General features: G+C 63.0%; 95 protein-coding genes, 2 tRNA genes, 3 rRNA genes and 2 pseudogenes (2 of these 102 cut by a window edge). 51 read left to right on the forward strand and 51 right to left on the reverse strand.

Annotation, left to right across the window (positions count from 1 at the left end):
• Positions 1 to 234, forward strand: the final stretch of a protein-coding gene (gene inhA / locus C4K27_RS21190; RefSeq protein ID WP_053262035.1) for an isonitrile hydratase. 453 nt of this gene lie to the left of the window's left edge; only the last 234 of its 687 coding nucleotides appear in the window; its start codon lies beyond the left edge, outside the window; its stop codon occupies positions 232 to 234.
• Positions 235 to 323: 89 nt separating this feature from the next.
• Here inhA and darC read toward each other — a convergent pair whose 3' ends face one another.
• The 3 genes from darC to darA form a co-directional block, all read right to left on the reverse strand.
• Positions 324 to 581 carry a 2-hexyl-5-propylresorcinol biosynthesis acyl carrier protein DarC gene (darC, locus tag C4K27_RS21195; protein WP_125738089.1) on the reverse strand — a complete coding sequence of 86 codons (258 nt, stop codon included), beginning with the start codon at positions 579 to 581 and terminating at the stop codon, positions 324 to 326.
• An 80-nt stretch (positions 582 to 661) separates the two neighbouring features.
• Positions 662 to 1,813, reverse strand: coding sequence for a beta-ketoacyl synthase DarB (gene darB / locus C4K27_RS21200; RefSeq protein WP_007921929.1), 1,152 nt, complete (start codon positions 1,811 to 1,813; stop codon positions 662 to 664).
• 7 nt (positions 1,814 to 1,820) lie between these two features.
• Complete coding sequence (gene darA, locus C4K27_RS21205; RefSeq protein WP_053262037.1) at positions 1,821 to 2,762, reverse strand: 2-hexyl, 5-propylresorcinol biosynthesis aromatase DarA; 942 nt, start codon at positions 2,760 to 2,762, stop codon at positions 1,821 to 1,823.
• 508 nt (positions 2,763 to 3,270) lie between these two features.
• Here darA and C4K27_RS21210 point away from each other — a divergent pair.
• Positions 3,271 to 3,675: a GFA family protein gene (locus C4K27_RS21210; protein WP_053262038.1), complete on the forward strand. Its 405-nt coding sequence runs from the start codon at positions 3,271 to 3,273 to the stop codon at positions 3,673 to 3,675.
• A gap of 222 nt (positions 3,676 to 3,897) precedes the next feature.
• Here the strand turns inward: C4K27_RS21210 and C4K27_RS21215 are convergent, their stop codons facing one another.
• From C4K27_RS21215 to C4K27_RS21225, 3 genes are read right to left on the reverse strand one after another with little or no spacing between them, the layout of a single operon-like run.
• Positions 3,898 to 4,704 (reverse strand): aminoglycoside phosphotransferase family protein, encoded by an 807-nt coding sequence (locus C4K27_RS21215; RefSeq protein WP_053262039.1) that lies wholly within the window; start codon positions 4,702 to 4,704, stop codon positions 3,898 to 3,900.
• Positions 4,705 to 4,719: 15 nt separating this feature from the next.
• Complete coding sequence (locus tag C4K27_RS21220; RefSeq protein ID WP_081002323.1) at positions 4,720 to 5,079, reverse strand: ArsR/SmtB family transcription factor; 360 nt, start codon at positions 5,077 to 5,079, stop codon at positions 4,720 to 4,722.
• Positions 5,069 to 5,524 (reverse strand): SRPBCC family protein, encoded by a 456-nt coding sequence (locus C4K27_RS21225; RefSeq protein ID WP_053262041.1) that lies wholly within the window; start codon positions 5,522 to 5,524, stop codon positions 5,069 to 5,071. Before C4K27_RS21225 ends, C4K27_RS21220 begins: the two co-directional genes overlap by 11 nt.
• Positions 5,525 to 5,733: 209 nt before the next feature.
• Between C4K27_RS21225 and C4K27_RS21230 the strand changes: the two genes are divergently transcribed.
• Both C4K27_RS21230 and C4K27_RS21235 read left to right on the forward strand, forming a co-directional pair.
• The gene (locus tag C4K27_RS21230) at positions 5,734 to 6,381 is read left to right on the forward strand and encodes a hypothetical protein (RefSeq protein WP_053262042.1); all 648 of its coding nucleotides are present in this window, start codon (positions 5,734 to 5,736) and stop codon (positions 6,379 to 6,381) included.
• Between the two features lie 78 nt (positions 6,382 to 6,459).
• A complete protein-coding gene (locus C4K27_RS21235) occupies positions 6,460 to 6,861 on the forward strand; it encodes a lysozyme inhibitor LprI family protein (RefSeq protein ID WP_053262043.1) in 402 nt (133 codons plus the stop codon).
• Positions 6,862 to 6,915: 54 nt separating this feature from the next.
• Here C4K27_RS21235 and peaD read toward each other — a convergent pair whose 3' ends face one another.
• The 4 genes from peaD to peaA all read right to left on the reverse strand — a co-directional run bounded on the left by peaD (position 6,916) and on the right by peaA (position 11,483).
• The gene (gene peaD / locus C4K27_RS21240) at positions 6,916 to 8,040 is read right to left on the reverse strand and encodes a quinohemoprotein amine dehydrogenase subunit beta (protein ID WP_053262044.1); all 1,125 of its coding nucleotides are present in this window, start codon (positions 8,038 to 8,040) and stop codon (positions 6,916 to 6,918) included.
• 23 nt (positions 8,041 to 8,063) lie between these two features.
• Positions 8,064 to 8,387 carry a quinohemoprotein amine dehydrogenase subunit gamma gene (gene qhpC, locus C4K27_RS21245; RefSeq protein ID WP_007921889.1) on the reverse strand — a complete coding sequence of 108 codons (324 nt, stop codon included), beginning with the start codon at positions 8,385 to 8,387 and terminating at the stop codon, positions 8,064 to 8,066.
• Between the two features lies 1 nt (position 8,388).
• Entirely contained in the window at positions 8,389 to 9,822 is a 1,434-nt protein-coding gene (gene peaB / locus C4K27_RS21250) for a quinohemoprotein amine dehydrogenase maturation protein (RefSeq protein ID WP_053262045.1), read from the reverse strand.
• An 80-nt stretch (positions 9,823 to 9,902) separates the two neighbouring features.
• Complete coding sequence (peaA, locus tag C4K27_RS21255) at positions 9,903 to 11,483, reverse strand: quinohemoprotein amine dehydrogenase subunit alpha (RefSeq protein WP_053262100.1); 1,581 nt, start codon at positions 11,481 to 11,483, stop codon at positions 9,903 to 9,905.
• Positions 11,484 to 11,912: 429 nt separating this feature from the next.
• On the opposite strand from peaA, the gene C4K27_RS21260 reads away from it, so the two are divergent.
• The 8 genes and pseudogenes from C4K27_RS21260 to C4K27_RS31850 all read left to right on the forward strand — a co-directional run.
• A complete protein-coding gene (locus C4K27_RS21260; RefSeq protein ID WP_053262046.1) occupies positions 11,913 to 13,076 on the forward strand; it encodes a polymorphic toxin type 44 domain-containing protein in 1,164 nt (387 codons plus the stop codon).
• Positions 13,057 to 13,467 carry a hypothetical protein gene (locus C4K27_RS21265; protein ID WP_081002324.1) on the forward strand — a complete coding sequence of 137 codons (411 nt, stop codon included), beginning with the start codon at positions 13,057 to 13,059 and terminating at the stop codon, positions 13,465 to 13,467. Before C4K27_RS21260 ends, C4K27_RS21265 begins: the two co-directional genes overlap by 20 nt.
• A gap of 103 nt (positions 13,468 to 13,570) precedes the next feature.
• Positions 13,571 to 14,014, forward strand: a complete 444-nt coding sequence (locus C4K27_RS21270) for a hypothetical protein (RefSeq protein ID WP_053262047.1) — start codon at positions 13,571 to 13,573, stop codon at positions 14,012 to 14,014.
• An 80-nt stretch (positions 14,015 to 14,094) separates the two neighbouring features.
• Entirely contained in the window at positions 14,095 to 14,400 is a 306-nt protein-coding gene (locus C4K27_RS21275) for a hypothetical protein (protein ID WP_125738091.1), read from the forward strand.
• Positions 14,401 to 14,547: 147 nt separating this feature from the next.
• Entirely contained in the window at positions 14,548 to 15,213 is a 666-nt protein-coding gene (locus tag C4K27_RS21280) for an HAD family hydrolase (RefSeq protein ID WP_053262049.1), read from the forward strand.
• Positions 15,214 to 15,341: 128 nt separating this feature from the next.
• Positions 15,342 to 15,746: a DUF1090 family protein gene (locus C4K27_RS21285; RefSeq protein ID WP_053262050.1), complete on the forward strand. Its 405-nt coding sequence runs from the start codon at positions 15,342 to 15,344 to the stop codon at positions 15,744 to 15,746.
• Between the two features lie 235 nt (positions 15,747 to 15,981).
• Positions 15,982 to 16,248 (forward strand): annotated as a pseudogene (locus C4K27_RS31845) (PAS domain-containing protein); the annotation flags it as partial.
• A 354-nt stretch (positions 16,249 to 16,602) separates the two neighbouring features.
• A pseudogene (locus C4K27_RS31850) lies at positions 16,603 to 17,547 on the forward strand (methyl-accepting chemotaxis protein); the annotation flags it as partial.
• Between the two features lie 163 nt (positions 17,548 to 17,710).
• Here the strand turns inward: C4K27_RS31850 and C4K27_RS21295 are convergent.
• Positions 17,711 to 18,154, reverse strand: coding sequence for a hemerythrin domain-containing protein (locus tag C4K27_RS21295; RefSeq protein ID WP_009044849.1), 444 nt, complete (start codon positions 18,152 to 18,154; stop codon positions 17,711 to 17,713).
• A gap of 155 nt (positions 18,155 to 18,309) precedes the next feature.
• Positions 18,310 to 18,699 carry an MliC family protein gene (locus C4K27_RS21300; RefSeq protein ID WP_053262052.1) on the reverse strand — a complete coding sequence of 130 codons (390 nt, stop codon included), beginning with the start codon at positions 18,697 to 18,699 and terminating at the stop codon, positions 18,310 to 18,312.
• A gap of 231 nt (positions 18,700 to 18,930) precedes the next feature.
• Here C4K27_RS21300 and C4K27_RS21305 point away from each other — a divergent pair, with 231 nt between their 5' ends.
• On the forward strand, positions 18,931 to 20,421 hold the full coding sequence (locus C4K27_RS21305) for an aldehyde dehydrogenase family protein (protein WP_053262053.1): 1,491 nt from the start codon (positions 18,931 to 18,933) through the stop codon (positions 20,419 to 20,421).
• Between the two features lie 220 nt (positions 20,422 to 20,641).
• Positions 20,642 to 22,543 (forward strand): amidohydrolase, encoded by a 1,902-nt coding sequence (locus tag C4K27_RS21310; protein WP_053262054.1) that lies wholly within the window; start codon positions 20,642 to 20,644, stop codon positions 22,541 to 22,543.
• A 222-nt stretch (positions 22,544 to 22,765) separates the two neighbouring features.
• Here the strand turns inward: C4K27_RS21310 and qhpG are convergent, their stop codons facing one another.
• Genes qhpG through C4K27_RS21330 form a run of 4 tightly spaced genes read right to left on the reverse strand, consistent with a single transcriptional unit; the run spans position 22,766 to position 28,371 of the window.
• Entirely contained in the window at positions 22,766 to 24,073 is a 1,308-nt protein-coding gene (qhpG, locus tag C4K27_RS21315) for a flavin-dependent monooxygenase QhpG (protein ID WP_053262055.1), read from the reverse strand.
• On the reverse strand, positions 24,070 to 24,747 hold the full coding sequence (qhpE, locus tag C4K27_RS21320) for a subtilisin-like serine protease QhpE (RefSeq protein WP_053262056.1): 678 nt from the start codon (positions 24,745 to 24,747) through the stop codon (positions 24,070 to 24,072). Before qhpE ends, qhpG begins: the two co-directional genes overlap by 4 nt.
• Positions 24,737 to 26,455: an ABC transporter ATP-binding protein gene (locus C4K27_RS21325; RefSeq protein WP_053262057.1), complete on the reverse strand. Its 1,719-nt coding sequence runs from the start codon at positions 26,453 to 26,455 to the stop codon at positions 24,737 to 24,739. Before C4K27_RS21325 ends, qhpE begins: the two co-directional genes overlap by 11 nt.
• Positions 26,455 to 28,371 carry a sigma-54-dependent Fis family transcriptional regulator gene (locus tag C4K27_RS21330; protein ID WP_053262058.1) on the reverse strand — a complete coding sequence of 639 codons (1,917 nt, stop codon included), beginning with the start codon at positions 28,369 to 28,371 and terminating at the stop codon, positions 26,455 to 26,457. Before C4K27_RS21330 ends, C4K27_RS21325 begins: the two co-directional genes overlap by 1 nt.
• Positions 28,372 to 29,011: 640 nt before the next feature.
• Here C4K27_RS21330 and C4K27_RS21335 point away from each other — a divergent pair.
• Positions 29,012 to 29,425 carry a hypothetical protein gene (locus C4K27_RS21335; RefSeq protein WP_125738093.1) on the forward strand — a complete coding sequence of 138 codons (414 nt, stop codon included), beginning with the start codon at positions 29,012 to 29,014 and terminating at the stop codon, positions 29,423 to 29,425.
• The gene (locus tag C4K27_RS21340; RefSeq protein ID WP_053262059.1) at positions 29,426 to 30,631 is read left to right on the forward strand and encodes a hypothetical protein; all 1,206 of its coding nucleotides are present in this window, start codon (positions 29,426 to 29,428) and stop codon (positions 30,629 to 30,631) included.
• A gap of 43 nt (positions 30,632 to 30,674) precedes the next feature.
• On the opposite strand, the gene C4K27_RS21345 is transcribed toward C4K27_RS21340, so the two are convergent.
• From C4K27_RS21345 to C4K27_RS21375, 7 genes are all read right to left on the reverse strand, one after another.
• Positions 30,675 to 30,992, reverse strand: coding sequence for a hypothetical protein (locus tag C4K27_RS21345; RefSeq protein ID WP_238437617.1), 318 nt, complete (start codon positions 30,990 to 30,992; stop codon positions 30,675 to 30,677).
• Positions 30,993 to 31,224: 232 nt separating this feature from the next.
• Positions 31,225 to 31,632, reverse strand: coding sequence for a lysozyme inhibitor LprI family protein (locus C4K27_RS21350; RefSeq protein ID WP_053262060.1), 408 nt, complete (start codon positions 31,630 to 31,632; stop codon positions 31,225 to 31,227).
• Complete coding sequence (locus C4K27_RS31525; protein ID WP_238437618.1) at positions 31,632 to 34,181, reverse strand: DUF8812 domain-containing protein; 2,550 nt, start codon at positions 34,179 to 34,181, stop codon at positions 31,632 to 31,634. The genes C4K27_RS21350 and C4K27_RS31525 overlap by 1 nt, the downstream gene beginning before the upstream one ends.
• 54 nt (positions 34,182 to 34,235) lie before the next feature.
• Positions 34,236 to 36,293 carry a type VI secretion system Vgr family protein gene (locus C4K27_RS21360; protein WP_053262061.1) on the reverse strand — a complete coding sequence of 686 codons (2,058 nt, stop codon included), beginning with the start codon at positions 36,291 to 36,293 and terminating at the stop codon, positions 34,236 to 34,238.
• Positions 36,294 to 36,795: 502 nt separating this feature from the next.
• Positions 36,796 to 37,821 carry a histone deacetylase family protein gene (locus C4K27_RS21365; protein ID WP_053262062.1) on the reverse strand — a complete coding sequence of 342 codons (1,026 nt, stop codon included), beginning with the start codon at positions 37,819 to 37,821 and terminating at the stop codon, positions 36,796 to 36,798.
• 10 nt (positions 37,822 to 37,831) lie between these two features.
• Entirely contained in the window at positions 37,832 to 39,061 is a 1,230-nt protein-coding gene (locus tag C4K27_RS21370; protein WP_053262063.1) for a Zn-dependent hydrolase, read from the reverse strand.
• A 28-nt stretch (positions 39,062 to 39,089) separates the two neighbouring features.
• Positions 39,090 to 40,394, reverse strand: coding sequence for an MFS transporter (locus tag C4K27_RS21375; protein WP_053262064.1), 1,305 nt, complete (start codon positions 40,392 to 40,394; stop codon positions 39,090 to 39,092).
• Between the two features lie 182 nt (positions 40,395 to 40,576).
• Between C4K27_RS21375 and C4K27_RS21380 the strand changes: the two genes are divergently transcribed.
• Complete coding sequence (locus C4K27_RS21380; protein ID WP_053262065.1) at positions 40,577 to 41,512, forward strand: LysR family transcriptional regulator; 936 nt, start codon at positions 40,577 to 40,579, stop codon at positions 41,510 to 41,512.
• Here the strand turns inward: C4K27_RS21380 and C4K27_RS21385 are convergent.
• The 3 genes from C4K27_RS21385 to C4K27_RS21395 are packed head-to-tail and all read right to left on the reverse strand — an operon-like array spanning position 41,506 to position 44,485.
• On the reverse strand, positions 41,506 to 42,435 hold the full coding sequence (locus C4K27_RS21385; protein ID WP_053262066.1) for a 2-hydroxyacid dehydrogenase: 930 nt from the start codon (positions 42,433 to 42,435) through the stop codon (positions 41,506 to 41,508). The two genes, C4K27_RS21380 and C4K27_RS21385, sit on opposite strands and share 7 nt — an antisense overlap.
• A complete protein-coding gene (locus C4K27_RS21390; RefSeq protein ID WP_053262067.1) occupies positions 42,432 to 43,187 on the reverse strand; it encodes a class II aldolase/adducin family protein in 756 nt (251 codons plus the stop codon). Before C4K27_RS21390 ends, C4K27_RS21385 begins: the two co-directional genes overlap by 4 nt.
• Positions 43,184 to 44,485, reverse strand: a complete 1,302-nt coding sequence (locus C4K27_RS21395; protein WP_053262068.1) for an MFS transporter — start codon at positions 44,483 to 44,485, stop codon at positions 43,184 to 43,186. Before C4K27_RS21395 ends, C4K27_RS21390 begins: the two co-directional genes overlap by 4 nt.
• A gap of 155 nt (positions 44,486 to 44,640) precedes the next feature.
• Here C4K27_RS21395 and C4K27_RS21400 point away from each other — a divergent pair, with 155 nt between their 5' ends.
• The gene (locus C4K27_RS21400) at positions 44,641 to 45,627 is read left to right on the forward strand and encodes a LysR family transcriptional regulator (protein ID WP_009044872.1); all 987 of its coding nucleotides are present in this window, start codon (positions 44,641 to 44,643) and stop codon (positions 45,625 to 45,627) included.
• Position 45,628: 1 nt separating this feature from the next.
• Here the strand turns inward: C4K27_RS21400 and mrdA are convergent, their stop codons facing one another.
• Complete coding sequence (gene mrdA, locus C4K27_RS21405) at positions 45,629 to 47,521, reverse strand: penicillin-binding protein 2 (protein WP_053262069.1); 1,893 nt, start codon at positions 47,519 to 47,521, stop codon at positions 45,629 to 45,631.
• Between the two features lie 243 nt (positions 47,522 to 47,764).
• Between mrdA and C4K27_RS21410 the strand changes: the two genes are divergently transcribed.
• Together C4K27_RS21410 and C4K27_RS21415 are read left to right on the forward strand one after the other, a co-directional pair.
• A complete protein-coding gene (locus C4K27_RS21410; RefSeq protein ID WP_053262070.1) occupies positions 47,765 to 48,697 on the forward strand; it encodes a TIGR03571 family LLM class oxidoreductase in 933 nt (310 codons plus the stop codon).
• Positions 48,687 to 49,691: a zinc-binding dehydrogenase gene (locus C4K27_RS21415; protein ID WP_053262071.1), complete on the forward strand. Its 1,005-nt coding sequence runs from the start codon at positions 48,687 to 48,689 to the stop codon at positions 49,689 to 49,691. The genes C4K27_RS21410 and C4K27_RS21415 overlap by 11 nt, the downstream gene beginning before the upstream one ends.
• 133 nt (positions 49,692 to 49,824) lie before the next feature.
• Here C4K27_RS21415 and rrf read toward each other — a convergent pair.
• From rrf to C4K27_RS21440, 5 genes are all read right to left on the reverse strand, one after another.
• Positions 49,825 to 49,940: ribosomal RNA gene (rrf, locus tag C4K27_RS21420) — 5S ribosomal RNA — on the reverse strand.
• A 139-nt stretch (positions 49,941 to 50,079) separates the two neighbouring features.
• A 23S ribosomal RNA gene (locus C4K27_RS21425) occupies positions 50,080 to 52,971 on the reverse strand.
• A 240-nt stretch (positions 52,972 to 53,211) separates the two neighbouring features.
• Positions 53,212 to 53,287: transfer RNA gene (locus tag C4K27_RS21430), tRNA-Ala, on the reverse strand.
• 26 nt (positions 53,288 to 53,313) lie between these two features.
• Positions 53,314 to 53,390 (reverse strand) — tRNA-Ile (locus C4K27_RS21435).
• A 65-nt stretch (positions 53,391 to 53,455) separates the two neighbouring features.
• Positions 53,456 to 54,992: ribosomal RNA gene (locus tag C4K27_RS21440) — 16S ribosomal RNA — on the reverse strand.
• The 16S, 23S and 5S rRNA genes sit together here with 2 tRNA genes alongside, the layout of an rRNA operon.
• A 697-nt stretch (positions 54,993 to 55,689) precedes the next feature.
• On the opposite strand from C4K27_RS21440, the gene rhtA reads away from it, so the two are divergent.
• Positions 55,690 to 56,577 (forward strand): threonine/homoserine exporter RhtA, encoded by an 888-nt coding sequence (gene rhtA / locus C4K27_RS21450; RefSeq protein ID WP_007930397.1) that lies wholly within the window; start codon positions 55,690 to 55,692, stop codon positions 56,575 to 56,577.
• Positions 56,578 to 56,746: 169 nt separating this feature from the next.
• Complete coding sequence (locus C4K27_RS21455) at positions 56,747 to 57,028, forward strand: hypothetical protein (protein WP_007930399.1); 282 nt, start codon at positions 56,747 to 56,749, stop codon at positions 57,026 to 57,028.
• An 11-nt stretch (positions 57,029 to 57,039) separates the two neighbouring features.
• Here C4K27_RS21455 and C4K27_RS21460 read toward each other — a convergent pair whose 3' ends face one another.
• On the reverse strand, positions 57,040 to 57,609 hold the full coding sequence (locus C4K27_RS21460) for a TetR/AcrR family transcriptional regulator (protein ID WP_053262101.1): 570 nt from the start codon (positions 57,607 to 57,609) through the stop codon (positions 57,040 to 57,042).
• A 93-nt stretch (positions 57,610 to 57,702) separates the two neighbouring features.
• Here C4K27_RS21460 and C4K27_RS21465 point away from each other — a divergent pair, with 93 nt between their 5' ends.
• Together C4K27_RS21465 and C4K27_RS21470 are read left to right on the forward strand one after the other, a co-directional pair.
• Positions 57,703 to 58,443 (forward strand): SDR family oxidoreductase, encoded by a 741-nt coding sequence (locus C4K27_RS21465; RefSeq protein ID WP_053262102.1) that lies wholly within the window; start codon positions 57,703 to 57,705, stop codon positions 58,441 to 58,443.
• Between the two features lie 35 nt (positions 58,444 to 58,478).
• On the forward strand, positions 58,479 to 59,069 hold the full coding sequence (locus C4K27_RS21470; RefSeq protein WP_053262103.1) for a 2-hydroxychromene-2-carboxylate isomerase: 591 nt from the start codon (positions 58,479 to 58,481) through the stop codon (positions 59,067 to 59,069).
• A 69-nt stretch (positions 59,070 to 59,138) separates the two neighbouring features.
• On the opposite strand, the gene C4K27_RS21475 is transcribed toward C4K27_RS21470, so the two are convergent.
• The 3 genes from C4K27_RS21475 to C4K27_RS21485 all read right to left on the reverse strand — a co-directional run bounded on the left by C4K27_RS21475 (position 59,139) and on the right by C4K27_RS21485 (position 62,760).
• Complete coding sequence (locus C4K27_RS21475; RefSeq protein ID WP_053262104.1) at positions 59,139 to 60,947, reverse strand: aminopeptidase P family protein; 1,809 nt, start codon at positions 60,945 to 60,947, stop codon at positions 59,139 to 59,141.
• A gap of 55 nt (positions 60,948 to 61,002) precedes the next feature.
• Positions 61,003 to 62,172: a cysteine desulfurase family protein gene (locus tag C4K27_RS21480; protein ID WP_053262105.1), complete on the reverse strand. Its 1,170-nt coding sequence runs from the start codon at positions 62,170 to 62,172 to the stop codon at positions 61,003 to 61,005.
• 321 nt (positions 62,173 to 62,493) lie between these two features.
• Positions 62,494 to 62,760 (reverse strand): hypothetical protein, encoded by a 267-nt coding sequence (locus tag C4K27_RS21485; protein WP_009044883.1) that lies wholly within the window; start codon positions 62,758 to 62,760, stop codon positions 62,494 to 62,496.
• Between the two features lie 401 nt (positions 62,761 to 63,161).
• Here C4K27_RS21485 and msuE point away from each other — a divergent pair, with 401 nt between their 5' ends.
• The 4 genes from msuE to C4K27_RS21505 all read left to right on the forward strand — a co-directional run bounded on the left by msuE (position 63,162) and on the right by C4K27_RS21505 (position 67,363).
• On the forward strand, positions 63,162 to 63,725 hold the full coding sequence (gene msuE / locus C4K27_RS21490) for an FMN reductase (protein ID WP_007930411.1): 564 nt from the start codon (positions 63,162 to 63,164) through the stop codon (positions 63,723 to 63,725).
• 9 nt (positions 63,726 to 63,734) lie between these two features.
• Positions 63,735 to 64,883, forward strand: coding sequence for an FMNH2-dependent alkanesulfonate monooxygenase (gene ssuD, locus C4K27_RS21495; protein WP_053262106.1), 1,149 nt, complete (start codon positions 63,735 to 63,737; stop codon positions 64,881 to 64,883).
• Between the two features lie 162 nt (positions 64,884 to 65,045).
• A complete protein-coding gene (locus C4K27_RS21500) occupies positions 65,046 to 66,233 on the forward strand; it encodes an acyl-CoA dehydrogenase family protein (RefSeq protein ID WP_007930413.1) in 1,188 nt (395 codons plus the stop codon).
• Between the two features lie 23 nt (positions 66,234 to 66,256).
• Entirely contained in the window at positions 66,257 to 67,363 is a 1,107-nt protein-coding gene (locus tag C4K27_RS21505) for a sigma-54 interaction domain-containing protein (protein ID WP_053262107.1), read from the forward strand.
• Here C4K27_RS21505 and C4K27_RS21510 read toward each other — a convergent pair.
• Entirely contained in the window at positions 67,360 to 67,725 is a 366-nt protein-coding gene (locus C4K27_RS21510; RefSeq protein ID WP_007930415.1) for an antibiotic biosynthesis monooxygenase, read from the reverse strand. The genes C4K27_RS21505 and C4K27_RS21510 overlap by 4 nt on opposite strands.
• A gap of 118 nt (positions 67,726 to 67,843) precedes the next feature.
• Here C4K27_RS21510 and soxR point away from each other — a divergent pair, with 118 nt between their 5' ends.
• The 11 genes from soxR (at position 67,844) to C4K27_RS21565 (ending at position 76,431) form a co-directional block, all read left to right on the forward strand.
• Complete coding sequence (gene soxR / locus C4K27_RS21515) at positions 67,844 to 68,299, forward strand: redox-sensitive transcriptional activator SoxR (RefSeq protein ID WP_053262108.1); 456 nt, start codon at positions 67,844 to 67,846, stop codon at positions 68,297 to 68,299.
• A gap of 201 nt (positions 68,300 to 68,500) precedes the next feature.
• Complete coding sequence (locus C4K27_RS21520) at positions 68,501 to 68,962, forward strand: VOC family protein (protein ID WP_053262109.1); 462 nt, start codon at positions 68,501 to 68,503, stop codon at positions 68,960 to 68,962.
• 268 nt (positions 68,963 to 69,230) lie between these two features.
• A complete protein-coding gene (locus C4K27_RS21525; RefSeq protein ID WP_053262110.1) occupies positions 69,231 to 70,442 on the forward strand; it encodes a PepSY-associated TM helix domain-containing protein in 1,212 nt (403 codons plus the stop codon).
• 17 nt (positions 70,443 to 70,459) lie between these two features.
• On the forward strand, positions 70,460 to 70,981 hold the full coding sequence (locus C4K27_RS21530; RefSeq protein ID WP_053262111.1) for a PA2404 family protein: 522 nt from the start codon (positions 70,460 to 70,462) through the stop codon (positions 70,979 to 70,981).
• A complete protein-coding gene (locus tag C4K27_RS21535) occupies positions 70,978 to 71,322 on the forward strand; it encodes a hypothetical protein (RefSeq protein ID WP_053262112.1) in 345 nt (114 codons plus the stop codon). The genes C4K27_RS21530 and C4K27_RS21535 overlap by 4 nt, the downstream gene beginning before the upstream one ends.
• On the forward strand, positions 71,319 to 71,891 hold the full coding sequence (locus tag C4K27_RS21540) for a DUF6162 family protein (protein WP_053262113.1): 573 nt from the start codon (positions 71,319 to 71,321) through the stop codon (positions 71,889 to 71,891). Before C4K27_RS21535 ends, C4K27_RS21540 begins: the two co-directional genes overlap by 4 nt.
• 34 nt (positions 71,892 to 71,925) lie before the next feature.
• Positions 71,926 to 72,855: a metal ABC transporter substrate-binding protein gene (locus tag C4K27_RS21545; protein WP_007930423.1), complete on the forward strand. Its 930-nt coding sequence runs from the start codon at positions 71,926 to 71,928 to the stop codon at positions 72,853 to 72,855.
• Positions 72,852 to 73,607 (forward strand): metal ABC transporter ATP-binding protein, encoded by a 756-nt coding sequence (locus C4K27_RS21550; RefSeq protein ID WP_053262114.1) that lies wholly within the window; start codon positions 72,852 to 72,854, stop codon positions 73,605 to 73,607. The genes C4K27_RS21545 and C4K27_RS21550 overlap by 4 nt, the downstream gene beginning before the upstream one ends.
• Positions 73,607 to 74,506 (forward strand): metal ABC transporter permease, encoded by a 900-nt coding sequence (locus tag C4K27_RS21555; protein WP_053262115.1) that lies wholly within the window; start codon positions 73,607 to 73,609, stop codon positions 74,504 to 74,506. Before C4K27_RS21550 ends, C4K27_RS21555 begins: the two co-directional genes overlap by 1 nt.
• The gene (locus tag C4K27_RS21560) at positions 74,507 to 75,493 is read left to right on the forward strand and encodes a metal ABC transporter solute-binding protein, Zn/Mn family (RefSeq protein WP_053262116.1); all 987 of its coding nucleotides are present in this window, start codon (positions 74,507 to 74,509) and stop codon (positions 75,491 to 75,493) included.
• Between the two features lie 110 nt (positions 75,494 to 75,603).
• Positions 75,604 to 76,431: a class I SAM-dependent methyltransferase gene (locus tag C4K27_RS21565; protein ID WP_053262117.1), complete on the forward strand. Its 828-nt coding sequence runs from the start codon at positions 75,604 to 75,606 to the stop codon at positions 76,429 to 76,431.
• Between the two features lie 176 nt (positions 76,432 to 76,607).
• Here the strand turns inward: C4K27_RS21565 and C4K27_RS21570 are convergent, their stop codons facing one another.
• From C4K27_RS21570 to C4K27_RS21585, 4 genes are all read right to left on the reverse strand, one after another.
• The gene (locus C4K27_RS21570; RefSeq protein ID WP_007923760.1) at positions 76,608 to 76,832 is read right to left on the reverse strand and encodes an MbtH family protein; all 225 of its coding nucleotides are present in this window, start codon (positions 76,830 to 76,832) and stop codon (positions 76,608 to 76,610) included.
• 81 nt (positions 76,833 to 76,913) lie between these two features.
• Positions 76,914 to 78,326, reverse strand: coding sequence for an aspartate aminotransferase family protein (locus C4K27_RS21575; protein WP_053262118.1), 1,413 nt, complete (start codon positions 78,324 to 78,326; stop codon positions 76,914 to 76,916).
• Between the two features lie 247 nt (positions 78,327 to 78,573).
• Positions 78,574 to 79,899 (reverse strand): ATP-binding protein, encoded by a 1,326-nt coding sequence (locus C4K27_RS21580; RefSeq protein ID WP_173613354.1) that lies wholly within the window; start codon positions 79,897 to 79,899, stop codon positions 78,574 to 78,576.
• Positions 79,900 to 80,577 carry a response regulator gene (locus C4K27_RS21585; RefSeq protein WP_007922871.1) on the reverse strand — a complete coding sequence of 226 codons (678 nt, stop codon included), beginning with the start codon at positions 80,575 to 80,577 and terminating at the stop codon, positions 79,900 to 79,902.
• Positions 80,578 to 80,729: 152 nt separating this feature from the next.
• Here C4K27_RS21585 and dsbD point away from each other — a divergent pair, with 152 nt between their 5' ends.
• From dsbD to dsbG, 3 genes are read left to right on the forward strand one after another with little or no spacing between them, the layout of a single operon-like run.
• Entirely contained in the window at positions 80,730 to 82,463 is a 1,734-nt protein-coding gene (gene dsbD, locus C4K27_RS21590) for a protein-disulfide reductase DsbD (RefSeq protein WP_053262120.1), read from the forward strand.
• A complete protein-coding gene (locus C4K27_RS21595; RefSeq protein ID WP_007922874.1) occupies positions 82,463 to 83,335 on the forward strand; it encodes a TlpA disulfide reductase family protein in 873 nt (290 codons plus the stop codon). Before dsbD ends, C4K27_RS21595 begins: the two co-directional genes overlap by 1 nt.
• Positions 83,311 to 84,078 carry a thiol:disulfide interchange protein DsbG gene (gene dsbG, locus C4K27_RS21600; RefSeq protein ID WP_053262121.1) on the forward strand — a complete coding sequence of 256 codons (768 nt, stop codon included), beginning with the start codon at positions 83,311 to 83,313 and terminating at the stop codon, positions 84,076 to 84,078. The genes C4K27_RS21595 and dsbG overlap by 25 nt, the downstream gene beginning before the upstream one ends.
• Before the next feature lie 138 nt (positions 84,079 to 84,216).
• Here dsbG and C4K27_RS21605 read toward each other — a convergent pair whose 3' ends face one another.
• The 5 genes from C4K27_RS21605 to C4K27_RS21625 form a co-directional block, all read right to left on the reverse strand.
• Positions 84,217 to 84,591 carry a DUF6124 family protein gene (locus C4K27_RS21605; RefSeq protein WP_053262122.1) on the reverse strand — a complete coding sequence of 125 codons (375 nt, stop codon included), beginning with the start codon at positions 84,589 to 84,591 and terminating at the stop codon, positions 84,217 to 84,219.
• Positions 84,592 to 85,110: 519 nt separating this feature from the next.
• Entirely contained in the window at positions 85,111 to 86,163 is a 1,053-nt protein-coding gene (locus tag C4K27_RS21610; protein ID WP_053262123.1) for a hypothetical protein, read from the reverse strand.
• 218 nt (positions 86,164 to 86,381) lie between these two features.
• Positions 86,382 to 87,200, reverse strand: coding sequence for an alpha/beta fold hydrolase (locus C4K27_RS21615; protein ID WP_053262124.1), 819 nt, complete (start codon positions 87,198 to 87,200; stop codon positions 86,382 to 86,384).
• 130 nt (positions 87,201 to 87,330) lie between these two features.
• Positions 87,331 to 88,032, reverse strand: coding sequence for a hypothetical protein (locus C4K27_RS21620; protein ID WP_125738095.1), 702 nt, complete (start codon positions 88,030 to 88,032; stop codon positions 87,331 to 87,333).
• 206 nt (positions 88,033 to 88,238) lie between these two features.
• Positions 88,239 to 101,282, reverse strand: a complete 13,044-nt coding sequence (locus C4K27_RS21625) for a non-ribosomal peptide synthetase (RefSeq protein ID WP_053262126.1) — start codon at positions 101,280 to 101,282, stop codon at positions 88,239 to 88,241.
• Positions 101,283 to 101,657: 375 nt separating this feature from the next.
• On the opposite strand from C4K27_RS21625, the gene C4K27_RS21630 reads away from it, so the two are divergent.
• Complete coding sequence (locus tag C4K27_RS21630) at positions 101,658 to 102,206, forward strand: RNA polymerase factor sigma-70 (protein ID WP_007922891.1); 549 nt, start codon at positions 101,658 to 101,660, stop codon at positions 102,204 to 102,206.
• A 56-nt stretch (positions 102,207 to 102,262) separates the two neighbouring features.
• Here the strand turns inward: C4K27_RS21630 and C4K27_RS21635 are convergent, their stop codons facing one another.
• From C4K27_RS21635 to C4K27_RS21645, 3 genes are all read right to left on the reverse strand, one after another.
• Positions 102,263 to 102,700, reverse strand: a complete 438-nt coding sequence (locus tag C4K27_RS21635) for a hypothetical protein (protein ID WP_053262127.1) — start codon at positions 102,698 to 102,700, stop codon at positions 102,263 to 102,265.
• Between the two features lie 83 nt (positions 102,701 to 102,783).
• Positions 102,784 to 103,575, reverse strand: coding sequence for a substrate-binding periplasmic protein (locus C4K27_RS21640; RefSeq protein WP_053262128.1), 792 nt, complete (start codon positions 103,573 to 103,575; stop codon positions 102,784 to 102,786).
• A 106-nt stretch (positions 103,576 to 103,681) separates the two neighbouring features.
• Entirely contained in the window at positions 103,682 to 104,305 is a 624-nt protein-coding gene (locus C4K27_RS21645) for a TetR/AcrR family transcriptional regulator (RefSeq protein WP_009044910.1), read from the reverse strand.
• A gap of 210 nt (positions 104,306 to 104,515) precedes the next feature.
• Here C4K27_RS21645 and C4K27_RS21650 point away from each other — a divergent pair, with 210 nt between their 5' ends.
• From C4K27_RS21650 to ppnP, 8 genes are all read left to right on the forward strand, one after another.
• Positions 104,516 to 106,306, forward strand: coding sequence for an acyclic terpene utilization AtuA family protein (locus C4K27_RS21650; RefSeq protein WP_053262129.1), 1,791 nt, complete (start codon positions 104,516 to 104,518; stop codon positions 106,304 to 106,306).
• Positions 106,307 to 106,318: 12 nt separating this feature from the next.
• The gene (locus C4K27_RS21655; RefSeq protein WP_053262130.1) at positions 106,319 to 107,203 is read left to right on the forward strand and encodes an SDR family oxidoreductase; all 885 of its coding nucleotides are present in this window, start codon (positions 106,319 to 106,321) and stop codon (positions 107,201 to 107,203) included.
• Positions 107,204 to 107,206: 3 nt separating this feature from the next.
• Positions 107,207 to 108,823, forward strand: a complete 1,617-nt coding sequence (gene atuC / locus C4K27_RS21660; RefSeq protein WP_053262131.1) for a geranyl-CoA carboxylase subunit beta — start codon at positions 107,207 to 107,209, stop codon at positions 108,821 to 108,823.
• 210 nt (positions 108,824 to 109,033) lie between these two features.
• Positions 109,034 to 110,191 (forward strand): citronellyl-CoA dehydrogenase, encoded by a 1,158-nt coding sequence (gene atuD / locus C4K27_RS21665; protein WP_007930006.1) that lies wholly within the window; start codon positions 109,034 to 109,036, stop codon positions 110,189 to 110,191.
• Positions 110,188 to 110,985, forward strand: a complete 798-nt coding sequence (locus C4K27_RS21670) for an enoyl-CoA hydratase/isomerase family protein (RefSeq protein ID WP_053262132.1) — start codon at positions 110,188 to 110,190, stop codon at positions 110,983 to 110,985. Before atuD ends, C4K27_RS21670 begins: the two co-directional genes overlap by 4 nt.
• Positions 110,986 to 111,028: 43 nt before the next feature.
• Positions 111,029 to 112,987 (forward strand): acetyl/propionyl/methylcrotonyl-CoA carboxylase subunit alpha, encoded by a 1,959-nt coding sequence (locus tag C4K27_RS21675; protein ID WP_053262133.1) that lies wholly within the window; start codon positions 111,029 to 111,031, stop codon positions 112,985 to 112,987.
• 69 nt (positions 112,988 to 113,056) lie between these two features.
• Positions 113,057 to 113,599, forward strand: coding sequence for a 3'-5' exonuclease (locus C4K27_RS21680; RefSeq protein WP_007930003.1), 543 nt, complete (start codon positions 113,057 to 113,059; stop codon positions 113,597 to 113,599).
• A gap of 81 nt (positions 113,600 to 113,680) precedes the next feature.
• A complete protein-coding gene (gene ppnP, locus C4K27_RS21685) occupies positions 113,681 to 113,965 on the forward strand; it encodes a pyrimidine/purine nucleoside phosphorylase (RefSeq protein WP_007930001.1) in 285 nt (94 codons plus the stop codon).
• A gap of 82 nt (positions 113,966 to 114,047) precedes the next feature.
• Here ppnP and C4K27_RS21690 read toward each other — a convergent pair whose 3' ends face one another.
• Positions 114,048 to 114,851 carry an MOSC domain-containing protein gene (locus tag C4K27_RS21690; protein ID WP_053262134.1) on the reverse strand — a complete coding sequence of 268 codons (804 nt, stop codon included), beginning with the start codon at positions 114,849 to 114,851 and terminating at the stop codon, positions 114,048 to 114,050.
• 99 nt (positions 114,852 to 114,950) lie between these two features.
• A protein-coding gene (locus C4K27_RS21695) for a chemotaxis protein CheV (RefSeq protein ID WP_009044919.1) crosses the window boundary here: on the reverse strand, positions 114,951 to 115,343 show its end. The gene runs 543 nt beyond the window's last position; only the last 393 of its 936 coding nucleotides appear in the window; its start codon lies beyond the right edge, outside the window; it ends in the stop codon at positions 114,951 to 114,953.

Consider the following 115,343-nt stretch of genomic DNA (forward strand, 5'->3'; position numbering starts at 1 on the left):
ATTACCGCCGGGATCGATTTCGCCCTGACCCTGGCCGGCGAACTGTTCGGCGATGCAACGGCGCAGCGGGTCCAGCTGCAACTGGAATACGCCCCGGCTCCGCCGTTCGCGGCCGGTAGCCCAGAGACAGCGCCCAAAGCGGTGGTGGAACAAGCCCAGCGGCTCGCGGCGAACTCCATCCAGCAGCGCGGCGAGATCGTCGACAGGGTCGTGGCGCAGTGGCAGCAGGCCTGAGACGGCGCTTACAGAAGCTGAAGAAAGATGCGGACCAGGGCAACCTTATCGGCCAGCTGAGCCCTGGCCGCATCTTCGATGAACCGGCGTCAGGCCGGGACTGCTTGCTCACTGGCCTGTCGGAGGTAGTCGATCGCCTGCTGCACGGTCTGCAGACCATCGGCTGCGTCGTCCGGGATCGTGAGGTCGAACTCGGCCTCCAGGGCCGACACCAGTTCCACCCGGGCCAGCGAGTCTGCTCCCAGGTTCTCGACGAACGAGTCCTGGTTGCCGATCTGCGCCAGGTCGACGGCCAGTTCGGTCGCCACCACTCTTTTCACGCGTTGTTCGAGGGTTTCCATATTCATTCCCTTGCAGTTGGATGCGTACCACGAAACAGTGGCCGACCCGCGCCGGCCACCGGGTTCTTGCGCCTTGGCGAGGCGCCTCAGACCACCGTCAGGTGCATGAAGCCGCCGGAGAAGCGCCCGCTTTCCGGGACGAAACACAGCACGCGCTGCCCCTTGTGCAGGCGTCCAGACTCCAGCAGTTCGTGGATCATGATGTAGATCGACGCCGAGCCGGTGTTGCCGCGCTCGGACAGGTTGGTGAACCAGCGCTCCTGGGGAATCGCCAGTTCGGTGTTTTCCAGGCACTCGGCAATCGGCTTGCGAAAGTATTCCGATGACATGTGCGGCAAGAACCAGTCGATGGCCTCGGGCGACAGGTTGCGCTTGATCATCACCTCCTTGAGCGGCTTGCCGAGGGTGTACTTCACCACGTTCTCGTTCAGCAGCCGCACGTCCTGCTTGATCGCGAAGATCGAGCGCGAGGCCCACTCCTCCGGGGTCAGCAGCTTCCAGCCGATCAGGCTGTCGTCCTCGGCCTTTTCCGCGCCGGCGTACATGCAGGTCGGCAATTCGTTGGCGTAGGAGAAGATGTCAATCCAGTCGATGCGCAGCGACAGGCCGCCGGCCCGTGGCTGGTTCTCGAGCAGGAAGGCCCCGGCCCCGTCGGACAGCATCCAGCGCAGGAAATCCTTATCGAAGGCGATTTCCGGGCGGGCTGCCATCTGCGCCACCAGCGCCTCGTTTTCCGCATCGAAATTGCGCGCATGCAGCACCGGCGAAGGCACCTCCGAGGCGGTGGCCACGGCATTGCGGCTGGCCCCCGCAAGCACCGACAGGTAGGCATATTTCAGCGCGGTGAGGCCAGCCAGGCAGATGCCGGCGGTGGACACCACCTCACAAGGCTTGTTGCCCAGTTCGCCATGCACCATCACGCCATGGTTGGGCATCAACTGGTCCGGCATGGTGGTGCCGGTGGACAGGCATTCCATGGCGTCCAGGGTAAAGCCGTCGCCCACCAGGCCCTTGATCGCCTCGGCGGTTATTTGCGCGTTAGTGAAACGGGGAATACCGGTCTGCGGGTCCAGCACATAATAGCGCTGCTTGATTCCGTTATTACGCAGCACTACTTGCCGAGACCGCGAAGGTCGCCCGCCTACATACCCGAGAATGCTCTCCATCGTATCGTTATCCACTGCCTCTCCCGGCATATAAGTGGATGTTTTCGTGATATAGACAAACAATTCACTCATGATGATTTCACCCTTCGGATTCAAGATTTAGTTGCGAACCGGACGGCTGCTCGTAATAACGCTGTAACTTATCGAGCCGCGTCCGGATAAAGGGATGAAGCAAACGGCGTAACACCAGTGAAACAGGCAGGACAGTCAAGATGACCAACAATAGATAAACGATGAACAGGCACAGCAAGAGTCGCCGTAGCCATTGCCCATACTTGCCGAAACGGCAAATTATTCCCGACCAGAACGTGAAGCCTCTATAGGCCGCCCGCTCGCTGAGTATCAGCCCGGGGTTGACGGTCGCCGCCCCCAGCCCTGCCAGCATCGGCCCTTCGGCTTGCTCTTTATTGGCCTGCAAGGCGGCATTCAATGCCCGCCCGAAACGTGCGGCGCCCTGGACATCCTCGGCGCTGATCCCGGCCTTGGGCAGGCCGAGGAATGACTCGCGGCTGCCGGTGAACATCCAGCGCGGCGTGGTAATCAGGGTGGCGAAGGTGTTGGCCCGGTCGGTCAGCACCACGTTGTCGAGCAACCGCGCGCCGGCCTCGTGCAGCAGGCGCTTGACCGCCTCCTGGGCCATCAGCCACATGTTGCGGCAGGCGATCACCGTGACCACCGGGCGCCCGGCCAGCAGGCGCTTGCCTTGCGCGCTCTGGAGAAACGCGGTGATCAGCGGCGACGGCGACAGGTACCAGACCTGATACGCCAGGATCACCAGGTCGAAGGGCCCGCGATGATCGGTATGCAGCGGTTCGATGGCCGGCGGGCTGAGCTGCACGGTCTCGGGAAACACGTCGAAAAACCGGCCCACCGGCCAGGGAAACGGATAGGCGACCCGGGGCTTGAGCACCATCTCATGCACCTTGACCTCCCGCGTCGAACGCAGGGGCGAGATCAGGCTTTCGACTACGTCGTTCAACTGACCGCTTTGCGAATAACGAACCACAAGAACATGTTTCATAAGTGCGGGGACCTTTGGCTTTTCAACCACACAGACACGCCAGAGATTCACTTGAATGTGAACTTCAGCATAAAAGGCAGTTTTTATAAGTTGGGCACGACGAGCAAGACGCGCACTGTATTCGTGGCTGGTCGAACTTAAAAAACAAAACATGCTGCACGACAAAAACAGCAGCACCCGGAGCAGCGGCCTGATGACGAACTGAACCCGGAAATCGCCCACCCCGCATGACAAATACTTTCTGCCTGTTTTTGACAGAAAGAACTTGTAGTGGGACAGAACCCGTCTTCTGGTTGAAACTCTATCTGCAATCGGACGCTTGTAAACCTACCAACTCTGGTAGGCCCTTCGCGCTACCCAACGGACGAACTTACATGCTCTTATCGGAACTTTTTTAATCTAAGCAGGGCACATTCAATACTGGCTACTGGCCTTAATCAAAAAGTTTTCCCGCTAATGTCCGGGCAGCTTCTACACTCTGGCCCAGCCTTCCCTCAGGAGCCTTGCCATGCACAAGACTTACACCGGCAGTTGTCATTGCGGTGCAGTGCGCTACGAAGCCGAGATCGACTTGAGCCAGGGCACCCACAAGTGCAATTGCTCGATCTGCAGCAAGACCCGCAACTGGAACGCGATCATCGCTCCCAAGGCCTTTCGCCTGCTCAGTGGCGAACAGGCGCTGAGCGACTATCAGTTCAACACCGGCAATACCCATCATCTGTTCTGCAAGCATTGCGGCGTACGCCCCTTCGGGCGCGGTCATGTGCAGGAGATCGGCGGCGACTATGTCGCGGTGCAAGTGATGACCCTGGATGACATCGACCTGCAGGAACTGCTTGCGGCCCCGGTGCATTACGCCGATGGGCGCCATGACAACTGGGGCAACGTGCCGGAGGAAACCCGCCACCTCTAGCTTTTCCACAGGCGAAAAAAAACCCCGCCGAAGCGGGGTTTTTTCAAGACCATTACGACATCCTGTCGCTGCATCCTTGCACATGGTCGGTCATCCATGACCCTGAGCGCGTCCTGCGCTGCAGTTGGTGGGTGAAGATTAAGCCTGTCGCCCAATCGGCAACAGGCGAGATAGCAGCCAGCGCATGTAAGCCTTTCGCCATAGATTGACCTGCCAAAACCCCTAGGCAGTGCCTTCCAGAGCGTGGATGGCCAATTCCGCCACTTGCAGTTGGTGTTCCGCGCTGGGTACGTCGCCGTCCTCCAGGAACCAGGCGGCGGACAGCCCGGTATAGGCCAGTACCCATTGCAGCAGGCGCTTGCGCTCCAGCCCGGCGACCTGGGCGATGACCTCGACCTGGCGGGTGAAGCGCCGCGGATCGCTGCTGGTCGCCAGGTCCGGGTTACAGATCAGGTTGGCGAAATCGAAACCGCGCTCGCCCATGACCCGCTTGGGATCGATCACCAGCCAGCCGCGTTCCTCGAAATCCAGCACATTGTCGTGATGGATATCGCCGTGCAGCACCACCTGTTCCCGAGGGGTAGCCAGCAGTTCATCGGCCGTGGCCAGGCAGCGCAGGAAAACCCCACCCTCGCGCCGGGCGGCCGGGCGCAGGGCCTTGAACCATTCCTGCAGGCTCAACAGCGGCGGCAAGGGCGTCGCGCGTGGCGCATGCAGGCGTGCCAGGCTGGCGCAGACGATCCGGCTGACCTCGTCGTCTTCGCCGGCCAGGGCCATCTGCATCAGCGAACGCCGGCCCATGGCCCGCTCCATCAACAAACCATCGCCATGGTGCGCGTAGACCCGGGCGGCACCCTCCCCGGCCCACCAGACCATCAGGCGGTTACCGTATTTTTCCTCGTCGTCGAGGGCGATCTTCAGCATCGCCGGCGCATCGTCCAGGCGCACCGGCAACAAGTGGCTGCCAGGGGTGACGATGGGCGCGCCATCGACCTGCAGGTTCCAGCGTTTCAGGTAAAACTCGAACATCCGTGACTCTTTCCGTTATGACTCGACAAAGGCCTGCAATTGACCCAGGGCATGATCCCATTGCTGGCTGATCACCTCCAGCGAGCGCCGAGCCTCGGCCAGCCGGTCCGGCTCGAAGGCCCACAGGCGCTCGCGCCCCAGCTTGGCGTCGCGCACCAGCCCGGCCTGCGCCAGCACCTGCAAATGCTTGGTCACCGCCTGGCGGCTGATGTCGGTGCCGAGGGTCAACTGGCTGATCGACAGGGCGCCGCCGCCACACAGAATGGCAACGAGCCGCAGGCGGGTCTCGTCGCCCAGTGCCGCGAAGATCATGGCCGAGCCGTCCAGCGATGCCGCCACTGGCAGCAGGGATGTGGAAGGGGTATCAGGGGCCAAGGTAGGTCTCGATATTGTTCATCTGCTCGTCCCAGCCGCGGCTGTTCATGCGAAACGCCTTGAGCCGCCGTTCGGGTGGAATGCCATCGAACCCCGACTCGACCACCCGCAGCAAGGTGCCGCCGTCCAGGTCTTCGAGTTCGAATTGCACCAGGGTGCTGGGCTCGGCGGAATAGTCGACTCCAGGCTCCACCGCGTACGGGTGCCAGCTGAAGGCGAACAGGCGTTCGGGCTCCAGCCGCTCCACCAACACATCCCAGACCAGGTGTTCATACCCGGGATAGGTAATCTGCCCCCGGGTCCGTTGCCCGACGACAAAACGCTGGCCCGCGAGCGCCACGCCGAACCAGCTGCCGAACGCCTCGGCATTCGCCAGCGCGGCCCAGACACGGGAACGGGTTGCCTTGAGCAGGATCTTTCTTTCGATGCGATCTGATGAGTTCATGGGTCACCTCCAGTGATCAAACCCTAGACGCTTTCGTGAAAAACGCAACCTTATAGTTGCGTATTTTTTTACCGCCCGGCCAAGCACGGATTGAAATCCCTCGCCCTGCCGCCGAAAAACAGGGCTAAGCTCGCCACTCGCCAATGGCTGCCTCGCCGCTGCCCAACGCGGTAGTGAGAACAGCGGACAACAGAAATGGAATGCCTCCGATGACCCAGACATCCCCCGCAATCACCCTGGAAAAACTGCGCCGGGCGATCAGGCTGATCGACGAGCCGCTGATCGAACTGACACCTCAGTCGCTGACCTACCTGCGCTCCTACCCCGCCCTGCTGGCCGCCTCCAGGACCCTGGCCGGTTCCCACAACAGTGGCGACCTGCTGCTGCAGCTATCGGCAATGTGCTACGGCTGGATGCCCAGGGTGGTCCGGGTGAATGCCAGACATGTCGATAAAGCCTCGGCCGCCCTCGCCTGCGCCCTGGAGTCGGACGTCCTGATCGACACGGCGCAGATGCAGGATCTGGCCAACAGCCTGCACTCGGTAGTGGGCACCTCCAAGCTCCTGCACTTTCTGCGCCCGCAGCTCTACCCGATCTGGGATTCGAAGGTCGCGCGAGTCTGGGCAACGAGCGATGCCACAACCAACATGAGCAAGGTTGAAAACTACCGTTCCTACATCGAGGACATCAGAACCCTGATCGCGTCTGCCGATTTCGCCGCGTTTCATGACGACTTCAACCAGGCATACGGCCGGCGCCTCGACAGGCTGAAGATCGCGCCCTATAGCCTGTCACCGGTCCGCGCGGTCGAGGCCGCGGCCTTCGAGTTGTCCGGCGGCGATTATGACGATGATTGACCGGCGGCCCTTGCCGCGCGGCGCCAACATCGGGCGATGCCCATTGTCGGCGTGTCCCCCTTCACTGTGAGAGTCCCTATGAACCCACGTATTTTCCTGGCCCTGGCGCCGCTGCTGCTCAGCCCGCTGGCCCAGGCCGCCGACTGTGCCAATGCCAGCACCCAGGCCGCCATGAACCAGTGCGCCGCCGAGCAGCACAAGGCCGCGGACAAGGAACTGAATACGCTCTACCAGCGCATCACCCAGCGCCTGAAGGACAACCCGGACGGCAAGAAGCTGCTGGTCGGCGCCCAGCGCGCCTGGGTGGCTTTTCGGGATGCGGAATGCGGGTTCGCCGCCTCGGGGGTGGCCGGTGGCAGCGTCTACCCGTTGATCTACAGCAACTGCACCACCGACCTGACCAAGGCCCGGGTCGAGGCGTTCAAGACCTACCTCAAGTGCCAGGAAGGCGACCTGAGCTGCCCGGTGCCGGGCAATTGATGAGGTTCGCCCCTGCATGTCCTGCAGGAGCGAAGGTGATGGCGCTATCCGCGCCTAACGCTCGAACACCTGGGCCGTGGTGATCGCCATGTCCCCGCCCGGCAGCTTGATGCTGCCGATCTGCTTCAGGCTGTCGGCATCGAAGATCGCCACATCGTTGAAGGTCCCGGCCAGGTAGATCTTGCTGCCCGCCTTGTTGAACGAAATGCAGTAGTAGGAATGGTCCAGGGTGGCGGCCTGGAGCAGTTTTTTCTGCCGGATGTCGTACTTGGCCAGGCGGTTGAGCACGCCGAACATCAGGTTCGGGTCCTTCGGCGAGCGCATGCCGCTGAAATAGATTTCCGTCAGCGGGCCGAAGTCGGTGGTTTCGCTCTTGCCGGTTTTCAAGTCGATGCTGAACAGACCGTACAGGTACTCGGCGCTGGCCGGGTCCTGTTGCTGGTCCTTGAACTTGGCGGCGGTGTAGAGCAGCGAGAAATCATGGCGCCAGGTCTGCTGGTTCCACACGTAGAGCACGTCTGGCGCGCTGTAGTTCGGGCGTTTCCAGTGGCGGCTGGGGATCAGCACATCGAACTTGCCGGTCTTGACGTCAACCTTGTACACATCCGCCCCGGCCACATACAACGAGCCGTCGTCACCGCTCTGCATGATGGTCAGTTGCCGTGGCGCCGGAAAGCTGCGCACCGGCTTGGCCTTGAGCCCGGCGTCGGTGGCATACACATCCAGCCGCGGCGGCTTGACCTCATAACGGTCGTTGAGCATCAGCGTCGGGTTGGCCACGGTGTACAGCTCCTTGCCGTCGTGGCTGACGGTGAAAGCAAACATCGAGCGCGCCTTCTCCCCCGGCTGCTGGGTGATGCTGGCGTGGAACACCTGCTTGCAGCTGTCCAGCTCGACGCCATAGACATCGGCGTAGTGGTTGTTCAGCACGTAGGCGACCTTGCGGTCCGGCGCCAGTTGCACGGTGCCGGGGCCGAAGGCGTCGGGCATCTTGCAGGTCTTGTACAGCGTGTCGCTGGCCAGGTCGATCACGTGCAGGTTATTCGGATAGTTGGTGGTGACCATGTATTCATGGCCGGCGTTGAGGGCCTTGTCACTGTTGTCATCGGCCAGGACGCTGAGGGAACAGGCCCCCAGGACGGCGGAAGCGGCCAGGCCGCAGGCATTGATCAAGCGCATGCTGGAATCCTTCTACTGACCGATTACTTGTCTTTAGGGAACACGGTGCCGAGGTTGCGCCAGTTCTCGTTGGAGGCCTGGGCGTCCTTGTTCCAGTCGGGGTAGGTGCTCATCATGTCCGGCACCTGGGCCGGCCACCAGCAAGGGTCGGAGCAACCGTAGAGGTCAGCCTCCATCGGCTGGCACAAGGACGACACGCCACCGAAGGCATCGATTTCCCAGCCCGGGTCGGTGGTCGAGGCACAGCCGGCCACCGAACTCATGGCGACCACCTCTTCGATACGGTTCTCGTCGGCGGCCTGTTCCAGTTTCTGGGCTTTGTTATTGATCGGCTTGAGATGTTTCATGTCAGTGGGCCTTGCGCGGAGTGATGTAACTGCTGATGAACGCAGGGTTGCGGGCCATGATCCGGCTGTAGACCTCGATGCCGAAATCCACCCAGTCACGCATCAGTTCGCAATAGTGATAGGTCGGGTGCGCCGGGTCGCCGTAGCGGGCGTAGCTCTCGTGGTAGCAGCCGCCGGAACACAGGTTGCGGATGCGGCAGCTGTCGCAGCCGGTGTTGCTGCGGTCCAGGCGCTGGGACAGGAAGTCGTTGAGTTCCATCTGCTTCACCCCGCCCTCGCGCACGTTGCCGAAGGTCGGCAGCGATGAACCGGTAAAGCGGTGGCACAGGTTCAGCTCGCCCTTGTGGTCCACCGCCAGCATCTTCAGCCCGGCGCCACAGGGCAGCGCCTTCTTGTGGCCTTCGTGGATATCGGTGATCAGCTGGTGCAGGTTGGAGAAACCGATATTGCGATGCTCCAGGGCCGCCTCCAGGTAGCGCCGGCCCAGGCGCTTCATGCTGGCGAAGACTTCGACCAGTTCCTCGCCTGTGAGGTTGAAGCTGCTGATATCGCCCGAGGTCACCGGGGCAAACCCGACCTCGGCGAAACCCAGTTCGTTGAACAGGTGGTCCCAGATGGTTTCCACATCGGTGACCCCGGTGGTCAGGGTCACCCGCGCGCCGACCGGGCGGCTGTCGTAGCGCGCCAGCAGCATCTGCGCCTTGCGCCGCACCACGTCATAGGTGCCCTGCCCGCCCACGGTGATGCGGTTGCGGTCGTGCACGGTCTTCGGCCCGTCGATGCTCACGGACAAGCCAAAGCGGTGGGCATTCAGGTAGTCCACCGTTTCCTCGGTGAGCAGCGTGGCATTGGTGGTCATGACGAACTCGACGAACTTGCCCGCCTCGCGAAAACGCTTCTCGCAATAGTCGACCATGTACTCGATCAGCTTGCGGTTGCTCAGCGGCTCGCCACCAAAAAACACCACGGTGAAACGCTCCTCGTCGGGGGATTCCTTGAGCAGCATTTCCACCGAGGCGATGGCCGTCTCGACGTCCATCTTCTTGCCCGCCGAGGGCTTGTCCAGGTCTTCCTTGTAGCAGTAGGTGCAACTCAGGTTGCAGCCGGTGTTGACGTTGAGCACCACGGTATTGATCGCCGTGCGTTCGACTCGCTTGACGGTCCATTCCTCAGTCCGTGGCGAGCCGTCGCTGACCAGCTCCAGGGCGATCAGCTCGCGCAGAGTCTCGTTGATTTCCTCGCCGTCGTACTGGCTGGCCAGCCGCTGGATCAGGTCAATGGAAGAGCAGCCCGGCCCGCGCAGGGCATCGATGATGCTGCCGGTCAAGGCATCGCTGGCGAACAGCGAACTGCTGGGGATATGGAACAGCATGCGGTCGGCATCGACCTGCACTTCGTGCAGGTTGCGTTCGACCAGATTCAAGATAGCGCCCATTGCAAACCTCCTGTGCCGGCCCCCTTTTGGCGGGGGCCCGCGGTCATTCCGAAAGGGTGTCGTCAATCACGGACCGCGCCTTAGGGGATGGGTGGATTGTTCCAGCGTTGCACGGTGACGATCAGGTGGCCTTCGCCGGTCAGGGATTTCCCAGCGTCGTCGACGGCGGCGATCACCTTGAGGTTGCCGGCGTTGTTGGTGGACATCTTGCGCTGCGGGTTCGGCCCGGCATCGCCCGGAATGAACACGCCGCTGTCGGCCTGCATGGTACCGGCGAACTTGACGTCCTCGTCTTCCCTGGCACGCTCGTCGAAGGGCTCGACCTTCCACTGCGCCGGGAACACGCCGATGCGATACGGCTTGCCATCGGCGCCCTTGCCCCAGGCTTCGGCATCGAAGCGGCCCTGGACCTTGGGCGTCGAGCCACCGCCGTCGCCAACCCGCGCCACCGAGAACTCGGGCACCACCTTGACCTCGGCGATCTGGCTGTACACCGCCAGCGTCGCGCCGTTCAGGCTGCCGACGGTGACGTTGCGCAGGCCCGGTTGGGCATCGGCGGCCGCCTTGAGCCTGACCTTGATCCGCTGCGGGCCCTGCTCGATGACGTCGACCACTTCCACGCCCTTGCCAAAACTCGGCTTGCCGCTGAGGCCGCTGCCGATCAGGGTGACTTCGGTTTCACCGCCAGCCTTCAGGTGACCCGGTTGCACCGCCAGCAAACGACTGCTGCCCTGCTTGGCGGCGATAAAGTCCAGGCCGCGTTCGTCGTGCTCGGCCTCGAACATCCGGCCCTGCAATGCATTGCCTTGAGCGGCGAACACCTGGCGCATGCTCACGCCGTCGATGCTGACATTGCCGCGCCATTCGTAGCCGCTGTAGAGAATCGCGCTGCCCTCGCCGTTGAACGGACTGCCGTCGGCGTACTGGCCTTTGACGCTGACCTTGAAGGTGTCATTGCCATCGGCGCTGACGCTCATCACCCCGGCCAGTTCGCCCTTGCCCGGCAGATGGCCGCTGAAGCTCCAGTCGCCCGCCAGGGTCTCGGCCTTGGGTGCGCTGCCCAGCCATTTTGTCCAGGCCGGGTTGTCCAGCGGATAACGCTTGGCCAGCAGCGGCACCATCTCCTTGCGCGCCAGGTCGAACCAGTCGCGGTCGCGGGACAGCGCCTGGTATTCCAGCGACGGCCATTGGCCGAGGTGGAAGTTCACCAGGCGTTCCCACTCCTGGGCCGGACGCCGTTGCAGGGCGACCCGCGCGCCGGAGTGGCAGCGGCCGCACATCTGGCTGGTTTGTTCGTCGAACTTCTCCACCGTGTTCAAGCGCCGCTCCAGGGCGTAGCGCACGCCGTCGGTTTCGCTCGGCGCCAGGCCCTGGGTGTCGGCCAGGTATTTGACCAGGGTGCGGCGATCGTCGTCGCTGATCTGCAGGCCATGCATGACCTGCATGCGGGCGATGCTCATCAACCAGCCTTCCGGGGTCTTGCGCTGGTGGCTGATGCGGCTCAGGCCGCCTCCCGTTTCCGGGGTATGGCAGCCCTGGCAGGTTTCCTTGAGGATGGCCTGGGCCTCGCGCGCTGCAAGGCTGGGAGGGGCATGCAAGGCGGCGCAGACCGCCAGCGCCAGCAGGCCGCTGGACGTGCCTGCTCGGAGTGTTCTCTTGATCAAGGTCGGACCTCCACGGAGCTCTTTATCAGGGAGCTTTTTATTAGCGAGCTTTATTATTGTTGTGCGTCGTTTTTATGGTTTCTGCCATGCCCGGTGGCGCCGGGCACGGAGGCAAGAGAAACGGCTGGGTTGAGCAATACACGGAGCGTGCCAGCTTACAAATAATGTGCTTTATCAAGGACTTGATAAAATCCCAGGACGCATCCCCCAGGCAACCGCCGGCCGACCGCGTTTAATTTCGCGACAACTGTTCCACTCTGAGACAGACACGGCGATGAGGGAACCAATCAGCCATCGCAGCGATGGCGTCAACACGTTTCAGAATCGTCCTAAAGCCTTGCCTTGGTGCACCTGAATAGGCTCGCGAAGCTCTACAACGAGCCATAGCCCCACGGATCAGTCAACGCACAAGGATGATGTACCCCCATGCTTTCTTCCGCTCGCCTGGGCGACAAACATGTCTGCCCTCTCCCCGGTCACGGCACCACCCCGATTGCTTCCGCTTCCGGCGACATAAACATCAACTCCATGGGCGCGGCCCGAGTCGGCGACACGTGCGGCTGTGGTGCGGTCATTACCACAGGGTTTCCCTCAATCATCCTAAATGGCCGCCCCATGGCCCACTTAGGAAGCCCTACCACTCACGGCGGGACAATCATCACGGGCAGCCCCAATACCTTCGGTGGCTTTGTCATGGGGCCTACTCCTGGGGCTGCCATCATCAACTTCGCAGCGCTCGGAGTGTTTCGCTCAGATGGCTCGGTAGACGATGAAAAGATGGCGACCTTGTTGGCTGATCCGAAGCTGACCGAGAAGGCCGCCGCTGCGAATGCTTTGGTTGATCCCAATGCGGCCTCTAAGGCATCTGAAGAGAAGCCTGAACCGAACGATGGGCCTGAAGGGTGTACTCACCCGAACATGATGGAGAAGCTGGCGAGCTACATCGCAGATGAGATGAATAGCAACATCCACCACTCTTCCGTCTTGAAGATGAAAGAGCTGCTCAGCTATGACGTTGCGGAAGAGACTCGCAAAAAAATGGGCCTGCCGTGGTATGCCCAAATCGGAAATACCAGCCCTCAAGCTATCGGCGCTTCAAACGTTGCGGCAGCTATGGCCCTTTGGACTGAACGAGTAGGCCAGGGTCGTGATTGGGACCACAAACCGAAGATTCATGCAAAATTTGGCAGGTATCGCCACAGGCAAGGCAAGTACGACTACTTCTACGATATTTGGTCGAACATTCACTACGGCTATGTGGGTATGGCTGGAGGACTCACTGAAGGCGTCCTTTTGGATAGTGCTGGGATCGAGCAGATTGTTTCAGATCAATTACGACGGTGGGGAGAGCAGATATTCGTCGCCAAAGAAGATCAGAGGCTCAAAGGGCCTCATGCCACAGAAGACGTAGAAGGGATGCGCGCATGGGATGACGTCCCTGATCGAATTTCGATTAGTATCGGCATGAAACTCTACAACAAGTATCCAAATGGGGGCATCACGGCACATACAATCATGGCCGAAGTGCTTGCAGTCACACCGGAAGAATGGGGAGATGGCGCCAGTGTCCATGTCTGCGAGAAATATTAAAACCCGACACGTTATTGGGGCACTCATTGTTTCCCCATTGTTGTTCTGGTACGTGGCGACCCCCGTCGTACGTGTCCATTACTCCAAAGAAGGTACAGACGAACTTCGGCTAATCTGGAACACGCAGCACAACATCCATAAAGAAGGAATGCTTCCGGGGCAAGCCACATATGATACTGGGCATATGTTCCCCAATGAGAAGTTCTTCATGAACTTCGATTGGTGGAATGAAAATAGTCTGCGGAGATGCATAAACATCACGCCAAAATGGGGGAGCGCAATAGACATTTACCTTGATGGTAAAGGCCGCATCGACACAGCTAAAACCGGCCCTGACGTTATTGCTCGCTTAAAACGATGTGAGGGTGATGCTGATCCTTTCCGTCCTTAAAGTTCTCTACCAGCACCAATATGAGGTCATCCAACACAACCGCCAAGTAGAATGCAGACGACATTCCCAAGGCCTTTACAACTGGTGACGGAGCATCACGACAATGAAGTGGCCCAAGCGACGCCTCGAACTTCGCGATTTCGGCATGGCCCTGTACCTGCTCAGCCTTGCACTACCAGCGGTGTATCAAGAAGATGATAACTGGCTGTATGGAACGCTCACCCAAGACACTTTACCTGGATGGTTTGCATTCATATCGGGGTTACTGTCAATGGTCTACGGTTACTCTGCGTGGTTAGCAAACCCCTTATTCATCGCTGCTTACCGGACTCGGAACGTCAAGCGAAGCTTCATCTATGCAGCACTCGCATTACTGGCGGGACTATCGGTGCAATTACAGCTCGTTACTTGGTACGACGAAGACGGCAGGTTCACTGTTACTGGTTATACCTACGGTTACTACGTCTGGTTGCTTTCCTTCTCTTGGATGGCCGGATTGGCTATAACTAATTGGAGAAAAGGTGTCCGTGTCCACATATGTAAATAAGCTGAGCAAAGGACGCATCGACATTGCTAAAACTGGCCCTGACGTTATTGCTCGCTTGAAACAATGTGAGGGTTTTCTTTTTGAAGAACTCGGACAAGGAGCCAGCCAAGGAGGCGCTGAGAGCCATAACGGGCATACGCGACTGGTATAAGAACCTGCGCTACCGCTACTCTGCACTGGATGAGAACAGCGATTTAAATTCCCATGAGTTCTATCTGGCCGCACAGCACGCTGGCCGTACATGGGCCGTGGTGGTTGACCAATCAATCAGCTACTACGGCAAATCCAGCTTTAGCGTAACCGCTGAGCCCTACGATCCGAAAACCTACGTGGATTACGCCAAGGCGCTCCAGGCCGCCACCAAGAGCTGTCCTGTTCCACAATAAAGGCATCAGTCTGTCGATTGTGATCTACCAGTCAAGGCTGCGCAGTGTCCGTTATGCAGGGCTTCAAACGATCTGCGTCTGCACCACGCAGCTGCTACGATGCCTGGCTTAACCGCTTCAGCCACCGGCCCTGACAGGAATCGCGCCATGCTCAATGCCCTGCTTTTCGATCTCGACGGCACCCTGACCGACACCGACCAATTGCACCTGCTGGCGTTGCAGCAGTTGTTGCTGGAGGAAGAGGGCCGGGTGTTCACCCATCAAGAGTTCGAGGCCCATGTCAGTGGCCAGGCCAACGCCAACATGTGCCGCTACCTGTTCCCGCAGCGCTCGGTGGCCGAGCACGAGGCTTTCGCCGACCGCAAGGAAGTGCGCTTTCGCCAGCTGTCGCCACGACTGACGCCGATGCCGGGCCTGCTGCGCCTGTTGGATTTCGCCAGGGAACGCGGCATCGGCGTCTGCGTGGTGACCAATGCGCCACGGGCCAATGCCGAGCACATGCTCGACGTGCTGGGGCTGGGCGATCGCTTCGACAGCGTGCTGGTGGCCGAGGAATTGCCGCGGGCCAAGCCCGACCCACTGCCCTACCTCACCGGCCTGGAATGCCTGGGTGCCAGCGCCGAAGCCGGGATTGCCTTCGAGGACTCGATCCCCGGCCTGACCGCCGCGGTCGGGGCCGGGGTCTTCACCGTCGGCCTGGCCACCAGCCAGAGCCCCGAGGCCCTGCTGGCCGCCGGTGCGCATCTGGTGGTCGAGGACTTCAACGACCCGCAATTGTGGGCGGTGATCGAGCGGATGCTCGGCTCGCGCTGAAGCTGCGCCCAACGGTCTGATAGGAAAACTCAGAAATATCCCAAGGCTTTTTCAGTTGTATCTGATGGTCCGGCGCGCGTTGGCTCTTGAAGATAGCGCCCCGCACGCCTGTCGTATCAAGGACCTTCATGAACGCCCTCACCTCCCTCTCCCTGCTGGCCCTGCTGGGCCTTGCAGCCAGCACAGGCCACGCCCAGGAAGACCTCGAACCGGCCCAGCCGGAAGCCACCAGCAGTTGTCTGACCCGGGGCGAAGCCATCAAGAGCAGCCTGGAAAAACTCCTGCCCGACCCTGAGCAGCGCCAACTGGCCGGCCTGCAACGGGCGCTGGAACCGCTCAGCGACTACTGCGACGGCCTGCACTTCGAGCACAACCCGCCCCTGCGCCAGGCCGAATACCAGGTGATATTGCGCCAGATGGAACTCGACGCCGCGCAGCGTTATGGCGACCCAAGCATCATCGACAAACGCAAGGCCCGGCTGACCCACGCCCTGCAAGTCCTGCAATACGCCCTTGGCGCCCACGGCAACTGAAGCGGTTTCTTGCCCGATAAGCTTCATCACCGGCTCGCGCCGGCCAGCCCGGGCCTGCTTCAGCGCCAGACTTTCCCAACAGATTCAACGACCTGTGCCATCCGCTCGGGAGTATTCAGGACTCCTCGCGAATGGGAATGCAACTAATTGTTATGCAAGGAATTTTCTAATATTTAGCTAAGATTGTTCTGACTCGTGCCGATGGATTTTGTAGGACACAGGGAGCAATCTGGAAATGAGAAACAATCAGCCCGTTACACAACGTGAAGTGGCTTTAGGGTCAAACCAGAAACTCATCTCCACCACCGATGCCCATGGCGTCATCAGCTACTGCAACGATGCCTTCGTCGACATCAGCGGTTTCGACCGCGACGACCTGATCGGTGCTCCACAGAACATCGTCCGTCACCCCGATGTCCCCCCCGCGGTCTTTGCCCATATGTGGGCGGCGCTGAAACAGGGCCAGCCGTGGATGGGCATCGTCAAGAACCGCTCGAAAAACGGCGACCATTACTGGGTCAACGCCTACGTCACGCCGATTTTCGAGGGCAGCCGGATCGTCGGCTACGAATCGGTCCGGGTCAAACCCAGCGCCGAACAGATCCGCCGCGCGCAAGACCTCTACCAGCGTCTCAACCGCAAGCAGCCGGCCATCCCCCGTCGGCATCGCTGGCAACCGGCCCTGCTGGGCTGGGCGCCGTTCCTGGCCACGGGCCTGGCCGGTAGCCTAAGCGGTATCTGGCTGGCGCAGCCTTTGGCGCTGGCGGTGGCCGCCGGGCTCTCCGTGCCCCTGGCGCTGCTGGCGATGCAGCGCCAGAACCATGCCGCCCGGCGCCTGCTGCAACTGGCCGACTCGTCCACCTGCGACCCGTTGATCGCGCAGATGTACAGCGACGCCCACGGCCCCCAGGCATGCCTGGAAACCGCCTTCGTCAGCCAGGACGCGCGGCTGCAAACCTGCCTCACCCGCCTGCAGGACAGCGCCGAACAGCTCAATGCACTGGCCAGCCGCTCCGATACCCTGGCCAGCGACAGCTCCCGTGGCCTGGACCGCCAGCGGGTGGAAACCGAGCAGGTGTCCGCCGCGGTCAACCAGATGGCCGCCACCACCCAGGAAGTGGCCAGCCATGTGCAGCGCACCGCTGACGCCACCCAGGCCGCCAACCAGTTGACCGGCCGTGGGCGCGAAGTGGCCCGCGATACCCGCGAAGCCATCGAACGCCTATCCCAGGTGGTCGGCGAAACCGGGCAGAACGTGGCGCAACTGGCCAGGGACAGCGACGAGATCGGCACCGTGGTCGATGTGATCAAAAGCATCGCCGACCAGACCAACCTGCTGGCGCTCAACGCCGCCATCGAAGCAGCCCGCGCCGGTGACATGGGCCGCGGTTTCGCGGTGGTGGCCGACGAGGTGCGCCAGCTGGCCCAGCGCACCGCGCAATCCACCCAGCAGATCCATGAACTGATCACCCAGTTGCAGAGCTCCTCGCAAAACGCCGTGCAGAGCATGGAAAGCGGCCAGCGCCAGGCCGAGGAAGGCGTGGCCCGGGTACTGGAGGCGGACCAGGCGCTGCTGGGCATCAGCCAGGCGGTGGCCAACATCACCGAGATGACCACCCAGATCGCCGCCGCCACCGAGGAGCAGAGCGCGGTCGCCGAGGAAATCAGCCGCAATATCAGCACCATCGCGCAACTGGCCGACCAGACCTCGGAGCAGGCCCATCACTCGGCCGAACTGAGCAAGGAACTGACCCGGACCGCCACCACCCAGTACTCGCTGGTGGAACGTTTCAACCGCTAGGTTCGGTGTGTGTGTACGGGTTTATCGCGAGCAAGCGCTCCTGCAATGGACGCTGTTGCTGCAGGAACGAGCCTGCTCGCGATCGAGGGCCTGGCCCTCCCCCCCCGTCACGTACAAAAAAGCCCGCCAGTGCGCGGGCTTTTTTTATTCTTCGAGGGCCGTCTCAGTCGGCCGCCAGCTGCTGCCGGTACTCCTTCACGTAACCGTTGGCCAACTGGTCCTTCTGCTTGTCGTCGAGGATCTTGCCGGCCATCTGGAAGAACTTCTGTTCTTCTTCCTCCAGGTGGTGATGCACCTTGTCCACCAGCTTCTTCGCCGTGGCCAGCCAGGCGGGGCTGGACATCTCGGTGTCGTCCAATGCCTCCATCAGCTCGTCCATCGCGTGGTGCTCGGCAATCGCGTGCCGGCTCAGGTCGACGCCGTTGTCGTGCTCCATCAACGGCAGGTAGAAGAAGCGCTCCTCGGCTGTCTCATGGGCCTGTACTTCGGCCTTGAGCTGGGCGTAGGCCGCGCTGCGTTCGGGGCTGTCCCCCGAGGTGCGCATCAGTTCGGCAGCGTAGCCGCGCTGGCGTTCATGGCTCTCACGCAGGGCTTCGAATATGTTCACGGGCACATCTCCACGGCTGGATCGATACAGGCTTGTCTTGGACTAGACACTGGCCGTTCGACGGCAGTTCAACCGCAGATGGCGAGGGCCGGAAATGGCCCCGGGATCGCTGGAGAGAGCAGCAGCCGGCCGGTGGCTGCCGCTCCTGAGGGGGGTTACTGCTCCTCGGCCTTCTGCTCCTGGCAGTCCTTGAGCAGTTGCTGTTCCTTGGCGGTGTGGTCGGCTTCCAGGAAGCTCAACAAGCCGCTGTCGCCCTGGGTGTGCCAGCGGTAGCTGTTCTGTTCGTCGTCGGCGACATACAGCGCGCCGGAGGCTGCGCGGGCGATATGCATCGGTATCAGCTGGCCCTTGTAATACAGGGTGGCGAACGAGGCGCCGTTATCGATGTTCAGGTACGCCGCCTGCACCTCTACCCCACCCTCGCAGCGGTAGCTGGCCAGGCTGCTCTGGTACGCCGGCAGCTCCGGCTCGGCCGGGGTCGTCGCGGCCTGGGCGAACAACGGCGCCAGCAGCAAGGTGGTTCCCAGAATCGTTGCAATCTTCAATGTACAGCTCCTTGTTCAGTGCACCTTCATGACAGGCCCCTTTACGACGAAGCAGGCCCCCATAAGTTCAGGCCGGGGTGTCTCAAGGCATTCGCAATTTGCGACAGCTTGTATCTGCCGCCCTTCCGCCACCTCAAATAAACCTTATTAAAATCATATAGTTAATCGCAATTAAAAACTGGCACAGCGGTTGCGAAAGCCCTCGCCTCACGCATAACAAGAGGTTCTGTCATGGCTATTGCAACCCTGCTCCCCGCCACCACCGCCTTTATCCAGCGCGCCCCGCGCATGCTGATCGGCGCCGAATGGGTCGAGGCCGCCGACGGCCAGACCATGCCGCTGCACAACCCGGCCACCGGCGAACAACTGTGCGTGGTGCCGCGGGCCACGGTGGACGATGTCGACCGCGCGGTGCTGGCTGCGCGCCAGGCCTTCGACGATTCGCCCTGGAGCCGCACCCGCCCGCGGGAACGGCAGAACCTGCTGTGGAAACTCGCCGACCTGATGCAGCGCGACGCCGAACTGCTGGCGCAACTGGAATGCCTGAACAACGGCAAGAGCGCCGCGGTGGCCCAGGTCATGGACGTGCAACTGGCCATCGACTTTTTGCGCTACATGGCCGGCTGGGCGACCAAGATCGAAGGCAGCAGCGTCGAGGTCTCCGTGCCGCTGATGCCCGACCAGCAGTTCCACAGTTTCATCCGTCGCGAGGCGGTGGGCGTGGTCGGCGCCATCGTCGCCTGGAACTTCCCGCTGCTGCTGGCCTGCTGGAAGCTCGGCCCGGCCCTGGCCACCGGCTGCACCGTGGTGCTCAAGCCGGCCGACGAAACCCCGCTGACCGCGCTGAAACTCGCCGAGCTGGTGCAGGAAGCCGGCTACCCCGACGGCGTATTCAACGTGGTCACCGGCACTGGCATCACCGCGGGCTCGGCCCTGACCCACAACCCGCGGGTGGACAAGCTGACCTTCACCGGCTCCACCGCGGTGGGCAAGGAAATCGGCAAGATCGCCATGGACAACATGACCCGGGTCACCCTGGAACTGGGCGGCAAGTCGCCGACCATTGTCATGGCCGATGCCGACCTGGGCAGCGCCGCGGCCGGCGCCGCCAGCGCGATCTTCTTCAACCAGGGCCAGGTCTGCTGCGCCGGCTCCAGGCTGTATGTACAGCGCAAGCACTTCGACAATGTGGTGGCCGATATTGCCGGCATTGCCAACGCCATGAAACTCGGCAGCGGCCTGGACGCCAGCGTCGACATGGGCCCGCTGATCTCCGCCCGGCAGCAGGAGCGGGTCTGGCGCTATATCGAGATGGGCCGGAACAGCGGCGCCACTATCGCCTGCGGCGGCGAGCGGTTCGGCCCCGGTTATTTCGTCAAGCCGACGGTAATCGTCGACGTCGACCAGCAGCATTCGCTGGTGCAGGAAGAGATCTTCGGCCCGGTGCTGGTGGCCATTCCTTTCGACGACGAGGCCGATGCCCTGCGCCTGGCCAACGACAGCCCCTACGGCCTGGGCGCGAGCATCTGGTCCAACGACCTGGCGGCGGTGCACCGGATGATCCCGCGGATCAAGTCCGGCTCGGTCTGGGTCAACTGCCACAGCGCCCTCGACCCGGCGCTGCCGTTCGGTGGCTACAAGATGTCCGGCGTGGGCCGGGAAATGGGTTACGCGGCGATCGAGCATTACACCGAGCTGAAATCGGTGCTGATCAAGCTCTGACGACCCGCGATAGCCCATAGCACAAGCGCTCCTCAACGGCGGCGCCGGGGTCTGCCCGGCGTCTCCCGACGACTGGTTTAGCGTCGCCGACCCGCTGCCCGGCCTGCGCCCCGAACGGCTGCTACGCTCAGCCCGAGCCGGCTCGACAGCTGCCCTGCGAGCCTGGCTCACCCACCTTCAACCCACACCTCATCACCACCGAAAACCCGAGGGAAGCATCATGGGATCAAATGGATATGATCACGACGGGGTCCAATGCGGATGCCACAACCCCATCTGGAACGCTCTGAAGGACACACTCGACCCGGCCAGCCATACCGCCAGCCAGCCACAGGACGCCAATGAGCTGGCAAAGGAACCGGCCGGCGAGTCCATCATCTTTACCAACGGCACCATCTACCCCTTGCGCGACGGCAACATGGACGAACGGGTCGAGGCCCTGGGCATCCACGCCGGCGACGTGGTCGCATCCGGCACCCTGGCCGCCGTCGAAGCCCGCATGAACACCCTGGGCATCACCTACAGGAAGCAGTCGTTGAACGGCAAGACCCTGTTGCCCGGCCTGATCGAACCCCACGCCCATATCGTGCAGAGCTGCGCCATGGAAGGCTGGCTGAACCTGGGGGCCATCGATACCGACAACCCCGATGAGCACAAGAACCAGCGACTACGTCCCACCTATGACTGGCTCTGGTTGAAAAGCACCATCCAGGGCAACCTGCCCAAGGACAACTCGACCTGGATCCTCGGCCATCAGGTCGATCCGGCGCTGATGCCCTTCCAGGTCGTACCCCACGGCCTGAACAAACTCATCACCTTCCACTGTGGCCCCGGCGACGACATCGGCAACCTGGACACCATCGACAAGCAGCATCCGATGCTGCTGATCAGCGCGTCCATGCACACCGCCTACCTGAACACCGCGGCCAGCGATGCGGTGTTCGAGAAGACCGGCGTCAGGGCCGACAACGGTGTCCTGCAGGAAGCCCAGGTGCTGGCCGCCATCAAGAGCATTCCCCTCAGGCAGCAGCTGGAAATACTCAATATCTTCAAGCACCTCGAAGACTACTTCGACAAGGCGTCGCGCCGCGGGATCACCCTGCTCTACGACGCGATGATGGACCCCCAGTCGAAGCTGGTACTGGGCGCCTACTTCCTGACCCGCCCCAGGAAGCTGCGGATCGGTTATGCCGCCGCCTGCGATGGCACGCCCGAGGCCATCGGCAAGCTACCGCGCTACCAGCCGGTCAGCCGGGAACAGGCCAAACGCTTCTACCAGGGCTCGGTCAAGCTGGTGTCGGACGGCTCCAACCAGGGGCTGACGGGCTATCAGGCCACGCGCTACTGCTGCGAGGCGACGCGGCCGGTGGGCAACTTCAACTTCTGCGACCAGGACCACACCCCGGTCACCCCACCCGATGCCTACAAGACCGTGGTGCGCAATGCCGTCGAAACCGGCTGGCCGCTGATGATCCACGCCAATGGCGACCGGGCCATCGAGTTCACCCTGCAAGCCTACGAGGCGGCCTTGCAGGGCGGCAGCGCCCTGGAAAAACGCCACCGCATCGAGCACTGCTCGCTGCTGACCGCGGACACCCTGCAGACCCTGCAGCGCCTGGGCCTGTCGCCAAGCTTCCTGATCGGTCATGTCGGCTACTGGGGCTATGCCTTCAAACAGGCGATCTTCGAAGGCAAGGCCGAGCAGATGCTCGACCTGTGCCAGTCGGCCCTGGACCACAACCTGAGAATGACCCTGCACAGCGACTGTTCGGTAACGCCGTTGGGGCCGCTGCGCTCCATGGAGCAGGCGGTGACCCGCAAGATGGAAGGCATTCGCGATGCCCAGGGGCGGTTCGTCCATGACCCAAGGCTGCAACCGATCCTCAATGAAGCCGAATGCCTGACGCGCAAGCAGGCCCTGAAAGCCATCACCTATGACGCGGCCTGGCAGTGCCACGCCGAAGGCTGGACCGGGTCCCTGCAGGACGGTTATTTCGCAGACCTGGTGATTCTCGAGCAAGACCCGCTCGACGAGAAAGTACCGGCCACCAGCATCAGGGACATCAAGGTCTGTGAAACCTGGAAAGGCGGCCACCGGGTGTACGTCAATCCCGATAGCTGACCATCAGCTGTCGCAAGCCGGGCGGCGGGGTTTGGATGGCCGCTGCGCGGATCGCGGGCAAGCCTCGCTCCTACGGAAGATGAGAGCCCCTGTAGGAGCGAGGCTTGCCCGCGATCATTCGCCCAGGCGCCACACATCCGCCGATCGATCGCTGGTGCCTTTGCGGCGGCTGCGCCGCCGATCGCAGCCTGCGGCAGCGGCTACAAAAGCTGCCCCGTCGCCTCAAGGCTGATATCCCTGCCCCAACAACCAGCCGCGCACGGCCTTGTCCTGCTCCGCGCTCAGGCCCGCCAGCAGCTGTTGCGCCGGTTCGTTGGGCAAGCGGCGCAACAGCGGCGCCAGCTCCACCCCTTGCACATGCCAGATGCCCAGCGGCTGGTCCGGGGTGATCACCACCTCGGCTTCGTCCACCAGGCCGTCGCGCAATACCGGGGCGCGCTCGATGCGCAGGGCGGAAAAGTCCGCGACGCGATGCGCCGGCTCGCGGTCCGGCCATTGCCGGCGCGCCTGCCAGAACGGCTGTTCGGCCCAACGCTGCTCGTCGGCGTAGAAATCGCGGCCGATGCGGGCAAAACGCAGGAACAACTGCTCCACTCGCCGGGCATGGAAGCGCTGCGCCAGGGCCGCCCGTTCGGGCCGTTGCAGCAGCGTGTTGATCACCGCCGGCGCCTGCAACGCCGAGGACAGCGACTGGAAGATACCGTTGCCCGACAGTGGGTCCACGGCCATGGCCGCATCACCCACGCGAATCCAGTTGGCGCCACACACCTGTGGGCAGAGGATCGCCGTGCTGCTGCGCGCGTGCAGCTGCACATCAAGCTCCGGCCCGGCGCCGAAAAACGCCCGCGCCAGGGCCGAAGCCTGGCGGCGCTGGCGGCAGTAATCCAGCAACTGCGCCTTGCCCGGCAACGCGGCGCTGGCCACGTCCACCGTCAGTTGCCAGTAACACTGGCCGTCGGCCTGACGCGCCATCCAGGCCCAGCCGTCTTCCAGGCTGTGCACGGCGCTGGCGGTGCTGCCCGGCGCGCCCTGCCAGCGGTTGAGCAGGCTGAGGGTTTCCGGGCCCCGCAGGCCTTTGCCCAGTTCTTTACTCAATGCAGGCGCCTGGCGCCCTCGGGCCTCCACCAGAAAATCCGTTAGGCGCTCGGCCTGCCCCTCGATCCGCAGCCGATGTTCGTTCGCCGTCGACTGCACCTCCAGCACCCGGCCCTCGATCAGCTCGACCCCGGCCTCGCGCAAATCCTCACGCAGGCCGCGATCAAAGCGCGGGCGATCCAGCAGGTATTCGACGTTCTGCCCATGGCTCTGGCCGTTCCACGCCACCTGACGCTGGGACGCCTGCAACGCCGCCTCCAGCCCACGCCCCAGGCCGGCGCCACGCAGGGCTTCGAGCACCCGCAGCGACACCCCTTCGAGCGCCGGGAAACGCCGCCACTCACTGACCAGCGCCACCGCGTAACCCAGGCGGCGCAAGCCCAGGGCCACCGCGGCCCCCGCCGGGCCGGCGCCGAGCACCAGGATCGGCCTCATGTCCAGCCGCGCCGTTCGGGGCCGCGATAGCGGGCGTGGGTCCGCAGCCACTGGACCACCTGCGGGTTGTCGGCGTCGCGGTGTTCGCCGAGGTAGCGGGCGATATGCCCGCTCAAGGCCGCGCAGCCCAGGCTGGCGCCGGACTGGCCGGGGTGGCTGCCCTGCACACAGGCGGCGAAGTCGGCCTGCTGGCTGTCGAGCCACGACCATTCGCCGGGGGTGCAACGGGCATCGCCGGTGACCCGCAGCACCCCCGGGTAACGCGCCGGGTACACCCCCTCGCCCTGGGCCGGCGTCGAGGCGCACAACAGCACACCACGGGCCAGGGCGGCCGCGCAGGCTTCGCGCAACAGGCGGCGGTCCTGGCGTAGCCCCAGGCTGAGGTTGACCAGCCGCACCTGCTGGCTCACCAGCCAGTCCAGGGCGCTGGCGATCTGCAGGGCGCTGGTCACCCCGCGCTGGTCGAACACCTGGGCCACACAGAAACGCACCTGGGGCGCCCGCGCGCTGATCGCCTCGATAATCGCGCTGCCGTGGCCGAGGGGGTCCTCGCGCAAGTCGCCCTCGCCGACCCCGTCTTCCACCAGGTAGAAGCGCCGCCCGGCCACCACCTGCGGGCGTTGCACAGCCGTATGCCCGCTGTCGACCACGCCGATCCGCAGCTCAGGCTTCATGGGGCACCTTCACGGAGTGCAACACGCCGTCCACCAGCTCGAAGCGCAGGTCGGCGTCGGCCAGGGTCGACGGCCGATGGCTGATCAGGATCCGCGTGCGCCCGGCGAACAGCCGGTCGATGGCCTCGATCACTTCGCGCTCGGTGCTTTCGTCCACCGCCGAGGTGGCTTCGTCCAGCACCAGGATCAACGGGTCCTGGAGCAGCGCGCGGGCAATCGCGATCCGTTGTTTCTGCCCGCCGGACAGCTGCTGGCCGCGCTCGCCCAACGGGCTGTCCAGGCCCTCGGGCAGCGCTTCGATCAGGCTGTCCAGTTGCGCCAGCCGCGCCACCTCGGCCACCGCCGCGCGCGGTGCGTCGGGCACGCTGTAGGCCAGGTTGTCGGCCAGGCTGCCGCGGAACAGCACGATGTCCTGGCTGACCACGGCGATGCGCCGGCGCAGCTCGAACAGGTCGAGCTGGCGCAGGTCGATACCGTCCAGCAGCACCTGCCCGGACTGCGGGTCGTGGTGGCGTTGCAGCAGGTCGATCAGGGTCGATTTGCCGACCCCGGAACCGCCGGCCAGGGCCACCTTCAGGCCATAGGGAATGCGTGCCTCGATGCCGCGCAGGGTGCTCGGCCTCCCCGGGTGGCTGAAGTGCAGATCACGAAAAGACAGCTCGCCGCCGCTGGGCATCGGCAGCGGTTGCGCCGGCGTGGTCACGCTCGGTTGCTCGCCGCGCAGCTCCATGACCCGGCCCAGGCTGACGCTCATGCGCTGGATCGCCACGTACAGCCCCAGCAGGCTCTGCACCGGCCCCACGGCCATGCCCAGGTAAGTGGAAAAGGCGATCAGCGCGCCCAGCTGCCAGGTGCCCTGCACCACCCAATAGCCGCCGATCAGGAACGCACAGGCCCGCGACAGCGAAGTCAGGGTGCCGGGCACCGCCTGGGTGAAGAACTCGCTGACCTGCAGGCGCAACAACTGGCTCATGTAGCCCTGCCCCAACTGTTCCAGGCGCCGGGCTTCGCGCTGTTGCTGGCCGGCGCTCTGGATGAACTTCATCACCGGCAGGGTCTCGACCATGAACGACGACATGTCCGCCGAACGCTCGCGCAGTTGCCGTACATCGCGCTCGACCTTGCGCCGCATCCAGCGCAGCCAGAGCACATCCAGCGGAATCAGCAGCAGCGCCAGCAGCGACAGCTGCCAGGACAGGGTCACCAGCAGCGCCAGGGCCACCACCAGGCCGATCACGCTGGACACCGCGGAGAACAGCGAATCGACGGCAAAGCGCTGGATCTCCGCGACGTCGCCATCGAGCCGCGACATCAGGTCGCCGATTCGCCGCTGGCCGTAGAAGCCCGGCGACAGGCGCTGCAAATGGCGGTACAGGTCGTCGCGCAGGGCGAACAGGATCCGCCCCGACAGGCGCGTGTGCAGGTAGCGGTTGATGCCCGACAGCGCGGTGCCCAGCAGCCCGGCGAGAATCATCAGCCCGGCGATCCACGCCAGCATCGGGAAATTGCGCGCCAGCAGGCCATCGTCGATCAGCAGCTTGGTCAGCCACGGCTGCACCAGCACCAGCAACGAGGCGCAGACCGACAGCACCAGCAACCCGGCGATGGCCAGGCGCTGCGGGCGGACAAACCCGTACAGCCAGCGCAAGGCGGCTTGCAGGGCCGCGGGGTCGGGGCTGTCCACCAGCCGGCTGAGCAGGCGCGCCATCAGCTGTGCAACTGCTTGAGCTTGCGGTACAGGGTCGCGCGACTGATGCCCAGGGCATCGGCGGCGGCGGAGACATTGCCCTGGTGGCTGTCCAGCGCCTGGCGGATCAGCTCCAGCTGGTTCTCGCGGATGCTGCCGCTGGCCGGGCGTTCGCTGGCGTTGAGATCGTCGAGCATGCTGTCGGGCAGGTGCTCCAGGCCCAGGACCGCGTCGCCCGCCTCGCGCATGGCCAGGGCGGTGCGCAGGACCATCTCCAACTGGCGAATGTTGCCCGGCCAGTGATAGCCGGCCAGCAACTGGCGCAGGTCCTCGGCCAGGGCCGCGCCGGGGCTGCCGAGCTTGGCCAGCAGGACCTCCAGCAACGCGTCGAAGTCCTCGCGCTCGCGCAGCGCCGGGAGCATCACGCTGATGCCGTTGACCCGGTAGAACAGGTCCTCGCGAAACTGCTTGTCGGCCACCTGCTGCTTGAGGTCGCGGTGGGTGGCGCAGATCAGCGCCACATCGATGTCCTGCTCTTCGCCGGCGCCCAGCGGCGCTACCTTACGGTCCTGCAGCACCCGCAACAGGCGCGCCTGCAAGGCCAGTGGCATATCGCCGATTTCATCGAGGAACAGGGTGCCGCCATGGGCCTGTTGCAGGCGGCCGATCATGCCGCCACGGCGCGAGCCGGTGAAGGCGCCCTCGCGATAACCGAACAGCTCCGACTCGATCAGGCCCTCGGGGATCGCCGCGCAGTTGACCGCGATAAAGGGCTTGTCGGCGCGACTGCCCGCCATGTGCAGGGCGCGGGCGATGACCTCCTTGCCGGTGCCGGTTTCCCCCAGCAGCAACACCGGCAAGGCATTGGCCAGGCCCTGCCGGGCCATGCGCAAGGCCCGGGCATAACGGCTGTTGCTGCCGGCGAGGGTGTCGAGTTGCGGGTCGGGCTGCGCCTGGCTGGGGGCGCTTTTCGACGTGCTGCGCGGCACGCTGCTGACATTGATCGAGCGTTGCGGGGCGCGCAGGGTCTTGTAGAAAAACTCGCCCTTGGCGGTCTGCAGGCTGCCGATGCCGCCCTGTTGCAAACGGCCGAGCAGTTGCACGCCATCCACGCCAAGAAACTCTTCGCAACGCCGCCCGACCAGTGCCGAACGCTCGGCGCGCAACAACTGGCAGGCCTGAGCGCTGACCGCCAGGATCTGCCCGCCGAGACTGACCGCGAGCAAGCCTTGCCACGGCGATTCGAGATACTGCCGACGACTGTGGAACGCCAGGACAATCTGCTCGGGAAAGCTGTTGTTGAACACCCGGCTCTCGATCTGGCTGACCGCCATGCTCAGCAGCGCGGTGCTGTCGTGGATACGGCCCAACGGACCTTCGCGGGTCAGGTCGAGCACGCCGAGGATCTCGCCCTGGGGGCAATGGATGGGCACCGAGGTGCAGGAAAAAGGGCTCAGGCGGTCCAGATAATGCTCGCCGCAGTCGATCAGGGTGGTGCGCGCTTCCACCAGCGCCGTACCCAGGGCATTGGTGCCGCGATTGGCTTCGCTCCAGCAGGCGCCGAGGGTGATGTCCTGCACACCGCTGCCCTTGAGCCGGTCGGCCCGGCCTTCGACCGCAAGAATGGTGGCGTCGGCATTGGCCAGGATAATCAGGCCGTCCTTGCCCTGGCGCTCGGCCAGGTAGTCGATGGCGGGTATCGCCGCGTCGAGCAGCAGGCGATTGCTCGCCAGCAGCACCTCGAGGCTGGCGCCGGACTCCAGGGTCAACTCCGGCTGGCCATTGAAGTGCACGCCATGGCTGAGGCTGCGCCGCCATGACGCATCGATTTCCGCACGTAATACGCCATCGGGGACTGCGCCTTCCAGATGGAGTTTTCTGCGGGCCAGCCCGGCTTGGTGCTGCAGCTCGCCGGTTGTTGTTTTTATAAGAGTCATCAAGCGCTCCGAATCGGTCCGCCCGGCACCTCCCCGGTCCATTCCCTTGGGTTGCGAGGGGCACGCAAGCCATGGGCAATGTCTACACCCGGTTCAGAAGGCAGTAAAGGGAAGTTTGGCCCGCGGCCAGCCCTGCCATTCACAGAAGCAAAACCTGCGCCACGGGAAAAACCGCGCCAGAGCATCTTGACGTTAACGTAAAGCGGATGGCAAGAGCCGTATGGCGTCCGGTTGCCCCTGGTACTCACTGGTCGCCTGGCGGTAAACGGCCCAGTAAATGACCAGTCTGAACAGGGGGAACATAAAGCAGGTAATGCGGACAGGCTGCCAACTAAGTCCCTTTATATTCTGAAATGACTTATTGCCAATACTTACAAGAAGCCATGGTCATTCTTTAGCGGAGTTATAAAGACAACATCGCACTATTACCACTCGCACTTATCTTTATAGCCACCTAGTAACACCACCCTTTCCCTGGCCAAGTCAGTTATCCGACAAACCTGTAACCGCTCAAAACTTCAGGGCCATCTCACTGTTTTAAATAAATAAAAAAATATTATCGGGCACTAGAAAATAATGACTACGCTGATCTTGCTGGATGCGAACGGACAGAACGCGAGTCGACAAGGAGGTCGAAGTCATGCGTCGGAACACACTATTGCCCCGCACTTCTACGACCTATCAAGACCGTCAGCTTGCACACTTCAAGCCGCCCAGAAAAGTCACCTACGCCCCACTAAATCGACCTCCCGAAAAGCTAGCTACAGGCATCAGGGTTTCAGCACCGGTATCCCTGGACTTCCCCACTATAACTTCGCCACTGCTGATCAATCTGGTGCCATCGGGCGAGCACTTCTATTTCGCCTGCATCGACGCCCGCACCGATGGGCCCTGGAAGTACTGTCTCGCCAGCCTCGATACCCAAACCCTGGAACCGAGTTGCGGTGAGGCGTTGCGGTCAAGGCTCGATGGCAAGTACCACGACCCCAGCCTGCCCTGCACGGTCGGCTGGTCCTGTTCCGAAGACACTCCTCAAACAGTCACAGGTGCCTGAATGAATACCAAATGGTTGAACGGTTTGAACATTTTCTATGACGACAGCAGCAACGAATCCCTGCGCGGCGTGCTGAAGACCGATGTCAGCGGTCACCTGGTCGGCACCTATCAAGGGCCGAAGGCTTCCGGCTACACCACGCTCTATGGCCGCCTGGAGACAAAAAATGGCACGCTACGCCCGAGCTATCTGCTTCCCGCCTTCACCCAGCGGACCCAGAAGGATGTCGACACCACGCCGATCCAGGGCAGCGACGACTTCGTTGCCGTCTGGGCCAGCAACGACCCGGGCGCCTTTCGCATCTTTGCGCGCAAATACAGCGTCAGCGAGCGCCAGGGTATCGGCGCGCCCTTCACGGAAACCCTGATCAGTGGCTCCAACGGTGATTACGTCTGCCCCAGGGTCATCTACAACCCCGCCAACTGCCAGCTCTTCGCCTGCTGGATCGGCGTGACCGAACGCCAGTTGCAAGGCATCTGGCTGGACAAGGACACCCTCGAGCCGACCAGTTATCCGGTGATGATCACCTCTGCCGTCTATCCGACCCTGTTTAATCCCGGTGCCGATCTGGACACTTCCACCTACGAAAATATCGTGCTGATGAACCATGGCGACGGGGTGATCGTCGGCGTCCAGGAAACCCTGAGCAAGATCAATTTCCTGCGAGTGGGCAGCCCCTCCTCCGGCAAATCGCCGGTCAATCTGATCACCAGCTACTCGCAAACCGGCATGGGCAAGTTCCATGCAACCTTCGACACCGTGCACAACAACATCATGCTGGTTTATATCGGCACCAGCGCCTATGTCTATGGCGACCGAGTCCGGGTCTTCGGCAAGGCTGATCAGTCTGAGGCTGAGCAGTACCAAAGCGATCAGGAACTGCAAGCCCTCTCCCCCGTTCGCCTGAACAACAATGTCTACGCCTCGAGCCAACCCTATATCAGTGCCATGCCGGACGCATGCGGTGTCATTGACTTCCTGGTGACCTGGAGTACCGGTTATACCGGCATCTTTTTCAACCGGTTCGATGACGCCTTCATCCCCTTGGCGGCGGAAACATCGATCAACCCGAACGACAGCGGCAATACCTTTCCAAAAGCCGTCGCCAGCGACAACCAGATCGCCGTGCTGCTGCAGGCGACCCGTTTCAACGGTAACGCCCTGGGCGCCCAGGGCATCCTGGCTTATGTGAGCAACTACGACTGAGCCGCGCTGCCTCCTGCCGGCCTCCCGGCAGGAGGTGTGCCGTTCATCGCGGATAAATAATCGTAAAGGTCGCCGCACCATTGGCCAGGCCCGGCGTCACCATGGTTTCCGTCGCCCCTTTTTTGAGATGGAACCCGGGAAACGTCACGGTCCCGGAGATACCCCCAATCAGCAACAGCTTCCCCCAGGGACCGCCGTGTTTTAACGGAGCGCGGGCCATGATGGCGGAACAGTTTTTCAGATGGTCCAAGAGCTCATCCAGCTTGGTATAAGCCATGTGCAACGCGACACCGATCCAGACAAGTGTGCCGAGAATCACGACGCCACCCAGATACCCGAAAGCAATCTCAGGGGTACTCATTTGTGGCTCTCGTAAATAACCTCAAACAACACCCAGCTTGACCACCGCCGCAAGACCCGCCATGACCAATAACAGCCCTAGCGCACTCCACGGCAACACCTTCCAACATTTGAAGCCTACTCATGGGGCTAACTATTGCCATTAGACACTCTAAAAAAGTTACGCCCCACCACTTATTCCCGGCGTTTGCATTTCAGCGTCTCCTCAAATGAAGCTGCCCCCTTACTAAAAATCAATTCATAACCCCATTCAAATAAGCGGTACGCTCCTCACTCATTCGAGCCACGCAATTATTAACTATCGTTATCTGAGCAGGCCGCCCTACCTCTACTTCAAATGCCTCCAGATCACAATTAGCATCACGATATTTCAACCATGCACGCTGCGCCCCCTTAAGCTTCTCCAAATACAAGCCACCTAATTCAGAGTTAGCTTCATACTGGGCTCGAACTCGACTTATGAGATCTTTGTAGCTTTCGTTCAGCTTCGCATCCGCACTGTCTTTTTTTTCTTTTGCACACAGGTCAACCTGGGCACTCAATGTAATATTATCGCACTCCCCTCCTATAGCAAAAGATGACAAAATGGCAAGCAGAGAAAGCAAAGCAAACTTCCCAAAACAATCAAAAAACACTCTCATCACCTATTATTCCTTAGATAATTAGCACGATGCCGCCCGCCTTCATACTGACTTATAGCAGGGGTATTTTCTATATATCTAATAAGCTCATCCACATCATCATTCATCCCTGCCTTCATTGGGTTTGGACCTTGAGTGAATCCTTGATAAACAAAATCCACCAGTATGTCTCTTACTATCTGCCGCAATCCTTCCCACTCTATACGCCCTGGCAATGTAGAGGTCCAACTATTGTAAACCACTATTGTTCTTGAAACGTAATCTGGATAAATCAAATCAAAAAGTTCCTTTTGCTGCTCAAGCGTGATCTCCCCGATATCTTGTTTATTCGCCGCCACAAAATCTCTTGCCAAGATCCCTTTTAACCCACGGGCTTTAGATATTTTCGTAGCTTGAGCAGATGGAACCCCCGAAGCAACCATATGCTCATATATAGAGCTTTCACTTCGATCCCCCATATCATAGCCTCGCCCTAAAGTAACTCCTGACTCAGCATTACCTGGCCAATGTATTACCCTGCTGAAAAATTGCGACGTAGGGATATCATTACCTTCTGCATCATATGTGACCTTCCCCAAGCTTCCACTTGAGCTCTTCAGTTTGCAAAAGGCTCCCAGCAAACCAACAGGGTGCATATGCCATACTTCGGCACTATCAATTATCCCAAGCTTTTCCCACCAACTCAGGCTATCAATCCGCGCCTTCTCGGCAACCCACTCCTTATGCGGAGCCGATTCGCTATGCCCTATCAACTCATCCAATGAGTCCCACTTCTCCGCCTTGTAGTCCCACTCACTCTCATATTTGACAACCATCTGCGAGATCGGCTGGGCGAACCAAGGCTTACTCAGGGCATTTCCTATCTCTTCCGGTGGAAGCTTGGTGTCGTGATTTCGATCAAGGATGGTGTAGAGAGATTGTTTTGTCGGACCTGCCCCGGCAGTCACGATATTTGGGTGGTAAGCCTTGCGTTCTTCATCCGTCATATTCTCTTGCGCATGCAGAAAATCCGCGTAGAGATCGACATTGCTCCCAGTCTCTTCGATGAAGGTGAAACCTTCCCATTCAAAAGGCGAGTGGCGGTACAACGTGGTATTAGGCTCGGCAAACCAACCGTCGATGCTCTCTCCTTGAGCATCGGCGAGTAGCCCTTCCAGGTGCCACCACTGCGTATAGGTAGTGACTCCATCCATCACCACCGGAGCTTTGATTTTTTTCTCTGCTGGCAGGGCTTCCAATACGCTCACAGGAATGAGCAGGCCATAACCGACCTCTTTGCTAGGATCGTTCGCTTTGGGGGGGTTGGTAGCATTCATACCCGGCACATGAGTAATCAGCGGGGTGTGTGGCAGGATTTTGACCAGTGTCTTTTCTGTTGCTGGCAGTCTGACGGCCTGCTCTTTGGTCTGGTCGATGAAAGCCTTGATGTCCTCACAGCTAAAGACTTCCAGGTGCAGTAAATTTTTCGGAGCTGCATCCGAGTAGTTCTGATACTTCCCCACATGCCCTATGAGCTCACCGGCTTTGATTTTATGAACCGGTGTCAACGGGACAATCACCCCAGGGGTTTTGGGTTCGCTTTTTACCTCAAGAGAGTCAAGCCAGACATACCCAGGCAATGTTCCATCTGCACCCGGTGTTAACGCAGGGATGGATTCGCCGGTGACAATTTCCCGTAGCTTGCGATATTTGCCAGAAGCTTGTTCATTGCTGATTTTGATTTGCGTGCCTGTAGGTAAAAAACCTATAGGTAGCCCTCTTGCCGTGGCACTGCGGATGTTCGCCCCGGTTTTCTGCTCTGGAGGGGTGTCCTTGGCCTGTTCTCCTACAAAATAAATATCTCCGGAAAGATGCTGCATTTCACCTTTGAACACCCAACCTGTATTCGCTGGCAGAGCTGCGACTTCAGGGGTCACGCTGACGATTTCGAGCCACTTTTGTGTTGCTGGAGCAGGTTTAGTGTTCACCGTGGTGCCACGGGGTAGAACCGTCAATACCGAGGTCTGTCCTGAGTTGCCGCTACGAACTCGCAGCCCTAATGACTTGTCTGGCGCATTTGCTTTGACTTGATAAGTGTCTTTACCCCAAAAGGCAGGCCTCTTAAGCGTAGGGTTGGCCTTGTAGCCCTCCCAGTCCAGCAAATGCATGTACAGGCTGAAGAAGGTCAGACTTGGACCGGCTGCTGGTGGTGGGCTGCCCGCTGGAGCGGGAGGCGCAGGCAACTCAAGACGATGTTTTACCAACACGAAACCGGTTGAGAACACCGACGGCGTTGAACCGTAATTCGAGGTCGGGTACTTCTCATCAATTCGATAAGCGACCACCTCGCCATCGGCGATGCAACGAACTTCGCTCTTGTCTGCGACTAATCCGGTGTCCTCATCGAAATGAACACCTCCGTGCCACAAGCCATTGGAACCAAGCGGGTAATACCCATCCTTGGCCTTGGCCAAAGCCTTGTAATACTGCATCGAATCTGTGACCTCTGACGCTCCAGCTTTCAGAGGGTATGCCCACTTTTCAACCTTGCTGCTTGTTGTCTCTGCCATAACTACTTACCTGAAATCCTGATCCTTGGTGACTGGAAGCTCTGATGGTGTCGGTTAGCCGGAGAAATTGAGCATCCGCTTCGGCCTACGCTTGATCTGTTCTTCCGGTGCATTCAACAGTGCTCCATCCATCAAACTCCCCGCCTTATCCTTATCCGCCGCCCCCGGCAACGTCGGCGGCTTGATCCCAATCCCGGTCCCACTCCCCGGCGCTCCCCCGGCATTGATCTTCACCACCGGCCCTACCACCGTGACGCCACCGGCATAGAGCTTGATAAAGCTCCCCCCGGCCTTGATCGTCAGTTCGCTGCCGGCCTCGATCACCATCTTGGCGCCGGCCTTGAGGTGGATTTCCTGGCCGGCTTTGGTCAGTTGTGCAGTGCCGAGTTTGATGTGCTGGTTTTCGCCCACGGTCAGGTGGTCGTCGACCTTGGTTTCGGTCTTGCGGTCGGCGTGGGTGATCCGATGTTCTTCGGCCTTGAGTTCGGTGTAGGTGTTCTTTTCCACCGTGTCGTGGCGTTCGTGGCCGATGCGGATTTTCTGGTCGTGCTCGATGTTTTCATCCCAGTCGCGCTGGGCATGGATGAAGATCTGTTCGGCGCCTTTTTTGTCTTCGATGCGCAGTTCGTTGTAGCCGGCGCCACCCGGCGAGCTCATGGACTTGAATACCGTGCGGGTCTTGTTCGCCGGCAGGGCGTAAGGCACCGGGTGTTCCTTGTGGTACAGGCAGCCAGTGATCAGCGGCTGGTCGGGGTCGCCTTCGAGGAAGGTCACCAGCACTTCCATGCCGATGCGCGGGATGACCAGGGCGCCGTAGCGGTCGCCGGCCCAGCTGGAGGACACCCGCAGCCAGCAGCTGGTCTTGTCGTCGGCTTTGCCTTCGCGGTCCCAGTGGAACTGCACCTTCACCCGGCCGTACTGGTCGCAGTGGATTTCTTCGCCCTTGGGCCCGGTGACCACCGCGGTCTGGCTGCCGAGGACGCGGGGTTTCGGGTGGTTCAGGGCCGGGCGGTAGAACACCTGCCAGGGCGTGGCGAGGAAGCGGTTGCGGTAGCCCTGGTGGAAGTCGTCCTTGTTGTCGGTGGTGTCGCTGGTCACCGACTCTTCCAGCACCTGCGGCTGCTTGCCTTCGTGGACGATATGGGTCAGCAGCCAGAGGTCGTTCCACTCACTGCGCGGGTGCTCGGACAGTTCCAGGAAGTGGCCGCTGACCAGTCGCGTCTGGTCGCCCCAGCCTTCGGCCTGCTGGTAGTCGGCGCGGTGGCGTTCGAGGGCGCGCTGGCTGAGGAACTTGCCGCGCGCGCGGTCGGTGAAGCGGCCCGGGTAGTCGTAGTCTTCCAGGTCCGGTTCTTCACTGTCGGTCTCGGGTTTATAGGCGGCCTCCAGTTGCAGGCGCGGCTTCTCGAAGTCGTAATCGCGTCGAGTAGTACGGCGGGTGCGGGTCTCCAGGCGCAGGTTGAAACCCTTGATCACCGGCTCGTCGGCGACCATGCCGCTGCCCTGGATATAGGCGGTGGGCTGGCCGAGCTTGGGAAATACCGTCTGGTCGTCGCCGAACACCAGCAAGTGGCCCTGCGGGCTGTGCTGGAAGTGGTAATGCAGACCTTCCTCTTCGCACAGGCGCTGGATGAAGTGCAGGTCGGTCTCGTCGTACTGCACGCAGTAGTCGCGCTCCGGGCACGGGGTGCCGAGCTGGAACCGGTAGGCGTTGCCCTGGATGCCGTGCTCTTCGAGGATCAACGCGATGATCTTCGGCGCCGACAGCTGCTGATAGATGCGCTGGTTGGTGCGGTGCTCGAGATAAGCCAGCTGCGGCACCAGCGACACCTTGTAGCGGGTCAGGCGCTTGCCGGCATCGCCCTGGGCCACGCGGTAGATCTGCCCGTGGATACCCGAGCCCCCGCCGTTAAGAGCAGCCGGATCAAAGGCGAGAAAAGCCTGCTTGTGCAGCAGGGTTTCCAGGTCCAGGTCGGGGTTCTCGCTGACCAGCTCCAGATCGAAACGGAACGGCTGGCTGATGCCTTCGATCCCCTTGAAAGACAGCACCTGCAAGTCGCTCTGGAAGCCTTCAATGCTCAGGCTGAAGTGAGTTTCGTTGGCGTTGTTGAACATTCCTTTGTTCCTTTTGACTGCGACATAGCGCGAGCTTTTGTGCGCCGACTTAATGTCAGCGCAACTCGTTTTTGGCCTGGTTACATCCAGATGCGACCAAGCTAAACAGCCGAGCCAGGCTAGCAAGTCACCCAGGGCATTAATCTAGGAAACGTCCTAAACCCCTTGGAAAGAATTGGAAGAAGACGTCAGTTTTTTCAGCGAATGACTGGCCTTGCTGGATGTTGCCCAGGGCAAGGTGATGCAAGGGTCGGAGGCGGTTCGTCTGTAAGCGTTTGAGGCCTCTTTCAACATCCTCTGCGACAGCCTGTTGCAGGTATTAAAAAGCCCCTGGATCTCTGGATTCAGGGGCTTTGGCATGAGGGGCAGGCAGAAGCAGCGCGTTATCGTTGACGTTTAACACGGGCAAACCTCGCTCCCACAGAAGCGCGGCGATCACCCTTCTGTAGGAACGGCCGGTCGACGCTTGATTGCCCGCGATGCGATCTGACAGACATCGTGCTCAGAGCTGCCAGGCCCCCGCCTCGGCAAAAAACGCCCGTGCGTTGTCTTCCAGGCTTTCCAGATGGTAGCCGCCTTCTTGCACGATCAGGCACGGCAGGCCGAGGCTGCGGATGCGTTCGCCGAGGCGGGCGAAACCTGCGCGGGTTACTGCCACTTTGCTTTGCGGGTCGAGTTCGTAGATGTCGAAGCCCAGGGACAGCACCAGCACTTGCGCGTCGAAGCTTTTCACCGCCGCCAGGGCGGTTTCCAGCTGGGCGAGGAATTCGGCTTCGCTGGCGCCGTGGGCCATTGGCAGGTTGAGGTTGTAGCCCTGCCCCGCACCGCTGCCGCGCTCGTCGGCGAAACCGGCGACGCCCGGGTAGAAGTTGGTCGGGTCGCCGTGCACCGAGACGTACAGCACGTCGTCGCGTTCGTAGAAGATTTCCTGGATGCCCTGGCCGTGGTGCATGTCGGTGTCCAGCACCGCGACCCGGGCGAATTTTTCGCGCAGTACCTGGGCGGCGATCGCTGCGTTGTTCAGGTAGCAGAAACCGCCGGCGGCTTCGGCCCGGGCGTGATGGCCCGGCGGGCGGCACAGGGCGTAGGCCGCCGGTTCGCCGTCGAGCAAGGCGCGGGCGCCGGCAATCGCGCTTTGCGCCGACCAGTAGGCCGAACGCCAAGTCAGTTCGCCCACCGGGCAGCTGCCATCGGCCAGGTAACGCGCGGCCTGGGCGAGGATGCCGTGCAGGGCGTTGGGCTCGCGGACGAAGATGTTCGACATCACCTCGTCGCCCCAGTCCTCGGGAATCTCCTTCCAGCGCTGGTGGGCTTCCTTGAGGAATTGCAGGTACGCCGCGCCGTGCACCGCCAGCAGCGGTTGCAGGCCGGCGTCCTCTGGTTGTTGCACGTCAAAACCCAGGGAGTGCGCGGCCTGGACCAGGCGCTGGGCGCGCTCGGGCACTTCTTGCGGGGTGCGCATCTGGCCGCGGGAGTAATAGCTGCGCGGATGGTGCAGCAGCTGTTCGGGGTGGAAAAAACTGCGCATGACCTTCTCCTTATTCGACTTGGCCGGCGCGGGCCAGCACAGCGTTGAGCAATACGTCGGTACCCTGGCGCACGTCCTCGGGCAATACGTCTTCGGCTTCGTTGTGGCTCAGGCCGCCAACGCACGGGATGAAGACCATGGCCGTGGGGCAGAACCGCGCCAGGTGAATTGCGTCATGGCCGGCGCCGCTGACGATTGATTGCTGAGCGTAGCCCAGGCCGTCCACCGCCTGTTGCACGGCCGCCACGCAGTCGGCATCGAAGGGCGTGGCCGGGCTGATCCAGTGCGGGCTGATGGTCACCTTCAGCTGGCGTTGTCCGGCGATGGCAGCAAGCCGCGCGCGTACTTCCTGCTCCATGGCGGCGATGGCGCTGTCGCGGTGGTGCCGCAGATCGACGGTGAACTGCAACAGGCCGGGAATGGTGTTGCGCGAAGACTTGGCGATGCTCAGCTCGCCGACGGTGGTCAGGCCCTCGGGGGCAAAATCCGTGGCCAGGGTTTCGATCGCCAGGATCATCTGCGCGGCGCCGTAGAGCGCATCCTTGCGCAGCGGCATCGGTGTGGTGCCGGCGTGGGCCGCCATACCTTCGACCTGCACATCGAGCCAGCGGATCGCCTGGCCGCCGCTGACCACGCCGATGCTCTTGGCGTTGTCTTCAAGGATCGGCCCCTGTTCGATATGCGCCTCGAAGTAGGCATCCACCGCCCCGCCCAGTGGCCGCGTACCGGCGTAGCCGGTGGCCTGCAGGGCCTCGGCGACGCTGATGCCGTCGGCGTCGCGCACCGCCAGGGCGCTCTCCAGGTCCATGATCCCGGTGAACACCGCCGAGCCGAACATGGCCGGGGTGAAACGCGCGCCCTCCTCGTTGGTCCACACCGCCACCTCCAGCGGCTTGCGGGTCTGGATCCGCAGATCGTTGAGGCGGCGCACCACCTCCAGGCCGGCGAGCACGCCGTACACACCATCGAAGCGCCCGCCTTCGGGCTGGGTGTCGAGGTGGCTGCCCATCATCACCGGGGCGGCGTCGGGGTCGCTGCCCGGACGACGAGCAAACAGGTTGCCAATGGGGTCGACGCTCAGGCTCATGCCAGCCTCCAGGCACCAGCGGGCGAACAGTTCGCGCCCGGCCTGGTCGTCCTCGCTCAGGGCCAGACGGCAGCTGCCGCCACGGGCGGTCGCACCGATTTCGGCCATGGCCATCAGGCTCGCCCACAGGCGTTCACCGTTGATCTTCAACATGCTTCGGTTCTCCGGATTCGATAAACACTCAAGCCATTTCCAGGCGGTGGACGGCTGCATGGCGACGGGCCAGGGCCAGCACGCAGAGCAGCGAAATGGTCGCGATCAGGCTGTAGAACAGCGCCATCGGCCACCACTGGCCGGCGAATTGATGGGCCAGCCAGGTGCCGATCAGCGGCGTCAGGCCACCGGCCACGGCGCCGCAGATCTGATAGGCCAGGGAGATCGCGGTGTAGCGCACGCGGGTCTCGAACATGCCGCTGACGTAGCCGGCGATCACCGCATAGAAAGACGCCATGCACACCACCGCCAGGGCGATGCCGAGGATGATCAGTGGCGCCTGGCCGCTGCTCACCAGCACGAACATCGGGTAGGGCGAGGCCATGGCCAGCAACGACACCAGGCACAGGAAGCGCGTGGCGCCGATCTTCTCGGCGGTCCAGGCCGCCAGGGGCTGGATGCAGAACTGGATGATCGCCACCACGAACAGGCATTCCAGGATCAGCGAGCGCGGCAACCCCAGTTGCTGGGTGCTGTAGGCGATCATGAAGGTGTTGGTGAAATACACCCCGGCGATGCCTAAGGTGTTGGCGCCGATGCACAGCAGCAGCGGGCGCCAGGCGCTGTGCAGCACCTCCATCACTGGCGCCTGTTCCTTGCGCAGACTCTTGTGCGCCTGCTCGCGGCTGGCGAGGAATTCCGGCGACTCATTGACCCCCAGGCGAATCGCCAGGCCCACCACCAGCAACAGCGCGCTGGCGAGGAACGGCAGGCGCCAGCCCCAGCTCATCAGGTCTTCTTCGGGCAGGCGGGTGACCGCGCTGAAGGCCAGCAGTGACAGGATCAACCCCGCCGGGCTGCCCAACTGCGCAAAGGAAGCGAAGAAGGTGCGCCGGCCCTTGGGCGCATGCTCGCCGGCCATCAACACCGCCCCGCCCCACTCGCCACCGACGGCGATGCCCTGGACGATGCGCAGCAGGATCAGCAGCACCGGCGCCGCCGCGCCGATCTGTGCATAAGTCGGCAGCAGGCCGATGCACACCGTGACCACGCCCATCATCAGCAGGGTGATCACCAGGGATTTTTTGCGCCCGATGCGATCGCCGATATGGCCGAACACGATGCCGCCCAATGGCCGGGCGAAGAAGCCCACGGCGAAGGTGCCGAAGGCCGCCATGGTGCTGAACAGTTTGTCGTCGGAGGGGAAAAACAAGGCGCCGAACACCAGCGCCGCGGCGGTGGCGTAAATGTAGAAGTCGTACCACTCGATCATGGTGCCGATAAAGGCGGCGGCCGCCGCACGGCGCGGCTGGGGCGAAGCTGAAGGCTTCATGGATCGTGCTCCTTTGATTATTTTTCTGGCAGGAGAGAACGGGAATGCAGAGGCGCTCTGGCGGCGCCTGTCTGGGAGGGATTTATCGTCGCGAGACTATAATTAGTCAATTTTCTATTTATTATGCTAATTATTACCGCTGCTTATTATCAGCCCTGTCCTTCGACCCAGAGCCCCGCGCCATGTCCAACCGCCTGCCCGACCGCCTGCTCAACGACCGCCTGGACTGGAACCTGCTACGCACCTTTCGGGTGATCGGCCAGGAGCTGAGCATCAGCCGCGCGGCCGCCCGCCTGCACCTGACCCAGCCGGCGGTGAGCCAGGCCCTCAAGCGCCTGGAGGAACAACTGGGCCGCCAGTTGATCGCCCGGCGCGGGCCACGTTTTGCCCTGACCGAAGTCGGCGAGCAGATCTTCCACCTGGCCGGCGAGATCTACGGGCAGATGTCCCAGGTCAGCGGCGTGCTGGAGCAGCCGGCCGACGAGGTGATCGGCAAGGTGCGCCTGCTGATGATCAGCCGGATCTTTTCCGCGCGTTTCGATGATTTCCTCGCCGACTTCCACCGCCAGCATCCGCGGGTCGACCTGGAGATCGAGGTGCTGCGCAGCTCGGACATCGTCAGCGCCCTGCAGGAAAAAACCGCGACCCTAGGCCTGAGCCTCAACCGCCGGCCCCAGCCGCGCCTGGAACAGCGGCTGTTCCTGCGCCAGCGCTATGCGTTTTTCTGCGGCAAGCACCATGGGCTGTTCGGTCAGCAGAACGTGTCCGAAGGCGATTTGCAGCGGGAGAATTTTGTCAGCTTCACCAGCGACCAGATCGGCGGCATGCTCTCGCCGCTGACCATCTTTCGCGACCAGCAGGGTTTCAGCGGGCGCATCGTCGCCTCGTCGCCGAGCCTGGAGGAAGTGCGGCGCCTGGTGATCGCCGGCTACGGCATCGGCTGCCTGCCCGAGCATGTGGTGGCGGCCGACGTCGACGCCGGGCTGCTGTGGCGCCTGCCGCCCGACGAAGGCATCGCCGACGTCGACATCCATCTGCTGTGGAACCGCGAACAACGCATGAGCCGCGCCGAGACGGTCTTTATCGAGGCCTTGCAGGCCTGCCTGGGCGCTCAGTAACCCTGGGCCCTGTCCACCTCGTTCAACAGCGTTTCGCCGGCTTGCAGGCGCCGCAGGTTGTCCGCCACCTGCTCGGCGATGCAATCGTGGGAGGCCGCCGAGGCCATGTGCGGAGTAATGGTGACCCCGGGGGTGCTCCACAACGGATCATCGGTCGGCAGCGGCTCCTGTTCGAACACGTCGAGCAAGGCGCCACGCAGTTGGCCGCTGGCCAGGGCCTGCTGCAAGTCGTCGAGGTTGAGGTGGCCGCCGCGCCCGACATTGACCAGCGCCGCGCCGCGGGCCAGCCGGGCAAAGCTGTCGCGCCCGAGAATGCCGCGGGTCTCGGCGGTCAGGGGCAGCAGGTTGATCAGCAGTTCCACTTCATCGAGAAAGGGCTCCAACTGCCCCGGCCCGACGAAGGTGTGTACCCCCGCCAGGCGCTTGGCGCTGCGGGCCCAGCCGCGCACGTCGTAGCCGGCGGCGGCCAGGTCGAGGGCGATGGCGCTGCCCAGGGAACCCAGGCCCATGACCCCGACCTTGAACTGCCGCGCCGGCCGTTGCAGCGGCCGCTCCCAGTGCCGCTCGCGCTGCTGCTCCAGCACCCGGTCGAAGCCGCGGTGATAGTGGATCACCGCCCAGCGCAGGTACTCGGTCATGCCCTGGCGGTGGCCCGGGTCCACCACCCGGCACACCGGCAGGTCCGGGCACGAAGGGTCGTGTTCCAGGTGGTCGATGCCCGCCGCCACCGAATGAATCACTTGCAGGCTGGGCAAGCGCCCCAGGCTGCCGGCGGGGGGAAACCAGCAAGCGGCGACCTGCGCCTGAGCGGCACGCGGATCGTCGGCCAGCACCGCCTGGACCTGTGGCGCGCAGCGGGCGAAGGCGGCCTGCAATTGCTTGAGCAACAGGCTGTCGCGGGACAGCAGCACCACGATGCTCATGACAGATAGGACTCGCGCTGGGACTCGATCAAGGTCAGGGCGGCCTCCCAGGCCAGCTCGATGATGTGGTCGGCGTCGTCGCGCTCGAACTGTTCGGCGGTGTGGGCGCAGACCTGCGGCGACGGGTAGTTCAGTTCGCAACCGCCAGCCAGCGCCTGGACCTGGGCCTGGCAGGCACGCTCGAGAAAATGGATCTCCTGGAACGCCTGGGCGACGCTGGCACCGCCCACCAGCAGGCCGTGGTTACGCAGGATCATCGCCTTGTGCGGGCCAAGGTCGGCGATCAGGCGCTCGCGCTCGTCCAGGGACAGGGCAATGCCTTCATAGGTGTGGTACGCCAGCTTGCCGTAGAACTTCAGCGCGTGCTGGCTGATGGGCAACAGCCCCTGTTTCTGCGCGGCCACTGCGATGCCGGCGGCGGTGTGGGTGTGGATCACGCAGTTGAGGTCCGGGCGCGCCATGTGGATCGCCGAGTGGATGACGAAGCCGGCGGCGTTGACCCGGTGCCCGGCGTAGTGCGGGTCGACGATGCGCCCCTCCTGGTCGATGCGCACCAGGTCGCTGGCACGCATACGGTCGAAGATCACCCCGTAGCGGTTGATCAAAAAATGATGCTCGGGCCCTGGAATGCGCAGGGTGATGTGGGTGTCGATCAGGTCGGTCATGCGAAAGTGCGCGACCAGTCGATACAGGGCCGCCAGCTCGCAGCGGGCCTGCCATTCAGTCGGGCTCATGTGTTCGGGTTTGCTCACGAATACACCTCTTTAGGAACGTGGTGGACAGTCGGGTTGGCGCGCAACCGGGCCAGGCCGCAGACGCCGATCAATGACAGGGCCGACAGTAGGCTGAAGAACATCGCCAGCGGCAGCCACTGTCCGGAAAACTGGCTGGCCAGCAGGGTGCCGATCAGCGGCGTGCTGCCACCGGCGACCGCGCAGGCCAGTTGGTAGGCGATGGAGATCCCCGAGTAGCGCAGGTGCACCGGGAAGGCCTGGGTCATGTAGCCAGCGATCACCGCGTACAGCGCCGAGAGAATCACCACCGCCAGGGCGATGCCAAGGGTCATCAGCACAATGTTCTGGGTGCCGACCAACAGGAACATCGGGTACGGCGTGGCCATGCACAGCAGCGCCACCCACTTGAGGAAACGTCCTTCGCCGATACGCTCGGCCAGCAGCGCGGAGATCGGCTGGGACAGCAGCTGGATGATCGTCACCAGGAACAGGCAATCGAGAATGGTCGCCCGGGAAATGCCCTGGTACTGGGTCACGTAGGTGATCATGAAGGTGTTGGTGAAGAAGAAGCCGGCCGAACCGATGGTCACCGCGGCGGCGGCGAACAGGATCTGCTTCCAGCAGCTGCGCAGCACTTCCATGACCGGGTACTGGGCGGTTTCGTTGTTGTCCCGGGCCTTGGCGAACTCCGGCGACTCATGCACGCCAGAGCGGATCATCAGACCGAACATCATCAGCACGCCACTGGCGAGGAACGGCAGGCGCCAACCCCACTCGAGGAAGTCCTGCTGGTCCAGGCTGGTCACCAGGCGGAAGGCGATCAACGCCAGCAGCAGGCCGGCCGGGCTGCCGAGCTGGGCGAAGGAGGCGTAGAAGGTCTTGCGTTTGGCCGGGGCATGTTCGCTGGCCATCAGCACCGCCCCGCCCCACTCGCCACCCACGGAAATGCCCTGGATGATGCGCAGCACGATCAGGCTGATGGGCGCCCAGATGCCGACGCTGGCGTAGCTGGGCAGCAGGCCGATGCCGGTGGTGGCCAGGCCCATCAGCGCCATGGTCACCAGCAGCATTTTCTTGCGCCCGAGGCGATCGCCGAGGTGGCCGAACACCATGCCGGCCATAGGCCGGGCGATGAAGCCCACGGCGAAGCTGCCGAAGGCTGCCAGGGTGCTCATCACCGGATCGCTGCTGGGAAAGAACACCTGGCCGAGGACCAGGGCCGCGGCCGTGGCGTAGATGTAGAAATCGTAGAACTCGATGGTCGTGCCGATAAAGGCCGCCGCCGCGGCTCGGCGCGGCTGAGGAGTGCTGTGCATGCAAGGACCCTGTGTATTTGTAGTTTTGGGCAGGTGCGGAAGGCTGATCACGCGGCGCTCTCTGGCGCTTGTGGGCTTTATCGCCGTCATGCCAGGATTAGTCAATTTTCAAATTCTTATCTTTGCTATTAGCACTGCTACTACATGGAGCCGCCATGCCCGCACCGCTCTCCACCTCCAACCCCTGGGTCGGTCGGCGTTTCCTCAACGATCGCCTGGACTGGAACCTGCTGCGCACCTACCTGGTGATCGGCCAGGAAGGCAGCATGAGCCGCGCCGCCGCGCGCCTGCACATCACCCAGTCGGCGGTCAGCCAGGCCCTCAAGCGCCTGGAGGAACAGCTCGATTGCGTGTTGATCGCGCGCAGCGGCCGGCGCTTCGAGCTGACGGAAACCGGGGAGGAAGTGCTGCGCATCGCCACCGATATCTACGGCGATATCTCGCGCCTGGGCACGGTGCTGGAGAGCCGCAACGACGACGTGGTGGGCAAGATCCGCATCCTTACCGTCAGCGGCGTGCAAGCGCCGCATTACGACGAGTTCCTCGCCGATTTTCATGAGGCCCACCCGAAAATCGAGCTGGAAGTCGAGGTGATGGGCAGCTCGGACATCATCAGTTCACTGCTGCAAAAGACCGCGACCCTGGGGGTCGGGCTGTGCCGCCTGCCACAACCCAGGCTGGAACAGCGGGTGCTGTTTCGCGAGCGGTATGCCTACTTCTGCGGCCAGCGCCACCGGCTGTTCGGCCAGCAGGACCTGAGCCTGCAACAACTGGCCAACGAGAACTTCGTCAGCTTCACCAGCGACCAGTTGGGGGGCAACCTGTCACCGCTGACACTGTTTCGCGACCAGCAGGGCTTTACTGGCAAGATCGTCGCCTCCTCCACCAGTTTCGAGGAGATTTACCGCCTGATCTGCGCGGGATTCGGTATCGGCTGCCTGCCGATTCATCTGGTCAGGCGGGATGTCGAGCAAGGGCTGCTCTGGCGTTTGCCGCCGGACGAGGGCGTGGTGGATTTCGATATCCAGCTGCTGTGGCACCGGGAACAGAAAATGAGCCAGGCCGAAACCCTGTTCCTGGACAGCATCCAGCACATGCTCAGTATTCGTGAGCAGGTGCCGGACAGCCTGATGTTCAAGTGACTCAGGCGTGGGGAACGTCCGGCCCCTTGCCAGGGCTGGCGTACTGCGGCTTCAGGTGGCCTTGCTGATCGAGCAGCCAGGCATCCATGACCTGACGGACCACGGGGCCCGCGACCCGGCCGCCGGCCTCGCCGTTCTCGATCATCACCGCCACCACGATCTGCGGGTGCTCGGCCGGCGCGAAGCCGACGAACAAGGCATTGTCACGATGGCGCTCGCGGGTCTTGAGACGGTCGTAACGCTCGCCCTGCTTGATCGCCACCACCTGCGCCGTACCGCTCTTGCCGGCGATGCGGTATTGCGCGCCGGCCGCCGCGTCGCGCGCGGTGCCCCGAGGCGCGTGCATCACCATCTGCATGCCGTGGCTGACCAGGTCCCAGTCGACCGGGTCCTTGAGCCGGATGTTCGGCATCGGGTGTTCGTCCACCGGCGCCACGCCATCGACGGTCTTGGCCAGATGAGGGCGATTCCACACGCCCTTGTTGGCGATCAGCGCCGTCGCCTGGGCCAGCTGCAGCGGCGTGACCTGCATATATCCTTGGCCAATGCCGAGAATCACCGTCTCGCCGGGGAACCACGGCTGACGCCGGGTGGCGCGCTTCCAGGCCTGGGACGGCATCAGTCCCGACGCCTCCTCGAACATGTCCAGGGAGACTTTCTCGCCCAGGCCGAACATCGCCAGGTAATCGTGCAGGCGATCGATACCGAGCTTGTGCGCCAGGTCGTAGAAGTAGGTGTCGTTGGAACGCATGATCGCCGCGTCCAGGTCCACCCAGCCGTCGCCGCTGTGGTTCCAGTTACGGTATTTGTGGTCGACATCCGGCAGTTGGTAGTAACCCGGATCGAACACTCGGGTCGAGGCGTTGACCACCCCGGAGTCCAGCCCGGCGATCGCCACCTCCGGCTTGATGGTCGAACCCGGCGCATACAGGCCGCGCAGCACCCGGTTGAACAGCGGCCGGTCGATGGAGTCGCGTAACGCGCTGTACTCCTTGAAGCTGATGCCGGTGACGAACAGGTTCGGGTCGAAGCTCGGCTTGCTGACCATGGCCAGCACTTCGCCGGTCTGCGGATCGAGGGCCACCACCGATCCGCGACGGTCGCCCAGGGCCGCCTCGGCCGCCTCCTGCAACTTCACGTCGAGGCTGAGCACGATGTTTTTCCCAGGGATCGGATCGGTGTGCTTGAGCACCCGCATGACCCGGCCCTGGGCGTTGGTTTCCACCTCTTCGTAGCCGACATGACCATGCAGTTCAGACTCGTAGAAGCGCTCGATCCCGGTCTTGCCGATCGACTGGGTGCCGCGGTACTCCACCGAGTCCAGGACCTTGGCTTCCTTCTCGTTGATGCGCCCGACATAGCCGATTGAATGGGCGAAGTGCGCGCCCATCGGATAGTGCCGCACGAACTGGGCCTCGACCTCCAGCCCCGGCAAGCGGTACTCGTTGACCGCCAGCACGGCGATCTGCTCTTCGGTCAGCTCATAGAACAGGGTGACCGGCACGAACGGGTGGCGTGACTGCCTCAGCGCCTTGTCGAACAGCGCACGGTCTTCAGCGGGCAGGTGCAGCAGGCTGACCACCTGGTCCAGCTCGCCTTTCAGATCGGTGGTGCGCTCGCGGGTGATGGTCAGGTTGAAGCTGGGACGGTTGTCGGCCAGCAGCACGCCGTTGCGGTCGTAGATCAGGCCGCGAGTCGGGGTGATGGGCAGCACGTGCACCCGATTGTTTTCGGAGATGGTCGAGTGATAGTCGAATTCGACCACCTGCAGGAAGTACAGGCGCCCGATCAGGGTGCAGGTGATGGCGACCACCAGGAGCGCGCAGGCCAACAGTCTTTTGTTAACCAGCCGCGTCTCTTTTTCGTGGTCCTTGATCGGTATCGGTTCAGGCATTGCTACAGCTTCTCGTGGAATAGTGAACGCTGATCCGTGCGGGTGAATGTCGGTCCCTTGAAAAACGAGCTGCACCATACCAAAAACCGTCCCGGCGCTTTCATGAAGAATTCGGCCGATTAGTGATGCCCGCTCAAGATTGTTGTTCCGATTCATGCATTTTTCTGTGGGCCGGGCCTGGGGATACTGCTGCGCTGTGATCCCTATGACCGTCTTGCCACGGGCGAGACGCCGGAGCCCTTCATGCATCCTCGTTTTCAACGCCTGCTTGGCAGGAACAACTTTTCCGTCGGCCTGGAACTGCCGCTCGATAACGACTGGTCCAGCAATGGCCAACGCCTGCGCCAGATCGAAGGTCGCCCCTTCGGCGTGCCGGACCTCAAGCAGCACGCAACCCTCGCCCGCCTGGCGGACCAGGCCGGCTTTCGCGCGCTATGGGTACGTGACGTACCGGTGTACGACCCGAATTTCGGCGATGCCGCTCAGATCTTCGAAACCTTTTCCTACCTCGGCTATCTGGCCGGCATCACGCAGAACATCATGCTCGGAACCGCCGCGGTGGTCCTGCCGTTGCGTCAGCCGTGGCTGACCCTCAAGGCCGCCAACAGCATCGACGAGTTGAGCGATGGTCGCTTGCTGCTGGGGGTCGCCAGTGGTGACCGGCCGATGGAGTATCCGCTGTTCGGTGTCGATTACGCCCAGCGCGGAGAGCTCTTTCGCGATGCTGTCGAGCTGTTGCACAGCCAGGGACAGGATCGTTTACCCGAGGGTGCGCATCTGCTGCCACAGCCTCCTGAAGCCGCACCGCTGCTGGTGGCCGGGCTGGGCCAGCAATCGCCGGCCTGGATCGGTGAACACATGGACGGCTGGCTCGCCTACCCGGGCACCCCGGACGAACATCGCCGACGCGTCGCGCTCTGGCGTGAGGTCGGTGGCGACAAACCCTATATCAGTTTCGTCCACCTGGACCTTGCCGCTGACCCGCATGCACCCATGCAGCGCCTGCGCTTTGGTGGCCGCTGTGGGCGCCTGGCACTGATCGAGGAACTGCAGGCCCTGCGTGAGGCAGGCGTGCAGCATGTCGGCCTGCATCTGCGCCGCAGTGAACGCCCGGTGGCCGAGGCCATCGAGGAAATTGCCGAATTCGTACTGCCGAGGTTTCACCATGCCAACTGAATACAACGCCTGGGGCTGGACTGCAGGAGCCGGCCTGGAAGGCCTTCAACTGATCCGCAAGACATTGCCGCAACCGGGAGCGAATGAAGTGCTGATCGCCAATACCGCGATCGCCCTTAACCCGGTGGACTGGAAGATCATCGAGTGGGGACATGCCGATTGGCATACCGGCCGCGTGCCTGGTGTCGATGGCGTTGGCGTGGTGGTGGCCGCGGGGTCCGCGGTGACGCTGAAGATCGGTACGCGGGTGGCTTATCACCAGTCGTTGAGCCGTGATGGCAGCTTCGCCGAGTATTGCCTGCTCGATGCCAATGCGACGCTGCCGGTTCCTGAGTCACTGGATGACGCAGTTGCCGCCAGCCTGCCCTGCCCCGGCTTGACCGCCTTGCAGGCGCTGGATAAGGTCCCCGTTGTGGGTGCGCGTGATGTGCTGGTGGTGGGGGCCGGAGGCGCGGTGGGTTCGTTGCTGGTCCAATTGGCGGTGCAACGCGGTTTGCGAGTGTGGGCGACGGCGTCTGCCCAGCACCATGCGCGGTTGCTGGCGCAAGGCGCGGTCGGGGTTTTCGATTATCGGGCAGACACCTGGCAAACCGAGCTGCAATCGCGGCTGGGGGAGCGTTGTCTGCATGCGCTGTTCGATACCGTCAGCGGGGCTCAGGCGCGCAGCCTGGCAGCACTGCTGGGTTACAACGGGCACCTGGTGTGCATTCAGGATCGTCAGGAGACGGCGCCATTGCCGGCGTTCAGCACCGCGATCTCACTCCACGAGGTGGCCCTCAACAGTATTCACGCTTACGGCAGCCGGGCCGACTGGCAACAATTGCGTCTGTACGCCGAACAACTGATGAGCCATGCCGTATCAGGACGGTTGCAATCTGCACCGCTGATTGAATTCGACTTCCATCAACTGCCACAGAAACTGTTGGCGTTGAAAAGTGGCGAGCAGCATGGCAAATGGGTAGCCCGGCTAAGACACAGCAGCCTGGTGCGTTAACGCAGATTAAGGATGCCTTCGGCTTGAGACAGTCTTGAGTCGAAGCGCGCTTCTCTCCCGTGGCTGGAAATCGCTTTTCTGCACGCAAAAACAAAACCCCAATTGCTTTCGCAATTGGGGTTTCGGAATTTAATCTTGACGATGACCTACTCTCACATGGGGAAACCCCACACTACCATCGGCGATGCATCGTTTCACTGCTGAGTTCGGGATGGGATCAGGTGGTTCCAATGCTCTATGGTCGTCAAGAAATTCGGTGTGCCGAGTCGTCTTTCGACGCTTCAGCAAATTGGGTATGCGATAGTTTGTGTATTTTCTCGAACTTTCGGTTCGTTTCGTCTTCACACACCGCAATCTGGCTGTTAAGCGCAAATTGCTTGGGTGTTATATGGTCAAGCCTCACGGGCAATTAGTATTGGTTAGCTCAACGCCTCACAGCGCTTACACACCCAACCTATCAACGTCGTAGTCTTCGACGGCCCTTTAGGGAACTCAAGGTTCCAGTGAGATCTCATCTTGAGGCAAGTTTCCCGCTTAGATGCTTTCAGCGGTTATCTTTTCCGAACATAGCTACCCGGCAATGCCACTGGCGTGACAACCGGAACACCAGAGGTTCGTCCACTCCGGTCCTCTCGTACTAGGAGCAGCCCCTCTCAAATCTCAAACGTCCACGGCAGATAGGGACCGAACTGTCTCACGACGTTCTAAACCCAGCTCGCGTACCACTTTAAATGGCGAACAGCCATACCCTTGGGACCGGCTTCAGCCCCAGGATGTGATGAGCCGACATCGAGGTGCCAAACACCGCCGTCGATATGAACTCTTGGGCGGTATCAGCCTGTTATCCCCGGAGTACCTTTTATCCGTTGAGCGATGGCCCTTCCATACAGAACCACCGGATCACTAAGACCTACTTTCGTACCTGCTCGACGTGTCTGTCTCGCAGTCAAGCGCGCTTTTGCCTTTATACTCTACGACCGATTTCCGACCGGTCTGAGCGCACCTTCGTACTCCTCCGTTACTCTTTAGGAGGAGACCGCCCCAGTCAAACTACCCACCATACACTGTCCTCGATCCGGATAACGGACCTGAGTTAGAACCTCAAAGTTGCCAGGGTGGTATTTCAAGGATGGCTCCACGCGAACTGGCGTCCACGCTTCAAAGCCTCCCACCTATCCTACACAAGCAAATTCAAAGTCCAGTGCAAAGCTATAGTAAAGGTTCACGGGGTCTTTCCGTCTAGCCGCGGATACACTGCATCTTCACAGCGATTTCAATTTCACTGAGTCTCGGGTGGAGACAGCGCCGCCATCGTTACGCCATTCGTGCAGGTCGGAACTTACCCGACAAGGAATTTCGCTACCTTAGGACCGTTATAGTTACGGCCGCCGTTTACCGGGGCTTCGATCAAGAGCTTCGCGTTAGCTAACCCCATCAATTAACCTTCCGGCACCGGGCAGGCGTCACACCCTATACGTCCACTTTCGTGTTTGCAGAGTGCTGTGTTTTTAATAAACAGTCGCAGCGGCCTGGTATCTTCGACCGGCATGGGCTTACGGAGCAAGTCCTTCACCCTCACCGGCGCACCTTCTCCCGAAGTTACGGTGCCATTTTGCCTAGTTCCTTCACCCGAGTTCTCTCAAGCGCCTTGGTATTCTCTACCCAACCACCTGTGTCGGTTTGGGGTACGGTTCCTAGTTATCTGAAGCTTAGAAGCTTTTCTTGGAAGCATGGCATCAACCACTTCGTCACCTAAAAGGTAACTCGTCATCAGCTCTCGGCCTTAGAATCCCGGATTTACCTAAGATTCCAGCCTACCACCTTAAACTTGGACAACCAACGCCAAGCTGGCCTAGCCTTCTCCGTCCCTCCATCGCAATAACTAGAAGTACAGGAATATTAACCTGTTTTCCATCGACTACGCTTTTCAGCCTCGCCTTAGGGACCGACTAACCCTGCGTCGATTAACGTTGCGCAGGAAACCTTGGTCTTTCGGCGTGGGTGTTTTTCACACCCATTGTCGTTACTCATGTCAGCATTCGCACTTCTGATACCTCCAGCAAGCTTCTCAACTCACCTTCACAGGCTTACAGAACGCTCCTCTACCGCATCACTTACGTGATACCCGTAGCTTCGGTGTATGGTTTGAGCCCCGTTACATCTTCCGCGCAGGCCGACTCGACTAGTGAGCTATTACGCTTTCTTTAAAGGGTGGCTGCTTCTAAGCCAACCTCCTAGCTGTCTAAGCCTTCCCACATCGTTTCCCACTTAACCATAACTTTGGGACCTTAGCTGACGGTCTGGGTTGTTTCCCTTTTCACGACGGACGTTAGCACCCGCCGTGTGTCTCCCATGCTCGGCACTTGTAGGTATTCGGAGTTTGCATCGGTTTGGTAAGTCGGGATGACCCCCTAGCCGAAACAGTGCTCTACCCCCTACAGTGATACATGAGGCGCTACCTAAATAGCTTTCGAGGAGAACCAGCTATCTCCGAGCTTGATTAGCCTTTCACTCCGATCCACAGGTCATCCGCTAACTTTTCAACGGTAGTCGGTTCGGTCCTCCAGTCAGTGTTACCTAACCTTCAACCTGCCCATGGATAGATCGCCCGGTTTCGGGTCTATACCCAGCGACTAAACGCCCTATTAAGACTCGCTTTCGCTACGCCTCCCCTATTCGGTTAAGCTCGCCACTGAATATAAGTCGCTGACCCATTATACAAAAGGTACGCAGTCACAGAACAAAGTCTGCTCCCACTGCTTGTACGCATACGGTTTCAGGATCTATTTCACTCCCCTCTCCGGGGTTCTTTTCGCCTTTCCCTCACGGTACTAGTTCACTATCGGTCAGTCAGTAGTATTTAGCCTTGGAGGATGGTCCCCCCATATTCAGACAAAGTTTCTCGTGCTCCGTCCTACTCGATTTCATGACTAAGAGATTTTCGCGTACAGGGCTATCACCCACTATGGCCGCACTTTCCAGAGCGTTCCGCTAATCTCAAAGCCACTTAAGGGCTAGTCCCCGTTCGCTCGCCACTACTAAGGGAATCTCGGTTGATTTCTTTTCCTCAGGGTACTTAGATGTTTCAGTTCCCCTGGTTCGCCTCTTGCACCTATGTATTCAGTACAAGATAACCATCTTATGATGGCTGGGTTCCCCCATTCAGACATCTCCGGATCAAAGTCTGTTTGCCGACTCCCCGAAGCTTTTCGCAGGCTACCACGTCTTTCATCGCCTCTGACTGCCAAGGCATCCACCGTATGCGCTTCTTCACTTGACCATATAACCCCAAGCAATCTGGTTATACTGTGAAGACGACATTCGCCGAAAATTCGCGATTAAACTCACAAATTTTACCTTAGCCTGAATAAACACCAGTGAAAGTGCTATCCAGTCTATCTTTCTATCACATACCCAAATTTTTAAAGAACGATTCTGATAAAGATCAGAAATCAACATTCACCATCAACTTGATGGAATGCTCATTTCTAAGCTTTAAACGATGGACACCAATCTGTAATGGTGGAGCCAAGCGGGATCGAACCGCTGACCTCCTGCGTGCAAGGCAGGCGCTCTCCCAGCTGAGCTATGGCCCCGTATCGCTACAGGGTGCACCAGTAATTGGTGGGTCTGGGCAGATTCGAACTGCCGACCTCACCCTTATCAGGGGTGCGCTCTAACCAACTGAGCTACAGACCCAATCGTCTTCTTCAATGAATCAAGCAATTCGTGTGGGAGCTTATGAAGCAGCTGATGTCGTCGATTAAGGAGGTGATCCAGCCGCAGGTTCCCCTACGGCTACCTTGTTACGACTTCACCCCAGTCATGAATCACACCGTGGTAACCGTCCTCCCGAAGGTTAGACTAGCTACTTCTGGTGCAACCCACTCCCATGGTGTGACGGGCGGTGTGTACAAGGCCCGGGAACGTATTCACCGCGACATTCTGATTCGCGATTACTAGCGATTCCGACTTCACGCAGTCGAGTTGCAGACTGCGATCCGGACTACGATCGGTTTTGTGGGATTAGCTCCACCTCGCGGCTTGGCAACCCTCTGTACCGACCATTGTAGCACGTGTGTAGCCCAGGCCGTAAGGGCCATGATGACTTGACGTCATCCCCACCTTCCTCCGGTTTGTCACCGGCAGTCTCCTTAGAGTGCCCACCATTACGTGCTGGTAACTAAGGACAAGGGTTGCGCTCGTTACGGGACTTAACCCAACATCTCACGACACGAGCTGACGACAGCCATGCAGCACCTGTCTCAATGTTCCCGAAGGCACCAATCCATCTCTGGAAAGTTCATTGGATGTCAAGGCCTGGTAAGGTTCTTCGCGTTGCTTCGAATTAAACCACATGCTCCACCGCTTGTGCGGGCCCCCGTCAATTCATTTGAGTTTTAACCTTGCGGCCGTACTCCCCAGGCGGTCAACTTAATGCGTTAGCTGCGCCACTAAGAGCTCAAGGCTCCCAACGGCTAGTTGACATCGTTTACGGCGTGGACTACCAGGGTATCTAATCCTGTTTGCTCCCCACGCTTTCGCACCTCAGTGTCAGTATCAGTCCAGGTGGTCGCCTTCGCCACTGGTGTTCCTTCCTATATCTACGCATTTCACCGCTACACAGGAAATTCCACCACCCTCTACCATACTCTAGCTCGCCAGTTTTGGATGCAGTTCCCAGGTTGAGCCCGGGGATTTCACATCCAACTTAACGAACCACCTACGCGCGCTTTACGCCCAGTAATTCCGATTAACGCTTGCACCCTCTGTATTACCGCGGCTGCTGGCACAGAGTTAGCCGGTGCTTATTCTGTCGGTAACGTCAAAATACTCACGTATTAGGTAAGTACCCTTCCTCCCAACTTAAAGTGCTTTACAATCCGAAGACCTTCTTCACACACGCGGCATGGCTGGATCAGGCTTTCGCCCATTGTCCAATATTCCCCACTGCTGCCTCCCGTAGGAGTCTGGACCGTGTCTCAGTTCCAGTGTGACTGATCATCCTCTCAGACCAGTTACGGATCGTCGCCTTGGTGAGCCATTACCTCACCAACTAGCTAATCCGACCTAGGCTCATCTGATAGCGCAAGGCCCGAAGGTCCCCTGCTTTCTCCCGTAGGACGTATGCGGTATTAGCGTCCGTTTCCGAACGTTATCCCCCACTACCAGGCAGATTCCTAGGCATTACTCACCCGTCCGCCGCTCTCAAGAGGTGCAAGCACCTCTCTACCGCTCGACTTGCATGTGTTAGGCCTGCCGCCAGCGTTCAATCTGAGCCATGATCAAACTCTTCAGTTCAAACATCTTTGGGTTTTGAGAAAACCCTAAACTTGGCTCAGCAATCGTTGGTTACATCTTTGATTTCTCGCGGAGTAACTTGTGATGCTGATAATCTTTCTGACTATCAGTCTGACTCCACAAGCACCCACACGAATTGCTTGATTCAGTTGTTAAAGAGCGGTTGGTTAAGTCTTTCGTCTCAACCGAGGCGCGCATTCTACAGCAGCCTCTGTATCTGTCAAGCGGTTATTTTAAGAAGTTTTCAAGGTTTCCTTTGCAACTTCAACCACTTGCGCTTCCGATCTCTCGTCAGCGGGAGGCGAATTCTACAGCGTTACACGCTGCTGTCAACACCTCTTTTTCTCCGCTTTCGACCGAGAAGATCGAATCGCTAACTCGGCGAAAACTGACTGCCCAATCAACTCCTTCGGGCTTCGATAAACTGAAGCGTAACCGCTGTCGAAAACCGCGTAACTCGTTGAATCTCAAGGAGTTTTCCGTTTCGACTGCGCCGGAAGTGGGGCGAATTATAGACTTCCAGAATCTGCCGTCAACCCCTAATTTGTCTTTTCTATCAATAACCTGCAAAAACGGATGAATCCTTCTCTATATAAGAAGAGCAGAAACATCATGAGCAATATATTGCTCAAGCGTTTTTAGTTGAGCATCATGTCGGCGCACCAAACCCTCCTCTTGACCCGGATGATGCCTTGCCATGAATGACCAGCCCCGCAGCCTAGCCTCGACCCTGTTCCCGGTGGGACTGCTGCTTATTGCCATGGCGTCCATCCAGTCCGGCGCCTCACTGGCCAAAAGCATGTTCCCGATCGTGGGCGCACAAGGCACCACCACATTGCGTCTGATTTTCGCCAGCATCATCATGCTGCTGCTATTGCGCCCATGGCGCGCGAAGCTCACCGCCAAGTCCCTGCGCACCGTCATCGTCTATGGCATGGCGCTGGGTGGAATGAACTTTCTCTTCTATATGTCGCTACGCAGCGTTCCTCTGGGAATCGCCGTGGCCCTGGAATTCACCGGCCCACTGGCCGTGGCCATTTATGCTTCGCGAAAAGCCATCGATTTTCTCTGGATCGCTCTGGCGATTATCGGTCTGCTGCTGTTGATTCCAACCAGCGATACGAGCGCAGGTATCGACCTGATCGGCGCGGGTTATGCCTTGGGAGCCGGGGTGTGCTGGGCGCTCTATATTCTGTTCGGGCAAAAGGCCGGGGCCGACAATGGCATCCAGACTGCAGCGCTGGGCGTGATGATTGCTGCCTTGTTCGTTGCGCCTATCGGCATCGTGCATGCCGGGGCTGCCTTGCTGACGCCCAGCCTGATCCCCATCGCCATCGGCGTGGCCATTCTCTCCACCGCCCTTCCCTACAGCCTGGAGATGGTCGCCCTGACCCGAATGCCGGCGAGGACCTTCGGCACGCTGATGAGTATCGAGCCTGCTTTTGGTGCCTTGTCCGGGCTGCTGTTCCTCCACGAATTCCTGTCGCTCGCGCAGTGGCTGGCTATTGCCTGCATCATCCTGGCGTCAGTGGGTGCGACGCTGACCATGCGCAGCGAATCGAAACCTCTGGTAGCGGCAGATTGATTCCTGGTTGTACATAGCTCTGGTATTTGCCGCTCAATTAGGCCATGTTTAGGCGCTGTAACTCAGCGCCAGTCATGGATTTTTCAGGCAAGGACCGCACAGACGCCAAAGTGACAGCTAACGCAGTCGAACCCGGACAACAGATCCAGGATCAGCAATAGGGACAGGAATGAAACGTTTTTTGATTCTGTTAGCCGTACTGGCCATCGCAGGTTGCGCCGCAACTTCGAAAACCGAGGTCAAGCGCGGAAAGAAGGGCCTGCATATCAACTGCTCTGGCCTGTCCTCCTCCTGGGACAAATGCTACGCCAGCGCTGCTACCTCCTGCGGCCCCAAAGGCTACAAGGTGATCGCCAAATCCGGAGATGCAGTGGAGGATCCAGGCGACTATCCCTTCGGCCTGAATCCCGCCGGCTATACCAGTCGCAGCATGATCGTCATCTGCAAGTAGGCAGCACCTGCCTACTGCACATCCTGCGTTGGCAATTGACGAACAATTTCATCATGGCTCGACTTCAGGACCTGGCGCTGAATGTCCGGACTGACCAGCATTCGCGCCACCACCAACGCCCCCACACATTGCGACAGAATCGACCAGGCCAGGCTGTCGCTGCCCAGGGTACGCGCCCAACTCTGCTGCAAATGGCAAATCCAGTCTTGCGCCTGCTGTCGAACCACCTCGTCCGCCCGTGAGATTTCCGCGCCCAAGGTTGGCAAGGCGCAGCCCGTTTCAGGGCTCTCGACATGCGCCATGCTCAAGTAGTGCTTGAGACAGCGCTCAAGCCGCATCCGGCTTTGCTCACCATCGCCCCCCAGACGCTCAAGGCTCTGGCTCAGCTCACGTTCGACAATAGAACCGAACAGCTCATCCTTGGATGAAAAGTGGCTGTAGAAGGCCCCACCACTCAGCCCGATCACTTTCATCAGGCCATCGACCCCCACAGTCGAAAATCCTTCTTTTTTCGCTGACACCGCGCTGCTCTGCAGCAGCCGTTCCCGGGTTTCCTGCTTGTGACTGGCTGAATAACGCATGACGCCCCTCTCCTCTCTTCGCCTTGACGCTCGGCGGATCGTAGCATAACGTTCGTTTAGTTAACGACCGTTTACCAATAGAGCGATCCCACCATGACTACAGCCACAGAGAACAAGAAAGTCGTTTTGGTCGTCGGAGCCGGCGATGCCACAGGCGGTGCAATTGCCAAGCGTTTTGCCCGGGAAGGTTTTGTCGTCTGTGTCACCCGACGCAGCGCGGACAAGTTGCAGCCCCTGGTGGAGGCCATCCAGCAGTCGGGAGGCGAAGCCCATGGGTTCGCTTGCGACGCTCGAAAAGAGGAAGAAGTGATTGCCTTGATCGAACAGATCGAGCGCGAGATCGGTCCGATCGAAACCCTGGTGTTCAATATCGGCGCCAACGTGCCCTGCAGCATCCTTGAAGAAACAGCGCGCAAGTACTTCAAGATCTGGGAGATGGCCTGCTTCTCAGGTTTCCTCAATGCGCGGGAAGTGGCCAAACGCATGGTCACTCGCAAACGCGGGACCATCCTGTTCACCGGCGCCACCGCGGGCTTGCGCGGCGCTGCGGGGTTTGCCGCCTTTGCCGGAGCCAAGCATGGCATTCGCGCACTGGCGCAAAGCATGGCCCGGGAGCTGGGGCCGTTGAATATCCACGTTGCTCATGTGGTGGTCGATGGCGCCATCGACACGGACTTCATCCGCAACAGTTTCCCGGAAAAGTATGCGCTCAAGGATGAGGACGGCATCCTCAACCCCGAACACATCGCCGACAACTACTGGCATCTGCACAGCCAGCCCCGGGATGCCTGGACCTTCGAACTGGATCTGCGGCCCTGGAACGAACGCTGGTAAACCCTGCGCCATAACAACAAAAAGGAGCATTACCGATGAGCAAAACCGTCGAGTTCTTTTTCGACCTGGGTAGCCCGACCTCTTACCTGGCCTACACCCAATTGCCGAAGATCTGTGCCCAGACAGGCAGCCAGCTGATTTATCAACCCATGTTGCTCGGTGGCGTGTTCAAGGTCACGGGCAATGCCTCGCCGATCAGCATCCCCGCCAAAGGACGCTACATGCTTCAGGACCTGGCGCGTTATGCCAAACGTTATGAGGTGCCACTGGCATTCAACCCGCACTTCCCGATCAACACCCTGCTGCTGATGCGCGCGGTGACCGGCATGCAACTGCGACATCCACAGCGTTTTGTTGCCTTTATCGACTGCCTGTTCCGCGCACTCTGGGTCGAGAAGCGCAACCTGAACGATCAGGCCACCGTTGCGGCAGTACTCAGTGAGGGGGGATTCGATCCGCAAGAGGTGCTGGCCCTGACCAGCGATGAAGAGGTCAAGAACGCCCTCAAGGACAAGACCGAACAAGCCTTGCAGCGCGGCGTGTTTGGCGCGCCGAGCATGTTCGTCGATAACCAGTTGTTCTTCGGCCAGGATCGCCTGGACTTTGTCCTCGAAGCCCTGAGCTAAGTCAAAGCTTCGGTAAGACAAACAACGCAATTCGCGCTGCCGGCCCGAAGCCGGCAGCGCGATTCACGTTCAGAGGGTTGCGGTACGGGTATTCAGCCATTCCAGCGCCGCGCCCTGCAGCAGCGGACTCAGGCGCCGACGCACTTCAGCGTGGTAGGCGTTGAGCCACTCACGCTCGTCCTGGGTCAGCAGTGAAGGTTCCAGGCAGCGGCTGTCAATCGGGCACAAGGTCAGGGTTTCAAACTTGAGGAACTCGCCGAATTCGCTAGTGCCTGCCTCACGGTTCATCGCCAGGTTTTCGATGCGTACGCCCCAACGGCCCGGACGATAAGTACCCGGCTCGATCGAGGTGATCATCCCTGGCTGCATCGCGGTTTGCGGTGCTGGCGCCGCCTGATAGGCGATCACTTGCGGGCCTTCGTGGACATTGAGGAAATACCCCACGCCATGACCGGTGCCGTGCCCGTAATCCACGCCTTCGGCCCAGATCGGCGCGCGGGCGATGGCGTCCAGCAACGGCGACAGGATGCCCCGCGGGAATTGCGCCCGGGACAAGGCGATCACGCCCTTGAGCACCCGCGTGCAATCGCTCTTCTGCTCGGCACTCGGGGTACCGACCGGGACCATGCGGGTGATGTCCGTGGTGCCGCCCAGGTATTGGCCGCCGGAATCGATCAGCAGCAGGCCATCGCCTTCGATCACCGCGTGCTCTTCTTCGGTGGCGTGGTAATGCGGCATCGCGCCATTGGCGTTGAACGCAGCGATGGTGTTGAAGCTCAGGGACACATAACCGGGGCGACGGGTGCGCGCCGCGGTCAGGTGCTCGTCGATGGTCAGCTCGGTAATGCGTTCACGGCCCCAGGCCGACTCCAGCCAGGCGAAGAATTCGCAAAGCGCCGCACCGTCCTGCTCCATGGCCTGGCGGATATGCTCGGCGTCGGCCAGGCTTTTGCGGGACTTGGCCAAGGTCGTCGGATTCAGACCCTCCAGCAGCTTCACACCGTTCCCAAGGTTATCCAGCAAACCGACGGTAACCCGCGCCGGATCCACCAGCAGGCTGGCGCCGTCGGAAATCGCACTCAGGGCCGCGGCCACTTCGCTGTAGTCACGCAGGGTGATGCCGTCCTGTTCCAGCACGGCACGCAAGGCGTCATCGACTTTGCTCAGCGCCACGAACAGCGTCGCCTGCTGTTGGCTGATCAGGGCGAAGGAGACGAACACCGGGTTGAACGAGACATCGCCGCCGCGCAGGTTGAACAGCCAGGCGATGTCGTCGAGGGTGGCGATGAAATGCCAGTCCACGCCTCGCTCTTTCAGGGTTTCGCGCAGCTTGCCGAGCTTCTCGACCCGGCCGACCGTGGCCTGGGGCGGCAAATGCTGGTAGATCGGCTGGTCCGGCAGGCTCGGGCGGTCGCTCCAGACTTCGTTCAGCAGATCGATATCGGTGCGCAGGCGAGCACCGCACTCCTGCAGCTTGTTGCCCAGGGTACGCGCCGAAGCCAGCGCCATCACCGCGCCGTCGACCGCGACCACGCCCCCTTCCGGGGTCTGTTCGGCCAGCCAGTCCAACGGGCCGGGCTGGCCCGGCAACAGTTTGACCAACTCGATGCCGCTGCCCTTGAGTTCCTTGGTCGCCTGTTCCCAATAACGGCTATCGGCCCAGACCCCGGCGAAATCCGCCGTCACGATCAGGGTGCCGACCGAACCGTGAAAACCCGACAGCCACTGCCGGCCTTGCCAGTAACCGGGCAGGTACTCCGACAGGTGCGGGTCGGCCGACGGCACCAGCAGGGCATGAATGCCCTCGCGGTTCATCAGCTCGCGGGTGCGCGCCAGGCGCTGGGGGACCACTCCATTGGTCAAGGGCTGCGTACTCATTGTGTCTCCTGCTACCAGGTCAATCATTGTTATTGGATCCCGAGGGCATCGACCCTCAGGGTTGGGCAACCGCCCAGAACGTCGGTGCACTGGCGGATGAAGCCTTGATCAGCTGGACGGCCTGATCGATGTCCTGCTCGGTGGTGAAACGCCCCAGGCTCAGGCGGATAGTCCGCCCCGCCGCCCGGGCGTCGAGCCCCAGCGCCAGCAACACATGGGACGGCGCATTGCTCGCCGAGTTGCAGGCCGAGGTCGCGGAAAACGCGATGGAGGCACTCAGGGCCGTCGGGTTGAACTCCCCTTCACCGAAGGTGAGGCTCAAGGTATGGGGAATGCGCTGGGCCGGACTGCCGTTCAGGCGCAGCCCCGGCACGTCGGCCAATTGTTCGAGCAGACGCTCGCGCAGACAGGCGATGGTCGCCGCTTCTTCGTCGAAATGTTCGGCGGCCAGGGCAAAGGCGGCGCCCATGGCGGCAATCTGATGGGTCGCGAGCGTCCCGGAGCGCAAGCCGCCTTCATGGCCGCCGCCGTGGATCTGCGCCTGCAAGCGCTGCTGCGCGCGCGGGCCGACGTAGAGCGCGCCGATGCCCTTGGGGCCGTAAATCTTGTGGGCGGAAAAGGACATCAGGTCCACCGGCCACTGCGCCAGGTCGATCGCCGCCTTGCCCGCGCCCTGGGCCGCGTCGACATGCAGCAGCGCCCCGCGCTCGCGGACCACACGGCCAATGCCCGGGATGTCGTTGAGCGTGCCCAGTTCGTTATTGACCAGCATCAGCGACACCAGGAAGGTGTCGTCGCGCAGGGCCTCGCTGACCGCCTCGGGCGTGATCAGCCCGTCGCTGTCCGGCACCAGGTAAGTCACGGCCACGCCGGCAGCCTGCAACTGGCTGGCGGTGTCGAGAATGGCCTTGTGTTCGATCTGGCTGGTGATGATGTGCCCGCCGGAGATGACCCGGGCCTGGGCCACGCCCTTGAGCGCCAGGTTGTTGGATTCGGTGGCGCCGGAGGTCCAGACGATTTGCTCGGGCGCCGCGCCCACCAGTTGGGCGACCTGCTGGCGCGCCAGCTCGACGCTGCGCCGGGCCTGTTGGCCGAAGGCGTGGGAGCTGGACGCCGGATTGCCGAAGTTACCGTTGAACCCCAGACATTCCACCATCACCTGAATGACTCGCTCGTCCACCGGCGTGGTGGCGGCGTAGTCGAAATAGAGAGGACGTTTATTCATCGCAAAAATACCCGCAGAGCCTGTTCCAGGATCAAGGTTCGCTCGGTGCCGAACGCTGATACGCGCCCTTTCGGCAACGCAAAAACGGCAGACCGTCAGCAATACCCGATCGGATGCAGTTAAAGAAGGACAACTTCATTTAAAAGTGCGTAGGAACGCTCCCGAGGGGCAGCTTAACAGGCTCCGGGAGCCGGGTTAAGCAAGGTTCGGCCAGGGGGCCGAAGAACAAGGCGCAAGGCGGGGAAAATCATCACAGGTTTTTGCCGACGCTCACCGGCAGTCCGTCAGCCTGCGCAGGCAAGGCCATGGCAGATCGACAAATCAGCTGGCCCGGCCATGCAGGGTCACGCTGTGCTCGGCGTTCATCTCGCCCTGCCGGTCGAAACCGAAGGTCCGTTGCGGGGCAAGCAGCTCGGCCTTCTTCTGTTGGTATTCGTCAAAGGACAGCCCGCGCCGGTTCAGTGCTTCCAGCGCCAGTTCGCGGGTTTCCTCGGCGGTATAGGGACGCGACTCCGGGCCAGGCTGGCTGGCACAACCGGCCAGCACCGCAGTGGCGACAAGCAAGGAAAAGACAAGCGAACGGTTCATGGCAAAGCTCCTGGATCTGGGCTGCGAGGCAATGGACACAGGCTACCGTCGCCCTTACCGGGACAGAAATCATCACGCTCGATAGTGGCTATCGATTCCCCCTATCGCCGCCCATCAGAGCCTCGCATATACCTAAAAGACCTATAAATATGGAAATAAAGTATTTTTTAGGAATATCAGTAAGCCTTTATAACAGGCCCATCGCGCCGCCTGCTGTTGCCTGAGCAACTGTTCGCCAGGCAACAGCCAATCAACAAAACAGTGTCATCCCAACAACAGCCCGCTCCTGCAACAGCGCCACAAGCCCCGCCACTCAAGGCTTTGCGTCGCTGGTACAGCTCTTGCTCAAGCCCTGGGACTACTCACTGCTCGTTGAGCCCTGTTCAACAAAGGAACTGATCATGTCGCGTCCATTAAAAGTCGTTGCTCTGTCCGGTGGAACCTGGCGCCCCTCGCGCACCCTGGTGCTGACCCAGGCGCTGCTCGCCGAACTGGCGGGGCAATTGCCGATCGAGAGCACGCTCATCGAACTGGGCGACATCGCCCGCCCCCTGGGCGCGGCCCTGTCCCGCCAGGAGCTGGCCGCGGAAGTCGAAGCGCAGTTGCAAGCCATCGAAAGCGCCGACCTGCTGATCGTCGCAGCGCCCGTGTACCGCGGTTCCTACCCGGGCCTGCTCAAGCACCTGTTCGACCTGATCGACCTCAACGCGCTGATCGACACCCCGGTGCTGCTGGCCGCCACCGGTGGCAGTGAACGTCACGCCCTGGTGCTCGATCACCAACTGCGGCCGCTGTTCAGTTTCTTCCAGGCCCTGACCCTGCCCATCGGGGTCTATGCCACCGAGGCCGACTTCGCCAACTACCAGATCACCAGCGAGCCCTTGAAGGCCCGCATTCGCCTTGCGGCAGAACGCGCCGCGCCGCTGTTCGGCGTGCATCCGAAAAATCTGCTGAAAATCGCTTAAGGACCTGTCATGGATGTTTTCTGGTTTCTTCCGACTCACGGCGACGGCCATTACCTGGGCACCACCCAGGGCGCGCGTCCGGTCACCCTCAACTACCTCAAGCAAGTGGCCCAGGCCGCGGACAGCCTGGGCTATCACGGCGTACTGATCCCCACCGGGCGTTCGTGCGAAGACTCCTGGGTGATCGCCTCGGCGCTGGTGCCCCTGACCGAACGCCTGCGCTACCTGGTGGCGATCCGTCCGGGGATCATCTCGCCGACCGTCTCAGCGCGCATGGCCGCGACCCTCGACCGGCTGTCCAACGGCCGCCTGCTGATCAACGTGGTGACCGGCGGCGACCCTGACGAGAACCGTGGCGACGGCAGCTTCCTCAGCCACAGCGAACGCTATGAAGTCACCGACGAATTCCTGAGGATCTGGCGCCGGGTGCTGCAAGGCGAAGCCGTGGACTTCGAAGGCAAGCATCTGCATGTGCAGAACGCCAAGGCCCTGTACCCGCCGGTGCAGAAACCTTACCCGCCGCTGTATTTCGGCGGGTCCTCGGACGCCGCCCATGACCTCGCCGCCGAACAGGTAGACGTGTACCTGACCTGGGGCGAACCACCGGCCGCGGTCGCCGAGAAACTCGCCGACGTACGCGAACGGGCCGCCCGCCATGGCCGCACGGTGAAGTTCGGTATCCGCCTGCATGTGATCGTGCGCGAAACCGCGGAAGAGGCCTGGAAGGCCGCGGACAAGCTGATCGAACACATCAGCGACGACACCATCGCCGCCGCGCAGCAATCCTTCTCGCGCTTCGACTCCGAGGGCCAGCGGCGCATGGCCGCCTTGCACGACGGGCGGCGCGACAACCTGGAAATTGCCCCCAACCTCTGGGCCGGCGTCGGCCTGGTACGTGGCGGCGCCGGCACCGCGCTGGTGGGCAACCCTGAGCAGGTGGCGGCGCGGATCAAGGAATACGCGGACCTGGGGATCGAGAGCTTCATTTTCTCCGGCTACCCGCACCTGGAAGAAGCCTACCGCTTTGCCGAGCTGGTGTTCCCGCTGCTGCCGGAGCCCTACGCCAGCCTGGCCGGACGTGGCGTGACCAACCTCACCGGGCCGTTCGGCGAAATGATCGCCAATGACGTGTTGCCGGCGAAAGCGGCTGGAGGCTGATAGCCGTGGCGGCCTGCTGCCCGGGTCGCCCGACAGAACGCTATCGCGGGCAAGAACTGAGCGTCCCCCTGCTCCTACAGAAACAATCTGCGACTTGTCCGCTCTTCCCGATAGCCCACCGATTTCACGGCCCAATAACCGGCCCCAAACGAGGAACACCGCGTGACTGCCAAGCCGCAAAGCGCCTTGTTGTCCCCCTTGCAGACCGCCCGCCAGCTGGCGGCCGAGTTTGCCCTGACCGCTGTCGAACGCGACGAACGCGGCGGTACCCCGAAAGCCCAGCGCGACGCCCTGCGCCAGAGCGGCCTGCTGGCCCTGAGCATTCCCACCCAGTACGGCGGCCTCGGCGCCAGCTGGAGCGAGACCCTGAACATCGTCCGCGAGTTCGCCAAAGTCGACAGCTCCATCGCCCACGTCTTCGGTTTCCATCACCTGATGCTGGCCACCGTGCGCCTGTTCGCCCGCCCGGAACAATGGCAACCCTGGTTCGAACAGACCGCGCGCAAGAACTGGTTCTGGGGCAACGCCCTCAACCCGCTGGACACCCGTACCGTGGTGAAGAACCTCGGCGGCTGGCGCGAGTTTTCCGGCAAGAAAAGCTTCTGCTCCGGCGCCAGCGATTCGGAAATGCTCATCGCCTCGGCGGTCGACGAAAGCAACGGCGGCAAGCTGCTGATCGCCGCCATCCCCAGCGGCCGCAGCGGCATCACCCTGCACAACGACTGGAACAACATGGGCCAGCGCCAGACCGACAGCGGCAGCGCCAGCTTCGAGCGGGTGCGGGTCGAGGAATCGGAACTGCTGCTGGACCCGGGGCCCTTGAGCACGCCCTTCGCCTGCCTGCGCCCACTGATCGCCCAACTGACCTTCACCCACATGTTCCTCGGCATCGCCGAAGGGGCGTTTGAAGAAGCTCGCCAGTACACCCTCACCGAAACCCGGCCCTGGCATAAGTCCAGCGCGCAGGAGGCTTATCAGGACCCATATGTGCTGGGCCATTACGGTGATTTCTGGGTGGCCCTGGAAGGCATGCGCCTGTTGGTGGAGCGCGCCGCGGAGCTGCTGGACAAGGCCTGGGCCAAGGGGCCGAACCTGAGCGCCGAAGAACGCGGTCACCTGGCCACGGCCATCGCCACCGCCAAGGTCGCCACCACGCGCCAGGGTCTGGAGCTGTGCAGCCGCCTGTTCGAGGTCACCGGCGCCCGCTCCACCCACGCCTCCCTGCGCCTGGACCGGCATTGGCGCAACCTGCGCACGCAAACCCTGCACGACCCGGTGGATTACAAACTCCATGAGTTGGGTGACTGGGCCCTGAACCAGTCCCTGCCGACCCCGACTTTCTATTCCTAGCCTTCTGTTCCCGGAGCTTGTCCATGCAGCTTTTGACCCTACCGCCCTCGCCGGCCCTGGCCACCTCGATCCGGGCCACCGCCCAGGTGTTCGAAGACCCGAAATCCCAGGCCTTGCTGGCGCATCTGCAGCAGGTCGCGCCGAGCGAGGCCAGCGTGTTGATCATCGGCGAAACCGGTACCGGCAAGGAGCTGGTGGCGCGCCATATCCACAACCTCAGCGCCCGACGCAACCGGCCCTTCGTGGCGGTGAACTGCGGCGCGTTCTCCGAGTCGCTGGTGGAGGCCGAGCTGTTCGGCCATGAAAAAGGCGCCTTCACCGGGGCCCTGAGCGCCAAGGCCGGCTGGTTCGAAGAGGCCAATGGCGGGACCCTGTTCCTCGACGAAATCGGTGACCTGCCGATGGCAATCCAGGTGAAGCTGCTGCGGGTGCTGCAGGAGCGCGAAGTGGTGCGCCTGGGTTCGCGCAAAAGCATTCCCATCGATGTGCGGGTGCTGGCGGCGACCAACGTGCAACTGGAGAAAGCCATCAACGCCGGGCATTTTCGCGAGGACCTGTACTACCGCCTCGACGTCGTCAGCCTGGAACTGAGCCCGCTGCGCGAGCGCCCCGGCGACATCCTGCCGCTGACCCGGCACTTTATCGAAGCCTACAGCCAGCGCCTGGGCTACGGCGCCGTGACCATCAGCAGCGAGGCCGAGCACAAGCTGCGCAGCTACAGTTGGCCGGGCAATATCCGCGAACTGGAAAACGTCATCCACCACACCCTGCTGATCTGCCGCGACGGCGTGATCGAGCGCGACGACCTGCGCCTGTCGAACATGCGCATCGAGCGCCAGGACGACAGCCACCACAGCCATGACGACTCAGCCGAAGCCCTGTTGGAGCGGGCCTTTCACAAACTCTTCGAAGAGCAGGCCGGCGCCCTGCATGAAAAGGTCGAGGACGCGCTGCTGCGCGCGGCCTACCGCTTCAGCCATTACAACCAGGTGCACACCGCCAACCTGCTGGGCCTGAGCCGCAACGTCACCCGCACCCGGCTGATCAAGATCGGCGAACTGGCGGTGAACAAGCGCCGCCCACCGGAAAAACCCGGCCAGCACGAGCGCACCCTGCAACTGTCGATCTAGCTGGCCAGACGGCAGTGCAGCGCGTTGTCCGGGCTGCGCTCGATGCTGCGCACCACCTGGAACGAGCCGAAGGTCACGGTCTTGGCCTGGTAGGCACGCAGCAGTTGCCAGAAATCCTGTTCGCCCTTCTCGAAACTCTGGAAGGCCGCCTCGCCGGCTTCCCGGGTTTGCCATTGCAGGTAGTTGAGCACCCGCCGGCCGTCCTCGCTGGCCTGCACGCTGCCACTCAGGAAACCCGGGTAGCCCTGGGCCAGGCGTTCGGTCTGCTCGGACAGCGCCGACACCAGGCCGGATTGTTGATGGGGTTCGGTTTCGAATTCGATCAATTGCGTAAAGCTGCGGTTTTGCGCAAACGCGTGCATGGCAAGTCCCCACTGACGGATAAACGGAATCTTGTGATTCGAAGTTCCGCAGGGTAAAACCTCCAGTTAAGTAAAGGTCAAGCGACTTTTGCTCATTCCCCACCCGCAGGAGCACTGCATGCCCAGCCCCGAAACCGTGCACAAGGAACTCACCGTCGGCCAAGTGGCTGCCCGCAGTGGCGTCGCGGTCACCGCCCTGCACTTCTATGAAACCAAGGGGCTGATCAAGAGCAACCGCAACGCCGGCAACCAGCGCCGTTATCCGCGGGAAGTGCTGCGCCGGGTGGCGCTGATCAAGGTGGCGCAGCGCCTGGGCATTCCCCTGGCCGAGATCGGCCAGGCCCTGCGCAGCCTACCGGACCACCGCGCGCCGACGGCCGCCGACTGGAAGCGGCTGTCCGAGCAGTGGAGCCAGGAGCTGGATGAGCGGATCAAGCAACTGACCCTGCTGCGCGACCGCCTCAACGGCTGCATCGGCTGCGGTTGCCTGTCGATGCAAGACTGCCCGCTGCGCAACCAGGGCGACCAGCTGGGCGAACGCGGCCCGGGCGCGCGATTGCTGGAAACCGACTGAGCGGCGGCACGACGTTTTCCCCAGCCCGACCGCAGCCTGTGGCAGCGGCTGCACCTCTTCTCCTGATCGCCGGATCACTGTTGCCAGGCGAACACCTCGTCAGCTCAAGCCAGGCAGTGGACTGCCCGGGCCTATAGTGAACCGACCGGAAAACCGGCCAGGTTCACTTCGACAAACCCATGACAAGAAAGGAGAACCGAGATGAGCGTCAAACCCATCCCCGAGGGTTACCCCAGCATCACGCCCTACCTGGGGATTACGCAGGCTGCCGAGGCTATCGAGTTCTACAAGAATGCCTTCGGCGCCATCCAGGTCATGCGCCTGGACATGCCCGACGGCAGCGTCGGCCATGCCGAGCTGCGCATCGGCGACTGCCCGATCATGCTGGGAACGCCCTGCGATCAAGGGCCACTGAGCAATCCCGACCAATCACCCTCCGTCGGCCTGCACCTGTACGTCAACGATGTCGACAAACAGTTCGCCCAGGCCATCGCCGCTGGTGGCCAGGTGGTGTCCGAGGTCAAGGACCAGTTCTACGGCGACCGCAGCGGCACCCTCAAAGACCCGTTCGGCCACCTGTGGTTTCTCGCCACTCGCAAGGAAGACCTGAGCGAAGAGCAGATCAAGCAACGGGCCGTGGAGATGTTTAAACAGCAGGGATAAGCGCTGTGCCTGAAAACCGTTGATCGTGGGCCAGCCTCGCGCGCTTCTTCTGTAGGAGCGAGGCTTGCCCGCGATAGCCTCCCCCGGACCGTCCCCCTGCCATTGGTCGCGCGGAAACATTTACTTTCATATCGTCTTTCGGGATTTACGATTCTCATTCGTCTTAATTAGATGCAGCAGGTCGCGTTGGCGAAGGTTACGCCGCGGGTTTCTCTCCGGGCTTACCAGCCGCCCGCGGCTCCACTCCTCGAATCAAGACGCGTGCTCAATGTCGAAGAAGTCCCGCTCGAAAATCTGGTTTCTCGTTCACAGCTGGCTGGCCCTGCCCATCTGGTTCTTTGTGCTGATCGTTTGCGTCACCGGCACCCTGGCCGTGGTCAGCCAGGAAATCGTCTGGCTGGCCAACCCCGACATCCGCGCCAGCAAACCCACAGGCGACGCCCAACCGCTGAGCTACGACCAGATCGTCAAAGCCATCAAGCAGGCCGAACCGCAGACCCTGGTCGAAAGCATCAGCACCCCCGACGAAGCGCATTTCGCCCTGACCGTGGGCGTCAGCTACCCCGATGGCCGTTCCGTCGAGGTCTATGTCAACCCCTACACCGGCGTCATCCAGGGCGTCAGTCCGCAATTCAACTTCCAGGCCTTCACCCGCGCCCTGCACGGCTGGTGGCTGGTGCCTTTCACCAACGGCTACAGCTGGGGCTGGTACCTGGTATCGCTGCTCGGCCTGCCGATGCTGGCCTCGCTGGTCACCGGCCTGGTGGTCTACAAGAAGTTCTGGAAGGGTTTCCTCAAGCCGACCCTGCGCCTGCGCCACGGCGCGCGGATTTTCTGGGGCGACTTCCATCGCCTGAGCGGTATCTGGTCGATCTGGTTCATCGCGGTGATCTCCATCACCGGCACCTGGTTCCTGATCCAGGCGATTCTTGGCGACAACCAGATCACCCTTTCCAGCGAACCCATAGTTCCGGTGATCGCCCGCGAAAGCGTGCCGACCTCCGCCGACGGCAGCCCGGCGCCGATGATCGGCGTCGATGAAGCCATCCGCATCGCTACCCAGCAGATCCCGGGGTTCGAGGTCAGCTTCGTCATGCTGCCGAGCAATGCCTACAGCCACCTGTTCATTGGCGGCCGCGGCTGGTACCCGCTGATGTACCAGACCGCCAACCTCAATCCTTACAGCGGCTCGGTCGATACCATGCACCTGCTGTCCCATCGCTCGGCCCTGGAGTTCGTCACCGAATCCATGCGTCCGCTGCACACCGGTGATTTCGGCGGCATCTGGATCAAGCTGATCTGGTGCTTCTTCGGCCTGCTGCTGAGCATGATGGTGCTCAGCGGCCTGCTGATCTGGACCAAACGCACCGCCCTGGCCACCGCCGCGGCCCTCAAGCGCAGCACCAAGACACCACGTCCCGCCCTCGCCCAGCGCCCGGTTGCGGCCCTGCACAGCGACACGCCGGAGGGCAACCTGTGAGCAAGACAGACAACCCAATGCCGGTTTCGCCCCTGCGCCAGTTCTGGCTGAAATGGCGTTTCCACCTGAACATCCTGCTGTTGCTGATCCCCCTCGGCTTCATGCCCAAGTACTTCGCCGACGCGGCGCTGGCCCGTGGCGACAGCGGCCTGGGCGAACGCGAGGTGGGCGAGGTGCAGGTCGGGCCCTGGAGCCTGCGCCTGGCCGAACTGCGCAACCAAGCGCCGCAACTTCAGGGGCCAGCCGGCTATATGAAGGGCTTCAATGCCGCCCTGTGCGACGCCTGCATCGACCAGGTCAAGGCCACCTACCTGCGCATCGGCAAACCCCGCAGCCTGCGCGCCGCCGGGGTGATCTTCTTCGGCACCCCGTACCGCATGGGGGCCAGCCTGCCCGTTCCGGAAAAGACCAAGGCCGACGCCGAGCTGTGGATAACCATGGAAGGCTGGGACGGCAGCATGCACCAGGCAGCCATCCCCCTGGGCCAGGCATCCCCGGCCACTCTCGCCTGGCTGAACCAACAAGGAGGCAAACCATGATTGCTGTACCCACCCCCCGCCTGCGCCCGCTCGGTGCCGGCGCACTCCTGCTGGCCAGCGCCCTGTTCAGCGGCGGCGCCCTGGCCCACAACCCGATGTGCGAGTGCAAGCAGATCGACGGCGAGCAGATCCGCTGCACCGGCGGCTTCTCCGATGGCAGCGGCGCCCCGGGGGTGACCCTGGACGTGATCGGCTACGACGAAACCATCCTGGTGCCCGGCAAACTGGGCGCCGACTCCACCCTGACCTTCAAAAAACCCGACGCCGAGTTCTACGTGCTGTTCGACGCCGGCCCCGGCCACGTGGTCGAGATCGACCAAGCCGACATCGAGGCCCCATGAACACCTCCACCCCCCAAGTCGTGCGCCCGGCCGGCGCCGGCCATGAAACCCTCTACGTCCTGCTGCTGTGCCTGTTGATCCTCAGCGTGGCCGGCACCGTGGTGCTCTGGCGCGGCGAAACCAGCGAAGTAGCCAGCATCGACAGCCATCAACTGGACGCCCGCCGCGACCTCACCGCAGGTGAACAGGGCCTGTACGCCGACCTGCGGGTGACCCTCGACGAAATCCGCCTGCTGCGCGAAGAAGCCCAGGCCCTGCCAGCGCCCGAACAACTGGCCGAGGAAGGTTTCGCGCCCTTTGCCCAGGACGCCAGTTCGGTGAGCCGTGGCGGGCATGCCTGGCAACTGCGGCAACAGGCCTATGTCGGCCTCAGCCAGAACAATCAAGTGGCCGGCTCCTTCCTGATGCGCATCGCCGCCGACCCGGCCGCCGCCCCGGACATCTGGCTCAACCGCGGCCCGTCCCTCGCCGCCCCCGACGACCTCAGCGACGCCGCCCTGGCCAGTGCCGGCTGGCAGCCGGTGGTCGCGCAATTCGATGCCGGAGTGACCCGCCAGCATCGCCACTGAACCCACGCATTCACCGAGAGAAGACCGCTAGCCCATGCCTATTTCATCTCAACGCCGCCCGCTCCTGCGGGTGCTGCTGGTCAGCCTGTTCGCCCTGTTGCTCAGCCCTCTCGCCACGGCCGACCAGGCCAAGCGCCTGCGTATCGGCATCACCCTGCACCCCTACTACAGCTACGTGGCCAACATCGTCGGCGACAAGGCCGAGGTCGTGCCGCTGATTCCCGCCGGCTTCAACCCCCACGCCTATGAACCGCGCGCCGAAGACATCAAGCGCATCGGCACTCTGGACGTGATCGTGCTCAATGGCGTCGGCCACGACGACTTCGCCGACCGCATGATCGAGGCCAGCGAACGCCCGGACATTCCGGTGATCGAGGCCAATCAGAACGTGCCGCTGCTGGCCGCCACCGGCATCGCCGCGCGCGGCGCCGGCAAAGTGGTCAACCCGCACACCTTCCTGTCCATCAGCGCCTCCATCGCCCAGGTCAACAACATCGCCCGCGAGCTGGGCAAGATGGACCCGGCCAACGCCAAGACCTACACCCAGAACGCCCGCGCCTACGGCAAACGCCTGCGGCAGATGCGCGCCGACGCCCTGGCCAAGCTGACCAAGGCGCCCAACGCCGACCTGCGGGTGGCCACGGTGCACGCCGCCTACGACTACCTGCTGCGCGAGTTCGGCCTGGAAGTCACCGCCGTGGTCGAGCCGGCCCATGGCATCGAGCCCAGCCCGAGCCAGTTGAAAAAGACCATCGACCAGCTGCGTGAACTGGACGTCAAGGTGATCTTCTCCGAGATGGACTTCCCGTCCACCTACGTCGACACCATCCAGCGCGAGTCCGGGGTCAAGCTGTACCCGCTGTCGCACATTTCCTACGGCGACTACAGCGCCGAAAAATACGAGAAGGAAATGGCCGGCAACCTCGACACCGTGGTCCGGGCGATCCAGGAGGCCGGCGCATGACCGCCCTGCACAGCCTGGCCCGCGGCCCGTCCATCGAATTCGACCAGGTCAGCCTGACCCTGGGTCGCACCACCATCCTCGACAACGTCAGCTTCAAGGTGCAGCCCGGCACCGTGCATGCGCTGGTCGGCCCCAACGGCGGCGGCAAGAGCTCGCTGATCAAGACCCTGCTCGGGCAGATGCCCCACCAGGGCCAGTTGCGCCTGCAATGGCCGGGCGAGCCGGGGGTGATCGGCTATGTGCCGCAAGCCCTGGAATTCGACCGCGGCCTGCCGATGACCGTCGACGACTTCATGGCCGCCATGTGCCAGCGCCGCCCGGCTTTCCTCGGCCTCAGCCGGCATTACGCCACGGCCATAGGCGAAGCCCTGGAACGGGTCGGCATGCAGGACAAACGCAAGCGGCGCATGGGCGCCCTGTCCGGTGGTGAACGCCAGCGGGTGCTGCTGGCCCAGGGGCTGATCCCGGCGCCGCAACTGCTGGTGCTGGACGAACCGATGTCGGCCCTCGACGAAGCCGGCATCCAGGTCTTCGAGCGCCTGCTCGGCGACTGGCGCCAGGCCGGGATCACCCTGCTGTGGATCGAGCACGACCTGGAAGCGGTCGGCCGCCTGGCGGACCGGGTCACCGGCCTGCATCGCCGCGTGCTGTTCGACGCCCACCCGCAGCAGGCGCTGACCCCGGAACGCCTGCTGACGCTGTTTTCCACCCACCCGCGCAGCGCGGATATCGTCAGCGGGAGTGTTGCCTGATGAGTTACGAAGCCTTTCGTCTGATGGTCCAGGGCTGGGCCTCCTCCGGTTACCTGCCAGAAGCCCTGGCCTATGGGTTTGTGGTCAACGCCCTGCTCGCCGGCTTGCTGATCGGCCCGGTGCTGGGCGGGTTGGGCACTTTGGTAGTGGTCAAGCGCTTCGCGTTCTTCTCCGAAGCGGTGGGCCACGCGGCGCTGACCGGCGTGGCCATCGGCATCCTGCTCGGCGAGCCCTACACAGGCCCTTACGGCAGCCTGTTCGGCTACTGCCTGCTGTTCGGCATCCTGCTCAACTACCTGCGCAACCGCACCGGCCTGGCGCCGGACACCCTGATCGGGGTGTTCCTGTCGGTGTCCCTGGCCCTGGGCGCCAGCCTGCTGCTGATCCTCGCCGGCAAGATCAACGTGCACATCCTGGAAAACGTGCTGTTCGGTTCGGTGCTCACGGTCAACGGCAACGACCTGCTGGTGCTGCTGATCGTCGGCGCCCTGGTGATGGGCCTGAGCCTGCCGCTGTACAACCGCATCATGCTGGCCAGCTTCAACCCGCAACTGGCGGCGGTGCGCGGTGTCGCGGTGAAAACCCTGGACTACCTGTTCGTGATCCTGGTGACCCTGATCACCGTGGCCGCGGTGAAAGTCATAGGCGCGATCCTGGTCGGCGCCCTGCTGGTGATCCCGGCGGCGGCCGCGCGCCTGCTGAGCCAGTCGCTCAAGGGCTTTTTCTGGATCTCGGTGCTGATCGCCACAGTCAGCACCCTGTGCGGCATCCTGCTGCCGATCCTCTTCGACCTGCCCGTCCCCTCCGGCGCCGCGATCATCCTGGTGGCCGGTGTCGCCTTCGCCCTGGCCGCCGTTGCCCGCGGCATTGTCCCCAGCCTCAAAGGGAATATCGGATAAATGCACAGTTCATTACGTCACCTGACACGCCCTCTGACTTTGGCCCTGGCCCTCGCTGGGCTGGGCAGCGCGCCGGCCCTGGCCCAGCCGGACCGTTTCGAACCGATGCGCGTCACCGCCAACCAGAGCCTGGGCACCACGGCGCTGCACAGCGCCAGCTCACCCAAGCCACTCACCGTGCTGGCCTCGCTACCGATCACCTTCGGCCTCGGCCAGTGGCTGCTACAAGGCACCGATGTGCGACTCGAACGCGCCGCCCCCGACAACCTGCCGGGCTCGCGCCAGACTGCCTACTTCACCGGTCGCGGCGCCCCGGCGCTGCATAAGCTGGCCCTCGACGCCGACGCGGTGATCGGCCTGCGCTCGATCTGGCCGGACGACCCGCTGTACCCCAATGCGCGGCGCAGCAACATCCGCATCGTCGAAGTCGATGCCGCGCGCCCGGTGGATGGCGCCCTGCCCGGGGTCGCCCTGCAGCCCGGCAAGAGCGACGGCCTGAACAGCCAGCCGTGGCTGTCGAGCAATAACCTGGGGCGCATGGCCGATGTGCTGGCCGCCGATCTGGTGCGCCTGGCCCCGGCCGCCAAGCCAAAGATCGACGCCAACCTGGCCAGCCTCAAGCAGCGCCTGCTCAAGCTCAGCGCCGATAGCGAGGGGCAACTGGCCAATGCCGACAACCTCAGTGTGCTCAGCCTCAGCGATCACTTCGGTTATCTGGCCAGCGGGCTCAACCTGGAGCTGCTGGAGGTCGACGCCCGCGCCGACAACGAGTGGACGCCCGAAGCCCTGCAGCAACTGCAAACCCGGCTCAAGCACAACGACGTGGCCATCGTCCTGCATCACCGCCAGCCGTCCGACGCGATCAAGGCCGTCATCAGCGCCGCCGGCAGCCAGTTGCTGGTGCTGCAAACCGACAGCGCCGACCCGCTGGCGGAGCTGGAGAACAGCATCGGCCAGATCACCAGTGCCCTCGCCCCGAAAACCTGACCCGCCACGCTCCTACAGGGGAAATGGCGCGGCTTACAAATTCCCCCAAGAATCACCCGCCTCGGCGGTGCTAGCCTGCTGCTCCCATCGAACGGACAGGAAGCCCCGCCATGAGTGACTACCTCAAGCTCAACCAGGCCAACTGGGACGAGCGCGCACCGCTGCACGCGGCCTCGCCGGACTACCAGGCGCAGATGTTTGTCGACGACCCGCGGCACCTGTCCGAGGTGGTGCGTTTCGACCTGCCGCTGCTGGGCGACATCAGCGGCCTGCGCGGTGTGCATCTGCAGTGCCATATCGGCACTGACACCCTGTCGCTGGCCCGCCTCGGCGCGCGGATGACCGGGCTGGACTTCTCCCCCGCGTCCCTGGCCGAAGCCCGCAGCCTGGCGGCGCGCACCGGGAGCGCCATCGAGTTCGTCGAGTCCGACGTCTACAAGGCCTGCGAGGTGCTGCCCAAAGGCGCGTTCGATCTGGTCTACACCGGTATCGGCGCTCTGTGCTGGCTGCCCAGCGTCGACACCTGGGCGCGTAATGTCAGCGAATTGCTCAAGCCCGGCGGCCGGCTGTTTATCCGCGAAGGCCACCCGATGCTCTGGGCCCTGGACGAAAGCCGCGAGGATGCGCTGGTGGTCGAACTGCCCTACTTCGAGCGCAGCGAACCGCTGGTGTGGGACGACGACAGCACCTACGTCAGTACCGACCGACCGCTCAAGGCCACGGTGACCCATGCGTGGAACCACGGCCTGGGGGAAATCGTCAGCGCGCTGCTCAAGCACGGCCTGGACATCAGCGGCCTGGTGGAACACCAGAGCATCCCCTGGGAAGCCCTGCCCGGGCAGATGCGCTATGACGGGCAAGGCGAATGGCACCTGCAACACGCCCCTTGGCGCCTGCCATTGAGCTACACCTTGCAGGCCGTCAAACGCCTGGGCTGACGCCCACAAAAAAGCCCGCTGGACCTGCGGGGTTCAACGGGCTTTTGCACCCTGTAGCCGCTGCCGCAGGCTGCGATCGACCGGAACGGTCGTCAGCGATCTTAAGAGCGCCGAAGCCCTATCGGGCTTATCGCAGCCTGCGGCAGCGGCTACGGGTCAACGTCAGTACGGGGTAATCAGTTGGCCGCCGCCTGGGCGTCCATCTTCTGCCGCAGGCTCAGCGGACGCATGTCGGTCCACACCTCTTCGATGTAGGCCAGGCACTCTTTCTTGAAGCCGCTCTTGCCCACGGTGCGCCAGCCCTGTGGCACAGCCTTGTAGTCCGGCCAGATCGAATACTGCTCCTCATGGTTGACCACTACCTGGAAGAGGATGTCCTCGCGGTCGAATACTGAAGTCATTACGTGTCTCCATCGCTGTAAGGCTCGCTGCGCTGAACGCACAGCGGTTGTGAATAAGGAACGTTCCAGGGCCGCGAAAAATTAGAGGCTGGCGACCGCCGCCGCCAAAGCCCGGCTGAAAATATCCGCCACCTGGTCGATTTGCGCCGCGGTGATCACCAGCGGCGGCAGGAACCGCACCACGCTGCCATGGCGCCCGCCCATTTCCAGGATCAACCCGCGCTTGAGGCATTCACGCTGCACCAGCGGCGCCAGGCGACTGAACTGCGGCGGATGGCCCAGGGCGTCTTTCTCGCCGGCCGGGTCCACCAGCTCGATCCCCAGCATCAGGCCGCGCCCGCGAATGTCGCCCATCTGCGGATAGTCGCGCTGCAGGATCCGCAGGTGCTCGCGCAAACGCTCGCCCATGGCGGCGGCATGCTCGGCCACCTGGTGTTCCTTGAGGTAGCGCATCACCGCGGAACCGGTGGCCATGGCCATCTGATTGCCACGGAAGGTACCGGCATGGGCGCCCGGCAGCCAGGTGTCGAGCCAGTCGCGGTAGACCACCACCGCCATCGGCAGGCTGCCGCCGATGGCCTTGGACAGCACCACCACATCCGGAATGATCCCGGCGTGCTCGAAGGCGAACATCTTGCCGGTACGACCGAAGCCGCTCTGGATCTCGTCGACGATCAAGGCCACCCCGGCCTTTTCAGTGATCCGACGCACGCCGCGCAACCAGTCGAGGTCGGCGGGAATCACCCCACCCTCGCCCTGCACCGCTTCGACGATGATCGCCGCCGGCAGCTGCACGCCGGCTTCCGGATCGCTCAGCAGGTTTTCCAGGTAGCTCAGGTTGGCCTTGACCCCCGCTTCGCCACCCAGGCCGAACGGGCAGCGGTAGTCGTAAGGGAACGGCAGGATCTGCACGCCAGTGGTCAGCAGCGCACCCAACGGGCGCTTCGGCCCCAGGCTGCCCATCAGGCTCAAGGCGCCCTGGGTCATGCCGTGGTAGGCGCCCTGGAACGACAGCACAGTGCTGCGGCCGGTGGCGGTGCGGGTCAGCTTCAGCGCCGCTTCCACGGCGTCGGTGCCGGTGGGGCCGCAGAACTGGATTTTCGCTTCAGCGGCCAGGGCGGGCGGCAACAGGCCGAACAGATCCTGGACGAACTGGTCCTTGACCGGGGTGGTCAGGTCCAGGGTCAGCAGCGGCAGCTCATCGGCCAGCACCTGCCGGATGGCCTCGATCACCACCGGGTGGTTGTGGCCCAGGGCCAGGGTCCCGGCACCGGCCAGGCAGTCGATGAAACGCCGGCCTTCGACGTCCTCGACATGAATCCCGCTCGCCCGCTTGAGCGCCAGCGGGATCCGCCGCGGGTAACTGCGGGCATTGGACTCCTGCTGGTTCTGCCGGGCCAGCAACGGCGATTCGGTGAACTGGTAAAGCGTCTCGGCAGGCGCGGGACTGGTCCGCGCGGGCTGATCGTCGACAAGGCTGGTAGCAACTGACATCTCTCGAATCCTCACGCTGATGAGTTGAGCGAAACCGCACACCACACAGGTACGCAGCCGGTTCAGCGCGCACTCGCAGGTTTTCCTGTTCTGGAAACGCATCAGCGACGAGAGGATTTACACCCGGGAGAGGTTTATTGCGTATCAACCATAAAGGTTGTGGCGAACATGAGAATGCCATCGCGGGCAAGCCTCGCTCCTACAGATATCACTTCTGTAGGAGCGAGGCTTGCCCGCGATGAGGCCCTCAGGCCGCTTGCAGCGGCATGGTCAGCTCGACCCGCAAGCCATCGGGCCGGCTGTCGAAGTGCAGCACGCAACCGCAACGCTGGACGATCGCCTGGACGATGGCCAGGCCCAGGCCGCAACCGGTGCTCTGGCCGTTGCGCCAGAAGCGCTGGGTCAGGTGCTGCAAGTCGTCCTCGGGAATGCCGTCACCGTGGTCGCGCACCTGGAAACGCACGCGATTGCCGATGGTTTCCAGGTTCAGCTCCACCGGCGCATCGCTCGGGGTGTGGCGCAGGGCATTGTCCAGCAGGTTGCGCAGCGCGGCGATGGCCAGCACCGAGGGCATTTCCAGCGGCGCCGACGACACCCGCTCGTCGATGTGCAGCCTGACCCGCTGCCGGGCACCGCTGGCGGCGTCCTGGATCGCGGTCTTCGCCACCTGTTCGGCACTGCACTGCACGCCGTCCTCGAACGACAGACTGCCTTCGACCCGCGCCAGCAACAGCAGTTGCTCCAGGGTCCGGTGCAGACGGTCGGCGCCTTCTTCGGCGCGCGCCAGGGATTGATCGCGGGCCGCGCCGTCGGTCATCCGCGCCACTTGCAGGTGAGTCTTGATCGCCGTCAGCGGGCTGCGCAATTCGTGGGCGGCGTCACCGGTCAGGCGGCGCTCGCGTTCGAGGGTCTTGCCGATGCGCTGGAACAACTGGTTCTGGGTTTCCAGCAATGGCCGCAGCTCGCTGGGCAGCGGCTGGATCTGCAACGGCTCCAGGGAGTCGGCGCTGCGGCGCATCAGGGCATCGCGCATGCGGTTCAGCGGCGCCAGGCCCTGGCCGATCCCCAGCCACAACAACCACAGGCAACCGAGCAAGGCCACGCCGACCGGCACCGAGGCGGCCAGCAGCACCGACATGTTCAGCGCTTCACGCTCGACCTGGCGATCGGCGGTGGTGATACGCAGGTCGCCCCGGGCCAGGGTGAAACTGCGCCAGCGCACACCGTCGATCATCTGGTCGTGAAAGCCCATGCGCTCGGCTTCGAGCTTTTCGTCGGGATGGTTATGGCTGCGGGCGAGGATCTCGCCGCGCAGGGAGCTGACCTGGCAGGCCATGCCCCCGGGAATGTTCAGCTGTTCGGCGCTGAAATGGGTGCCCTCGCCCTTGCTCGGCAACGCCGGCAATTGTTCCAGCAGGCCGGCGACCATGCGCGCCGACGCCACCAGGCGCTGGTCGAGGGAAAACATCATCTGGTTGCGCAGGTCGCTGAACATCCAGGCCGCGGCCAGCGCCCAGATCAGCACGAAGGCCGCGCCGATGGTCAGGCTCAGGCGCAAACGCAGGCTCATCACTTACGACTCCTCCCCGCCATCCGCCGGCCCCAGGCGATAGCCCAGGCCGCGCACAGTCTCGACGATGCCGTTGCCGAGTTTGCGCCGCAGGTGGTGGATGTGCACGTTGAGGGCGTTGCTTTCCAGTTCGTCGTTGAAACCGTAGACGCTGTCCTTGAGCTGCTCGCTGGACAGCACCCGGCCACGGTTGTGCAGCAGCGCCTGGAGCAGCGCCTGCTCGCGCCGCGACAGGTCCACCGGCTGGCCGCCGAGCTGGGTTTCGCGGGTGCTTGGGTCGTAGGTCAGGCGGCCGTGCTCGATCAGGTTGACGCTGCGCCCCGCCACCCGGCGCAACAGGGTATGCAGGCGCGCCGCCAGTTCCCGCAGGTCGAAGGGCTTGAGCAGGTAATCGTCGGCGCCGGCCTGCAGGCCGTCGACCCGGTCGGTGACCGAGTCCCGCGCGGTGAGGATCAGTACGGGGATTTCCAGGCCGTTGTGGCGCAGTTGCTTGAGCAGTTTCAGGCCGTCCTCGTCGGGCAGGCCGAGGTCGAGCACCATCACGTCGAATTCCGCCACGCCGAGCATGGCCCGCGCCGCCGAGGCGGTGGCCACGTGCTCGACCGTCAGGCCCTGGGCCGTGAGGCCGGCCACGATCCCGCTGGCGATCAGCTCATCATCTTCACAGACAAGTACGTGCATGGTGGAACCTGTAGAAAAGTGGGCATTAAATCGAGCGCCGATTAAGCCGACATTATGCCTGCACCGCTAGTGCCACAAGGCGTGCAGGGTTAATCATCGGTTAATCGCCATCGGCCATTGTGCGGTCACTTGCACCGGTTTAAGGCTTTTCCATGCGTCGTCTGTTCATCCTGTTGTTCATGCTGCTGTCGGGCCTGGCCCAGGCGGGTAACAACCCGTTCGAGGTCAAACCCGACTTTCTCCCGGTCGGCAAAGCCTTCGTCTTCACCTCCGAACGCCTGGCGTCGGGGGAAACCCAGCTGTTCTGGCAGATCGCCGACGGCTATTACCTGTATCAGCAACGGCTGAAATTCGACGGCCTGGCGGAGGCGCACACACCGGCGCTGCCCGAGGGCGAGGCCCACAGCGACGAATTCTTCGGCGCGCAGCAGGTGTATCGCCAGGGCCTGGAACTGAAAATCCCCGCCGGCGCCACCGGCAAGGTCAAGGTCGGCTGGCAAGGCTGTGCCGACGCTGGCCTGTGCTACCCGCCGCAATCTCTGGAAGTCGACCTGGGCGGCAACCCGGCCATCGCCGGCAATCCCCCCGAGGCCAGCGACCAGTCCCTGGCCAGCGGCCTGCAACAGCGGGCCCTGGGCTGGAGCCTGCTGGTGTTCTTCGGCCTCGGCCTGCTGTTGGCCTTCGCCCCCTGCTCGCTGCCGATGCTGCCGATCCTCGCCGGCCTGGTGGTGGGCAGCGGCGCCAGCCCGCGGCGCGGCTTCGCCCTGGCCGGCAGCTATGTGGTGTGCATGGCGTTGGTCTATGCCGCGATGGGCGTGCTGGCCGCGCTGCTCGGCGCCAACCTGCAAGCCCTGCTGCAACAGCCCTGGCTGCTGGGCAGCTTTGCCGCAGTGTTCGTGATCCTCGCGCTGCCGATGTTCGGTTTCTTCGAGATGCAATTGCCGGCGGCCCTGCGCGATCGCCTGGAAAACGCCAGCCGCTCGCGCAGCGGCGGCAGCCTGGTCGGCGCCGGGGTGCTCGGCGCCCTGTCCGGCCTGCTGGTCGGCCCGTGCATGACCGCGCCGCTGGCCGGCGCCCTGCTGTACATCGCCCAGAGCGGCAATGCCCTGCACGGCGGGCTGATCCTGTTCGTCATGGGCCTGGGCATCGGCCTGCCGCTGTTGTTGCTGGTGACGGTGGGCAACCGCTTCCTGCCCAAGCCCGGCCCGTGGATGAACCTGCTCAAGGGCGTGTTCGGCTTCCTCTTTCTCGGCACCGCCATCGTGCTGCTGCGCCCGGTGCTCGACGAGTCGCTGTGGATAGGCTTGTGGGGCGCGCTGGCGCTGATCCTGGCCTACACCGCCTGGCAGCAGATGCGCGCGGCCGGGCGCGCCGGTCATTTGTTCGGCGCAGGTTCAGTGGTGTTCGGCCTGTGGGGCAGCCTGCTGCTAGTGGGCGCCGCCGGTGGCAGCGACGACCTGTGGCGACCGCTGAAGGTCTACAGCGGCGGCAATGGCGTGGCGACCGTCAGCGCCCACGACGCCTTCAGCACCGTCAACGACCCGGCCGCCCTGCAAGGCGCCCTCGACACGGCCAGGACCCAGGGCCAGTGGGTGCTGCTGGACTACTACGCTGACTGGTGCGTGTCCTGCAAGATCATGGAAAAACAGGTGTTCGGCCAACCCCAGGTCCTCGAGGCCCTGAAAGACGTGCGCCTGCTGCGCCTGGACGTGACGGCCGACAACGCCGCCAGCCGCGAACTGCTCAACCGGTATAAAGTGCCGGGGCCGCCGAGCCTGCTGTGGATCGGCCCGGACGGCGAAGAACGCCGCAGCCAGCGGATTACCGGTGAGGTAGACGCGGCTGCCTTCCTGCAACGCTGGACCGCTACCCGAGAAGCCCGTTGATGCTGACCTTTACCATCGGCACCTTTGCCATCGCGCTCAACCACCTGCTGCTGATCAGTGCTCTGGCGCTGGCCACCCTTGTCGGCTGGCGAGTCGCCAAGCGCGGTGGCGAGAACCCGGAATCGGTGCTGTTCGGCCTGTTCCTGCTGGGCATGCTGGCGGCGCGCATCGGCTTCGTGGTCGCCTACTGGAAGCATTATCGCCACGACCTCTGGCAGATCATCGACCTGCGCGACGGCGGTTTCCTCGCCTGGCCGGGGGCCATCGTCCTGCTGCTGGCCGCCCTCGCCTGGGGCTGGCGCCGCCCGGCCCTGCGCCAGCCGCTGGGCGCCGGGGTCGGCAGCGGCCTGGCGTTCTGGCTGCTCGCCACCCTGTCCCTGAGCCTTTTCGAACAAGGCACGCGGCTGCCGGAAATCGCCCTGCGCAACCCCGACGGCGCCACCGTGCAACTGACCAGTTACCAGGGCAAACCGCTGGTGATTAATCTCTGGGCCACCTGGTGCCCGCCCTGCCGTCGGGAAATGCCGGTACTGGAAAGAGCCCAGCAGCAGCGCCCGGACCTGACCTTCCTGTTCGTCAACCAGGCCGAAAGCATGCAGAGCGTCAGCACCTTCCTGGCCACCCAGGAGTTGAACCTGAACAACGTGCTGTTCGACGGCAGCGGCCGCCTGGGCAAGGCCGTGGGCTCCATGGCGCTACCGACTACGCTGTTCTACAGCGCCGACGGGCGCCTGCTCGGCAGCCACCTGGGCGAGCTGTCCGAAGCCAGCCTGGCCCGCGCCCTGGAACATTTCGACTCAGCGCATTCGACCACGGCCACGCAGGCCGCCCCTTCAAGGAAATTGCCATGCCTTTCATCCGCCACCTGCTGAGCCTGTCCCTGGGCGCCGCCCTGCTCCAGGCCCCGCTGCTGCACGCCGAAGAACTGCCACTAGCAATCAAGAACATCGAAGCCAAAGGCGCCAAGATCGTCGGCAGCTTCGATGCCCCGGACGGCCTCAAGGGCTATGCCGCGCAGTACCAGAACCGCGGCATGGCCCTGTACCTGACGCCGGACGGCAAGCATGTGCTGCTGGGCAATCTGTACGACGCCGACGGCAAGGACCTGAGCGCCGAACCGCTGCAGAAACTGGTGTACGCGCCAATGGCCAAGGCCGTCTGGGCCAAGATGGAAAAGAGCCACTGGATCGCCGATGGCAAGGCCGACGCGCCGCGCGTGATCTACCTGTTCAGCGACCCCAACTGCCCTTACTGCAACATGTTCTGGGAACAGGCGCGGCCCTGGGTAAACGCCGGCAAGGTCCAGCTGCGGCACATTATGGTCGGCATCATCCGCGAAGACAGCCCGGGCAAATCCGCCGCCCTGCTGGCCGCCAAAGACCCGCAGAAAGCCCTGCAGGACCACGAGAAAGCCGGCAAGGGCAGCAGCCTCAAGCCCCTGGCCAAAATCCCCGCCGAAGTCCAGGCCAAGCTCGACGCCAACATGGCGCTGATGGACGAACTGGAGCTGTCCGCCACCCCGGCGATCTTCTACATGGACGACAAGGGCGAGTTGCAACAGCAACAAGGCGCGCCCGCGCCGGACAAGCTGGGCAAGATTTTCGGGCCCAAGTAAACCTTGAATCCGGCGGCGCTCGTTACGCCGCCATCGCGAGCAAGCTTCGCTCCTACAGAGGCCGCGCTCTTCTGACCGGTCGCGTTTTTCTGTAGGAGCGAGGCTTGCCCGCGATAGAGCCCTCAAAAACACCGAAAATCAACGGCCCTGCCGCCCATCCAGCAACGCATCCACCACCGCCCTGGCCATTTCCACGGAATGGACCATCGACCAGATCAGCCCACGCTCCAGGCCACTGCCGCGTTCGGTGATTTCATCGCTGACTTCTTCAGCGCATTTGAGCAAGAGCGAGACATGCACCAGGGCTTCTTCGGCGCTGATGCCTTCGCGCACGTGGAACAAGGAATCCGGGGTGACGCGTACCGACGAAGTGGCAGGCAGAGATGCAAACGGCACAGCCTCGACAGGCTGCTCGGCCAAGGACTGGCGCAGGGTCTGATTGGCCCGTTTCAGTTCGGGAAAACGGTAGGTGCTGGGGGAATCGCTGGGTGGATCGGGGACTAGCTTTTTCATGGTTGAGTTCCTTGCAGAGAAAAGGAACTGACACCGTTCGCTTGCACACGAATTAAGGTGGCAGCCGTACGCAGGTGTGCAAGACCGAGTCTGCAAGAACACCCGGCAGATCCGAAGATCTCCCGCGCACGGCCGCCATAACACCGCGGACATGAAAACGCTCAATCAACTCTGAGCGTTTGTGCGTCTTTGCAGAATTCGGACTTGCACATCCGAGTCATCGATTTAGCGATGACTTCGGCAGACTAGCCCCGCATACAGGCGCACTCAAGCGCGCAGAAGTTTCTAGGAAAAGCCTTACAAAAGAAAGCGAATCAGCCCCCTGTAGCCGCTGCCGAGCCTGCGAGGCTGCGATCGACTGCGCAGCAGGCGCCAAACCTGCCCATGCGGTGTGTCAGGCAAAATCCCGTCGCCTGGTTTGCGGCCGCTTCGTCGGAATGCCGCGCAGCCCGATCGCAGCCTCGCAGGCTCGGCAGCGGCTACAGGGGCGTGTCAGATTTCGGCATTTGTGCCTAAGGCTCAGGCGAACTCGTCCGGCGCTTCGCGGGCGAGGATGTTTTCCAGCTCGCCAGTGTCTGCCCGTTCGTTGAGGATGGCACTGACCTGATCGACCCAGACCTTTTCCGAGGCAATCCCGGCCCACGACTGGCTGCCAAAGCCGTGATACGGACGGTCATCGAAGGTGCTGATCAGCAGTTGGTTGAAGCGCACCGTTTCCAGGTTCTTGCGCTGGATCTGCATCTGCAGCGCCCCCAGCACCTTCTGCTGCTCTTGCGGGTTCGGGCGATAGCTGAAGAGCCGCGGCGAGCTGAGCACCAGGAACTCCGGTGGAAGGTTTTCATCGATGGCCGCCTGCAAGCGGTAATGGCCATCGAGAATCAGGTGACAGCTCAGGCCGCTGACGTACCACAGCAGGATGGGCGGCAAGCTGCCTTCGCGGGCTTTCTTGCGCCACCATTTGAGGCGCCCGGAATGTGGGTCCACTGCATGCAGGCCGACCACCGCGCCGCCACTCTCGCCCAACTCGACCCAGCGCGCCGCGCCGGGTTGCCGGTTGTCGAGGATGTTGCGGCCGTAGATCGCCCACTGCGGCATATGGCTCAGGGCATCTTCGCCGCCCTTGAAGTACCAGGCGTCGGTGCCGCTCAGCAACGGCCGCATCGGCTTGAGGGATTCCGGGCGCAGGGCCCGTACCAGCCAGTAGCCGGGGTAGAAAAAGTCCGGTTGGTGCTGCATCAACTGCTGGACGAAAAAGCGGCTCCAGGCCTTGAGGCGCAGGGCCGGGTCGAGGCGTAGCTGTTGCTCCACCTGGGGCGAATCGATGGGGTCCACCAGGGTTTGCGGCAACTGCTCCAGCAGGTGATTGCGTACCAGCCACACGCCATAAAGGCAGCGGGACATGGTGCCCCAGAGCAGCGTCTGGTCACCCAGCACCAGTTGCATGCGTCGGTTGTTGCCACTGAGCAGGCGCAAGTTCGGCTTGCCGCTGGCCGGGTGCTGGACGTCCACCCCGAGGCCGTTCCAGTTGCCCGCCAGATCCTCGATATCGCGCCAGTAAATCTGTTCCGTCATCGCCCCTGTCCCTGAATGAAAACGCCCGGCGCAGGTGCTTGGGCCTGCGCCGGGCGCGACTATAGCAGAGGGTCGGGTGGTGGCCGTGGGATCGCATCGCGGGCAATCGAGCGTCGACCGGCCGCTCCTACAGAAGAATGCGATCCACCAGGTGAAATACGGTTTCTGTAGGAGCGAAGCTTGCTCGCAATAACGTCAGCCCAAACGCCGCCGAGGCATCAGCAGGAATACCGCTCCGCCAAAAACTTCAACAACGCCTCGGTGACAAACGCCGGATTCTCCAGATTGGAGATATGCCCCGCCTCGGGCACCAGTCGGTAAGGGCAGCCGATCAGCTCGGCCATTTCCCGGGTTTCCGCAGGTGGGCGCGGCTTGTCCTGGTCGCCGCACAGCAGCAAGGTGGTCTTGGGGTCCAGCTGGTCCAGGCGCGACAGCAGGTCTGCGCGGCTGAAGGTGATGCGGCCCATGGGCACCACGCTTTCGCGCAGGCGTTCGCTGGGCAGGGCCGCGAGCACGGCGCGGAAGTCCTGGTACAGCGCCGACTGCGGGTCGATGCCAGGACGGAAGAAGATCGGTACCACGATGTCCAGCAGCTGCGGCGCGATCACCCCGCTCTCTTCGATCTGCTTGAACAGCGAGAAGTAATACTGACGGGTCGGCTCCGGCTCGGCCCCCAGATAGGTGTCCATCAGCACCAGGCCATTGATGCGCTGCGGCGCCGCCAGGGCCAGGCGCGCGCCCCACATGCCGCCCACCGACAGGCCCACCAGGGTAATGCGTTCGATCTGCAGATGATCCAGCAGCGCCAGCACCTGCCGGGCGATATCGTCCAGTGAAGCAGTGCCTTGCGGCAGCGCGCCGGACTGGCCGTGGCCCCACAGGTCCAGGGCGATCACCCGGTACTGCCGGGACAATGCCTCGATCTGCGGCGCCCACATGTTCAGGTCCCACAGGTAGCTGCCGGCCAGCAGCACCGCCGGGCCGCTGCCCTGGTCCAGGTAGTGAAGGGCTTGTCCATCAATAGTCGCGAAGGGCATCAACTGTCTCCTGTCAGGTGGGCTGCGAAAAAGCATCGGTAGACTGTGCCGGTGAAGGGTTTCAGTCAATCGGACAAGTCCGAACGACCGTGCCAGCCTGACGACCTATGTCCAAAATTAAGAATGCGGCTTAAACCTGTGCTGATAAATATTTCTTACGCTCAATGGCAAGCTCAGTCAGCGCAATCATCCGGTCGTAACGCACCAATAACATTTGCACAAAAACGTAAAGTGGCATCATCACAATAGTCGCGTATGCAAGTGCATATACCCACTCTGGCTGAGCATCCAGCTTTGGCAGCGTAGTCATAAATGCAAGTAATCCCGGCAATATACCGATCTTCTCGATTGCCCCTGCAAACATAGTCGTGCGCTTTTCAAAACTGGCTCTTTCGCTCTTAAGCTCGAGAGCACCTAACTGCAGGGTTGCAACGGGTAGATCACAAAATACATCGAGATATCGCCCATCTATTTGCATCGGAATTTTTACATTGATGCTGAGTAAATTAGAGAAAGGTGCCTGATAGACATGTCTGAGAGCGGAGCGATACAACCAAGAGCCTAGCAATGGAGAGACCAGAACTGTCAGATACGAAATACCTAACAAGATCCAGCTGTAGATGAACATCTCCCGCCAATCACCGATCCAGGCAACACCCCCTACAACGATAGAAAGAATTGCTGGAGCACATAGCGCCCACCAAAAAATTCGATTCCCCCACCGATAGGCGTTCGTGGATTTTTCCTCCTGCCTTTTTTCTCTACGGCGTTTTTTTTCAGACTGCTCAAGCTGTGTATGTATTTCAAAAAATCTCTCAATACTTTCTTGCATGAATTACCTGTTCATAACTGACCCAAACGGTATCGACCTTGAGAAGCATGCTAAGTAAACACTCCCCAAGAATAGGGTTCTCAGTGTTGACGAAGGACTGGAAGAGCACCAGCTCTCGTTTAAATACCTAGCCTGAGTTAGCACCGGTAAGTCGGCAACAGGATCGACACTTACCTGTGTGCGCCGACTTACCGTCGATATAGCCGTTAAAGCCCTTCCAGCTCCGCCATCAGGCTGCTCAGGCGATCGACCTTCTCCTCGCTGATTTCACTGCTCGCCAGGCCGTCGATGTACTGCGCCAGCTCCTCCACCGTGCTGCATTCGAACATCGCCCGCAGCGGCACGTTGCGTTGCAGGGTTTTCTGCACCCGCGAGGCGATCTGCGTGGCCAGCAGCGAATGCCCGCCCAGTTCGAAGAAGTTGTCCTGGACCCCGACCCGCTCGACCTTGAGCACCTCGGCCCAGATAGCAGCCAGGGTCTGCTCCAGTTCGCTGCGCGGTGCCAGGTAGTCCTGGCTGTGCAGCTGGCCGATCTCCAGGGCCGGCAGGGCCTTGCGGTCGAGCTTGCCGTTGGCGTTGAGCGGCAGGCGCTCCAGCCACAGCCAGTGCAGCGGCACCATGTATTCCGGCAGCTCGGCGCGCAGGCGTTGCTTGATGCGCTCCAGGCGTTCGTTCGGGTTCAGGGCCGAGTCGCTGGCTACCAAATACCCCACCAAATGCTTGCCGTTGACCCCTTCCTGCACGCCGACCGCCGCGTCGCGAACTTCCGGTTGTTCGTGCAGGCGGGCTTCGATTTCCCCCAGCTCGATGCGGTAGCCACGGATCTTCACTTGATGGTCGATGCGCCCAACGTACTCCAGCACGCCATCGGCGCGGCGCCGTGCCAGGTCGCCGGTGCGGTACAGGCGTTCGCCCGGGGCACAGAACGGATGCGGCACGAACACCTGCGCGGTGCGCAGCGGATCGCTGACATAACCACGGCCGACCCCGGTACCGGCGACGCACAGCTCGCCCACCGCGCCCAGTGGCACCAGCTCCAGCGCGCCATCCATCAGGTACAGGCGGTTGTTGTCGGTCGGCGTACCGATCGGCAGGTAGCTGCCACGGGTCGAAGCCATGTCGACGCGGTAGAAGGCCACGTCATCCGAACACTCGGCCGGACCGTAGGCGTTGACCAGGCCGATCTGCGGGTAACGCAGCAACCATTGGTGCGCCAGCTCCGGCGGCATCGCCTCGCCGGTCGGCAGCATCCAGCGCAGGCCATGGAGGTCGATCGACTCCTGGGCGAGCATGCCCTGGATCAGCGACGGCACGCTTTCCAGCACGCTGATGCCCTGCGCCTGCACATGGGCGAGCAAGCCTTGCGGATCATGGGCGATGGCGTTCGGCACGATGTCCACCCGCGCGCCGAACAGCGGCGCGGCGAGGAACTGCCAGACCGAAATGTCGAAGCTCTGCGACGCGGTCTGAGCGATCACATCGGCCTCGCTCAATTGCAGGTACGGCACCTTGCTCAGCTGGTTGTTGAGCATGCCGCGCTGCTCGACCATCACGCCCTTGGGCAGGCCGGTGGAACCCGAGGTGTAGATCACATAGGCCAGGTTGTCCGGGCCGCTGTAGATCCCCAGGTTGTCCTGCGAATGATCGGCCGCTTGCACCTCCTCCCACACCAGCAAACGTGGTCGGTTGGCGCAGGCGAATTCGTCGAGCAAGGCTTGCGCCTGTTCCTGGCAGGCCGCGGTGCATACCAGCAACGGCGTACGGCTCAGCTCGATGATCCGCCCCAGGCGCTGGCCCGGCAGGCCCGGGTCCAGCGGCAGGTAGCCGGTGCCGGCCTTGAAGCTGCCGATGATCATGCCCAGCAGGTCCAGGCTGCGCTCGGCCAGCAGGGCCACCGGCTGGTCCAGGCCCACGCCGTTGGCGATCAGGGCGTGGCCCAGGCGGTTACTGCGCTGGTTCAGTTCGGCATAGCTGTATTGCAAATCCTGGCAACTGGCAGCGATGCGTTGCGGATGGGCCGCCACCTGGGCCTCGAACAGTTCGACGTAGCTGCGCTGCAGCGGGTACTCATGCTCGCTCTGGTTGCAGCCGGCGAGCAGGAAGTCCTGCTCTGCTGCGCCCAGCAGCGGCAGCTCGGCCATGTCGCCATGGAAGCCCTGCACCAGCGCCAGCAGCAGGCGCTTGAACTCGCCGAGCATACGCTCGATGGTCGCTTGCTCGAAGTAGCGCTGGTCGTAGGACAGGTGCAGCCCCAGGTCATCCCCCGGGTAGCACACCGCGGTCAGCGGGAAGTTGGTGTGGGTGCGGCCGGAATCCGAGGTGGCGTTCAGGCTTTGCGCGCGGTCCAGCACCGAGACTTCCACCGGCGCGTTCTCGAACACGAACAGGCTGTCGAACAGCGGCTGGCCCTTGGGCAGTTCGCTGTTTTCCTGGATCGCCACCAGCGGCAGGTATTCGTACTCGCGCAGCTCCATGTTGCGTTCCAGCAGGCTGCTGAGCCATTGACGCACGCTCAGGCGCTGGCCGTCTTCCGGCAGCTTCACTCGCAGCGCGATGCTGTTGATGAACAGGCCGACGGTGTGCTGCATCTCGGGCATTTCCACCGGACGCCCGGCCACGGTGACGCCGAACAGCACGTCACGCTCGCCGCTCAGGCGCCGCAGGACCAGGGCCCAAGCCGCCTGGGCGAAGGTGTTGACGGTCAACTGATGCTGCTGCGCCAACTCACGCAATTGCGCGCCGTCGCGGGCGTCGAGACGGGTGTAGCAGTCACCGACGATCATGCCGCCGCTGTCGCCGGCGTGTTCGCGCAGGAACGGCCGGTCGCTCGGAATCGGCGTGGTGCGCTCGAAGCCTTGCAGGTTGTTTTTCCACCACTGGCGCGCCTCGGCCAGGCTCTGGCGTTGCAGCCAGCCGATGTAGTCGCGGTAGCGCGGCGGCACGCTCAACTGGGCTTCGCGACCTTCGCCCAAGGCGGTGTAGATCTCGAAGAAGTCGTTCATCAACAGCGAACGGCACCAAGCATCGATCAGGATGTGGTGGTTGCTCATCATGAACCAGTAGCGCGCGGCCCCCACGCGGATCAGCCGCAGGTGGAACGGTGCCTGGCTGAGCAGATCGAAACCGGCCTCGCGCTCGCTTTTCAGCAGCGCCTGCAGCTTCGGTTCCTGCTCGTCTTGCGCGACAGCGCTCCAGTCCAGGAACTCGATCGGCGTGCCGCCCGGCTTGTGGATAACCTGCAGCATGTCTTCGCCGACGTTCCAGCAGAAGGACGCGCGCAGGGCTTCGTGACGGGCCACCACCGCCTGCCAGGCCTGGGCGAAACGCACCGGGTCCAACTCGCTGTTGATGCGATAGCGGTCCTGCATGTAGTACAGGCCGGTGCCCGGCTCCAGCAGGGTGTGCAGCAGCATGCCCTCCTGCATCGGGGTCAGCGGGTAGACGTCCTCGATGGCGCTGGCCGGTACCGGCAGCGCGTCCAGTTGCGCCTGGGTCAGGCGTGCCAGGGGGAAGTCCGACGGCGTCAGGCCGCCGGCATCATCCTCCAGGCAATGGCCGATCAGGCCGTGCAGCTCGCCGAGGTAGGCCTGGGCCAGCGCGTCGATGGTCTGCGGGTCGAAACGCTCGCCGCTGAAGGTCCAGCGCAGCACCAGCTCGCCGGCGTAGACCTGGCTGTCGACGCTCAGCTCGTTGGGCAGCGGCGCCTCCGGCGAATGGGCGGCGCCCACCGGCTCGTCCAGCGGACGGAACAGCGCGTCGTTGGCAAAGCTCTGGTCGAACTGGCCCAGGTAGTTGAAGGTGATCGGCGCCTGCGGCAAGGCCGCCATGCGTTGCTGGATCGCCCCGTCGGCCAGGTAGCGCAGCACGCCATAACCCAGGCCTTTATGCGGCACGGCGCGCAGCTGCTCCTTGATCGCCTTGATCGAGGCGCCCTGCCCGGCCGCTGCTTCGACAGCCTGCGGGGTCAGGCGCAGCGGGTAAGCGCTGGTGAACCAGCCGACCGTGCGGGTCAGGTCGATCTCGTCGAACAGGGTTTCACGGCCATGGCCTTCAAGCTGGATCAGCGCTGACGCCTCGCCGGTCCAACGGCACAGCACACGGGCCAGAGCCGTCAGCAGCAGGTCGTTGACCTGGGTGCGGTAGGCGCTCGGAGCCTGTTGCAGCAGCTGCCGGGTGCGCTCGGTATCCAGTTTCACGCTGACGGTCTGCGCATGTTTGTTCTGCCGCCCGCCCTGGGCGTGCTGCACCGGCAGCGTCGCCGCCGGGCCAGCCAATTGGTCCTGCCACCAGCTCAACTCTTCGCGTAGCGACTCGCTGCCGGCATAGGCCTGCAGGCGTGACGCCCAATCGCGCAAGGCGCTGGTTTTCGCCGGCAGGCGCGGCGTCTGCTGAGCTTCAAGCTGACGGTAGAGGTTTTGCAGATCCTCCAGCAGCACCCGCCAGGACACGCCGTCGACCACCAGGTGGTGGATGGCGATAAACAGGCGTTGCTGCGCATCCGGACCGTCCACCAACAGCGCGCGCAACAGCGGTCCGTTGGCCAGGTCGAGGCTACGCTGCACCTCGGCGAACAGCGCCGGGCATTGCTCCATGGAAGCTACGCGCAGTTGCATCAGCAGTGGCGCCTCGGACAGCGGCTGGTGCTCGGCCCGCCATTGGCCGTCGACCTGGGTGAAGCGCAGGCGCAGGGCGTCATGCTGGGCCAGCACCGCGTGCAGCGCTTGCTCCAGCAACTGCCCATCGAGCACCTGGGTCGGCGCCAGCAGCAGGGCCTGGTTCCAGTGCTGACGCTCGGGAATCGCACTGTCGAAGAACCAGTGCTGGATCGGTGTCAGGTACGACTCGCCGCTGAGCAAGCCTTGCTCGGCGACGATCCGCTCGCTGCGGCTGGCCACCGCGGCCAGGGCCTGCACGGTCTGATGCTGGAACAGGTCCCGCGGGCTGAAATGAATGCCCAGCTGACGGGCGCGGCTGACCACCTGGATCGACAGGATCGAGTCGCCGCCCAGTTCGAAGAAGTTGTCGTGCAGGCCGACCTGCCGCAGGTTCAGCACGTCGCACCAGACCTGGGCCAGGGTCTGCTCCAGCTCGTTGCTCGGCGCCACGTACTGCTGGCGGTTGAGTTCCAGGTCCGGGGCCGGCAAGGCGCGGCGGTCGAGCTTGCCGTTGGCGGTCAGCGGCATGCTCGCCAGCAGGATCAGGTGGGTGGGCACCATATAATCCGGCAGGTGGATTTTCAGCTGGGCCTTGATCGCTTCGCGCAGGGCAACTTGCTGCTCGTCACTCTGTTCGGCGACATCGGTCACCAGATAGCCGGCCAGCTGTTTGCCACCCGGCATGTCCAGGGCCAGCACCACCGCTTCGCGCACGGCGGCATGTTCCAGCAGGCGGTTTTCGATTTCCCCCAGCTCGATACGGAAGCCGCGAATCTTCACCTGATGGTCGACCCGGCCGATGTATTCCACCTGGCCATCGGCGCACTGGCGCACCAGGTCGCCGGTGCGATACAGGCGCCCGCCAGTGGTGCTGAACGGGTCGGCGACGAAACGCTCGGCGCTCATGCCCGGACGCTGGTGGTAACCCTGGGCCAGGCCGGCCCCGCCAACATATAGCTCGCCGGTGGCGCCTTGCGGCAGCAGGGCCAGATCGGCGTCGAGAATGTAGGCCACGCGCTCACCGATCACGGTGCCGATCGGTACGCTGCCAGCACCCTCTTCCAGTTGTTCCGGCGCCAGGCTGGCCAGCGGCATGACCACGGTTTCGGTCGGGCCGTAGGCGTTGAAGAACAGGCTCGGCTTGAACGCCGCGCGGATGCGGCTCAGGTGTTCGCCGGTCAGCGCCTCGCCGCCGGTGATGCACATGCGCACCGGCAGGGTCTGGCCCTGGGTTGCCAGCCACTGCGCCAGCTGGCTGCCGTAGCTCGGGGTAAAGCCGAGGATGTTGATGCGGTGCTCACGGATCAGCTGGCAGATCTCTTGCGCATCCCACTGCCCTTGCGCCCGCAGCACCACCTGGGCGCCGCTGAGCAGCGGCACCAGCAGACGCTCGGTGGCGGCGTCGAAGTTGATGGAATAGAAGTGCAGCTCGCAGTCGTCCGCACGCATGCCGAAGCGCTTGATCACCGCGCGGCAATGCATGGCGATCTCGCCATGGGACACCACCACGCCCTTGGGCTTGCCGGTGGAGCCCGAGGTGTAGATCAGGTACGCCTGGTGCTGCGGCAGGCTGATAAAGGGCAGCTCGCTGGCCGGGTAGTTGGCCAGTTGCGCGCCGTCCTCTTCCAGGCACCAGCGCGCCACGCTGGCTGGCAACTCACCCAAAGCCTGGAACATCGCCGCGTCGCTGAGCAGCAGGCCGATACCACTGTCTTCAATCATGTAGTGCAGGCGGTCTAGCGGGTATTCCGGGTCCAGCGGCACGTAGGCGCCGCCGGCCTTGAGGATCGCCAGCAGGCCGATGACCATTTCCAGCGAGCGCTCCAGGGCCAGGCCGACCCGCACCTGCGGGCCGACACCACGCTCACGGAGCATCCAGGCCAGGCGGTTGGCGCGGCTGTCGAGCTCGGCATAGCTCAGGGTCTGCCCGGCGAATGTCAGGGCCGGCGCGTCCGGGCGCAGCAGCGCCTGTTCGCTGAACAGGTGGTGGATGCACTGGTCCAGGCGGTGTTCGCCGGGTTCGACGCCCAGGCTGTCCAGCAGTTGCTGTAGTTCGACGCGGTCCAGCAGCGGCAATTCGCTCAGGCGCTGCTCGGGGCTCTCTATCAAGGCCGCGATCAAGGCCTCCAGCAGGTTGCGCCAGTGCGCCGCCATGCGTGCGATGCGCGGTTCGTCGAACAGGTCGGTGCTGTAGGTCAGGCAGCAACCCAGGCGATGATCGAGGTCGGTGACTTCCAGGTTGAGGTCGAACTTGGTGGCCCGCGCATCGTTGGCCAGGTATTCCACGGTCATGCCGGCCAGGCTGCGGCTCTGCTGGAACTCCCAGCGCTGGACGTTGCACATCACCTGGAACAGCGGGTTGTAGGCGGCGCTGCGCGGCGGTTGCAAGGCCTCCACCAGATGGTCGAACGGCAGGTCCTGATGGGACTGGCCTTCGATCACGGTGTGCCGCACCTGCTCGAACAGATCAAAGACGCTCATCTGCCCGTCGAGCTGGCAACGCAGTACCTGGGTGTTGAGGAAGGCGCCGATCAGCCCTTCGCTTTCCGGACGGATGCGGTTGGCCACCGGCGCGCCGATGCGCAGGTCGGTCTGGCCGCTGTAGCGATAGAGCAGCACGGCCAGGGTCGCGGTCATGGTCATGAACAGGGTCAGGCCGTGTTCCGCGTTGAAGCGCCGCACCCGTGCCGCCAGCTCGTCGCTGAGGTCGAAGCGGTACAGCTCGCCCTGGTGGCTTTGCACCGGCGGCCGCGGACGGTCGCCCGGCAGTTCCAGCAGCGGGTGTTCGTTGCCCAGTTGCACAGTCCAGTAATCCAGCTGGCGCTGACGCTCGCCGGACTCCAGCCACTGGCGCTGCCAGACGCTGTAATCCAGGTACTGCACCGGCAGCGGTTCCAGCGGCGAGTCGCGGTCGTCGATAAAGGCTTCGTACAACGCGCTCAGCTCACGGGCGAAGATGTCCATCGCCCAGCCTTCGGTGACGATGTGGTGCAGGGTCAGCACGAAGTAGTGCTCATGCTCCGCCGCCTTGACCAGGCAGGCACGCAGCAGCGGACCGGTTTCCAGGTCGAACGGCCGGTGCGCCTCACTGTCGGCCAGCAGTTGCAGGCGTTGCTCGCGGGCCGTTGCATCCAGCATGGAAAAATCCTTCCAGGCCATGCGCACGCCGGTTTCCCCGTGCACCCGTTGTTGGGCCACGCCGTCGACGCTGGGGAAAGTGGTGCGCAGGGTTTCGTGACGCAGGATCAGCGCCTGCAGCGCCGCCTCGAAACGCCCGACATCCAGCACGCCCTTGAAACGCGCCATGCCGCCGACGTTGTAGGCCGGGCTGTCCGGCTCCATCTGCCAGAGGAACCACATGCGCTGCTGGGAATAAGACAACGGCACAGGCTGGCTGCGATCGACCTTGGCGATCGGCGGCTGCTGGTTGCGCTTGCCGGTTTCCTGGATCAGCCGCACCTGCTCGGCGAAGTCGCCCAGCTCGCTGGCTTCGAACAAGGCCCGCAGCGGCAACTCGACGTCGCAGGCCTGGCGGGTGCGGGAAATGATCTGCGTGGCCAGCAGCGAGTGGCCGCCCAGGGCAAAGAAATCATCGCGCAAGCCGATGCGCTGCTGCCCCAGCACCTCGCGCCAGATCGCCGCGATCTGCTGTTGCAACTCAGTGACGGGTTCGACGTGTTCACGCACCTGCCATTGCGGTTCCGGCAAGGCGCGGCGGTCGAGCTTGCCGCTCGGGCTCAGGGGCATGGCCGAAAGAAGCATCAGTTGCGCCGGCACCATGTACTCCGGCAGCTCACTGGCCAGGGCGGTTTTCAGGCGCTCGGTCTGCGCCTCCTCCTCTTCCCCATCCGCGCTGGCGGTGTAATAACCGATCAGCTGCGCACCGGCCGCGGTCTCGCGCACCAGCACCGCCGCCTGGGCCACGCCCTCCTGGGCCAGCAGGCGCGCTTCGATTTCCTGGGGTTCGACCCGAAAGCCGCGCAGCTTGACCTGCTGGTCGAGACGCCCGAGGTATTCCAGCGCGCCATCGGCCGCCCAACGCACCCGGTCGCCGGTGCGGTACAGGCGCGCGCCCTCGCTGCTCAGCGGATCAACGACAAAACGTTCGGCGCTCAGCCCCGGCCGCCCGAGGTAACCACGGGCCAGGCCGACCCCGGCAATGCACAACTCGCCCGGCACGCCGGTCGGTACCGGGTTGAGGTCGGCGTCCAGCACCCGGCAGATCACGTTGCCCAGCGGACGGCCGATAGGCGAACGCTGGCCATCGACACTGCGGCAATGCCAGTGGGTAACGTTGATCGCGGTTTCGGTCGGGCCGTAGCGGTTGTGCAGTTGAGCGTTCGGCAGTTGCTCCAGCACCCGGTCGCGCAATTCGGCCGGCAAGGCTTCGCCACCGGAGAACACCCGGCGCAGGCTGCTGCATCCGGCGCTCAGCGGCTCCTCGACGAACAGCTGCAACAGCGGTGGCACGAAGTGCAGCGTGGTCACGCCGTATTGCTGCACCAGCTGGGCGATGCGATGCGGGTCGCGGTGTTCGCCGGGCTCGGCCAGCAGCAGGCGGCAGCCGGTGATCAGCGGCCAGAAGCACTCCCACACCGACACGTCGAAGCTGATCGGTGCCTTTTGCATCAGCACATCGCTGGCGTCCAGGCGGTAGCTGTTCTGCATCCACTGCAAGCGTTCGCTCAGGGCCGCGTGGGTGTTGCCCACGCCCTTGGGCTGGCCGGTGGAGCCGGAGGTGTAGATCACATAGGCCAGGTTGTCGCCGTGCAGGTGCAGGCCCGGCGCATGGCTCGGCCAGCCGTCGAGCTTGAGGCTGTCCATGGCGATGGCACTCACGCCCTCGGCCTGGGGTAGGCGCTCAAGCAGGTGGGTCTGGGTCAGCAGCAGCTCGACGCCACTGTCGGCCAGCATGTAGGCCAGGCGCTCGGTCGGGTAGTCCGGGTCCAGCGGCACATAGGCGCCGCCGGCCTTGACGATCGCCAGCAGGCCGATCAACAGCTGCGGCGAACGCTCGGCGGCGATGGCCACGCAGACATCCGGGCCGACCCCCTTGTCGCGTAGGTAATGGGCCAGGCGGTTGGCCTGGGCATGCAGCTCGGCAAAGCTCAGCTCGCCGCCCTGCCACACCATTGCGGTGCGTTCCGGGGCCTGCTGCAGTTGTGCCTCGAGCAGCTCGGGCAGCCATTGGCTGGCCGCCGCGCACGGGGCTTCGCTCCACTGTTGCTGCTGCGCCTGCTCGCAGGGGTTGAGCAACGGCAGGTCGGCGATGGCGGTTTGCGGACGCGCGCAGGCTTCGCGCAGCAGGCTGACGAAATGCTCGGCCAGGCGCTCGACGGTCGCGGCCTCGAACAGTTCGCTGGCGTAGTCGAACGACAGGCTCAGGCGGCCGTTGCGGTCTTCTTCACTGTGCAGTTGCAGGTCGAACTTGGCCTCGCGGCTGTGCCACGGCAACTCCTCGGCCAGCAGCCCGGGCAGCCGGCGCAGGGCGCTGAGGTCGCGCTGCTGGTGGTTGAACATGACCTGGAACAGACCCTGTTCGCGGGCCTGGGGGAAGGCTTCGAGCAGTTGCTCGAACGGCAGGTCCTGATGGGCCTGGGCCTGCAGCGCGGCCTGGCGGGTCTGCGCCAACAGATCAACGAACGGCAGGCGCCCGTCCACCTCGGCGCGCAGCACCAGGGTGTTGATGAAGAAACCGATCAGGCCCTGGGTTTCCAGGCGCGGACGGTTGGCGTTGGGCACGCCGATGCGGATGTCGCGCTGGCCGCTGTAGCGATGCAGCAGGCTCTGGAACGCCGTGAGCAACAGCATGAACGGCGTCGATTCATGGGCCTGGGCGGTCTGGCGAATGGCTTCGCTCAAGCTCGCGCCCAGGCGCAGGCTGTGCCGCGCGGCGCTGTGTTGCCGTTGCGCCGAACGCGGGTGATCGGTGGCCAGGCTCAGGCTCGGGGGCTCGTCGCCCAACTGCTGTTTCCAGTAGGCCAGTTGCCGTTCGCCTTCGCCCTGGGCCAGCCACTGGCGCTGCCAGCTGCCGTAGTCGGCGTACTGCAACGGCAGCGGCGCCAGGCTCGCCGCCTGGCCTTGCACGGCGGCGGCATACAGGCACGAGAACTCGTCGATCAGCACATTCAGCGACCAGCCGTCGGCGATGATGTGGTGCAGGGTCACCAGCAGTTGGTGTTCCTCGTCGTCGAGGCGCACCAGGGTCACCCGGAGCAGCGGGCCTTGTTCCAGGTCGAACCGGGTACGGGCTTCATCCTCACGGATCTGTTGCGCCCGCGCCTCGCGCTCGGCCGCCGGCAGGTCGCTGAGGTCGATCACCTGCAGGTTGAATGCGCAGGCCGGCAGGACCTGTTGCAGCGCCTGGCCGTCGCGCTCGAAAAAGCGCGTGCGCAGGGATTCGTGGCGTTCGATCAGTTGCTGGAAACTGGCGCGCAGGGCGTCTTCGTCCAGCTCGCCACGCAGGCGCAGGCCACCGGGAATGTTGTAGGCGCTGCTGTGCGGGTCGAGCTGCCAGGTGATCCACAGGCGATTCTGCGCCAGGGATTGAGGCAGCGCCTCGGCGCGCGGCAAGGCGTTGATCGCGCCCTGGGCCAGGCCGCCATCCTGTTGCAACTGGGCGACCTGCGCGGCGAACGCGCCGAGGGTCGGCGCCTCGAACAGCAGGCGCAGGTTCAGCTCCAGGCCGAGTGCTTCACGCAGGCGCGCGACGACCTGGGTCGCGGCGATGGAGTTGCCGCCCAGCAGGAAGAAGTGATCGTCGCTCGCCACCTGTTCGACCTGCAGCTGCTCGCGCCAGATGCGGGCGATCAGCTCTTGCAGTTCGCGGGTCGCTTCGCCACTGGCCTCGCCGACCGCCGCCTGGCGATCCGGGAGCTTGTTATCGGAGAACTGGGCATAACAGTCGAGGCTGCCCTCGGCCAGGCGGTTGCGGCAGGCCGAACGTTGCAGCTTGCCGCTGGACGTCTTGGGCAAGGCGCCGGGATTGAGCAGGACCACCACGCTCGGCGCTTGCTGATAGGCCTCGGCCACGGTCTGGCGAATCAGCTTGATCAGCGCGTCCGGCGTGAGGATCTTCTGCACGCTGCGGCTGATTTCCGCGGCGATGCCGATGCCTTCCTGGCCCTGTTCGGTGACGGCGAACGCCGCGACCCGGCCCTTGCGCACCACCTCGACCTCACGCTCGATGGTCTGCTCGATGTCCTGTGGATAAAGGTTGTGCCCACGCACGATCAGCATGTCTTTCAAGCGGCCGGTAATGAACAGCTCGCCATCGCGCATGAAACCCAGATCGCCGGTGCGCAGCCAGGTCCGGCCGGCATGCTCGACGAAGGTCTTGGCCGTGGCCTCGGGGTTGCGCCAGTAACCATGGGCGATGCTCGGGCCGGCAGCCCAGACTTCACCGACCCGGTTCTCTTCCAACTCGGCCAGGGTATTGGGCTCGACGATCAGCACCGCATGCTCGGGCTGGCTGGTGCCGCAGCTCATCATGGCATTGCCGGTGCCCGGCTCGGCGCGGTTCTGCGCCAGGGCCTGCTCGTCCAGGCGCAGGGCCGGGATGCCCTGGCCACGGGTGCCGCCAGCGACAAACAGGGTGGCTTCGGCCAGGCCATAGGAGGCGAAGAAATGATTCGAGGTGAAACCGCAGGCGGCGAACTTCTCGGCGAAGCGCTCCAGGGTGTCCAGGCGGATCGGCTCGGACCCGGAATAGGCCACGCGCCAGCGGCTGAGGTCCAGGCGTTCCAGGGCCGACTCGCTGACTCGCTCGCTGCACAGGCGGTAGGCGAAGTCCGGGCCACCGCTGATGGTGCCGCCGTATTCGCTGATCGCCTCCAGCCAGCGCAACGGCCGGCCGAGGAAATACGCCGGCGACATCAATACGCAGGGCACGCCGCTGAAGATCGGTTGCAGCAGGCCGCCGATCAGGCCCATGTCGTGGTACAGCGGCAGCCAGCTGACGATCACGTCGTCGGGGTTGAGGTCGATACCGAAGCCGCGGCGGATCAGCAGCTCGTTGGCCACCAGGTTGCCGTGGCTGACTTGCACGCCCTTGGGCAAGGCGGTGGAACCCGAGGTGTATTGCAGAAAGGCGATGTCGTCGCCGCGCAGCTCGGTGGCCGTCCAGCCTTCGGCCAGGCTCGCCGCCAGGGTGTCCACGCAAAGCAGTTGCGGCGCGTCGGCACCTTGCAGTTCGTCCATCTGCGCCAGGGAGTCGCGCAGCCCGCTGCTGGTCAGCAGCAGCCGCGGCTCGGCGTCGGCGATGATCGAGATCAGCCGCTCCTGGTGATGGCGTCGGCTCGACTCCGGCGGATAGGCCGGCACCGCGATGACCCCGGCATACAGGCAGGCGAAAAACGCCGCGACATAGTCCGGGCCGCTGGGGAACAGCAGCACCGTGCGATCGCCCAGAGCGGCATTGGCCTGCAACGCCGCGGCGATGGTCCGGGCACGCAGATCCAGGTCGCGATAACTGAGGACCACGCTCTGATCCTGCTCTTCGGCAAGGAAGCGCAAGGCCACTTGATCGGGGGTCTGAGCCGCCCGGCGTTGAAGGGCTTGAGCCAGAGTGCTGGGGAGTTCGAACGCGTCCATCATGGGGTTTCCTGCGCGGATTGTGCTTGCACGTAGAGCCGCGGAAAAACGCCGCGACCGTTACATAAACCTTTGAAAAATAAAGGCCCCTGCCCTCGGAATGGGACATCTGGAGAGCGCTGTGGCGGGATTTTTCACCCGGAACCTTTCTCCAATGAGAACGGATGGCGTCTTGAAATAATTAGTCCGCACTCTGCCTTCGAACCCCTTCACAAAGTGCGACAACGAGCCGCAGTTCTCACTCTGCACCAAAGATGCTCATTAATTCTCTTTCTCAATTGACAATCATTATCATTCAACATAATTTGTCGCTCGATGTGTAAGACGAATCTGAAATTTCTGTCGTCCTACTAACCCTTTTGCAGCAAGGTGATTTCCATGACGGAACAAGTATCCACAAGCAGGTGCGATTCACCGCTACTCCAGGCCTTTGTCGACAACCGCCTGATCCTGGTCAAGATCGCGGCGCGTATTACCGGCTGTCGCTCCCGTGCCGAAGACGTGGTGCAAGACGCGTTCTTCCGGCTGCAATCGGCGCCGCAGATCACCTCATCGTTCAAGGCGCAGTTGAGCTATCTGTTCCAGATCGTGCGCAACCTGGCGATCGACCACTATCGCAAGCAGGCGCTGGAGCAGAAGTATTCGGGCACTGAAGAAGAGGGTCTGAATGTGGTCGTGCAGGGAGCGTCACCGGAAACCTCACACATCAATTTCTCGACCCTGGAACACATTGCCGACGCGCTGACGGAGCTGCCCAGCCGCACCCGCTATGCGTTCGAGATGTATCGCCTGCATGGCGTGCCGCAAAAGGACATCGCCAAGGAACTCGGGGTCTCGCCGACGCTGGTGAATTTCATGATTCGCGATGCGCTGGTGCATTGCCGCAAAGTCTCGGGCAACCGCGCCGATACCTACGCCCGCCACTGATCCGCGCCGCACGCTACTCCCGCACCTGATCGCGATAGCCACCGTCAGCCACGGCGCTACCGCGAACAGGAACGCTCCCGCCAGATCTTCTCGACCACCCGATGCCGTCCGACACCCCGCCCCTGCGCCAGAATCAGCAAGGCGGCGCGCTTGTGGGAAAAATCGAAGGCTCTTCCACAATGCAGGCAACGCTCCTGCTGCTCGAGCCTCTGGCCCGCGTCCTCGGCCAGCCATTCGCTCGGCCCGTGGTCGAGGCATAACGAATGCACCAGGGTCGATAACCAGCCGGCCATCCACTTGTCACGCCACCCTTCTTGCCCACGCAAGGCTTGCAGCACCTCGCTGCCCGCCGGTGGCAGTGGCGTGCCAGGCCCGCAGCTGGCACCGCTCGTTTCAATACCGGCCAGGCGCAGCGGTTGCAGGCCAGCGGGATCGGCGGCGCAACGGCAGGTATCGGCAACGGCCACAGCGGACAGCGTATCGAGAGAGGACATGGCACGGACTCAGCGTCATCAGTGTTCAACCAAATGACGTGAGCCGCACAGGGAAATTTAGGCAAGCCGCCCTGCGGGCAGCTTCATTTGGCCGGTGGCATGACCACGATGCGGTAGGGATCGAAGATCTTCAGCAATTCACCGCTGTCGCGCAGGCGCCCCAGCAACTTGGCGAAGTTTTCGCCGCTGATCGGCGCCATGGGGCGAATCAGCGCGTAGTGGTGGTAGACCTGATCGATCCGATCGGAGGCGAACAATTGCTGCGCCGTGTCGGTATTGTGCGAAAGAAAATCACTGAGGTAGGAACGGGTTACCAGCGCAATGTCGGCACGACCGCGCAGCACCATCAGCAGGTTGCTGTCGTGGGAATAGGTCAGGGTCGCGTTGTAGGTGTCGGCCAGGTACTTGGGGTCGGCATTGAAGTTGGCGAACGCGTAGTGGTAACCGCTGAACAGGGCCAGGCGCTTGCCCTTGAGGTCGGCGAAATACTCCTGGCCGCGGCCGGGCTCGCGCTGGGCGGTGAAGATTTCGGCATCTTCCAGGCCCATGTCGACGCTGGTGTGGGGAATGTTCTGCCAGCCCCAGGCCGGGTTCTCGAAAATCGCCATGTCGACGCGGCCTTGCTCGAAATCGCGAAAACGCCGGGGAATCGAGGTCGGCACCAGTACGAATTGGTAGTCGCTCTGCAGCGCGTTCAAGGCGTCCACCAGTTGCGGCAGCAGCCCGGTGTCGGCGCCCTGCTCGGGACGCACGGTATAAGGGGGAAAATGCGCCGCTCCCACGCGTACCAACTGCGCAGCGCAGGCCGGAAAAACCGTCAGGGTGGCCAGCCCCCACACCAGCACTCGCAAAGCCGTCCGCATTGGCGAAGACATCAAGGCAACTCACCTCAAGAAAAGAAACAGGGCAATGCCATTAAAACTAGGCGGTTTCCCTGGCTTCGACAACTTTCCACTGAATAATTAATTACTTGCAGGGGGCCTACGGCTCCTTGAGCACCAGGGTCAGCGCTTCCTCGGCCAGTTGCTCGAGGGTCATGCTGCCCTCGGCGCGAAACCAGGTGGTGGTCCAGGACAGCGCCCCGGTGAGAAAACGCCGGGTAATGAACACATCGCCCTTGATAAAGCCGGCCTCCTTGGCCTCGCCCAGCACCTGCAGCCAGATACGCTCATAAATGTCGCGCAGCGCCAGGACGTCGGCCTGGCCCTGGGCCGACAACGAGCGCCATTCGTAGACCAGCACCGCCATAGCCTCGCCGCTGCCGCCCATGATCGATTGCAGCTCGCAGCGGATCAGCGCCAGCACCCGTTCGCGCACGCTGCCGGCCTCGGCCAGTTCGGCGCGCATCAGGGCGGTGTTGTAGTGGATGGTTTCCTCCATCACCGCGCGCAGGATGTCGTCCTTGCTCTTGAAGTGATGAAAGATGCTGCCGGACTGGATGCCCACCGCGCCGGCCAGGTCGCGCACCGTGGTGCGCTCGTAGCCTTTGTTGCGAAACAGGTGAGCCGCGGTTTGCAGCAGCTTGCCGCGGGCGCTGTCCGGATCGGTCAGTTGCCCGTTGGCGACCAGCTGGCGCATCACCAGCAAGGCTTTTTGCTCGTCCACGGCCTCTCTCCTACATTCGCTCGATCGTTATGCGGCGCAGCCCCCTGAAACAGGGAGCTTGCGCGCGCAATTTAAGCCCGCGGGGACGACCAAGCAAGCGCTTGGGAATAAGATATTTCCGACGTTTACAAACCAAGCGCTTGCTTGGTAGTCTCGATCCAGTTCTGTCATCGCGTCTTTTTATCGAGTCTTTTATCGAGAGCCCCAGCCATGACCAAGACCCTTCGCATCGGTTGTGCCAGCGCCTTCTGGGGCGACACCTCGAGCGCCGCCGCGCAACTGGTGGAGGGCGGCCGCCTGGATTACCTGGTGTTCGACTACCTGGCCGAGATCACTCTGTCGATCATGGCCGGCGCGCGAATGAAGGACCCTACTGCCGGCTACGCCACGGATTTCGTCGAGGTCTTGAGCCCGCTGCTGGGCGAGATCGCCCGGCAGGAGATCCGGGTCATCAGCAACGCCGGCGGGATCAACCCGCAGGCCTGCGCCGCGGCCCTGCAAGCGGCCTGCAACCAGGCCGGCGTGGCCCTGAAAATCGCCGTGCTGCTGGGCGACGACCTGCAACCCCGCTTCAAGCAACTGAGCGGCAGCGGCATTCATGAAATGTTCAGCGGCGCCCCCTTGCCACCGATGTGCGTGTCCACCAATGCCTACCTCGGCGCCCCCGGGATAGTCGAAGCCCTGAAACTGGGTGCCGACATCGTCATCACCGGTCGCGGGGTCGACAGCGCGGTGGTCAGCGCCGCGCTGGTGCATGAATTCGGCTGGTCCTGGCACGACTACGACAAACTGGCCCAGGCCGCCCTCGCCGGGCACATCATCGAATGCGGCGCGCAGTGCACCGGCGGCAACTTCACCGACTGGCGCGACGTGCCGGACTACGAACACATCGGCTTTCCCATAGTCGAGGTCAGCGCCGACGGCCAGTTCGTGGTGAGCAAGCCCGAAGGTTCCGGTGGGCTGGTCACGCCGCTGACCGTCGGCGAACAACTGCTCTATGAGATCGGCGACCCACGGGCCTATCTGCTGCCCGATGTGGTCTGCGACTTCACCCAGGTCAAGCTGCGCCAACAGGGCAAGAATGCGGTCAGCGTGCACGGCGCCAAGGGCCTGCCGCCGACCGGCCAGTACAAGGTCAGCGCCACTTACCCGGACGGTTTCCGCTGCACCGCCAGTTGCCTGATCGCCGGCATCGACGCGGTGGCCAAGGCACGTCGGGTCAGCCAGGCGATCATCGACAAGACCACGCAAATGTTCGGCCAGCGCGGCTGGGCGCCCTACAGCGAAGTCAATATCGAACTGCTCGGCAGCGAAGCCACCTATGGCCCCCACGGTCAGCGCCAGGACAGCCGCGAAGTGGTGATCAAGCTCGCCGTGCGCCATCCGGACAAACGCGCGCTGGTGCTGTTTTCCCGGGAGATCGCCCAGGCCGCCACCGGCATGGCCCCGGGCCTGACCGGCATCGTCGGAGGCCGGCCCACGGTCTATCCGCTGATCCGCCTGTTCTCGTTCCTGATCGACAAGAGCGCCTGCACTCTGGAAGTCGAGATGGCCGGCCAGCACCACCGGGTCGAGCTGCCCGAACTCGACAGCCTCGACGCCAGCGCCCTGCCCGCGCCCCACGCCGTGGCCAGCCCCGTGGGCCGCGCCGACGCCAGTGTGGCGCTGGTCAAGCTGGCGGTGGCACGCTCCGGCGACAAGGGCAACCACAGCAATATCGGGGTCATGGCGCGCGCCCCCGAATACCTGCCGTGGATCGCCGAGGCCCTGACACCCGCCGTCGTGGTGGACTGGATGAGCCATGTGCTGGACCCGGTGCATGGCCGGGTCCAGCGCTGGTACCTGCCGGGCACCCACAGCCTGAATTTCCTGCTGGAGAACGCCCTCGGTGGCGGCGGTGTCGCCAGCCTGCGCATCGACCCGCAAGGCAAGGCCTTCGCCCAGCAGTTGCTGGAAATCCAGATCCCGGTGCCGCAGAGCATCGCCGACGCCATCAACTGAAGGAGGCTTTTCGTGGGCTACGACTCGATTTTCAAACCCGACCTGTTCGCCGGCCACACCATAGTCGTCACCGGCGGCGGCAGCGGCATCGGGCGCTGCACCGCCCATGAATTGGCGGCCCTTGGCGCCCGGGTGCTGCTGGTGGGGCGCAAGGCGGACAAGCTGCACAAGGTGGCCGCGGAGATCGCCGAAGACGGCGGCCAGGCCAGCGGGCATGCCTGCGATATCCGCGACGAGGAAGCGGTCAAGGCCCTGGTCAGCGAACTGATCCGTGACCACGGGCCGCTGCATGGACTGGTCAACAACGCTGGCGGGCAGTACCCCTCGCCCCTGGCCTCGATCAATCAGAAAGGGTTTGAAACCGTGCTGCGCACCAACCTGGTGGGCGGTTTTCTCATGGCCCGGGAAGTTTTCAACCAGTCCATGAGCAAGCACGGCGGCAGCATCGTCAACATGCTCGCCGACATGTGGGGCGGCATGCCCGGCATGGGCCATTCCGGCGCCGCCCGTTCGGGGATGGACAATTTCACCAAGACCGCCGCGTTCGAATGGGGCCATGCCGGGGTGCGGGTCAACGCCGTGGCGCCGGGCTGGATCGCCTCCAGCGGCATGGACACCTACGAAGGCGCGTTCAAGGCGGTGATCCCGACCCTGCGTGAACACGTACCGCTCAAGCGCATCGGCACCGAGTCGGAAGTCAGCGCCGCCATCGTCTTCCTGCTCAGCCCGGCGGCGGCCTTCATCAGCGGCAGCACCTTGCGCATCGACGGCGCCGCCAGCCTCGGCAGCCGTGCCTGGCCGCTGCACAAGGCGTCCCACAGCGAGTCCTACAACGGCTTCCACCGCGCCTACCTGCCGGATGTGCTGAAGGACGAGCCACTCAAGGACGGGAAATAAGCCATGCCAGTCATACAGTCCCAGCTCGATCCCCACGGCCCGCAGTTCCAGCAGAACCGCGAGGCGATGCTGGCCGGCATCGCGCAGATCCGCCAGCTGGAACAGAACCTGCTGGCCAAGGCCGCCGAGGCCAAGGCGAAATTCGAAAAGCGCGGGCAACTGCTGCCCCGCGAACGCCTCAATCTGCTGCTCGACCCCGGCGCACCCTTTCTCGAACTGGCGAGCCTGGCCGGCTACAAGCTGCACGACGACAAGGACGGCAGCCAGGCCGGTGGCGGATTGATCGCCGGCATCGGCTACGTCAGCGGCGTGCGGGTGCTGGTGGTGGCCAACAACAGTGCGATCAAGGGCGGCACCATCTCCCCCAGCGGCCTGAAAAAATCCCTGCGCCTGCAGCAGATCGCCATGGAAAACAAACTGCCGGTGGTGACCCTGGCCGAGAGCGGCGGCGCCAACCTCAATTACGCGGCGGAGATTTTCGTCGAAGGCGCGCGCAGCTTCGCCAACCAGGCACGCATGTCGGCCATGGGCCTGCCGCAGATCACCGTGGTCCACGGCTCGGCCACCGCCGGCGGGGCCTACCAGCCGGGGCTGTCGGATTACGTGGTGGTGGTGCGCGGCAAGGCCAAGCTGTTTCTCGCCGGCCCGCCATTGCTCAAGGCCGCCACCGGCGAGGTGGCCACCGATGAAGAACTGGGCGGCGCCGAAATGCATGCGCAGGTGGCCGGCACCGCGGAATACCTGGCGGAAAACGACGGCGACGGCGTGCGCATCGTGCGGGAAATCCTCGCAGCCCTGCCGTGGAATGCCCGGCTGCCGCTACAGCCGCCCCGGCCTTATGCGGAGCCGCTGTACCCGATCGACGAGCTGCTGGGGCTGATTCCCGACGACCCGAAGAAGCCGTACGACGCCCGGGAAATCATCGCGCGCATCGCCGACGGCTCGAACTTCCTCGAGTTCAAGGGCGAGTTCGACCAGCAGACCCTCTGCGGCCATTTACAGATCCAGGGGCGCCCTTGCGGTTTTATCGGCAATAACGGGCCGATCACCCCGAAAGGCGCGAGCAAGGCCGCGCAGTTCATTCAGTTGTGCGACCAGAGCGGCACCCCGCTGCTGTTTTTCCACAACACCACCGGTTTCATGGTCGGCACCGAGTCGGAGCAGCAGGGCGTGATCAAGCACGGTTCCAAGCTGATCCAGGCGGTGGCCAATGCCCGGGTGCCGAAGCTGACGATCGTGGTCGGCGGCTCCTACGGCGCCGGCAACTACGCCATGTGCGGCCGCGGCCTGGACCCGCGCTTCATCTTCGCCTGGCCCAACAGCCGCACCGCGGTGATGGGCGGTGCCCAGGCCGGCAAGGTGCTGCGCATCGTCACCGAGGCCAAGCATGCCAAGCAAGGCCAGGCGGCCGATCCGCAGATGCTGGATATGCTGGAACAGGTCACGGCGCAGAAACTCGACAGCCAATCCACGGCCTTGTATGGCAGTGCCAACCTGTGGGACGACGGGCTGATCGACCCACGGGATACCCGCACCCTGCTGGGTTATCTGCTGGATATCTGCCACGAGGCGCAGGTGCGTCAGCTACAACCCAACAGCTTCGGCGTCGCACGGTTCTGACCTGTAGCCGCTGCCGAAGGCTGCGATAAGGCCCGAAGGGCCTTCAAGGGCCTCAAGGGCACGTCCCCTGCGGGGCCGATCGCAGCCTGCGGCAGCGGCTACAGGGACAGCGAGCAGTTCCGCAACGACGGTGTTTTCGGCCTGCGGCAGCGGCTACAGGGGTAACAAGGTTCAGGGATTGCGTCACTCAACTTGAGGAGAACAATAAAAATGATCTTCACCCAGGAACATGAAGAACTGCGGCGCACGGTGCGCAATTTTGTCGAGCGCGAGATCAACCCGCATGTAGAGGAATGGGAAAAGGCCGGACGCTTTCCAATCCACGAGATATTCCGCAAGGCCGGCGAACTGGGCCTGCTGGGCATCTCCAAGCCGGAGAAGTTCGGCGGCATGGGCCTGGACTACAGCTATTCGATCGTCGCCGCCGAAGAATTCGGCACCATCCATTGCGGCGGCATCCCGATGTCCATCGGCGTGCAGACCGACATGTGCACCCCGGCGCTGGCGCGCTTCGGCTCCGACGAGTTGCGCGAGGAGTTCCTGCGCCCGGCCATCAGCGGGGAAATGGTCGGCTGCATCGGTGTCTCCGAAGTCGGTGCCGGCTCCGACGTGGCCGGGCTCAAGACCACCGCGCGCAAGGACGGCGACGACTATGTGATCAACGGCAGCAAGATGTGGATCACCAACTCCCCCAGCGCCGACTTCATCTGCCTGCTGGCCAACACCTCGGACGACAAGCCCCACGTCAACAAGTCGCTGATCATGGTGCCGATGAACAGCCCCGGCATCAGCCTCAGCCCGCACCTGGACAAGCTCGGCATGCGCAGTTCGGAAACCGCCCAGGTGTTTTTCGACAACGTGCGCGTGCCCCAGCGCTATCGCATCGGCCACGAAGGCGCGGGTTTCATGATGCAGATGCTGCAATTCCAGGAAGAGCGGCTGTTCGGCGCGGCCAACATGATCAAGGGCCTGGAGTACTGCGTCGACAGCACCATCGAGTACTGCAAGGAGCGCAAGACCTTCGGCAGCGCGCTGATCGACAACCAGGTGATCCACTTCCGCCTGGCCGAGCTGTCCACCGAAATCGAATGCCTGCGGGCCCTGGTGTACCAGGCCACCGAGCAATACGTGCGCGGCCAGGACGTCACCCGCCTGGCGTCCATGGCCAAGCTCAAGGCCGGGCGCCTGGGCCGCGAAGTCAGCGACAGCTGCCTGCAATACTGGGGCGGCATGGGCTTCATGTGGGACAACCCAGTGGCCCGCGCCTACCGCGACGTGCGCCTGGTTTCGATCGGCGGCGGCGCCGACGAAATCATGCTGGGCATCATCTGCAAACTCATGGGCATCCTGCCGGGGAAAAGAAAATGAGCCGCCTGCCCGCCTGCGAAACCCTGCTGCTGGCGCCCCGTGGCGGCGTCCTGTACATCACCCTCGATCGCCCGGACAGCCGTAACGCCATGAGCCTGCACATGGTCGCCGAACTGCGCGCGGTGCTGGCGGCGGTACGCGATGACCGCGGCATTCGCGCCCTGGTCCTGAGGGGCGCCGGCGGGCACTTCTGCGCCGGCGGCGACCTGAAAGACATGGCCAGTGCCCGGGCCCAGGGCGCCAGTGCCTATCAGGAACTGAACCGGGCGTTCGGCACACTGCTCGAGGAAGCCCAGCACACCCCACAGGTGCTGATCGTGCTGCTGCAGGGCGCGGTGTTGGGTGGCGGCTTCGGCCTGGCCTGTGTCAGCGATATCGCCATCGCCGATCATCAGGCGCAGTTCGGCATGCCGGAAACCAGCCTCGGCCTGCTGCCGGCGCAGATCGCGCCGTTTGTGGTCAAGCGCATCGGCCTGACCCAGGCCCGTCGGCTGGCCCTGACCGCCGCGCGCTTTGATGGCAACGAAGCCGAACGGCTGGGCCTGGTGCATTTTGTCGAAGACGGCCCAGAGGCCCTGGCCGAACGCCTCGATGAAGTGCTGGCCCATGTGCTGTGCTGCGCGCCCGAGGCCAACGCCGCGACCAAGGCCCTGTTGCTGGCCAGCACTGAAGAACCGCTGGCGCCGCTGCTCGATCGCGCAGCGGAACAGTTTGGCGCCGCCGTCACCGGTGCCGAAGGCATCGAAGGAACCATGGCCTTCGTGCAGAAACGCAAACCGGCGTGGGCCTCATGAGCCCCATCGCGACCAAACACCACCGATCTCAGGAAACCACCCCATGCCCGCCTTCAGCAAAATCCTGATCGCCAATCGCGGTGAAATCGCCTGCCGCATCCAGCGCACCGCCCAAGCCCTGGGTTATCGCACCGTGGCGGTGTTCAGCGACGCCGACGCCGATGCGCTGCATGTGCGGATGGCCGACGAGGCGGTGCGTATCGGCCCGGCGGCGGTCCAACAGTCCTACCTGAACAGCCAGGCGATCCTCGACGCGGCCCGGCGCACGGGCGCCGACGCGCTGCATCCCGGCTACGGCTTTCTGTCGGAGAACGCCGAATTCGCCAGCGCCTGCGAGGCAGCCGGCATCACCTTTATCGGCCCCAGCGCCGAGGCCATCGAACTGATGGGCAGCAAGCGCCTGTCCAAGCTGGCGATGCTCGCGGCGGGCGTCCCCTGCATCGCCGGTTATCAGGGCGCGGAACAGGACGATGCGACCCTGCAACGCGAAGCCGAACGCATCGGCTACCCGCTGATGATCAAGGCCAGCGCCGGTGGCGGTGGACGCGGCATGCGCCTGGTGCAGCGAGCCGATGAGCTGCTGGCCCAGGTGCGTACCGCGCGCTCCGAGGCGCTGCACGCCTTCGGCAGCGACGAGTTGATTCTGGAGCAGGCGCTGATCGAACCGCGGCATGTGGAAATCCAGGTGTTCGGCGACCGCCACGACCAATTGATCTACCTCGGCGAGCGCGATTGCTCGATCCAGCGCCGTCATCAGAAAGTCGTCGAGGAAGCGCCCTGCCCGGTGATGACCGCCGAGCTGCGCCAGGCCATGGGCGAGGCCGCCCTCAAGGCCGGTCGGGCGGTGAATTATGTCGGCGCCGGCACCGTGGAGTTTCTCCTCGATGCACGGGGGCAATTCTACTTTCTGGAAATGAACACCCGCCTGCAGGTCGAACACCCGGTCACCGAGATGATCACCGGCCTGGACCTGGTGGCCCTGCAACTCCAAGTGGCGGCCGGTCAACCGCTACCGCTGCGCCAGGAACAGGTCGAACTCAAGGGCCATGCCATCGAAGTGCGGCTGTATGCCGAGGACCCGGCGCAGGATTTCCTGCCGCAAACCGGCCAGGTACGGCGCTGGGAACCAGCACTGGGTGCCGATGTGCGCATCGATCACGGCCTGCTGGAAGGCCAGAGCGTCAGCCCATTCTATGACCCGATGCTGGGCAAACTCATCGCCCACGGCACCACCCGCGAAGAGGCGCGTCGCAAGCTGTTGCGCGCGGTCGAGGACACGGTGCTGACCGGCGTGGCGAGCAACCAGAAGCTGTTGGCGAACCTGCTTCGCCACCCTGGCTTTGCCAGCGGTGAATTCAGCACCGCGTTTATCGCCGAACATTTCGCCGACGATCCAAGCCTGCGCCCGCAACCGCCAAGCGGCGCCGAACTGGCCCTGGCCGCGGCACTGTTTTATCAGCACGCGGCCCAGCGTCACGGCGCGGTGCTGGCCGGCTGGCGCAACTACGCCAGTGTGCCGCTGCACTATCGCCTGGGCTCGGGTGAAGCCGTATGGAACCTTGAACTGAATAACCAGGCCGGAACGCTGCGGATTCAACACGCCGACCAAGGCTTCGAGGTACAGCTGCTGGAGACGGATGGCCGCTGGGCCTGCGCGACCATCGACGGTATCCGCCGCCGCTACGCCTACACCCTGGAAGCCGGGCAGCTCTGGCTGTTCACCCGTCCTGGCAGCCTGCACCTTCAAGACCTGAGCCACGCACCGGTCGCCAGCCAGGCCGGCGCCCACAGCGGCATGCTCAAGGCGCCCATGGACGGCGCCATAGTCGACGTACTGGTCAGCGAGGGCGCGACCGTCAGCAAGGGGCAACTGCTGCTGGTGCTGGAGGCGATGAAAATGGAGCATCCGCTGAAGGCCGGGATCGATGGCGTGATCAAGCGGCTGCAGGTCAACCTGGGCGATCAGGTGAAAAACCGCCAGATTCTGCTGGAGGTGGAATAAGCCGCTAGGCGCAGACGTCGGGTTTGGCTACGCTCAAGCCTCATCGGGATGTTGAAGCTGGAGCCTGTGATGCCCCACTGGTTGGTAATTGATCTGGAAGCCACCACGGACGAAGGAGGCTGGCCGCTGACCGACATGGAAATCATCGAGATCGGCGCCACCCTGGTGAACCGCGAAGGGCGTGAACTGGACCATTTCCAACGCTTCGTGCGCCCGCTGCGGCGGCCGATGCTGACACCGTTCTGCCGTGAACTGACCCACATCACCCAGGCCCAGATCGACGGCGCCCAGCCGTTGAGCGAAGTCTGGCCGCTGTTCGAACGCTGGCTGGGCCAGCATCACACGCGCCTGGAGGGCTGGGCCAGCTGGGGCGACTACGATCGCAAGCAACTGCTGCAGGAGTGGCAACGCTCGCAACTGCACAGCGCCCTCGCCCAACTGCCGCACATGAACCTCAAGCAACGCTTCGCCAAGGCCCGCCGCCTCGAACGACCGCTGGGCCTGAACGGTGCGCTGCAACTCGCTGGGCTGCAGTTCACCGGCCAGCAGCATCGCGCCCTGGAAGATGCCCGCAATACGGCGCGTTTATTGCCTCTGATTCTTCCCGGCTGATCCGTCCGCGCAACAGGTGACGCATCTGAAGGCCTTGTGCATACTGGCCGGCCTTTTTGACCCCTTTTTGAGGAATCGCCCATGTTTAAAGTCAACGAGTACTTCGACGGCACCGTCAAGTCGATTGCCTTCGGCACGGCCGAAGGTCCCGCCACCATCGGCGTCATGGCTCCGGGCGAATACGAGTTCGGCACGGCTCAACGGGAAATCATGCACGTGGTTTCCGGCGCCCTGACCGTCAAGCTGCCTGACAGCAACGACTGGGAAACCTTTGCCGCCGGCAGCCAGTTCAACGTACCGGCCAACAGCAAGTTCCAGCTGAAAGTGGCCGTCGACACCGCCTACCTGTGCGAATACCGCGGCTGATCCCACTCCCGGGGACTAATCGTCAGCGATAAAAAATGCCCGTATCTGGCGATACGGGCATTTTTCGTTTCAGCGCCACCGACTATTCCAGCACGGTGACCGGCATGCCGACTTCCAGGCGGCCAATGCCATCGTTCACCAGGTTCTGCCCGAACATCGCCCCGCCTTCTTGCGCCCGGTACTGCTGCAGCGTGGCCAGCGGTTCACGGTCGGCGCTGCGCTCGCCGGTCTGCGGATCGATGGTGGTGAGAATGCAACGCGCACAAGGCTTGACCACCCGAAACTCGATATCGCCGATGCGGATGCGTTTCCAGCCATCTTCGGCGAAGGCCGGGCAGCCCTCGATCACCAGGTTCGGGCGAAAGCGCAACATCTCCAGGGGACGGCCGACACGACTGGACAGGTCTTCCCGCGAGGACTCGCCAATCAGCAACAACGGAAAACCGTCGGCAAAGGCCACCTGATCGTCATCCTTGCCATAACCGGCCTGAGTGGTGCGAGCACGGTCCGGTGGGACCTGTACCAGGCGGGTCGGCTTGCCGATGAAATCGCTCAGCCAGGCATGGGCTTCGTCGCCGGCATCCGGTACGCGCAGGGTGTCGCGCCAGATGGTCACGCCACGTAACGGGGCATCCGCACCAGGCAGTGGCACATCGAGGGATGGATAACCGGGAGCACTGAGGGTCAGCCCTCCCTCGGCGTTCCAGAGCGCCGAAAGCTGGCTCATGTGCGGGACCGCACGTTGGGTCAGGAAGCGTCCGCTGGGTTCATCGACCAGCATCCAGCGTCGATCTCCCTCCAGCCCCAGCCTGTCCAGCGCGACCTGTTGCAGGGACTCACCCTTGCCGGATTTCAAGGGGTATCGATAAAGCGCGCTGAGACGCATGGCCAGCTCCCGGGAGGCAAAGAAAGCAACCTTATACGAGCCGGCCCGCGAATCAAAGAAGCACCTGCCGCGCAGGCGTCGCTCCGGCCACGGCTCCCGTCAGGCGGGAACTTCGTCCAGCATCAGGCGCTGGCGCACCACGTCGACCAGTTTGTCCGGCTGGAACTTGGACAGGAAGTTGTCGCAACCGACCTTCTTCACCATCGACTCGTTGAAGCTGCCGGACAGGGAGGTATGCAGCACCACATAAAGGCCGCGCAGACGAGGATCGTTGCGGATTTCGGTGGTCAGGCGATAGCCGTCCATTTCCGGCATTTCGGCGTCGGTGAACACCATCAGCAGCTTGTCGGTCATGTCGACCCCGGTATCGGCCCAGGCCTTGAGCATCTTCAGGGCCTTCAGGCCGTCGCTGGCAATGTGCATCTTCACCCCCAACTGGCCCAGGGTGTCGCGCAATTGCGACAGCGCCACGTTGGAGTCGTCCACCAACAG

It is taken from the genome of Pseudomonas chlororaphis subsp. chlororaphis (assembly GCF_003945765.1).
GTDB lineage: Bacteria > Pseudomonadota > Gammaproteobacteria > Pseudomonadales > Pseudomonadaceae > Aquipseudomonas > Aquipseudomonas chlororaphis.

Coding starts and splice junctions, on each gene's coding strand:
- darC (WP_125738089.1), bottom strand. CDS start 581: ATGAATATGGAAACCCTCGAACAACGCGTGAAAAGAGTGGTGGCGACC.
- darB (WP_007921929.1), bottom strand. CDS start 1,813: ATGAGTGAATTGTTTGTCTATATCACGAAAACATCCACTTATATGCCG.
- darA (WP_053262037.1), bottom strand. CDS start 2,762: ATGAAACATGTTCTTGTGGTTCGTTATTCGCAAAGCGGTCAGTTGAAC.
- C4K27_RS21210 (WP_053262038.1), top strand. CDS start 3,271: ATGCACAAGACTTACACCGGCAGTTGTCATTGCGGTGCAGTGCGCTAC.
- C4K27_RS21215 (WP_053262039.1), bottom strand. CDS start 4,704: ATGTTCGAGTTTTACCTGAAACGCTGGAACCTGCAGGTCGATGGCGCG.
- C4K27_RS21225 (WP_053262041.1), bottom strand. CDS start 5,524: ATGAACTCATCAGATCGCATCGAAAGAAAGATCCTGCTCAAGGCAACC.
- C4K27_RS21230 (WP_053262042.1), top strand. CDS start 5,734: ATGACCCAGACATCCCCCGCAATCACCCTGGAAAAACTGCGCCGGGCG.
- C4K27_RS21235 (WP_053262043.1), top strand. CDS start 6,460: ATGAACCCACGTATTTTCCTGGCCCTGGCGCCGCTGCTGCTCAGCCCG.
- peaD (WP_053262044.1), bottom strand. CDS start 8,040: ATGCGCTTGATCAATGCCTGCGGCCTGGCCGCTTCCGCCGTCCTGGGG.
- qhpC (WP_007921889.1), bottom strand. CDS start 8,387: ATGAAACATCTCAAGCCGATCAATAACAAAGCCCAGAAACTGGAACAG.
- peaB (WP_053262045.1), bottom strand. CDS start 9,822: ATGGGCGCTATCTTGAATCTGGTCGAACGCAACCTGCACGAAGTGCAG.
- C4K27_RS21260 (WP_053262046.1), top strand. CDS start 11,913: ATGCTTTCTTCCGCTCGCCTGGGCGACAAACATGTCTGCCCTCTCCCC.
- C4K27_RS21265 (WP_081002324.1), top strand. CDS start 13,057: ATGTCTGCGAGAAATATTAAAACCCGACACGTTATTGGGGCACTCATT.
- C4K27_RS21270 (WP_053262047.1), top strand. CDS start 13,571: ATGAAGTGGCCCAAGCGACGCCTCGAACTTCGCGATTTCGGCATGGCC.
- C4K27_RS21280 (WP_053262049.1), top strand. CDS start 14,548: ATGCTCAATGCCCTGCTTTTCGATCTCGACGGCACCCTGACCGACACC.
- C4K27_RS21285 (WP_053262050.1), top strand. CDS start 15,342: ATGAACGCCCTCACCTCCCTCTCCCTGCTGGCCCTGCTGGGCCTTGCA.
- C4K27_RS21305 (WP_053262053.1), top strand. CDS start 18,931: ATGGCTATTGCAACCCTGCTCCCCGCCACCACCGCCTTTATCCAGCGC.
- C4K27_RS21310 (WP_053262054.1), top strand. CDS start 20,642: ATGGGATCAAATGGATATGATCACGACGGGGTCCAATGCGGATGCCAC.
- qhpG (WP_053262055.1), bottom strand. CDS start 24,073: ATGAGGCCGATCCTGGTGCTCGGCGCCGGCCCGGCGGGGGCCGCGGTG.
- qhpE (WP_053262056.1), bottom strand. CDS start 24,747: ATGAAGCCTGAGCTGCGGATCGGCGTGGTCGACAGCGGGCATACGGCT.
- C4K27_RS21325 (WP_053262057.1), bottom strand. CDS start 26,455: ATGGCGCGCCTGCTCAGCCGGCTGGTGGACAGCCCCGACCCCGCGGCC.
- C4K27_RS21330 (WP_053262058.1), bottom strand. CDS start 28,371: ATGACTCTTATAAAAACAACAACCGGCGAGCTGCAGCACCAAGCCGGG.
- C4K27_RS21335 (WP_125738093.1), top strand. CDS start 29,012: ATGCGTCGGAACACACTATTGCCCCGCACTTCTACGACCTATCAAGAC.
- C4K27_RS21340 (WP_053262059.1), top strand. CDS start 29,426: ATGAATACCAAATGGTTGAACGGTTTGAACATTTTCTATGACGACAGC.
- C4K27_RS21345 (WP_238437617.1), bottom strand. CDS start 30,992: ATGAGTACCCCTGAGATTGCTTTCGGGTATCTGGGTGGCGTCGTGATT.
- C4K27_RS21350 (WP_053262060.1), bottom strand. CDS start 31,632: ATGAGAGTGTTTTTTGATTGTTTTGGGAAGTTTGCTTTGCTTTCTCTG.
- C4K27_RS31525 (WP_238437618.1), bottom strand. CDS start 34,181: ATGGCAGAGACAACAAGCAGCAAGGTTGAAAAGTGGGCATACCCTCTG.
- C4K27_RS21360 (WP_053262061.1), bottom strand. CDS start 36,293: ATGTTCAACAACGCCAACGAAACTCACTTCAGCCTGAGCATTGAAGGC.
- C4K27_RS21365 (WP_053262062.1), bottom strand. CDS start 37,821: ATGCGCAGTTTTTTCCACCCCGAACAGCTGCTGCACCATCCGCGCAGC.
- C4K27_RS21370 (WP_053262063.1), bottom strand. CDS start 39,061: ATGTTGAAGATCAACGGTGAACGCCTGTGGGCGAGCCTGATGGCCATG.
- C4K27_RS21375 (WP_053262064.1), bottom strand. CDS start 40,394: ATGAAGCCTTCAGCTTCGCCCCAGCCGCGCCGTGCGGCGGCCGCCGCC.
- C4K27_RS21380 (WP_053262065.1), top strand. CDS start 40,577: ATGTCCAACCGCCTGCCCGACCGCCTGCTCAACGACCGCCTGGACTGG.
- C4K27_RS21385 (WP_053262066.1), bottom strand. CDS start 42,435: ATGAGCATCGTGGTGCTGCTGTCCCGCGACAGCCTGTTGCTCAAGCAA.
- C4K27_RS21395 (WP_053262068.1), bottom strand. CDS start 44,485: ATGCACAGCACTCCTCAGCCGCGCCGAGCCGCGGCGGCGGCCTTTATC.
- C4K27_RS21400 (WP_009044872.1), top strand. CDS start 44,641: ATGCCCGCACCGCTCTCCACCTCCAACCCCTGGGTCGGTCGGCGTTTC.
- mrdA (WP_053262069.1), bottom strand. CDS start 47,521: ATGCCTGAACCGATACCGATCAAGGACCACGAAAAAGAGACGCGGCTG.
- C4K27_RS21410 (WP_053262070.1), top strand. CDS start 47,765: ATGCATCCTCGTTTTCAACGCCTGCTTGGCAGGAACAACTTTTCCGTC.
- C4K27_RS21415 (WP_053262071.1), top strand. CDS start 48,687: ATGCCAACTGAATACAACGCCTGGGGCTGGACTGCAGGAGCCGGCCTG.
- rhtA (WP_007930397.1), top strand. CDS start 55,690: ATGAATGACCAGCCCCGCAGCCTAGCCTCGACCCTGTTCCCGGTGGGA.
- C4K27_RS21455 (WP_007930399.1), top strand. CDS start 56,747: ATGAAACGTTTTTTGATTCTGTTAGCCGTACTGGCCATCGCAGGTTGC.
- C4K27_RS21460 (WP_053262101.1), bottom strand. CDS start 57,609: ATGCGTTATTCAGCCAGTCACAAGCAGGAAACCCGGGAACGGCTGCTG.
- C4K27_RS21465 (WP_053262102.1), top strand. CDS start 57,703: ATGACTACAGCCACAGAGAACAAGAAAGTCGTTTTGGTCGTCGGAGCC.
- C4K27_RS21470 (WP_053262103.1), top strand. CDS start 58,479: ATGAGCAAAACCGTCGAGTTCTTTTTCGACCTGGGTAGCCCGACCTCT.
- C4K27_RS21475 (WP_053262104.1), bottom strand. CDS start 60,947: ATGAGTACGCAGCCCTTGACCAATGGAGTGGTCCCCCAGCGCCTGGCG.
- C4K27_RS21480 (WP_053262105.1), bottom strand. CDS start 62,172: ATGAATAAACGTCCTCTCTATTTCGACTACGCCGCCACCACGCCGGTG.
- C4K27_RS21485 (WP_009044883.1), bottom strand. CDS start 62,760: ATGAACCGTTCGCTTGTCTTTTCCTTGCTTGTCGCCACTGCGGTGCTG.
- msuE (WP_007930411.1), top strand. CDS start 63,162: ATGTCGCGTCCATTAAAAGTCGTTGCTCTGTCCGGTGGAACCTGGCGC.
- ssuD (WP_053262106.1), top strand. CDS start 63,735: ATGGATGTTTTCTGGTTTCTTCCGACTCACGGCGACGGCCATTACCTG.
- C4K27_RS21505 (WP_053262107.1), top strand. CDS start 66,257: ATGCAGCTTTTGACCCTACCGCCCTCGCCGGCCCTGGCCACCTCGATC.
- C4K27_RS21510 (WP_007930415.1), bottom strand. CDS start 67,725: ATGCACGCGTTTGCGCAAAACCGCAGCTTTACGCAATTGATCGAATTC.
- soxR (WP_053262108.1), top strand. CDS start 67,844: ATGCCCAGCCCCGAAACCGTGCACAAGGAACTCACCGTCGGCCAAGTG.
- C4K27_RS21520 (WP_053262109.1), top strand. CDS start 68,501: ATGAGCGTCAAACCCATCCCCGAGGGTTACCCCAGCATCACGCCCTAC.
- C4K27_RS21525 (WP_053262110.1), top strand. CDS start 69,231: ATGTCGAAGAAGTCCCGCTCGAAAATCTGGTTTCTCGTTCACAGCTGG.
- C4K27_RS21530 (WP_053262111.1), top strand. CDS start 70,460: ATGCCGGTTTCGCCCCTGCGCCAGTTCTGGCTGAAATGGCGTTTCCAC.
- C4K27_RS21535 (WP_053262112.1), top strand. CDS start 70,978: ATGATTGCTGTACCCACCCCCCGCCTGCGCCCGCTCGGTGCCGGCGCA.
- C4K27_RS21540 (WP_053262113.1), top strand. CDS start 71,319: ATGAACACCTCCACCCCCCAAGTCGTGCGCCCGGCCGGCGCCGGCCAT.
- C4K27_RS21545 (WP_007930423.1), top strand. CDS start 71,926: ATGCCTATTTCATCTCAACGCCGCCCGCTCCTGCGGGTGCTGCTGGTC.
- C4K27_RS21550 (WP_053262114.1), top strand. CDS start 72,852: ATGACCGCCCTGCACAGCCTGGCCCGCGGCCCGTCCATCGAATTCGAC.
- C4K27_RS21555 (WP_053262115.1), top strand. CDS start 73,607: ATGAGTTACGAAGCCTTTCGTCTGATGGTCCAGGGCTGGGCCTCCTCC.
- C4K27_RS21560 (WP_053262116.1), top strand. CDS start 74,507: ATGCACAGTTCATTACGTCACCTGACACGCCCTCTGACTTTGGCCCTG.
- C4K27_RS21565 (WP_053262117.1), top strand. CDS start 75,604: ATGAGTGACTACCTCAAGCTCAACCAGGCCAACTGGGACGAGCGCGCA.
- C4K27_RS21570 (WP_007923760.1), bottom strand. CDS start 76,832: ATGACTTCAGTATTCGACCGCGAGGACATCCTCTTCCAGGTAGTGGTC.
- C4K27_RS21575 (WP_053262118.1), bottom strand. CDS start 78,326: ATGTCAGTTGCTACCAGCCTTGTCGACGATCAGCCCGCGCGGACCAGT.
- C4K27_RS21585 (WP_007922871.1), bottom strand. CDS start 80,577: ATGCACGTACTTGTCTGTGAAGATGATGAGCTGATCGCCAGCGGGATC.
- dsbD (WP_053262120.1), top strand. CDS start 80,730: ATGCGTCGTCTGTTCATCCTGTTGTTCATGCTGCTGTCGGGCCTGGCC.
- C4K27_RS21595 (WP_007922874.1), top strand. CDS start 82,463: ATGCTGACCTTTACCATCGGCACCTTTGCCATCGCGCTCAACCACCTG.
- dsbG (WP_053262121.1), top strand. CDS start 83,311: ATGCCTTTCATCCGCCACCTGCTGAGCCTGTCCCTGGGCGCCGCCCTG.
- C4K27_RS21605 (WP_053262122.1), bottom strand. CDS start 84,591: ATGAAAAAGCTAGTCCCCGATCCACCCAGCGATTCCCCCAGCACCTAC.
- C4K27_RS21610 (WP_053262123.1), bottom strand. CDS start 86,163: ATGACGGAACAGATTTACTGGCGCGATATCGAGGATCTGGCGGGCAAC.
- C4K27_RS21615 (WP_053262124.1), bottom strand. CDS start 87,200: ATGCCCTTCGCGACTATTGATGGACAAGCCCTTCACTACCTGGACCAG.
- C4K27_RS21620 (WP_125738095.1), bottom strand. CDS start 88,032: ATGCAAGAAAGTATTGAGAGATTTTTTGAAATACATACACAGCTTGAG.
- C4K27_RS21625 (WP_053262126.1), bottom strand. CDS start 101,282: ATGATGGACGCGTTCGAACTCCCCAGCACTCTGGCTCAAGCCCTTCAA.
- C4K27_RS21630 (WP_007922891.1), top strand. CDS start 101,658: ATGACGGAACAAGTATCCACAAGCAGGTGCGATTCACCGCTACTCCAG.
- C4K27_RS21635 (WP_053262127.1), bottom strand. CDS start 102,700: ATGTCCTCTCTCGATACGCTGTCCGCTGTGGCCGTTGCCGATACCTGC.
- C4K27_RS21640 (WP_053262128.1), bottom strand. CDS start 103,575: ATGTCTTCGCCAATGCGGACGGCTTTGCGAGTGCTGGTGTGGGGGCTG.
- C4K27_RS21650 (WP_053262129.1), top strand. CDS start 104,516: ATGACCAAGACCCTTCGCATCGGTTGTGCCAGCGCCTTCTGGGGCGAC.
- atuC (WP_053262131.1), top strand. CDS start 107,207: ATGCCAGTCATACAGTCCCAGCTCGATCCCCACGGCCCGCAGTTCCAG.
- atuD (WP_007930006.1), top strand. CDS start 109,034: ATGATCTTCACCCAGGAACATGAAGAACTGCGGCGCACGGTGCGCAAT.
- C4K27_RS21670 (WP_053262132.1), top strand. CDS start 110,188: ATGAGCCGCCTGCCCGCCTGCGAAACCCTGCTGCTGGCGCCCCGTGGC.
- C4K27_RS21675 (WP_053262133.1), top strand. CDS start 111,029: ATGCCCGCCTTCAGCAAAATCCTGATCGCCAATCGCGGTGAAATCGCC.
- C4K27_RS21680 (WP_007930003.1), top strand. CDS start 113,057: ATGCCCCACTGGTTGGTAATTGATCTGGAAGCCACCACGGACGAAGGA.
- ppnP (WP_007930001.1), top strand. CDS start 113,681: ATGTTTAAAGTCAACGAGTACTTCGACGGCACCGTCAAGTCGATTGCC.
- C4K27_RS21690 (WP_053262134.1), bottom strand. CDS start 114,851: ATGCGTCTCAGCGCGCTTTATCGATACCCCTTGAAATCCGGCAAGGGT.